Genomic DNA, 115,343 nt, shown 5'->3' with positions numbered 1-115,343 from the left:
AGAATATGTTTTGCCGCTTTGTCCGTACCCCAAAGAATGCCTCTCACATTGCCAGCTGCATCCGTACTGGTTTCCATTCCATAGCTTTCCATGAGTTTTTGGGCCGCGTTCCGGCTCTCTCTAAATTCCGGGCTATAGCCCAGACGGGTATAGGACCCGTCCTGATTTTTCCCATAATGGGCAATTTCCTGTAAAATTCGGCTGATGCGTTCCATTGCCAGTCCCCCTTCCGTATCATCCCATTATACCCAAACTGCCTGAAAAAAACAGGTTTTTTCCATAAAAAAAGGGAGGCGGCAAGCCGCACTCCCGAGGTTCTGCTTTATTGCAGGCTGGCGTAAATGGCTTTCAGGTTTTCTTCCATCAGGGCCAAATACCCTTTGTCACTGCCTTCACTGCCCTCCAGGGTGTGGATGGGCACCACCTTGGCTCCCACTTCCTTGGCCAGGGCTTCGCTGGTCTTGGGGCTGATGGCCGCTTCCGTAAAGATGGTGGTTACCCGATGTTCTTTGCAGTAGCTCACCAGCTGGGCCATCTGCTTAGCATTGGGCTCGCCGGAAGCAAAGACGGATTCCACACTGTTCTGGGTCAGGCCAAAATCCCGGCACAGGTAGGCAAAGGCCGCATGGCCGGTAACGAATTCTTTCCGGGGCAGGTTTTGGAATTTTCCCTTATAGGTATTTTCCAGGTCCTGGAGCTTCTTTTCGTAGGCTTCCCCGTTCTTTTTGTAGTAATCCCCATTGGCCGGATCCGCCTTGGAGAGGCCCTCCACAATCTGGTCCACCTCGTTGCGGGCACAGGCCAGGGACAGCCAGGCATGGGGATCGTACTGGCCATGCTCCTTGATTTCATCCTCATCGGTATTTTTGATGGGGGTTACATTCTTGGCCGCTTCCACCACCAGCAGTTTGGGATTGTCCGCAGCCTTCACCATATCGTCCGCCCAGGGCTCCATGCCCAGGCCCTGCTTTACAAAAACCTTGGCTTCATGCAGCCGGGTCATATCCTTGGGCGTGGGCTGAAAATCGTGGGGTTCCGTGCCGTCCGGAATGATGGTGGTAATTTCCACCTTATCCCCGCCCACAGCCTGGACCAGTTCCTTCATGGCATAAAAGCTCACCGAAACCGGCAGCTTGCCGCTTTTCTTTTCTGGGGTACTGGAACTGCCGCAGCCGGCCCCCAGCACCAATAAACACAGGCTCAGCACCAGAGCCAATCCTTTTTTCATCCTTGCTTCCTCCACTTCTTGCAAATGATTTGCATCTTCTCGCGTTCCCTATCATACCACGCCGCTGGCCTAACGTCAATAAATGCAAATGCCTTGCATTTCTATGTGAACACTTCTATAATAAACTATTGTCATCTGGAAATCCCAGAGATTTGCCAGAGAATATTTTGGGAAAGGATTTAACCCCATGTTAGCTTTAAGTCATATCTACTTTGCCTACGAGCAAGGTCCCTATTTATTGAAAGACCTGTCCATGACCATTCAGGACGGGGATTATATCGCCATTGTGGGAGAAAACGGCAGCGGCAAAAGCACCCTGATCAAATTGATGCTGGGGCTGCTCTCCCCCAGCTCCGGCACCATCCGTTCCACCTTCCGGCGGCCGGCCTACGTGCCCCAGCCCACGGATATGGTAAACAAGCAGTTCCCCATTACTGTCCGGGAAGTGCTGGACTATACCCGGCAGATTCTCCATATCAAGGACAAAAAAGTGGTGGACCGGGTGCTGGACCAGATGCATATTACGGAGCTGCAGGAACACCTGATTGGCGCCCTGTCCGGCGGCCAGTACCAGAAGGTGATGATTGCCCGGGCCCTTTTGGGCAAGCCGGACCTGATGATTTTTGATGAACCTTCTACCGGCATGGACCTCAAGAGCCAGGACGACCTGTACCCTTTGATTCAGCAGTTAAATGCCCAGGGCATCACCATTGTCACGGTGGAGCACAACCTGCGCTACGCCGCTTCCCATGCCTCCACCTTCTTCCACGTGGTCCAGTCCCAGGGCCATTTCTGCACGCCTCAGGAATATATCCAGGAATATCTAGCAGAGAACGGAGGGAACCGTCATGTTTGAATACGCCTTTATGCGCAATGCCTTTATGATCAGCGTGCTGATTTCCCTGATCTGTCCCCTGATTGGGATGTTCCTGGTGCTGCGCCGCTACTCCATGATTGGCGACGCCCTGAGCCACGCTTCCCTGGCCGGGGTGGCCACGGGGCTTCTGCTGGACTGGAACCCCATCCTCAGTGCCTTCTGCCTGACCTCCTTTTTCGGGCTGCTCATTGAAGTCCTCCGGGAGAAATTCCGGCGCTATGCGGAACTGACCCTGGTGATTGTCCTGTCCCTGTCCGTGGGCATCGCCATTACCATTATCAGCTCCGGCCTGGTCCACGCCAATGTAGATTCTTTCCTGTTTGGCAGCATCCTGACCGTTTCCCAGAAAGAAGTGCTGACGGTACTGGTGCTGACCATCATTTCCCTTTTGACCATCCTGGGACTCTTTCCCCAACTGGTCATGCTGTCCTTTGACGAGGACGGTGCCCGGATTGCCGGCGTCAAGGCCCGGGCCATCAATTATATTTTTTCCATCCTGGTGGCAGCCACCATTTCCGTATCCATCCGGATTGTGGGGATCCTGGTCATCAGTTCCCTGATTGCCCTGCCGGTGGCCACCGCCCTCCAGCTGCAGAAGGGGTTCCGCCAAACCCTGTTCTTGTCGGTGGTGTTCAGCTTCATCGACATCTTGTCCGGGCTGTTTGCTTCCTATTGGCTGGGAGCCGCCCCGGGGGGCATTACCGCCATTGTGTCCGTGGTGCTCCTGATGCTGGTGATTTTCTATAAGGAGCTGTCCCAAAAGCTCCAGCAAGGAGGTGCCCATGCTGAATAGTACAGAACCGCTGACCAGTGAGGAGATGATCCGCCGGGTAGGGCTCAAAAGCACCAAAGCCCGGAACCAGGTGCTTCAAATGATGCTCCGCCAGCGGGAAGTTCTCTCTGCCGACGAAATCTATGAAAAACTGCTCCAGGAAGGAGCCCATCTGAATTTTTCCACCGTATACCGGATTTTGGAAATGTTCACCGAGAAAAAGCTTACGGAAAAGATGCTGCTGCCGGGCTCCCGGAAATACGGCTTCCTGCTGTACACCCTGAGCCACACCCATCACCTGATCTGCCTGGGCTGCCACAAGGTGGTGGACATTGACGGCTGTCCCCTCCACGGCTTTGAGGAAGACCTGGCCCGGAAAACCCACTTTGAAATTGTGGGCCACTACCTGGAACTGTACGGCTACTGTGCCGACTGCCAGGCCAAACGGGAAAAGGAATAGCGTCCCAAACAAAAAAACGGCGGGGGGTGTGAAATAATACCTACCCCTGAAAGAAAAAATGGCTTGCGAGCTCAAAAGAGTTCTCAAGCCATTTTTGTTGTCCGTTATAGCCGTATCTAATAAACTTCCTCAGTCAGTCCTGCGGACTGACAGCCCCTACACGCTTGCAGGGGCCAGTCTTAGGCCTATACGAGTCATGTGCAAAACGGATATAGCAAAGCAGCATAGTTCGTAAATGCCTGGCACTACCCTAGTCTATTACTTGACCAGTAGCGTCATAGAATGCTTCCTGCAAGCGTGTAGGAAGTGTCGCCGCAGGCGACGATAGAAGTTTCATTATTTCACAGCCCCAGTCGTTTTATTTTGTCTTAGCGTACCGGCCGGGCGTAGTTTAACGGGTTCACCGTATTCCCGTTCTGCCGCATTTCAAAGTGCAGATGGGGCCCGGTGCTGTAGCCGCTGCTGCCCACGTAGCCGATGACGTCCCCCCGCTTCACATGCTGTCCCGGGGTTACGGCAATGGCGCTCATATGGCCGTAGCAGGTCAGCATGCCATTGCCGTGATCAATGCTGACAAACCGTCCGTATCCGCCGTTCCACTGGGCTTCCTGGACCACGCCGGTGGCCGAAGCCCGCACCGGCGTGCCGTAGTCCGCGGCAATATCGATGCCCGGATGGTAGTCGCTACCTTTCCCAAAGGGATCGGCCCGCATCCCGTAAAAGGAGCTGATTTCCCCGCCGCTGAGGGGCCACCCGTAGGTGCCGTCCCCGGAGTAGGACAGGGCCAGCAGCATATTGGTGAGGTTTTCCTTCTTGTAGCCCAGCCGCTTCCGGTTGATTTCATCCTGGACCTCCAGCACGGAAAGCTGGTCGGCCGTGGTGGAACCACCCTGGCCGCCGTTATCCAGCTCCTTGGATTTTTGGTCCACGGTTTCTTCGCCAATCTTGACCCCGTCCTGGGCCAGTTTCTTCCGGACCGCGTCCTCCAGCTGGACCACCTGGCCCAGTTCCTTCTGGAGTTTTTCGTTGTTGTCCATGAGCTTAGCCATCCGTTCCGTGTAGACCCCGTAGTCCGCCCGGTAGTTGGCCAGCTCCAGCTGTTCATCCCAGGCCCGGACCAAAAGGCCGCCGCAGACCGCCAGCCCCATCAGGCAGACCAGGAAAACCCCGGCAAAGCCGAAAATCAGCTTGGTGCCCCCGTGGAATTCCCGGACTTCCCCGTTTTCATCTTTCCATTCCAAAGAAAGGCCGGCGCCCAGGAAATGGCCCTTGGGCAACAGGCCGGAAAAGTAGCTGCCCAGCTTTGCCAGTTTTTCTTTGCTTTTGCTTTGCTCCATACCTTCAAACTCCTTTACCTGTCCCAGGGCGCTGCCGCCGGGACTGCCAACAAGAAAGGGGCTGTGAGCAGCTCACACCCCCAAATGGTTTTTGTGGTTTTGGCCTGGCAGGAAGCTTTGCCTGTCCTGCCAAATAAGAATCCTTATACTGATAGCTATTGTACTAGGAATCCTCCTACTTTGCAAGGATTGCTCCAAAAATATCACATTTTACTTCCGTAAAGCGGCATAAATACAGGGCTTTTCAAAAGACTCATCAGTCAAAAAAATACTTCCCCAGCCGTTTTGGTTGAGGAAGCAGCACACATTTATTTTTTATTTTTCCTGGGGTTTTAATAGTCCCAGTTTCCGGCCCAGCAGCACCATCCGCCGGCCCACAAAGGGAATCTGTGCCAGTTCGTCTTCCGGCATGGTCTTCAGCAGCAGCAGGAGCAGGGCATACACCGGAATGGCTACCACCATGGCCCCAATAATGCTCAGGAACCGGGTACCCGGGAACAGCAGCAGAAAGCCTTTTACAGCGGCCCCCATGACCACAGCGGCCACCAGGGTTTTCAGCAGCTGTTTCACTTCCAGGGAGAAGCCCGTGTACTTCTGGATGAAGAACAGGTTCAGCAGGGCAGCAATCCCAATATCCGCCACCGTAGCCCAGGAAGAACCCACAATCCCCAGGGAGGGAATGGCCGTCAGGTTCCAGTTCAGGAACACCTTGGCCGCAGCGGCAATAATCATATTGAACACCGGAATCTTGGTCCGGCCCAGGCCCTGCAAAATCCCCGTACTGACCTGGTGCAGGCCCAAAAGGAAAATGGCCCAGCTCATGGTTTCAATGGCCGGCCCGGCGTTGGGAGCGCTGTAGATCAGGGTAGCTACCCGGCCTCCCAGCACGTGGAGCCCAATGCTGCAAGGAATGGTAATGACGGCAGCTACGGAAAAGGCCGTGCTGACCTTTTCCCGGATGCCGGAGGTATCATTTAAAATCCGGGACTCGCTGATGGCAGGCACCAGACTGATGGAAAGGGCCGCGGTCAAGATGGTGGACATATTGACCAGGGGCACCGCCACCCCGGTAAGATACCCGAACAGGGTGGTGGCTTCCGGCAGGGTCCAGCCCCCGGCCATGAGCCGACGGGGCACAATCATCATATCCAGGTTGGAAACTACCGGCAGCATCAGGCTGGACATGGACACCGGCAGGGCCAGGGTCACCAGTCTTTTGATGATGGTCCAGGCGGATTCCGGCGGCTTGGCCGGAGCGGTCAGGCCCTTGGGAAACAGCTTATGCTTCAGCCGCAGGTAGAAAATCTGCAGTACCACCAGGCCGCAGAAAGCACCGGCCCCAGCCCCCATACTGGCCCCTGCCGCTGCATAGGTCAGACCTCTGGGCAGCAGCAGGTAGGAAAAGGCGATCATGGTAAATACCCGCACCGTCTGTTCCGTAATTTCCGAACAGGCGGTAGGAATCATAATCTGCATCCCCTGGAAATACCCCCGGAAACTGGACAGGAAGGTGACGAAGAATACCGCCGGGGCCAGGGCAATGATGGAATAGTAGGCCCGGGGATCGGCGATAATCTTGGACTGAATCAGATACCCTGCCCCGCCCCACAAACACAGGGAGAAGAACAGGCCCGTAAAGAACAGGAGCCGCAGGGACACCCGAAACACCCGCTGGGCTCCGAAATAATCATCCTGGGCCACCTTTTCTGCGGTAATAATGGAAATGGCCACGGGAATACCGGCGGAGGAAACCGTAATGGCCATCAGATAGATGGGGAAGCCCATCTGGTAGATGCCGATTCCTTCGCCCCCCATAACCCGGGACAAAATGGCCCAGTTCAGGGCCCCGATTACCTTTACCACAATACTGGAAATGGTTAAAATCATGGTTCCCTTGAGGAATTTTGTTGTTTTATTCCCTGCTGGTTTTTGCACTTCCTGTTCCATGCCACACACCCTTCTGCCAGAAAAAATCAATTTCAACACAATTGTTTTATTTTATCATATTTTGGCCCGTCTGGCGCAGAAATCCCGGAAATCCCACAAAGGCTTTCCACTTTTTTCCCAGATTGTTCATTTATAAGTGTAAACATTTTTGTAACATTTGAAGATTTCCTTATGTGTCCGTACCAATTAAAGCGGCCTTCTGTCTTTTTGGAGTGTACACGTATTCTTGTTCCAACCTGCTTTCCTGCACCCCATCAAGGAGCAGCGCCCGGGAACCTGAAAAACCGTGAAAATCCCCGTTTTTCCTAGCTATAAGCCATTTCTAATAAGGGCCAGCAGCTTTTCCAAAAGCCCTCAAAATGGGGTGAAAAATAACCTCTTTCCCTACGGGTTCCATCTAGTATTTTTAGTTAAATGTGCTATAATTATATACACTTTAAGTAGAGGTGCATCATGAGTACGTATAATGTAGGTTTAGACATCGGGTCCACGACAGCGAAAATTGTTGTCCTGAACCAAAATAAGGAAGTCGTTTTTACCCGGTACAGACGCCACCAGGCCAATGTGCCTGCCGTTCTCCGGGAAGAACTGCAATCCTTGCGCTCCCAAATCGGAGCTGCCCGCCTGAAGCTGAAAATTACCGGTTCTGTCGGCATGGGCCTGGCAGAAAAATTCCAGCTTCCTTTTGAGCAGGAAGTCATTGCGGCCACCAAATTCGTCAAGGAAAAATATCCCGAAGTGGCCACCCTGATCGACATCGGCGGCGAAGACGCAAAAATTGTATACATCAAACCCGATGGAAGCTGCGATTTGCGTATGAACGGCAACTGTGCCGGGGGCACAGGGGCTTTCCTGGACCAAATGGCAGTTTTGCTGAAGGTTCCTGTGGAAGAGCTCAACGGCCTAGCAGAAAAGGCCCAGCACGTCCATTACATTGCCTCTCGCTGCGGTGTGTTTGCCAAAACAGACATCCAGAATCTCCTAAGCAAGAATGTCAGCCGGGAAGACATTGCCATTTCCATTTTCCACGCTGTAGCCGTCCAGGTCATTTCCACCCTGAGCCACGGCTGCACCATTGAGCCCAAAATCCTGCTTTGCGGCGGCCCCCTGACCTTTATGCCGGCCCTGCGCAAAGCCTTGATGGACTGCCTGCGCATTCCCTATGTGAACTTCATTGTGCCGGAAAACGCCAACCTGATTCCGGCCTACGGCACAGCCATCAGCGCCCAGGACGCTCCAGTTATCGGCTTTGATGAGCTGGTAGAACGGTTTGCCCAGGCTCCCAAGACCGTCATCCGGTCCGAGGATGTGCTGCCGCCGATTTTTAATTCCCCGGAAGAATACGCAGCGTGGAAAAAGGAAAAGGAAGCGGACTATATCCAGCTGACGCCCTTAACGGCGGATACCCAGGACGTATACCTGGGCATCGACTCCGGCTCCACCACCACCAAACTGGTGGTCACTGACCCCCAGGACCGGATTCTGTTCACCTATTACACTCCCAATAACGGCAACCCGCTGGGGGCCGTGCAAAAGAGCCTGGAAGCGTTCTACGCCAAATGCCTGGAAGTAGGGGCCAATCCCCTGGTGAAGGGCAGCTGCTCAACAGGCTACGGGGAAGACCTGATCAAAGCCGCTTTCGACCTGAAAACCGGCATCATTGAAACCATTGCCCACTATCTGGCAGCCCGGAAGATCAACGATAAGGTTTCCTTTATTCTGGACATTGGCGGCCAGGATATGAAGGCCATTTTCGTGGACCATGGGGTCCTGAACCGGATGGAACTGAACGAATCCTGTTCCGCCGGCTGCGGCACCTTCCTGGAAACCTTTGCCAAGGGCTTAAACTATTCCGTCAGCGACTTTGCCAAAATGGCCTGTGAAGCCAAAATGCCCTGCGACCTGGGCACCCGCTGCACGGTGTTCATGAACTCCAAGGTAAAACAGAGTCTCAGGGAAGGCCTGACCACCCCGGATATTTCCGCGGGACTTGCCTACTCGGTGGTAAAAAACTGCCTGTACAAGGTACTGAAGCTGCAAAACACCCTGGACCTGGGGAAGGAAATCGTGCTCCAGGGCGGTACCATGAAAAACGACGCTGTGGTCCGGGCCTTTGAACTATTGACCCATACCACCGTGCACCGGAGCAATATCCCTGAAATCATGGGAGCCTACGGCTGCGCCCTGTTTGCCAGAAGCCGGGCCGAAGGTTCCGTGACCCTGGACGAACTGCTCCATATTGCCACCTATACCGACAGCCAGCTCCAATGCCACGGCTGCGAAAACAACTGCCTGATCAAAAAATACAATTTTGCCAACGGCAGCACCTATTTCTCCGGAAACAAATGCGAAAAATTCTTCACCAACAACAGGGAAGACGTAAAACCCGGGGAAAACATCTACGAATACAAATACAAGCTGCTCTTTGACCGGCCGGTAAAGGAAGACGCGGAACGCACCATTGGCATTCCCCGCTGCCTGAACATTTACGAGGACTACCCCTTCTGGCACGCCCTGTTTACAAGCTGCGGGCTGAAGGTCCAGCTGTCCGACCCCTCCACCTTCAAAAACTATGAAGGCGGCATCCACGATGTCATGTCGGACAACATCTGCTTCCCGGCCAAACTGGTCCACGGGCACATCAACAACCTGGTGAAAAAACGGGTAAACCGGATTTTCATGCCCTACGTCATCTACGAACACCAGGACGACAAGCGCCAGTTAAACAGCTACAACTGCCCGGTGGTTTCCGGGTACTCCGACGTCATCAAAAGCGTAGCCGATACCCAGATTCCCATCGATTCTCCCCCCATCAACTTCCAGGATGAAAAACTCCTGAAAAAGCAGATTCGGGAATATCTCAGCTACATTGGCTTCGACCGGTTTACTGCGGACAAGGCCTTCCAGGCCGCAGTGGCTGCCCAAAAAGCCTACAGCGACGCCATCAAGGCCAAAAATCAGGAGATTCTCCAAAAGAGCCGGGACAACAAGCAGCTGACCATTCTTTTGGCCGGCCGGCCTTACCATACGGATCCCCTGATCCAGCACAAGCTCAGCGAGTCCATTGCAGCCATGGGCATCAACGTCATCAACGAAGACCTGCTCCGGGATGACAGCAGCGTAACCATTGACGATTCCTACCTGGTGCGCCAATGGGCCTACATCAACCGAATTTCCAAGGCAGCGGACTGGGTGGCCCGGCAGGACAACAGCATCCACTTTATGGAAATGACCTCCTTTGGCTGCGGCCCGGACGCCTTCCTCCAGGATGAAATCCGGGGAATCCTCCAGCGCCATGGCAAGGCCCTGACCCTGCTGAAAATCGATGATGTTTCCAACATCGGCTCCCTGAAGCTGCGGGTACGGTCCGTGGTGGAAAGCATCCGCTACAACCGGGATGCCAAGCAGGAACCGGATCCTTTTGTGGATACCCCCCGCTTTGAAAAGTCCATGAAGGACTACACCATCCTGGCCCCCTTCTTTACCCCGTTTATTTCTCCCCTGATTCCGTCCGTGATGAAACTGGTGGGCTACAAGGTGGAAACCCTGCCGGAAAGCACCGTCCAATCGGCGGACCTGGGGCTGAAATTTGCCAACAACGAAGTCTGCTATCCGGCCACGTTGGTGGTGGGCGACTTTATCCGGGCCCTCCAGTCCGGCAAGTACGACCCCGCCCACACCGCGGTTGCCATTACCCAGACCGGCGGCCAGTGCCGGGCCTCCAACTACTTTGGCCTGATCAAGCACGCCCTGATTTCTGCCGGCTTTACCGAGACCCCGGTATTGTCCCTGGCTACCAGCAAGAATATCAAAAATGACCAGCCGGGCTTTGAAGTCAACTGGCTGAAGATTGCCAAGATCACCATTTCCACCGTGCTGTTCTCCGACTGCCTGTCCAAGTTCTTCAACGCTTCCGTAGTGCGGGAAACCGTCAAGGGCAAGGCCCTGGAACTGCGTGACAAGTACCTGGATTTGGCCAAGAAGGAAATCGAGGCCAACAGCTCCAGCGGCCTGCTGAAGCTGCTTCAGGCAGCTGCCGAAGAATTCAACGCCCTGGCCAAGCCGGAAGTACGCCTGCCCCAGGTAGGCATTGTGGGTGAAATCTACCTGAAATTCAACAGCTTTGCCCATAAGAACATCACCACCTGGCTCATGGACCACTCCATTGAAGTGATGCCGCCGCTGCTGACCCCGTTCTTCATGCAGGCCTTTGTAAACCGGGTCACCAACAAACGGTTCGGCCTGGAACGGCACCCGGTACCCAACATCCTGGTAGATTTCATCTATATGTGGGTTACCAAGCAGATCAAGAAATTCAACGACATCGGCAAAAACTTCCAGTACTTCACCCCTATTGAAGATATCTTTGAGCTGGCCAACGACGGGAAACAGATCATCAACATGGCTGCCCAATTTGGGGAAGGCTGGCTGCTGCCGGCAGAAATCGTCAACTTTGCCAAATCCGGCATTGAAAACGTGATCAGCCTCCAGCCCTTCGGCTGCATTGCCAACCATATCATTTCCAAGGGAATTGAAAAGAAAATCAAATCCCTGTACCCCCAGATGAACCTGCTGAGTCTGGACTTTGACAGTGGCGTCAGCGACGTAAACGTCACCAACCGGCTGCTGCTGTTTGTGGAAAATATCCGGGCACCCCAAGCCCGTCCTGCCGCCAGCGAAAAGCAGCAGGACGGACTCCTGGGCCAAGGTCCGGAACCGGAAATCATGCTGTAAAAAAAGAGCGCAAGGCCAAGTGCCTGCGCTCTTTCTTTTGCTTTTCGTTATAGCTTTAAGCTATGGCAAATGCATATTTTTAAGTATTTCCCCTGTTTCCGGAAACCTGCTATACTAACGGCATGGAAACAAGAGAGAATCAATAGGAATTCATTCCCCTAGGAGGCATACAGTATGACTACCAAAAATAAACCGCCCTTTCGTTATGACATTGTAGGCAGCTTTCTGCGTCCCGCTGCCCTGAAAGAAAAAAGAGAAGCCTTTGCAGCCGGCAAGATTACTGCCGCAGACCTGAAAGCAGAAGAAGACAAACAGATCCGCAGCCTGGTGGCCCAGGAAAAGAAGGTGGGCCTAAAGGCCGTTACCGACGGCGAATTCCGCCGCCGCTACTGGCACCTGGACTTTTTGGCCGACCTGGAAGGCGTTACCGAAGTCAAGGCCGAACACTGGTCCGTAGCCTTTAAGGGGGCCCAGCCCAAGGCTGCCACCGTACGGATTTCCGGCCCTCTGGGCTTTGGCGCCCATCCTTTCCTGGACCATTTCCGTTTTCTGAAGGAAGCCGCCGGAGATACCCTGGCCAAAATGACCATTCCCTCCCCCAGCATGCTACACCTGATCTGCTGCGTCCGGGAAAAGAATTACCAGCCCATCGACCTGTACAAGGACGAGGCCAAGCTGTTCCACGACATTGCCCTTACCTACCAGCAGGCCATTCGGGCCTTCTACGCTGCCGGCTGCCGCTACCTGCAATTAGACGATACCTCCTGGGGGGAATTCTGCGATGCGGACAAACGGAAAGCCTACGCAGAACGGGGCTTTGACCTGGATCAGCTGGCCAAGAACTATGTGGCTATGATCAACCTGGCCCTGGAAGCCAAACCTGCCGATATGACCATTACCATGCACATCTGCCGGGGCAACTTCCGCTCCACCTGGTTCTCCTCCGGCGGCTACGAACCTGTGGCAGAAACCCTGTTCGGCGGCTGCAAGGTAGATGGCTTCTTCCTGGAATACGATTCCGAGCGTTCCGGGGACTTCCAGCCCCTGCGCTTTATCAAGAACCAGCAGGTGGTCCTGGGCCTGGTAACCTCCAAGACCCCAGAACTGGAAAAGGAAGCGGACATTGTGGCTCGGATTCAGGAAGCTTCCAAGCTGGTACCCCTGGAGCGGCTGTGCCTGAGCCCCCAATGCGGCTTCTCCTCCACGGAAGAAGGCAACCTGCTGACCGAAGAACAACAGTGGGCCAAGCTCCAGCTGATCAAAAAAATTGCGGAAGATGTTTGGGCCGATGCCTGACCGATGCAAAAAATCTCCTGTGCGTAAAGCGCAGGAGATTTTTTATTGGGCCTATTCCTTGATAAATTTTTTCTGCCAGGCCTGGTATTTTTCGCTTTGGACCACCTGAAGGTAAAAATCCATATCGATCATCCGCTCGGCCAGTGCCTGGTCGGAACTGGTTTCCCGCAAAATTCCCAGGGCTTCCAGCTGGGCCTTGATGGCTGTATAGTACAGCAGCTGGGGAAAGGTGATGATCTTATAGCCCATTTTCCCCAGGTCCAGGGCTGTCAGCCCTTCGTACATGGGTTTCCGGGAAATAAAGCCCACATGCAGGGGCGCCTGCACCCGTTTGGGCACTTCTTCCAGCTCCTGCCGGGTTTTGGGCACGATTTTGATCATATCCGCCCCGGCTTCCAGGTAGGCCTGGGCCCGTTCTACGGCTTCCCCAAAGGGAGCATCGGACCGGGCACAGATGACAAAATCCGGGTCCTGCCGGGCAGCTGCAGCAGCCTGGATTTTCCCGCACATTTCCTCCACCGAAACCAGCTTGGGTTCCTGGATAAAGGGGCAGTTGGTGGGCAGCTGCTGGTCTTCGATAAATATCCCGGCCAGTCCCGCCTGCTCAAACTCCTGCACCGTCCGCCGTACGTTCAGGGCATTGCCGTACCCGGCCTCTGCGTCCGCCATAATGGGAATTTCCACGGCCCCGCACATCCGGTGGTACACTCCGGCCATTTCCGTCATGGTCATCAGCCCATTATCCGGAGTCCCCAAATAGTCCCCGTGGATGCCATTGCCGGTGGCTCCGGCCAAGGGAAACCCCGCCATTTCCACCAGCCGGGCCGTCATGGCATTGTAGGCGCAGGGCGCCAAAATGGGTGCTTCCGCTGCCAATAATTGCCGCAGCTTTGTTGTTTTTTTCATGTTCCATTCCCCTTTCCCTGCAATTTTCTCCCTAATTGCTATTCCCTGTAAGTATACTCCCGAGTGTTTCACTCCTGCAACCGGCTGTGCGTCCCCACCGTTTTTTCTTTATGGAATCCTCTTTCTTTGTTTAAGAATTCTTTAACATCCCGGCCTATACTGATAATCATTCAAGTACAAGGCCGCCCTGCGGCAGAATTGAGGTTTCCCATGGAAGATGCAGCCCTTTCCCAACCCTGGTATAAACGCCATTTGGACATCCTGATTTTATTTGTTCTGGGTATTCTGCTGTTTTTTGCAGCCAACAGCCAGCTGCTGATTACGGACCCGGTAGAATCCAACTACGTGCTGACCGCCAAAGAAATGCTGGCCTCCGGCGACTATGTTTCTCCCCGGATTTTTGGCCGGTACTGGTATGACAAACCGATTTTGTTCTACCTGGAACTCATTGCTGCCTTTAAGCTCTTTGGGTTGACTTCCTTTGCCGCCCGCTTTTTCTCAGGAGTCTTTGGCCTGATTGGCGTTTTTCAAACCTACTGGTTTGCCAACAAACTGTACGGCAAACGGGTGGCCTTTCTCAGCAGCCTGATTATGATGACCAGTGTGGAATACTTCTACCTGGCCAAAGCCGTGATTACGGATATGACCCTGTTTGTAACCCTGGACGGGGCCCTGATGCTGTTTTACATTGCCAAGCGGGAGCAGCGTCCCCTGCTGTATTACGGTGCCTACGTTCTGGCTGGCATCGCCATCCTGACCAAAGGTCCCGTAGGGCTGGTGCTCCCCGGCCTGATTATCCTGGCCTATTTGGGGGCCTGCCGGGACGGCCGTACCCTCCGGTCCATGAAGCTGTTTTCCGGCATCCTGGTTTCCCTTTTGGTAGCTGCCCTGTGGTACGTACCCATGATTCAGCTCCATGGCAATGCCTTCCTGGAATACTTCATCGGCGTCCACAACATTCTCCGGGCCACGGTTTCTGAGCATCCCCGGAACAATACCTGGTGGTATTACCTGATGATTTTCCTGATCAGCGGTTTCCCTTGGAGTTTCACCGCCCCCTACCTGTTAAAGAAACACGGCAGGGCCCTGTGGCAGAAGCTGAAACACCGGACCCTGTGGGCCAGTTTGGAGGACCGGCAGCGATACCTGGTAATCTGGGCCCTGGGCATCTTCCTGTTCTTTGAATGCATGGCCACCAAGTACCCTACCTATACCTTCCCCTACCTGCCGCCTCTGGCCATCGGCCTGGCAGCCTACCTCTCGCCCCGCTATGACGGCTGGCTCAAACGGATTGCGGCCAGCATGGTGCTGCTTTTGGTGGTGCTGTCCTACGCCCTGGCCATTCCCCTGTGCCGGCAGGCCTCCTCCTGGGATGCTGCCCAACTGGCCAAGTATTGGGACGGTCCCAACACCCAGGTCTATATCTACGGCGGCCGCTACCCGGTTTCCTTTACCTACTACAGCGGCATTCCCGCCCCGGACCTGAACACCCGGGAAAAAATTGACCAGCAAAAACCTGACGGCATCAGCTGGAACGCCAAAAACATGATGCCCTTTGCCGCCATCGAAGACCTGCCGGAGACCGGCAACATTCTGGTGGTGGTGGAAAAAGGCCACCAAAAAGACTTCCTCCAAACCGTGCCCGGAGATTGGCAAAAACTGGGCGAACGCGGCCAGTGGGCCGTGTGGACAAGAGAATAAAGACGGCAAAAAAGCGCTGCAGAAAGGGTGATTTCCCTTTCTGCAGCGCTTTTTGCCGTCTATTTTTTAAACCGGTACCCTACGCCCCAAACCGTTTCAATGTATTCCGGCTTGGCCGTGGATTTTTCAATTTTTTCCCGAATTCGGTTCACATGGACGGAAACCGTAGCCGTATCTCCCAGGGAGTCCTCTCCCCAAATCCGCTGGAACAGGGTCTCCTTGCTGAATACCTGCCCTGGATTCTCGGCCAGAAATTCCAACAGGGCAAATTCCTTGTTGGGCATCACCACTTCCTTGCCGCCAACATAAACCCGGTGCCCGGCACAATCGATGGTCAGGTCCCCCCGGATGAGCAGTTTGGACGCCTGATTCTGGCCCGTAAGCTGCTGGTACCGTTTCAGGTGGGCCCGGACCCGGGCCACCAGTTCACTGGGACTGAAGGGCTTCACAATGTAGTCATCGGCACCCAGCCCCAGCCCCCGGATCTTGTCCACGTCCTCCTGCTTGGCGGACACCAGGAGAATGGGAATATTCCGCTGCTCCCGGATTTTCCGGCAGACCTGGAAGCCATCTTCGCCCGGAAGCATAATGTCGAGCAGCACCAGAGCAATTTCCGGGTCCAGAGCCCGTTTTTCCCCTTCCTGGCCATTGCCCAGGATTTCTGCCTGAAAACCCGCTGCTTCCAGATAATCCCGCTCCAGTTCTGCAATATCTTCGTCGTCTTCAATGATGAGAATCTTTTCCATGCTGCTGCTCCTTTAAGGGAAATTCCATACAGATTTTCAGGCCCTGGGGCGTATTGGCTTCTGCCCAAATGGTCCCTCCCATGGTTTCCACGATTTTTTTCACAACGGCCAGGCCCAGTCCGCTGCCACTGGCCACATGGGTCCGGGCCCGGTCCGTCCGGTAAAAACTGTCAAAGATTTTATTCAGCTGGTCCTGGGTTACGCCCTGGCCCTGATCCCCAAAAGAAAGCCGCACATAGCCCGGCTTTCCCGGTTCCAGCCGGATTTCCACCCGGCCATCCTGGCCCCGGTATTTGACGCTGTTGCCCAGCACATTGGAAAGCACCCGCTGGAACTGTTCCGGGTCCAGGGCAACGGGAGCCGCAGCCAGGGTACTGGCAAAGGACAGGGTAAGGCCCTGTTTCTCCCAATATTCCTCCTGCTCTGCCAGACAGTCTTCCATAAAGGCCGACAGGTTCACCGTCTGCCAATGGAAGGGCACCTGGTCCAGATCCAGTTTGGACAAAAGCAGCAGGGTCTGGTTCAACCGGCTCATGCTTTCCGTGGTGGTCAGAATTTTCTCCAGGTAATGCTGCTGTTTTTCCGGAGTATTGGCAATGCCTTCTTTAAGGCCGGAGGCATAGCCCTGGATTTTGGTCAGGGGAGTCGCCAGATCGTGGACAATCCCCGCCATCATTTCTTTTCGGTTCTGTTCGTACAGCTGCCGTTTTTCCCGGTTGGCTTTCAGTTCCAGCCGGGTCTTTTCAAAAGCCCGGAGCACGGCCCCAATTTCATCCTGGCTGTCCGCCACAATGGGGGTATCCAAATCCCCCCGGCTGACCTGGGCTGCCGTCCGGCGCAGCCGTCCCAGCGGCTTCAAAAACTGCTGGGCCATGATCCGGGACACCGCCAGGCCGATCAGGGCGGCCATCAGCAGCACCAGCAGGAAGGCTCCCACAAAGCTGCTTTTGAACAACTCCTTGGAGGTCATCTGGAACAAATCGCTTTTTTCCACCAGGGGGTCCGCTCCTACCACTACGGCTTCCAGGCCTTTGGGCGAGGTGTAATGAAAGGCCAGGCCCTTCTCCCCCCAGGCAATGGCACCCCGGCCTTCCGGGGCCCGCTGCTGGGCTTCCTGGAGCAGCGCGTCAGGACTCGTGCCCGGGGTTACGTACAGGGTCTTTCCCTGCTGCAAAAGGGCCACCTGCATCCCCTGATCCTCCAAATGGTCGCAAACCAGCAGCAGATGCCCCAGATCCCGGCCATTGTACTGGTCCGACCGGACTCGGAGCCGGGTCAGTTCAAACTGGATATTCAGCGTGGGCCCGCTTTCCGGCCAAATAAAGGACAGCACATTGGCCCGGTTCAGGTTCTCCATGCCAAAAGCCCAAAAAATTCCAATGCTCAGTACCGCAAAGCACAGGATGGGGGCCAAAATCATCAAATAGTTGGACAGCAGCAGCCGCTTCCGTATGGATAAATCCTTCCACCGCTTTTTCATAACGTAATCTCCTTTTTCCCAAGGAAAAACCGTAGCCAGGGCTTTCCCTGCATTTTCCTATTATACCATTTTCTTTGGGCCCCGGACTTTGCAAAAGTGCCTTCCCCCCCGCCCTTCTCTTGGTGTTTTATTTCATACAGACTGCAACAGGCGTTACAGTTTTAAGATTGTTTTTTCGTTTTTGTCCAAATTCATCATTTTTCGTTGACACTTGTCCGCGAAATCGCTAGAATAGGGACAATTCACTACCAAACAGCAAATGCCTATGATGGGAATAGTACTCCCCAGGGTTTTCCGCAGAGAGCCGGCGGCTGGTGCAAGCCGGCGAAACCCTTGGGAGGAAGCTCCTCCCGGAGGCTCCAGGCCGAAACAGCAGTAGGTCTGGGCGGCCATTTCCCCGTTACCGGAAGCACGTCTTCACGTGCCCAAGTGCCCTGCAGCCGCAGGGAAACAGGGTGGTACCGCGGTTCTTCCGTCCCTCAGCCAAGCTGAGGGACTTTTTTTATGGACTGCTCCCCGCACCAAAAATCCGGCCCGCCGGCCAAAAGGAGGCTATTTATGAAAATGACAGGCGCTGAAGCCATTATTGCCTGTTTCCGCCAGGAACAGGTCCCCGTTGTTTTTGGGTACCCAGGAGGGGCCGTACTGGGCCTGTATGATGCCTTGTACAAAACCGGCTTTCCCCATATCCTTACCGGCCACGAACAAGGAGCCATCCACGCAGCCGACGGGTACGCCCGGGCTACGGGACAGGTGGGAGTGGCCATTGCCACCTCGGGGCCCGGGGTCTGCAATATGGTTACCGGCATTGCCACCGCCCACATGGACTCCATTCCCCTGGTAATCATCAGCGGCCAGGTGGCTACGTCCCTCCTGGGCCGGGACGCTTTCCAGGAAGCGGACATTGCAGGCATCACCACCTCCATTACCAAGTACAACTACCTGGTCCGCCGGGCAGAGGACCTGCCCCGGGTGCTGAAGGAAGCCTTCTTCCTGGCCCGTACCGGCCGGCCCGGCCCGGTGCTGGTGGACATTGTCACCGAAATCTTTGATACCCCCTTGGACTTTACCTATCCGGAGAGCGTCCAGCTGCTGGGCTACGACAGCAGACGCCCGGCCCGGACCCAGGACCTTGCCCGGGCCGCAGCAGCGCTTTCGGCGGCCCGGCGCCCCGTCATCATGGCAGGGGGCGGGGTCATCCTGGCGGATACGGCCGGCACCCTGACCCAGCTGGCCCTGGACACGGGGATTCCCGTAGTAACCACCCTGATGGGCAAAGGCGCCGTACCCGACAGCCTGCCCCAACACCTGGGTATGCTGGGAATGCACGGCAGCTACGCCGCCAATCTGGCCGTTACCGGCTGCGACCTGCTGCTGGCCTTTGGGGTCCGCTTTGACGAGCGTTCCACTGCCAAAGCCTCGGAATTTGCCCCAGCCGCCCAGATTGTCCACTTTAATGTGGACCCCAGTGAAATCAATAAGATTATCCCCGCCCAGATCAGCGTCCCGGCCAGCCTTCAGGATGCCCTGCCCCGTTTCCAGGAAGCCCTCAGGGAGATTTCCGGCCTGAAGGAACGGTTTGCCCCCTGGCGGGAGCACTGCCTGGCCCTGAAGCAGGAAGTGCCCTTTGCCGCCCATACCTGCAAAGACGGGGTTTCCCCGGAGCTGCTGCTGAAGGAGACGGCCCGCAGGGCCCCGGAAGACACCATTGTGGCAACAGATGTAGGCCAGCATCAGATGTGGGCCGCCCAGTTCTTTCCTACGGACCGCCCCCGGCACTTTCTTACCTCGGGCGGTCTGGGCACCATGGGGTTTGGCCTGCCGGCAGCCCTGGGCGCCAAGGCAGGCTGTCCGGACAGCACCGTACTCTTGATTACCGGAGACGGCAGCATCCTGATGAACTGCCAGGAATTTACCACCCTGCCCACCTATGGGCTAGCGGTAAAGACCCTGGTGCTGAAAAACGGCCAGCTGGGGCTGGTACGCCAGCTCCAGCACGTGTACCGGGGCGGCCGGTACTCCCAGACCCAGCTGGTAAAAAAGCCCTCCACAGCGGCCATTGCGGCCGCCATGGGCATTCCTTCCCGGGAAGTTGCTTCCCCGGAAGAGCTGGCGGCGGGGCTGGACTTCCTTTTTGACACGGAGGGCTCCGCCCTGCTGGAGGTCACCGTACCCGCTGATGAACTGGTTTATCCCATGGTTCCCGGCAGCCAAGGCCTGGACCATATGCTTTTAGGAGGAGAATAATCATGCAATGGCAGCATCTTGCCCTTCTGGTCAACAACAAACCCGGGGTTCTGGCCCATGTGGCCGGCCTGCTGGCCCGGCGGAACATCAATATCGAATGCCTGAATGTGGGCTACACGGACCTGGCGGAAATCAGCCGAATCAACCTGATGGTGGAAGTGGACACCCGATTTGCCCTGGACCAGGCCATCAACCAGCTTTCCCAGCTGATTGACGTGATTGCCGTGGTCAACCTGGACGACCAGCCCCTGGTCAGCTATGAACTGACCCTGATCAAGGTCAGCAGCCCCACCGCCCAAATCCGGGAAGAGCTCACCAATATTGCCGGTTTGTTCCACGCCAAGATTGTGGACGTCTACCCGGAATCCCTGATTTTCCGGCTTACCGGCCGGGAGGACCATATCAAGGCCCTGCTCCAGCTGCTCCGAGCCTACACCATATTGGAAATTGCCACCACCGGCCAGATTTCCCTGGGCCGGGGTCCCCATACGGTGAAAGAAACCGCTTTGGCAAAAGCCTGAAGGAGAAAACATGAACCTGGAAAATAACTCACAAATGATCGATTTTACCATTTTTTCTAAGCTATCCGTATTGCGTCCCTTGTTTTTTGACCCAGTAATCCATAAGCTGGCCAAAGCCGCCAAACACCCCGGCAAAAGCCAGCTCAGCCAGGCCCGGGAAAGGGTCCTTACCCAGGCAGAAGCCTGGGGCCTTGGGGGCAACCTGTGGCAGGCCTATTTCTTCCACCTTTTGTGCGAAGGCAATAACCTGGCCGGACGCACGGTGGAAGCCCAGGGGCGGGCCGGCAGCGGTCTGGCAGCAGCTCTGACCCGGGACCTGGAACTGCTCCAGCCCTTCCTGCACCTGTCCGGGGAAGCCGTTTTTAGAGACCCGCTCTATGACAATTACCAGCCTGCCCAACCGGGAAATTCCAAGCTGGAAGACCAGCTGCGGGCAGCGTTGCTGGCGGCCCCAAGTCCCAGGGAGCAGGCCCAGCTTCTCCTTAGCCAGTACCAGCGTTATGGCCGGGGCCAAATGGCCCAGTACGAGGCCTTCTGCCTGGACGCAGCAGGTGCCTTCCAGGGCATTGCCCAATTCCCCCACTATGCCTGGGAGGACCTTTTGGGCTACCAGGACCAGAAGGAAAAGCTCCTGGCCAATGCCCGGCAGTTTATGGCCGGCCGGGGCTGCAACAACGTACTCCTCACCGGAGCCCGGGGCACCGGCAAGTCCACCTCCGTAAAGGCCCTGATTCCCTTGTTCAGCGCCCAGGGCCTGCGCCTGGTGCAAATCAAGCGGGACCAGCTCCAGCTCCTTTCCGGAGCCATGACTGCCGCCGGAAAAATCCGCAGCCACCGCTTCATTTTCTTCTTCGACGACCTGTCCTTTGACGAGAATGAAACCGAATACAAATACCTGAAATCAGCCATCGACGGGGGCGCCGCACCCCAGCCGGACAATGTGATGCTCTGCGCCACCAGCAACCGGCGGCACCTGCTGAAGGAAACCTGGTCCGACCGGAGCGATGCCCTGGAGGCAGAGGTCTTCCGGGAAGATGCGGACAACGAATCCATTTCCCTGTCCGACCGCTTTGGCCTGATCCTGCACTTTGGCGCCCCCACCCAGGCCGAATACCTGGCCATCATTGCCCACGAACTGGAAAAGGAGGGCATCACCCTTTCTCCCCAGGAACTTCGGGTTTTGGGAGTACGCTGGGAAATGGAACATTCCGGCCGGAATGGCCGTATTGCCAAACAGTTTGTCCAGTGGTATCTGGGCCAACGCACAACTGAATAGCTGCTAGGGAACCCCGCCTGCTCCGCAGGCACCCCGGTTAAGACCCGGACAGCGCTACAAGCGTTACACTTTTACACATCAAATTCTTATATTGCAATTTTTTTCTCGTTTTTCTGTTGACAGTTGTTTGCTGTCATTGTAGTATTAGGACATCCTTTTCAACCAAAAGGAAATAACGAGAAATCTGATGACGGGAAAGAGTACTTTGCTCCCAGTTTCTCCCAGAGAGTCGGCATTTGGTGCGAGCCGATAGAAACCCCCAAAGGAAAATCCTCCCCGAAGAGCAATGCTGAAGTGTATTAAGCATTGACGGCTGTCCTCCGTTAACCGGAACGCGTATGTTAGTACGTTGCAGAGAGCTCTGTGCCAGCAATGGCCGGAGAATCAGGGTGGTATCGCGGAATCTTCCGTCCCTAGCATAGGGGCGGATTTTTTTATACCTCTGAAGCCTCCACAACGGGAAACTAAAGGATTTTATTTCAAAAGGAGAGTGTTTCACATGGCAAAAGTATTTTATGACAAGGACGTTAACTGGGATGTATTAAAGGGTAAAACCGTAGCGGTAGTCGGCTATGGCAGCCAGGGTCATGCCCATGCCCTGAACCTGAAGGAAAGCGGCGTAAACGTAGTGGTAGGCCTGTACAAGGGCAGCCATTCCGTAGAAGTGGCCCAGGCAGCTGGTTTGGAAGTAAAGACCGTTGCCGAAGCGGTAGCCAGTGCCGATGTTACCATGGTCCTGATCCCCGATGAAAAGCAGGCCGATGTGTACAAGACGGAAATCGGCCCCAACCTGAAGCCCGGCAGCGCCCTGGCTTTTGCCCATGGTTTCAACATCCATTTCAAACAAATCCAGCCCCCTGCCAACGTGGACGTCTTCATGGTAGCTCCCAAAGGCCCCGGCCATCTGGTTCGCCGCACCTTTGTGGAAGGCGGCGGCGTACCCGACGTATTTGCTGTGGAACAGGATGCCACCGGCAAGTGCTTTGACCTGGCCCTGGCCTACGCCAGAGGTATCGGCGGCACCCGGGCAGGGGTAATCCAAACCACCTTCCAGGAAGAAACGGAAACCGACCTGTTCGGCGAACAAGCCGTTCTGTGCGGCGGGGTCTGCCAGTTGATCACCAACGGCTTTGAAACCCTGTGTGAAGCCGGTTACCAGCCGGAAATCGCCTACTTTGAAACCTTCCACGAAATGAAATTGATTGTGGACCTGATGTACGAAGGCGGCATGGCCAAAATGCGCAAATCCATCAGCGATACCGCTGAATATGGTGACTACACCGCAGGTCCCAAAGTGGTGACCCAGGATTCCAAGGCAGCCATGAAGCAGGTTCTGAAAGACATCCAGGACGGCACCTTTGCCAAGGACTGGCTGCTGGAAAACCGTGCCGGCGGCCGTGCCCACTTCCTGGCGATGCGCCGGCAGCACGCCGAACATCCCCTGGAAAAAGTAGGGGCCAAACTGCGGGCCATGATGCCTTGGCTGCATGAAAACGATAAAAACGAGTAAGACAATCTAAAGGAGGACGGCAGCAATGAAGATGACCGGTGCAGAAGCAGTGATCGAATGTTTGAAAAAAGAACAGGTGCAGGTGGTATTCGGGTATCCAGGAGGAGCGGTCCTCAGCCTGTATGATGCCCTGTACCGGAAACAATTCCCCCATATTCTCACCGGTCATGAACAGGGCGCCGTCCATGCGGCCGATGGGTACGCCCGGGTTACCGGACGGCCCGGGGTCTGCTTTGCCACCTCCGGTCCCGGCGTCTGCAATATGGTTACTGGCATTGCTACAGCCAACATGGACTCCATTCCCCTGGTCATCATCAGCGGCCAGGTGGCCACTCCCCTGATTGGCCGGGATTCCTTCCAAGAAGCGGATATTTCCGGCATCACCACCCCCATCACCAAGCACAACTACCTGGTGAAAAAGGTCCAGGACCTGCCCCGGGTGCTGAAGGAAGCCTTCTACATTGCCGCTTCCGGCCGGCCCGGGCCCGTGCTGGTGGATGTGGCCAAGGACGTGTTTGATTCCACCCTGGACTTTACCTATCCGGAAACGGTTTCCCTAAGGGGCTACAACCCTTCCCGTACCGGCCGGGCCGAAGAAGTGGACGCCGCCGTGGCGGCCCTGTCCGCTGCCAAAAAGCCCGTGCTGATGCTGGGCGGCGGGGTGGTGCTCTCCGGCACCGCTTCCTACCTGCAGACCCTGGCAGAAACCTATGAGCTGCCAGTGGTCTACACCCTGATGGGCAAAGGCGCCATTCCCGACGGCTGGGAATACAACCTGGGGATGCTGGGCATGCATGGTTCCTATGCGGCCAATATGGCGGTAACGGACTGCGACCTGCTGCTGACGGTAGGAGCCCGGTTTGATGACCGGGTCACCGGTTCCGTGGCCAATTTCGCGCCCAACGCCAGGATTCTCCACTTTGACATCGACAAGGTGGAAATCAACAAGATTGTCCACGCAGACATCAGTGTCAACGGAGATCTGCGCTGGTCCCTGCCCCTGCTGCTGGAAAAATTGGCGGCCTGCCCGCCCTCTTCCTTCCACTGGGTGCCCTGGCGCCAGCAGGTGCTGGAGCTGAAGGTCCAGTATCCCTTTGCCACCCGTCCTTCCAGTGACGCCGGGGTGTCCCCCCAGGTGCTGCTGACCCAGCTGGCCCAAAAGGCCGGCCCGGACGCCATTGTCACCACCGATGTGGGCCAGCACCAAATGTGGGCGGCCCAATTCTATCCCCTGACAGAGCCCCGGCATTTTGTCACCTCCGGGGGCCTGGGCACCATGGGCTACGGCCTGCCCGCCGCTTTAGGCGCCCAGCTGGGCGCCCCGGATAAGCCGGTGGTGCTGGTAACCGGGGACGGCAGCATCCTGATGAACTGCCAGGAATTTGCCACCCTGCACAAGTATGGTATCCCGGTGAAAACCGTGGTGCTGCGCAACGCCACCCTGGGTATGGTAAACCAGTGGCAGCGGATGTTCTACGGCGGCCGCTGCGCAGAATCGGACCTTACCCGGAACCCTTCCATGGCCCGGGTAGCAGCCGCCATGGACGTGCCCAGCTTTACCTGCAGCCGGGAAGAAGAACTGGCCGGTGCCCTGGCCCAGCTCTTCAACACCAGTGGTCCTGCGCTCCTGGAAGTGACCATTCCCCCGGACGAAAATGTGTACCCCATGGTACCTGGGGGCAAGCGGCTGGATGAAATGGTATTGGGAGGAGAATGACTATGCTGAAGCAGCATCTGGCCATTTTGGCCGACAACAAACCCGGTGTTCTGACCCATGTGGCCGGCCTCATCAGCCGCCGGGCCATCAACATCGAATACATCAACGCCGGCTACACGGAAGAACCGGATGTAACCCGGATCAATATTGTGGTTTCCGTGGAAGACCGGTGGGAGCTGGACCAGGCCATCAACCAGCTGGCCAAGCTCATTGACGTCATCAAGGTGGTGGACCTGGATGACGCCCCCTTTGTCAGCTATGAGCTGGCCATGATCAAGGTAAAAAGCGGCAGCCCCGCCATGCGAGAAGAGCTGACCAATATTGCCAATCTGTTCCACGCCAAGGTGGTGGACGTCCAGCGGGAATCCCTGATTCTCCGGCTTACCGGCCGGGAAGACCACATTGATGCCCTGCTGGAGGTTCTGGAAGACTACGAAGTACTGGAAATCGCCCGTACTGGCCAGATTTCCCTGGGCCGGGGCCTGGTTCCCGTTAAAAAAATGTAACACCCATAAAAAAACGACTTTCCAAAAGGAAAGTCGTTTTTTTATTTGTTATTTATTTTTTCACGGCCTGGGCTACCAGTTCGCCCATTTCTCCGGTACTCACCACGGTCAGGCCTTCGCCTGCCAAATCCGGGGTCCGGTACCCGGCTTCCATCACCTGGTCCACCGCCCGTTCAATGGCAGCTGCCGCTGCTTCCTGCCCCAGGGAATAGCGCAGGAGAAGGGCCGCCGACAAAATAGTGCCCAAGGGGTTGGCCACCCCTTTGCCTGCCAGATCCGGGGCACTGCCGTGGATGGGTTCGTAAAGGCCTGTGCCGTCCCCCAGGCTGGCGGAAGGCAGGAGCCCTATGCTGCCGGCAATGGTGGACGCTTCATCGCTTAAAATGTCCCCAAAAATGTTGTTGGTGAGAATCACGTCAAATTGTTTGGGGTTCAGCACCAGCTGCATGGCACAGTTGTCCACGTAATAATGGTTCAGCTCCACCTCCGGGTACCGGCTGTCGTGGAGCTCCGTAACCACCTTCCGCCACAGCCGGGAAGACCCCAAGACATTGGCCTTGTCCACGCTGGTAACCTTGCCCCGGCGCAGCCGGGCTGCTTCAAAGGCCTTTACGGCAATCCGCTCGATTTCCGGCCGGGTGTACTTTTCGATATCGGAGGCGGTTTCCACACCGTCCACCAAAGCTGCTTCCTGGTGCTCCCCAAAGTAGATGCCGCCGGTAAGCTCCCGGACAATCACCAGGTCCGCACCTTCTGCCCGTTCCGTCTTTAAGGGGGACAGATGGGCCACGTAGGGCCGTACCGTTACCGGCCGCAGGTTGCAGTAAAGGCCCAAGGCCTTCCGGATGGCCAAAAGACCCTTTTCCGGCCGTTTGGTCACGTCGGGCAGCTGATCCCACTTGGGTCCGCCCACCGCCCCCAGAAGCACCCCATCCGCTGCCTTGGCGCTTTGGAGGGTTACCTCCGGCAGGGGCGTGCCATAGGCATCATAGGCGCAGCCCCCCATAAGCTGATGGTCATAGGAAATATCCAGCCCAAAGACCTGGGCCGTCTTTTTAAGCACCACCAGGGCTGCGTCCGTAATCTCTGGACCAATGCCGTCACCGGCCAGTACGGTAATCTTCATCAGGCTTTGCCTCCTTTTACGTAATTGATCAGGCCCCCGGCTTCCCCGATTTTCCGGACAAATTCCGGCAGGGGATGGGTTTTGATCACCAGGTTTTTGTTCAGCACGTGGATTTCCCCCTTGTCCAGGTCCACGGTCACCTGGTCTCCCGCTTCTATCTTTTTGGCCTCTTCCCCGATTTCCAGTACCGGCAGGCCAATATTAATGGCATTCCGGTAGAAAATCCGGGCAAAGCTTTCAGCAATGATGCACTGGATGCCCTTTTCCTTGATGACAATGGGGGCGTGTTCCCGGGAAGAGCCGCAGCCAAAGTTCCGGCCGGCCACCATAATGTCCCCGGGCTGAACCTGGGAAGCAAAGGTGGTATCAATGTCTTCCATAGCATGCTCACTGAGTTCCTTAAAATCTGCTATGTTCAAATAGCGGGCAGGGATGATGACATCCGTATCCACATGGTCTCCATAACGCCAAACCTTACTCATGCTAACACCTCCCGGGGATCGGTAATCCGGCCCATTACGGCGCTGGCAGCGGCCGTATAGGGGCTGGCTAAATATACTTCACTGTCCACATGACCCATCCGGCCCCTGAAGTTCCGGTTGGTGGTGGAAACGGCCCGTTCGCCGGCAGCCAAAATGCCCATATAGCCGCCCAGACAGGGTCCGCAGGTCGGTGTGGACACCGCTGCTCCTGCGTCCACAAAAATGTCGAACAGGCCGTTATCCAGGGCCCGCTTGTAGATTTCCTGGGTCGCCGGAATGATGATGCAGCGCACCCGGGGATGGACCTTCCGGCCCTTCAGCACTTCTGCAGCCTGGTCCAGATCTTCATACCGGCCGTTGGTGCAGGACCCGATGACCACCTGGTCGATGGCAATGTCCTTGCCTTCGGCAGCGGGGTGGGTGTTTTCCGGCAGATGGGGATAGGCCACCACCGGCACCAGTTCATCCAGGGCGATGGTAATGGTCCGGGCGTAAACGGCGTCCGGATCGGCCTCCACCGGTTCCCAAGCCCGGGTAACGCCCCGTTCCTTCAGATAGGCCCGGGTCTTTTCGTCCACCGGGAAAATACCATTTTTGGCCCCGGCTTCAATGGCCATGTTGCAGATGGTGAACCGGTCCGCCATGGACAGTTCTCCCACGCCGTCCCCGAAAAATTCCAGGGACTGGTACAGGGCCCCATCCACTCCGATTTGGCCAATCAGGGTCAGGATGACATCCTTGCCCTGGACGTAGGCCGGTTTCTTGCCGGTAAGCACCACTTTGATGGCGGCGGGTACCTTGAACCAGGTTTTCCCTTCGGCCATGGCTGCCCCCAGGTCCGTCTGGCCCACCCCGGTGGAGAAGGCGTTCAGGGCCCCGTAGGTACAGGTATGGGAATCGGCACCAATAATCAATTCCCCAGGCGCCACCAGCCCGCTGTCCGGAATCAGGGCGTGTTCAATGCCCATACGGCCCACTTCGTAATAATGGGTAATCTCATGCTTCCGGGCAAATTCCCGCATATGCTTGCACAGGGTTGCAGATTTGATGTCCTTGGGCGGCGAAAAATGGTCCGGCACCAAGGCAATCTTGTCCTTGTCAAAAACAGGACGCCCAATCTTATCAAACTCGTCAATGGCAGGAGGCCCAGTAATATCGTTGGCCAGCGTCAGATCCACCTGGGAGATCAGCAGCTCACCGGTTTCCACCTCCGGCCGTCCGGCGTGTTTCGCCAAAATTTTTTGTGTTCTTGTCATTCCCATACGTAACTCCCCTTTCCTTTTTCAGATACAAAACGCCCCTATCCGCCAGAAGCGGATAGGGGCGAATGAACGCGGTACCACCCTATGTTTGTTCTCGTTCAGTTTAACGCACTGTGGACGGCAGGAACTACTTTGGTTCATCCCTGCGGCTCCCGGGCGAGAGAATATTGGAATCCTGCCGGCTCGCACCTGCCGCCGGCTCTCTGTAAGGCTTCTTCCTATTCAGTCCCGTTCATAACCGATAAGCAATTATTGCGGTATGGTTTACATTATGCCACCGTATGCAATTCCTGTCAACAGCTTTTTGTACGTATTCACGAATTTCAGTCAAATATTCCGGCCTTATCGTACTGTGCAGGGATAACAACCTGGGCATCCCTGTTAACATACCCCCACAGGTCCTTGGCCGGATCCTTAAAGGCCGCCCGGTCAGCGTACAACGGTCCCAGTTCCTTTAACTGCCGGCGCAGAGGGGCTGCCAATTGACCCTGCTTATCGATAATGCCCCCTTCCTCCTGGGTCATTACCGTGGTCCGGTCCTCCAGGAAAGAGTTCACCCGGTCATACCGGTTGGAAATCACTACCGTATTCTGCTCATTGATAAAGCCCCACTTCTTGTCGAAGCTGAAAGCTGCCAGGCCCTGGCTAAAGGGCCACAGGGCATCGTAGGCCGGGGGAATCACCACCCGGCCCTGGGCATTGACCATACCCCAGTGGCCTTCGTCCTGGATCAGGGCATAGCTGCCGTAGAAGGGCGTTACCGTATCGTAGGTAGTGGGAATCACTTCCTGGCCCTGCTTGTTCACATAGCCCCGGTACAGGCTGCCGGGCATAACGGCCCCGGGCGAAATCCCGATGCCGCCGCCCCAGCCCCAACCGTGGTGCCGGCGATGGTGGTAGCCTCCGGTCCAGCCCCAGCCAGGATAGCCCCAGACGCCCCAGCCGTCCCAGCCCCAGCCAATGCTTACATAATCCAGCAGGCTGCGGTGGCGCCGGCGGACGCCCACTTCGGCCAAGCCATTTTCGGCAAAATCCCCCACAAAGGAATAATCCCGGAGCTTGGCGTATTTCTGGCCCTTAATATTCATCAGCCAGTTGTCATCCACCACGGCAACGCCCTGGTGGAAATCCCGGGGGTCCTTGATGCTGGCTCCGATAAGCGGCGTGCCATCCTTATGGATATACAGCCATTTGCTGTTCAGTTTGGCAGCTGCCAGGCCTTCGCTGAAGCCCCTAACGGACTTGTACTGGGCCGGAATCACCAGTTTTCCCTGGGTATCCACAAAGCCCCAGCGGTCCTCCACCTTGACAGGCGCCAGGCCTTCCTGGTACAGCCCCACTTCCTCATATTCCCCGGGCTGCTTTTCCCCGTTCAGGTTGTAGAAGCTCCAGGTTTTCTTCTCCTTGCCGCCAAAATATCCTTCGTTTACCCCGGTGACCTTTTTCAGCACCGGCTTTAACAATTCTTTCCCATTTCGGTCATAAAGCCCATACTTGCCGGACTTTTTCACCAGAACCACGGGTGCTTCCACCTTATCGTTTACTTCCACACTCTTAAATTCCAAGGGGATGACCACTTTCCCCTCCGGGTCAATGGCTCCCTGCTTTCCGTCCTTTTCCACCACGGCCAAATGCTCAGCGGCCAGGGCCGTTTGGCCCAGCGCCAGGCAAAGAGCCAGCAGCAAACCGAGTTTCCCTTTGCTTTTCATGTTGGCACCTCCGTTTTCTTTTCTCCGCTGTCTCTATTGTAGCACACCCCGCCCCATCTGAAACCTGCTGAAAAAAAGGAGAACCCCGCAGGATTCTCCTTTTGTTAAACGTTTATTCAATCACCACCAGCAGGTCTCCGGAAGCAATCCGGCTGCCGGCTTTCACCAATACCTCGGTTACCAGGCCGTCGATGGGAGCGGTCAGGGTGGTTTCCATCTTCATGGCTTCCGTTACCAGCAGCGGATCGCCCTTCTTCACCACACTGTTCTTGTCCACCAATACCCGGAGAACGGAGCCGGACAGGGTGGCCCCCACTTCCCCAGGCACCGTAGGATCCGCCCGGCGGGCTGCCGTGGTGCCTTCCGAAGCCTTGGCATCCCGGATTTTCAGTTCCCGGGGCATACCGTTGATTTCAAACTGCACTTCCCGGTAACCCTCTTCCGTAGGACGGGTAATATGGTTCAGGCGAATCAGCACCATTTTGCCGTCCATCATCACTTGAATTTCTTCGCCGGGTTTCATGCCGAAGAAGAAGGTAGGCGTATCCAAGATGGACAGGTCCCCATATTGGTGGTAGCGCTGGATAAAGTCCTTGTAGACCTTGGGGTAGATGCAGTAGCTGGATTCCGCTTCCGGCGTTTCCGGCATACGCAGGGCCTTCATTTCTGCATGGACCTTATCCAGGTCCACCGGCACCGGCGGGGTTTCCAAGTGGGGCTGAGCCCCCCGCAGGATAACCTTCTGGAGTTTTTCCGGGAAGCCCCCATAGGGAATCCCCAGCTTGCCGTCAAAGAAGTCCACCACGGATTGGGGGAAGTCCAGGGTTTCGCCCCGGTTCAAGACATCTTCCTCCGTCAGGTTGTTTTGGACCATGAACAGGGTCATGTCCCCTACCACCTTGGAAGACGGGGTCACCTTGATGACATCTCCAAACAGCTGGTTCACCCGGGCGTACATCCGGCACACTTCCGGCCAGCGGGCACCCAGGCCCACTGCCGTAGCCTGCTGACGCAGGTTGGAGTACTGGCCGCCGGGCATTTCATGTTGGAAGACCGTGGTGTTGGGGCTGGCCATCTTGCTGTCCACCCCGGCATAATAGGAGCGGACCACCTGCCAGTACCGGTCGATGTTTTCCAGGGCTTCCAGGTTCATCTGCGGCTGGCGGGGATGGTTAGACAGGGCGTAGATCATGGCCGTCATAGAGGGCTGGCTGGTGCCGTTGGACAGGGCACTGGTGGCCACATCCAGGATATCCACCCCGGCATCTACGGCCTTGGCATAGCTGTACAGGGTGCAGCCGCCGCCCTCGTGGCTGTGGAGATGGATGGGCAGGTCCACGGCGTCCTTCAGGGCGGAGACCAGCGCATAGGCCGCTTCCGGTTTTAACAGCCCCGCCATATCCTTGATGGCGATAATGTTGGCCCCGGCCTTTTCCATTTCCTTGGCCAGCTGGGTGTAGTAGGCCAGGGAATATTTCTGCCGCCGGTCATCCAGTACGTCCCCGGTATAGCAGATGGCCGTTTCTGCCACCTTGCCCTGCTTCCGGACTTCTTCAATGGACAGGGCCATATGGTCCAGCTGGTTCAGGCAGTCGAAAATCCGGAATACATCCACCCCGTTTTGGGCAGCCAAGTCGATAAATTGGGTTACCACTTCCGGGGGATAGTTGGTATAGCCTACGGTGTTGGCCCCCCGGGTCAGCATCTGGAACAGGATATTGGGCGCCGCCTTGCGCATCTGGCGCAGCCGCTCCCAGGGATCTTCGTCCAGGAACCGGTAGGCCACATCAAAAGTAGCCCCGCCCCAGTTTTCAAAGGCATAGATCTGAGGCACCTGCTCCGCCGTATAGCCAATGGCGTTCAAAATATCGTGGGTCCGGATCCGGGTAGCCAGCAAGGACTGATGGGCATCCCGGTAGGTGGTGTCCATAAACAGCACTTCCTTCTGGTCCTGGATCCAGCGGGAAAACTTCTCCGGTCCCAGTTCCTGGAGTACCTGCCGGCTGCCCTTGGGGCAGTTTCCTGTGGCCGGCAGCTGGCGCAGGGGCTGGAAGTCGGGTTTTAGCTGGTGCCCACTGCCCTTGTAGCCATTGACGGTAATTTTTCCAATGTAGGACAGGAGCCGGGTCCCCCGGTCATCTACTTCTTCCGGATCCACCAGCAGTTCCGGATGCCGATCAATATAGTTTACATCGCAGGCCCCGGCTGCAAAAGCCGCTGTCTTCAGCATATTTTTCAGGAAGAAGATGTTGGTCTTAACGCCGCTGATGCGGAATTCTTCCAGGCAGCGCAGCATCCGGTGGATGGTGTCCTGGGCGTTCATGGCATGGGCGGTGACCTTCACCAAAAGGGAATCGTAATAGGGGGTAATGACGGCACCCGTATAGGCCGTGCCGGCATCCAGCCGGATGCCCGGGCCGCCGCCGCTGCGGTAGGCAATGATCTTGCCCGTATCCGGCATAAAGTTGTTCTGGGGATCTTCCGTGGTAATCCGGCACTGGATGGCTACCCCGTTGCAGGGAATGTCTTCCTGGCGGCCCACATGGACTTCCGGATCTGTCAGGGCGTAGCCTTCGGCCACCAGAATCTGGGTCTTGACGATATCCACATCCGTAATGGCTTCCGTTACCGTATGTTCCACCTGCACCCGGGGGTTCACTTCAATGAAGTAGAAATGTTTTTCATCCTGGTCGGCCAAAAATTCCACCGTGCCGGCGTTCAGGTACTTGACGTTTTTCATCAGCTTCAGGGCTGCGTCACAGATGGCTTGGCGCAGGCTCTGGGGCAGGGACCAGGCAGGCGCCATTTCAATGACCTTCTGGTGCCGCCGCTGGATGGAGCAGTCCCGTTCGTGGAGATGGACCACATTCCCCTGTTCGTCGCCCATAATCTGGACTTCGATGTGCTTGGGGTTCATGATGCATTTTTCCACGTAGATATCGTCATCCCCAAAGGCCATTTTGGCTTCGGATTTGGCCCGTTCATAAGCTTCTTCCAGGTCTTCCATCCGATCTACGTTCCGCATCCCCCGGCCGCCGCCGCCGTTGACGGCTTTGATCATCACCGGCAGGCCCACCTTTTCGGCAAAGGCCTTTACGTCAGCAAAGCTCTTGACGGCACCCTGGGTGCCAGGAATCATGGGAATCCCAGCCTTTTCGGCCTGGATCCGGGCATTGACCTTATCCCCGAACATAATCAGGTGTTCCACCCGGGGACCAATGAAGATAATGCCTTCTTCTTCACAGCGTTTGGCCAGCCGGGCATTTTCCGCCAGGAACCCGTAGCCGGGATGAATGGCATCCACCTCGTGTTCCTTACAGATCCGGATGATATCTTCAATATCCAGATAGGCATCCACAGGCTTTTTCCCCCGGCCCACCAGGTAGGCTTCATCAGCCCGGCTGCGGTGCAGGGACAGAATATCTTCTTTGGAATACACCGCTACCGTACGAATGCCCAGTTCGTGACAGGCACGAAAAATACGAATGGCGATTTCCCCTCGGTTGGGGACCAAAATCTTATGAATGGCTCTCATGGACTTCTCCTCCTTACCTGCTATGGCCTGTAAAGGCGAACAATTACATATTTTTGTTTAAATCATTCGATGTTGCTTTCTTATTGTAACACCGTCCGGAGTTTTTTCAACATTTTTCTTATATCAAATATATCTATATTCTTATATCTGCGAAAAACTGTAAGGTTTTTAGCAAAACGATCCATTTTAACCCGAAAAAAACCGAACCTCTGTCTGACAAATTCAGAAAGAGGTTCGGTTTTTCAAGCCAAGACGTTAATCCAAAGCAGCAAACGCTTGTTTCATATCGTCCAGGATATCGTCAATATGTTCGGTACCAATGGACAGACGAATGGTAGCCGGGGTAATGCCGGAGGCTGCCAGTTCGGCTTCGTTCATCTGGGAGTGGGTGGTGGAAGCCGGGTGGATAACCAGGCTCTTTACATCAGCCACATTGGCCAGCAGGGAGAAAATCTCCAAATGGTCGATGAACTTCTGGGCTGCTGCTGCGCCGCCCTTGATTTCGAAGGTGAAAATGGAAATACCGCCGTTGGGGAAGTACTTCTGGTACAGGGCATGGTCCGGATGGTCGGGCAAAGCCGGATGGTTGACCTTTTCTACATGGGAATCCTTGGACAGGAAATCCACCACCTTCAGGGCGTTTTCCACCTGACGTTCTACCCGCAGGGACAGGGTTTCCGTGCCCTGGAGCAGCAGGAAAGCGTTGAAGGGGGACAGGGTAGCGCCCGTATCCCGCAGAATCAGGGTGCGGATATAGGTTACATAGGCTGCCGGGCCCACATCCTTGGCAAAGCTCAGGCCGTGGTAGCTGGCGTTGGGTTCTACCAGCCAGGGGAACCGGCCGGAAGCCACCCAATCAAACTTGCCGCTGTCCACAATGACGCCGCCCAGGGTGGTGCCGTGGCCGCCGATGAATTTGGTGGCAGAATGGACTACAATATCGGCCCCATATTCAAAGGGACGGAGCAGGTACGGAGTCGCAAAGGTGCTGTCCACTACCAAAGGAATGTTGTGGCTGTGGGCAATCTTGGCTACGGCTTCAATGTCAATCAGGTTGGCATTGGGGTTGCCTACGGATTCAATGTAAATGGCCTGAGTATTATCCTGGACCGCAGCTTCAAAGCCCTGAACGCCCTTGGTAGGATCCACAAAGGTGGTGGTAATGCCGAAATCGGGGAAGGTATGTTCGAACAGGTTATAGGTACCGCCGTAAACGGTGGTGGCACAGACAATGTGTTGGCCTGCATGGACCAGTGCCTGCATGGCGTAGGTAACGGCTGCTGCACCGCTGGCCGTGGCCAGGGCAGCTACGCCGCCTTCCAGGGCTGCAATGCGTTTTTCAAAAACATCTTCGGTGGGGTTGGTCAGCCGGCCGTAAACGTTACCCGCATCTTTCAGGGCAAAACGGTCAGCCGCATGCTGGGTGTTCCGGAATACATAAGATGTAGTTTGGTAAATAGGCACCGCCCGGGAATCCGTAGCGGGATCTGCCTGTTCCTGGCCTACATGCAGTTGGAGAGTCTCAAAATGGTACTTCTTCTTTTCACTCATTGTCTTTGCCTCCCATAGGGTTAATTCCCCTTACTCAAGTATGAATTACATTATAAAGAAGAGTACCCCTATTGTCAACAGTTTTTTGTTTCATTTTGTTTTATTTTCTAGCCAACATGACCACCATAGTGATAATGCATAATGCGCCCAGCATTTCCACCCCGCCTACGTGGTTACCCAAAAACAGCACGGAGAAGAAATAGGCAGAAAGGGGTTCAAAAGCGGCCAAAGCTCCCGTTTCCGAAGCCGGAATGTACTTGGTGCTTTCCAGGTACACGTAGTAGGCAATCAAGGTGCCGCACACAAACAGCACGCTGAAGGACCAGGCTGTATCAAAGTTCAGCAGAGCCCCCTGGAGGGTGGGGTGGTTGGCCAACCCCAGAATCAGGGCATTGAATAGGCTCCCCCAGCCCAGCAGCAAAAAGCAGCTGTAGCGCTGGAGCAGGTCCGCCGCATAAATGGTGTACCAGGCCATGCCAAAGGCGCTGATGATGCCGTAGACCAGGGTGCTGGGCGAAATGGCCAGACTGGCTCCATGGCCCTTGGTGGCAATCAGGGCCGTACCCACAATGGCCAGGACTACCGCCACCACCTCTTTCCGGTAGGGCTTCCGTTTCTCCTGCCACAGGTACATGCCCAAAAGCACCGCCGGCATCAAGTACTGGAGCACCGTAGCCGTAGCCGCCGTGCTGTCGTGGATGGCCATAATGAACATATCCTGCATAATGTACATGCCCAGCACGGAAAATTTCAGGAAGGTCCAGCCGTCCTTACGCAAAATTGCCAGCAGGTCCTCTTTCTGAACCCAGGACACTCCTAAAAAGATAATCCCTGTAAGCAGCATCCGGGCGAACAGGATGGTGGACCAGGTAAAATGCTGATGGTTCATCAGATATTCCATACAGTTGCTGCTGCTGCCCCATAAGCTGGCGCCCAAAAGCACCAACCCCATACCGATTTTTCTTTGCCGATCCATAAACTGACCTCCTAGCTGCGGGCCTTGCCGCCCTTGCGGATAATACTTTCCCCAAAACGCTGTTTCAATCCATCGAGAGCCTGGGCCCGTTTCCGGTCCCGCTCAGCATCTCCCAAATCAAGCCCCAGGCTTCCCCCGGGGGCCAGGTGGCTGACGGCCACTCCCAAAAGCCGTACCGGCTCCCGCCAGCTGACTTCCTCCGCCAAATACCGGATCTGTTCCATAATTTCTTCATCCAGCTGCACCGGCACGTCGCAGGTCCGGCTCCGGGTCAGCAGGCGAAAATCTGCCAGCTTGATTTTCAGGGTCACCGTATAGCCGGCAAGCCCCGCCGTTCTCAGCCGCCAGCCCACCTGCTGGCACAGGTCCCACAGGGCCTCCAGGCAGGGTTCCTTGCCCCGGAGGTTTTCCCCAAAGGTATTTTCCTTGCCCAGGGATTTGCGCTGCTCATCCGGCACCACCGGCCGGCTGTCCAGCCCCCGGGCCCGGTTCCGGATTTCTTCCGCCTGCCGTCCCAAAAGGGGCTGGAGCACCCTAAGGTCGCAGGCCGCCAATTGGCCAATGGTGGTTAGCCCCAGGTTCTTTAGGGCTGCCACCGACCGCTGGCCCAGGCCAAACACCTTGCTAAGGGGCAGGGGCGCAATTCTGGCTGCCTCCTCCCCCGGTTCAATGATTACCAAACCATCGGGTTTTTCCAAATCACTGGCCAGCTTGGCCAGGAATTTGTTGGGGGCCAGCCCCACAGAAGCGGTGAGCCCGGTGCGTTCCCGGATAGTTTGTTTGATCTTGGGCCCCAGGGTCCGCACATCCCCCACCAGCTTGTCCATTCCTGTCAGGTCCAGGAAAGCCTCGTCAATGGACAAAGGCTCCACCGCCGGAGAAAACTCCCGAAAAATCGCCTGAATCTGCTGGGACAATTCCGTGTACCGGTCATACCGGCCGGTAACAAAAATGGCCTTCGGACAGAGCTGCCAGGCCTGGGTCATGGGCATGGCTGAATGGACCCCGAACTTCCGGGCCTCGTAGGAACAGGTGGAAACCACCCCCCGGCCGGACAACCCGCCAACAATCACCGGCTTGCCCCGGTATTCCGGGTGGTCCAGCTGCTCCACAGAGGCAAAAAATGCATCCATATCCACGTGCATAATCCACCGCTGTTTTGTACCCACGCCTGGCACCTCCTTCTATACATGCGAAACAAGAGCCGCCGCAGCACCCTGCAGCAGCTCCCGTATTTATAAGATGTGATAATGTTCCAAGACTGCCTTGATTCCCAGGGAAATCAATACCAGTCCGCCGGCCCGTTCTGCGTTGGCCTTGCCCCACATACCAATCAGGGCCCCGCAGGCACAGCCCAGAAAGGACAGGCAAAAGGTAATGGTCCCAATTTCCAGTACCACGGGCACAATGTCCACGGCGGAAAAGGCCAGACTGACGCCCACCCCCAGGGCATCCAGGCTGGTAGCCACCGCCAGGCCCAGCATTACGGTAAACCCGGTAATCTTTTCTTCTTCCTGGTCTTCTCCGGCTTCCCGGATCATATTGATGCCGATATAGCCCAGAATCACCAGGGTAATCCAATGGGAGTAGGCAGAAGCCGCCTTAGCAAAATGCAGCCCCAATTCATACCCCAAAAAAGGCATCAGCGCCTGGAATCCCCCGAACCAGGCGCCAAAGGTCAGACCGCCCCGAAACCGCTCGCTGGGTTTCATTTTCAGCCCGCCGCAGACCGATACGGCAAAGGCATCCATGGATAAGGATACGGCCAGCAAAAAGATGGTAATTGCGTTCATTACTGAATAATCCCCTGATAAATCAAATAGGTGAGAACCTTGAGTACTTTCAGTTCCTTGTCGTTGTGCCGATTGTCTTCACTCATTTTGCCAAAAACGGGAAATGCCGTTTTCAGCATGGCCTTGGTAATGCCGTGCTGCCGCACGCCTCCGTAAATTACGGAATGGCCAATGCCCTCCAAAACCTGCAGGCACTGTCGTTTTTGCGCACCGGTCAGCTTGCTGTTGCTTTGAATCTGTTTGCGGATAATTTCCTGGGTTTCCAAAAAGTCATCTTTATCGATGATGGAATCCTCTTTTTGCGTAACTGCCATGGTGTTTCTCCCCTTTTCCTCACACTCTAATGATTCATTTTATCATTTTTTCAGACTCTGGTGAAGACCCTTTCGCAGGGATTATCACCAGCTCCTGAGGGCCGCCTGTGAGGCAGAGCGCACCCTTACTGGTAATCCGGTAGGTATTTTCCGTACCCACCATGCCGATGCCCGGCAGGGCGATTTTGGGTTCCAGGGCAAAGGTCATATTCTCCTCTGCCCGGTCCCTTACGCCGCCGGCAATTACTGGGGTTTCATCCAGGCACAGCCCCACGCTGTGGCCCAGGAATTTTCCCCCGTTCATAAAAATACCGTCGTACCGATGGTCAAAATGGCCCATCACCTGGTCGTAGATTTCCCCCAGCACCGCTCCGGGCTTTAGGAGGGAAGCCGTTTCCTGCTCCAGAGCCACACAGTAGGCGTAGGCCCGGCGGATTTCCTCCCCCTGAGGATCCGCTGCCAGGTCTCCGTAGTAGTACACCACGCTTTTGTCCGTGGTGTAGCCGTCAAAGCCGCAGGGAATGTCCAAATAAATCAGCCGACCCGGCTTCAAAAACCGGAAGGCAGAACCGATGCTCTGCATGGCAATGCAGGTGCCATCTGTGCCCCCGGGACCGTCAAAGGCCGTGGGCACCAGGGCGCTTTTGCCAAAGGAGGTAAGCCCCACCACATCTTCCCCGGTGGGCCGGTTGGTACGGGCAATACCCTGGCTGCCCTGCTGGACCATTTTCCAATACAGCTGAATGGCCAGTTCCGCCTCGCTGATGCCCGTGTGGACCAGACCGGTTACCTCCTGGGTCAGCACCTGCTGGTGAATCCGGCCGCTGCGCTCCATGAGAGCTAGCTCGTAGGGGCTTTTTACGCTGCGCAGCCGGGTCAGCAGTTTGTTCAAGGGCTGCCACCGCTCCGTCTGGAAGTATTTGCCAAAAAGCCCCAGCCACTCCAGGGAAGTGTGCTTTTCGTCCAGGTAGATGCGCTCCGGGGGCTCATCGTCATAGTAGACCGCCGCCTGTCTGAAGCTGTGCATGGGACGAATCTGGCTGGCGGGCAGCAGGGATTCGTTCCGGGCCCGTCTGAGACTCCGCCGGACCCACAGCACCGCATCCTGGGGCCGCACCAGATAGGCGCCTTCCTGCATGGTTCCCGTATAGTAGTACATACTGGTCTTTTCGGTCACCACCGCCAGCTGCCACCCCGGGTCCTCCTGGGTCAGGGCTCTGCGCAGCTGCTCCAGCCGCCGGTCCAGTTCCTCCCGGGGCACCCGGCGCAAGTCATCGGTCAGTATCATTTCGTTATCCATCCTGCATTCTCCATTCTATTTCAGGAAGGGCCCCGGAGGCCTCCCAAAAATACTACTTTGATTTCTTTATCATATGACAATTACGGATAAAAAGCAATTTTCTTGAAAAACCGTGAATTTCCCCTGCCGGACATAAAAAAACAAGCCCGGGGCCACCAATGACCGGACTTGTTTTTTGCAGGGGTTCCCCCTCCTTGAGGGAAGATGGGGGTAAGGAATGCCGCTGCATTCCTGGGGTTTTCTGCTTCCCAGTATAGAAGCATTTCTTATTTGTGTCAACCATATATATTTATAGGTTTACCTTTTTATTTCCGCAGCTTTTCAAAACGGTATTTCTGCTGGATTTGGGGGTACTTGTCGTGTTCCACTTCGCTGTAGAACATGGCGGAAGGCCGGGCGTACACCCCAAAATCCCCATACAGGGCCTGGTAGACCATCAGGGGTTCCCGGGTTTCCGTATGGACGGCGGGGCCAATAATCCGATACAGATACCGGTTGGTTTTCTTTTCCTCGTCAGTCAAGGTTTCCCATTTGAAATGCCGGACAATATCGCCGGGATGAAATACATGTGCCAAAGGATCCATAACCCTCTCCTTCTTTCTTTTACGCCGCTTTTTTCAGCGGGTTCTTGATTTCACTGCCAATCATGCCGCCCAGAACCAGGCATACCCCGGCAGCCTGCCAGGCCGACATGGGTTCCCGGAGCACAAAGGCGGACAGCAGCACTGCGGTAATGGGGTCTACATAGCTGAGCAGGGCCGTAGCCTGGGCGGATACCTGGGTCAGGGAGCCGTAGTACAGACCGTAGGCCAGTCCTGTATGGACCACCCCCAAAACCAGAATCAAAAGGGCTCCCGTTGTCCCCACCCCGGCAAAGTGCAGCTTGCCCACTGCCGCCGTGTAAGGCAGCAGCAAAAGGGCCGCAATCCCCAGCTGGGTGGCAGATTTTTCGTAGGCGGTGAGGCCCAGGATGCCCTTGTTCAGGATGATAACCCCGGCATAGAACAGGGCTCCCAACAGGGCAAAGACCACCCCCGGGCCTTGAATCTGGATTTCCGTACTGCCCACGTACCCGGAAACCAGCAGCATCCCCAAAATTGTGCAGCCAGCGCAGGCCAGCTTCCAGGGGCCCAGGGTTTCGTGAAACACCAGGGGCGCCGCCAACAGCATAAAGACCGGGGCCATATAGTAGCACAGGGTAGCCACGGCAACCGTAGTATAGTTAAAGGACTCAAAAAAGCAGATCCAGTCCAAGCCCAGCAAAAGACCGCATAGCAGCAGTTTCCCCTTGTAGGCCAAAAGCTCCCGCAGCCGCAGGGGCTGCCGGGTTACGGCCATAATGAGAACCAGGGTTACGCAGCCCAAAAGCGCCCGGAGCAGGGCCAGCGGCACGGAATCCAGGGGAATAAACCGCCGCACCAACCCAATGGTCCCGAAAATCAAAAGCGAAATCAGCATGGTGAGTTTGGGTGCCAGGTCCATGGTATTGCCTCCTTGTTTGCGTACTGCCCCATTGGGTACAGGTTATTTGTCTCAAGTTTTTATTATACCATGAAAAAGGCCCGTGCTGGAGCTGCACAGGCCTTTTTCGAAAAAAGAGGGAGTTTATCTATAGCAATGAGATTAGAACGCTTTGGAATCAAATACGTGCAGGCCCAGCCGGTCGGAAAGGACCTGGAGGATTTTCATGCCCCCTACACTGTTGCCCTTCTTGTTCAGCATGGGACCGAAGGTCCCAATGCCCACGCCCTGCCGGGCGACGGCGCAAATCCCGCCGCCTACGCCGCTTTTGCTGGGCAGCCCCACTTTCACTGCGTATTCCCCGGATTCGTCGTACATCCCGCAGAGCATCATCAGGGTGGTCACAATCCGGATAATCTTGGAATCCACCAGCTGTTCCCCGGTTTTGGGGTCCACCCCGTGGTTGGACAGGATCATGCCGTAGTGGGCCAAATCCCGGGCGGTAACCATAACAGAGCACATCCGAAAATAGACATCCAGTACCTCTTCCGGTTCCCCGTCCAGCACATGGTCGCTTTTCAGCAAAAAGGCGATGGAGCGGTTCCGGGTGCCGGTCTTTTTCTCGGACTGGTACACGCATTCGTTCAGCCGGATTTTGGGATTGTCACACAGCTTCCGGACCAGTTCCAGGAAGGAACCGAAAGGGTCCGGAGTTTCGATGCAGCTGGTGGTCACAATGGCTCCGGCGTTGATCATGGGGTTAAAGGGACGCCAATCCTTCAGTTCCAGCTGCAGAATGCTGTCAAACCGGTCTCCAGTAGGTTCCATGCCGATTTTGCTGAATACCTTGTCGTAGCCGGCAGTCTGCAGGGCCAGAATCAGGCCAAAGGTTTTGGAAATACTTTGGATGGTAAAGGGAATATTATCATCCCCGGCGCTGTAAACGCTGCCATCTTTTTTCATAATGCACACACCCAGATTGCCAGAGTTGGCCTTGGCCAGTTCAGGAATATAACTGGCCACCTTGCCCTCGTACAGGACGCTGCGCCCTTCGTTTAACGCATCATCCAGGATTTGCTGTACTTCTTTCTTTTCCAAAACCATTGCCCTTTCCCCCTTCTTAGGTCAAGCTATTTTATAAAGCCAAGTTTTACAAGGAAGGACCAGCATGATTGCTTAACGCTTCCAGCCCTTCGTCGTCCTCGTCAGTTTCTTCGTGGCTTTCCGTGCCGTCCTTCCAAAATTCAATTTCGCTGGGTTTCAGGCCAATGGCGGAGCCCAGGAACTGGGGATCCAGCCCGGCAGCCTTTTGTTTGCAATAATCCTGATATGCCTTGACAACCACCCCGCTGAGCAGCAGGCAGGCCGTCAGGTTGATCAGGGTCATGCCGCCCATCATAATGTCTGCCAAATCCCAGGCTGCTGCCATAGGAATAATGGCGCCTACAAAGACAATCAAGACGGCATACAGGTAGAAACCCTTCATAAAGCCTTGACTGGGCATCTTTTTATGGTTCAGATAGGCCAGTCCGTTCTGGCAGTAGTAAATGTTCCCTATCAGCGTAGTGAAGGAGAACAAAATCATGGCCACGGTGATAAACATAGGGCCAAAGCTGCCCAGCACCTGATACAAGGACGTTTGTACCCATACAGCCCCGGCATTTTCTGCATTGCCCTGCACCCCGGACACCAGGCACATCAGTGCCGTAGCGTTGCACAGGATGACCGTATCGATGTATACGGACAGCATCTGCACCAGTCCCTGTTTTACCGGATGGGTGGTAGTGGCGGAAGCTGCTGCGTTAGGCGCACTGCCCACCCCAGCTTCGTTGGAATAGAGCCCCCGTTTAATGCCCATGACCAGGCAGGACCCGCCGATACCGCCAAAAATAGCCCGGAAGTTGAATGCATCCGCAAAAATGGTTTCGATAACCTGCGGAAGAACTTGATAATTCATCACCAAAACCACCACCGTAACGACAACATACGCCACCCCCATAACGGGTACCAGCAGGCTGGCAGCTTTTTCAATGGCCTTGGAACCGCCCAGTACGCAGATTCCTACCAAGGCTGCCATAATAGCCCCAATAATGGCCGGGGTTACCGACGGATTATAAAAGCTGTAGACGGAAAAGGTGGACTGCACATTGTAGGAGCACAGAAGGTTGAACCCAAAGGAATAGGTCAGCAGCAGGAAAATAACGAAGGCAGTTGCCAGAGCCTTATTGTGCAGGGCATCTTCAATGTAGTAGGCCGGGCCCCCGTAGGAGGAACCGTCCTCTTTCCGCCGCTTGAAGATCTGGGCTAGGGTGCATTCCGTAAAGGAAGAAGCCGCCCCAATAATCGCCATCAAGGTCATCCAGAACACAGCCCCCGGTCCCCCCAAACAAATGGCCGTGGATACCCCGATGATATTCCCGGTTCCCACACAGGCCGCCGTGGAAACCATCAGTGCCTGAAAAGGAGAGGTAGTACTTCCATCCGCCGGTTTGGCCATCACCAGGTGAATGGCTTCCGGCAGCCGCCGCAGCTGCACAAAGCCCATGCGCACACTAAAGTACAAACCGGCAGCCCCCATGACCACCAGCAGGATGGGATAATACAGCACACTGTCCAATGCATCCAAAAATTCCATCATCTTCGTTCATCCTCCTATTTTCGAATCTTGCGAAAACTTCACAAATTCATTATAAGATAAGATGAATCCATGCAGGAAATAGATGATTTACATAGGGGGTATTTACGAAGCCGATAAAAGGTCCGCTTCCTGTGCCTGGAGTTTATGGTATTGATTCTGCAGCAGGGTGATAAAATCCTCCTCCATTTGGGATAAAATTGCATTTTGCCGCAAAATAATCCCAAAGCGCAGATGTTCCTGGCAGCCCAAAAGGGGCACGGAAATCACCCCGTACATGGCCCCCTGGTCCGGAAATTCCATAATCCCCACCGTAAAGAAATTGGTTTTGGACAACAGCCGCATCTGTTCCTGCCGATCGTTGACGTAAACAATCTTCCGGGCCTCGTTCAGGTCTATAGGCCCCTTTTCCGTACTGATATGATAAATAAAGTCCTCATACTGCCCCATGTACCGGACAAAGCCGTAGTCCTGCAAGTCCTGGATATGGATACCCTTCCGGCCGTGCCGGCGGATCAGCTCATGCTCCTTGGACAGGCACACATAGGGCTTAAAGCAGGCCAGCGGCAGGTAGGTCAGGCCCTGCTGGGCAAAGTACCCGGTAAGGTCCGGCCGCTGGGTAGAAACATGGATCACCCCTACATTGGAATACCCGCTTTTCACCTGCTCCACCACATTCATGGTGGCTGCTTCGCACAGGTGGCTGGAAAAACTGTCGATATCCTGGTACTTCCGGCAGATTTCGTTAAAACACTCGGAAGTATGGGAAAACCGGGTCATACTGACATTCAGGCGGCTGTGGTCCATTTTCTGGGTACTGGCCATATTTTCCAGCCTGTCCATTTCCCTGAGAATCACCTTGCAGTGGCTCAAAACCCGCTGGCCGTCCACGGTAAGCCGGGTGCCCTGGCTGGTCCGCCGAAACAAGGTCAGGCCCATTTCCTGTTCCAGCTGCTTGATGATGTGGCTCAGCTGGGGCTGGGAAATATACATGGCCTTGGCCGCCTGGGTAATAGAACCATACTTGGCCACAGCGGCAAAATAACGGAGATTGTTGGTGTCCATGGGAAAATGCCTCCTGTGTTTTTTGTATACAAATATTCTACAGCAATTTTGATAATTCTGTAAAGGTGTTTTCAGGTACCCCACTTCCCCTTTCGGGCAAAAAAAAGCGGGGACGCGCCGCTGCACGCCCCCTATGAAAATCTTCAATCCAGGGTATTCCTTATGTTCAATGCTTAGAGATTTAGCAGCAGGGCCATCTTAAACTGCTGTCCCTGCTCCACCCGGACGGCGTGAAGGCCGCCGGGAGCGAAGACGAAGTTTTCCCCTGCCTTAATGAGATGGTCCTTGCCTTCGTAGGTAATGACTGCTTCCCCATCCAGGGCGAAAATCAGGGCCTGGCCCGGTGCAGCGTGTTCCGGCAGCGCTGTTCCGCCGGCAAAGCTCAGCACCACAAACTTCATATGTGCCTCGTCCACCAGATCCCGGTTGACGATTTTGCCTGCCTGGTAGGGAACCAGGTCAGCCAGCTTCATTACTTTTCCTGCATCCAATGCCATTGCCATGTTTTTTTCCTCCTTGATGGGAATTTCTGCATAAATTGCAGCTTGGGGAGCCAGAAGCTTGGTCAAGCTGCCGCCCTTGCGAAAGGCCACCTGACCGGCGCCTACCTGGCGCTGCTCCTCCGGATCCTGAAGTACCAGCTCTCCTGCAAGGCCCAAATAAAGCCGTCCCTGAGGATAACTCTCAGCGCTGATGGACGTTCCCTGAGCCAACGAGAAAAGCAGGGCCTCTGCCTGTTTCCCTGGAAACAGCTGTCCGGAAATGGTGCAGCCTTCTACGGGCTGGTTGTTTTGTACCAATGAAAAAACAGTTCCTGCCTGCATGTTCCTCCCCCCTTGCTTGTATTATAGCAAAACGGAAAGAATAGTCCGTTGTTTTACCAACATTTTAGCACAAATTTCTTACGCAGGGCAGTTTCCTGCCAAGCCATAAAAAATTGTCTGCCAGAACCCCAAGGGCTTTGGCAGACAATTTTGGACAGCTGCATCAGATAGGCAGCTTATGGATGATGATGGAGAAGATTACCATGAACAGGGTAGCCAGGGGCTGGGTAGCACCGTAGGATACAGCCGGTTCATCGCATTCAATGGCATCAATGGCAGCACCCAGGCCAGGAGCGGAGGTCATGCCGCCGGTGATGGCGCCGCACAAGAGGGTCCAGTTGATGTGGAAGCAGTAGCGGCCCAGCAGGAAGCCGAACAGGATGGACAGGATGGCTACCAGGGAAGAAATGATTACGATCATGTAGCCAGCGCCGGTGATGGCATCCACCACCCGGAAGCCGTAGTTCAGGCCGGTACCAGCCAGGAACACGGACAGGAAGTAGGTACGCATCTTGCCCAGCACCATGGAGTTCATGCGGAAGTGGATGGGACCCAGTTTGCCCACAGCGCCCAGAATCAAGGAAACGATGATGGCGCCGCCGGTAGAACCCAGGGAGAACATCCCCAAAGGTCCCAGGTAAATCTTAATGGAACCCAGCAGGAAGCCCAGGAAGGCTGCCAGGGAGAAACCGATAAAGTCCAGGGGAACTTCCGGCATCTTGTCCACGGCCAGGTTTTCATTCTTTTTAATATCCAAGGCCTTTTGGGCAAAGTACTCTTCTTTTTCCTTTTCCACGTCAAACCCAAAGATTTTGGGAATTACGTTTACGGCGATGATCAGGAACAGTACGCCGAAAGGATAACCGATGGAATGGCCAACGCCTACGCCGGCTTTGGCTTCCGTAACGAACACTTCAACGTCTTCGTTTTTCAGGCTCTGGGTATTTTCTACGGTCATGGTTTCAGGAACCGGCTGGTTGCGCAGCTTGGCATCCCGAGCCTTGGCCCCGTTGATGATGGCCAGCATCTTCTTTTGGGTCTTCTGGTCCTGATTCTGGAAATCCTGGGCAATCCGCCGGGATTCAGAATCGGAAGATTCCGTAGCAGCAGCCAGGCCGGTGGAGCTGGTCAGAGCGCCGGTGTAGGTACCGGTAATCTGGTAGGGGCTCATGTTGTCCAGGGCTTTGGAGAAGCCATAGGAACAAACAGCGCCTACAAACGGAATAAAAATGGCAAGAATCACAAATTGACGGCCGAATTTGCTGATGGCGTACTTCATGTCCTTGGCGGCCAACAGACCGGTACCAACCAGGAAAATCAGCAAAGACAGGTTCATCAGGGTGCCGTTGATTACTTTCCCCTGCATGATGGTGGTGGCAGTAGCAAAATACTTGCTGCCCTTGGCGATGGTGGCGGCGTACTGGGTCAGGAAGTAGCCGATGCCCAGGCCCACAAACAGGGTCCCGGTGATACCGAACTTGAACTTCTTGAACTGCAGTTCACCGAACATGTTTCCCAAAGCCATGGTCAAAAACAGCAGGACCAATGGATTCAGGAAAAAACCAACTAAATCGAATTGCATAGGTCATCCCCCTCTGTAAAAAAAGAAAAAAAATGAGAAAAAATTTAGAATGGTAATATTTTACCTAAATTTCACGTACTTTTCAACGGCTTCAAAATTAGTTTTTAATGCAGGTATATTGAAATATTTTCAAAACAGCCTTTTTAGCCTTGTTCTTTGCAGATTTTTCTCCTAATTTGTAAAGAAGAACGGGATTTTTATCCATATTGTCCATCTAAGCGAAGTTTTCAGACAGGCATTTCAGCTGTTTTCCCGGCATTTTTCCTATTTTGGCAAGGCAAATATTAAAAGTTCTTATATTTATTACTGGTTAACTCAACTTTATTGTACGCTTTCTTTTGACAAGTTTTCCTGCCTCAGGTATAGTGGAAGTAGAATCACCTCTGCCGCTTTTGGCAGCTTATATTTTGCTTCTGAGAGGGGAATACCATGGAACAACTGAAACTTTTCGCTTCTGCAATCCTCGCCGGGGTCTGCATCGGCCTGGGAGGTGCCGCCTTTGTAGCCCAATCCAACCGGCTCCTGGGCGCCTGTCTGTTCTGCATTGGCCTTTTGACCATCTGCCAGTACGGTTTTGCCCTGTTTACCGGCCGGGCGTGCTATGCCCTGCAGCAGGACGCTGCCTACGCCCTGAAACTGCCCCTGATTTGGCTGGGGAATCTGGTGGGTACCGGCCTTACGGCCCTGCTCCTATCCCAAACCCGGGTAGTGATTGCCAGCCGCAGCGCGGCCCAGGCCCTGGTTTATGCCAAGAGCCAGGACAGCCTGCTGAGCCTGTTCATCCTGGGGTTTTTCTGCAATATTTTCGTGTTCCTGGCGGTGGAAGGCTACCGCAGTGCTCCCCACGTTCCCGGAAAGTACCTGGCCGTCTTCCTGGGGGTAATCGTTTTCGTTCTCAGCGGCTACGAACACAGCATTGCGGATATGTTCTACTTCTTTATGGCAGGCCGGATGAATGGGGATGCCCTCCTGCGGATTCTGGTCATTTCCGCCGGCAACGCAGCGGGGGGCCTGTGTGCCTGCAACAGTTTCCGGCTGGTACAAAACAGGGCCAAAAGCTGACCCAGTTTCAGCAATCAAAAAAGGAGTGCGGCCCCCTGGCTGCACTCCTTTTTGCTGTCTATTATTTTTACAATTTTACAAAGTCCGCAGAATTGATGCCGTCCAAACCTGCCACAATTTGCAGGGTGCTCTTATCCACGGTGCTGTCCACGGTCATTACCATCATAGCGCTGCCCTTATCCATATCCCGGGCCACCTGCATGGTGGCAATGTTCACATGGGCGGCTCCCATCAGAGTACCAATCTGCCCAATCATGCCCGGCTTATCATCGTTCTTGGCCAGGAGCATATAGGGTGCCGGTACCACATCAAAGGCATAGCCCTGGAGTTCCGTAATATGGGGCGTATTGTCCGGCGCAACCGTTCCGGCTGCGGTAAAGACCTTTTCCCCGCTGTACACCCGCAGGCTGATCCGGTTCACCCGGTCTTCCCCATTGACCTTGCCTTCCACCACGGCTACGCCCCGGTTCTCGGCGGCCAGTTCGGCGTTGACCACGTTGACCCGTTCCTTCAGGATGGGGTCAAACAGGCCCTTCAAGATGCTGCGGGTAATCAGGTTGGTTTCCAGATGGGCAGCCGGTCCCTGGTAGATGATCTCCACCTTGTCCACCGGGTCTTTCTCCAGCTGGTAATAGAACTTGCCCAGGCATTCGCCCAGCTGCAGATAGCCAGCCATGCCTTCCAGTTCCTGGGGATGCAGGGCCGGCAGGTTCACAGCGTTGGGCACCATTTGGCCCTTCAGTACGTTTACCACTTCTTCGGCAATGGCGATGCCCACCTTGTCCTGGGCTTCCACCGTGTCAGCGCCCAAGTGGGGCGTCAGTACGCATTGGTTCAGGCCAATCAAGGGGGAAATGGGTTTGGGTTCATCTACCAGTACGTCCAAACCGATGCTGGCTACCTTGCCAGCCTTGATAGCGTCAGCTACAGCCTGTTCGTTGTACAAGCCGCCCCGGGCGCAGTTCACCAGGCGAACCCCGTCCTTGCATTTGGCCAGTTCGGCCTTGCCCAGCATATTGATGGTTTCTTCCGTCTTGGGAGTATGGATGGTGATAATATCGGCTTGGGCCAGCAACTCATCCAGGGTTTCACATTTTTCTACCCCCAGCCGTTTGAACCGGCTGTCGGGAATGTAGGGATCGTAGGCAATAACCTTCATTTCAAAAGCCTGCATCCGCTTGGTAACCAAGGTACCAATCCGGCCCAGGCCGATAATCCCCAGGGTCTTGTGGTACAGTTCCACGCCCTTCAGGTCCTTCCGGTCCCAGACCTTGCTTTCAATCATCTTCTGGGCCCGTACCGTATTCCGGCAGGAAGCCAGCATCAGGCCAATGGTATGTTCAGCGGCCGAAATTACGTTGGCTTCCGGAGTATTCACCACAATGATGCCCCGCTGGGTAGCTCCGGCAATATCGATGTTGTCTACCCCGTTGCCGGCACGGCCCACCACCTTCAGGTTGGTGGCTGCCTGATAAAATTCTTCGTTGATTTTGGTTACGCTGCGCACCACAATGGCATCGTATTTTCCCACAATCTTTAATAACTCTTCACGAGGAATGTCAAATTTTACATCCACTTCCAAATCCGGCTGGTTTTTCAGCATTTCCACGCCTTTGTCCGAAATACGCTCTACCACGATGACTTTTTTCTTGTCCATTGTTATCTCTCCTTTAAGAAAAATAAAACTCCCGTTCTTGACCCCCTAAATGGGTATGTCAAGGACGGGAGAAGATCTCTCACGTGGTGCCACCTTATTTCGCTGCGGTGCAGCCTCATTTCCAGTGTAACGGCTTGGCCGGGTGGGTTGCTGCCCCCACCATCTCCGGAGTGGATTCCACACCATCTTCCGCTGCTTTTCACTGCCAGCAACTCTCTGTAGGAAAAGATCATGTGTACTTGGTTCCTTCATAGACAATTTTCTATATGAATTTAGGTGATACAAGAACTTGATTACAAGTCTAATCACTTTTGTCCGGATTGTCAAGGGCCTGTGTAAATTTTTCTGCCTGTTCTAAATGTTTTTTCAATATCCGGGTCCGGTTTCCCACGGTTTCCAGGGCATTTTGGGCTTCTTCCAGCTTTTTCTCCGCCTTCTCCACCGCCAGCTGGAAAGTTCCCAAATCATTGTTGATCTGGGCCACCAGCCGCCAAACCTGGCTGGTCTGTTTTTGCACGGCCAGGGTCCGGAACCCCATTTGAAGGCTGTTGATGAGCGCCGCCAGGGTAGTGGGACCCGCCAGGGTCACCCGGTACTTCCGCTGGAGTTCCCCCACCAGGCCCGGCAGGGATACCGCTTCCGCAAAAAGCCCCTCCAGAGGCAGGTACAGCAGCCCAAAATCCGTGGAATAGGGCGGGGCAATATACTTGTCCCGAATATCCCGGGCCTCGCTTTTTAACCGCAATTCCAGCTGCTTCAGGGCCAGGGTTTCCCCGTCCCCGTCCCCGGCCTCCCGGGCCTCCACCAACCGCTGGTAATCTTCCAGGGGAAATTTGGCGTCAATGGGCAGCCACACCGGCCCTTCACCGGTCCGTCCCGGCAGCCGGATGGCAAATTCCACCCGTTCCTGACTCCGGGGCCGGACGGCCACATTGGTGCCGTACTGGTCCGGGGCCAGCATATCTGCCAACAGGTTCCCCAGCTGCATTTCCCCCCAGATACCCCGGTTCTTTACGTTGGTAAGCACCTTTTTCAGGTCCCCCACCCCCTGGGCCAGGCTCTGCATGGACCCCAGGCCGCGGCTTACCTGCCCCAGCCGGTCGCTGACCACACCCATGGACAGGGTCACCTTCTGGTCCAGGCTGTCCCGGAGCCGGTCCGCATCTTCCCGGGCCTGCTGGCGCAGCACTTCTTCCCGGGCGGCCAGCGCTCCGTATAGTTTCCACAACAGCAGCAGCACCAGTACCAGAACCCCCAGCACGGCGCCCAATAAGATTGTTTCCATTCCGTTCATCCTTTCCTTTTGTTCTGCCCGTCCATTATAACAGAAAAACCCGTGTTCTTCCCACTTCCGGCTGGATTGTCTTCCGCACGGGGAGGGGCTATAATAAGGGATAAAGCGAACCGTCAGCAATTTAGCCAGCACTGGGAAAGGAAGACCCGCCATGATCAAACGCAACCCGGAGCGCACCAAGGCACGCCTGCTTCGCAGCGGCGCTGCCCTGTTTGACGCCAAAGAATACCGGAATGTATCCATCCTCGCCATTGCCCAGGCCGCCGGCTGCAACAGCGCCCTGATTTCCTACTACTTTGGCGGCAAGGCCGCCCTGTACCAGGCCGTTGTCAAAGAAGAATGCCAGGAACTTTCCCGGCTCCAGGAGGAAGTGGAAGCAGCAGGGGGAACGCCCTTGGAGCGGCTCACCCGCTACCTTCAGGAAATTCTCCGCAGCCAGCTGGAACCCCAGAAGCACGGGATTATGCCTATGCGGCTTTCCTGCTGGAAGCCATTACCGAACTGCTGTTCCTGCTGAAGGAGCATACCCTTCCCTTTAATCCGGAAGGAAAATCGCCGGAGCAGCTGCTGGAGGATTTGGTACATTTTGCATTGCGAACAGTAAAAAAAGGAAGTTCCTAAAGGAACTTCCTTTTTTTCTATATACTTATCAGTTCATTCTTTTAAGTTAGGCTTCCATCAGATCCGTCATGCTGTGCAGACTGATGGCAATGGTGGACCCATTGTGCAGCAAAGCCGTGGTAGCCGGAGGCAGAATGCCTAATACGCCCAAACCAATGAGCCCGGCGTTAAAGGATACCACAAAGTCATAGTTGAAGTTTACCCGGCGCATCAATAGGGTGCTCAGCTGCTTCAGCACCACCAGCTGCTGCAGGTCGTGGGCAGAAATGGTAATGTCCGCAATCTCCCGGGCAATATCCGCTCCTTCGGCAATGGCAACGCCGGCGTCTGCCGCCGACAGGGCCGGGGAATCGTTGATACCGTCCCCTACCATCACCACCGTATGGCCTTGGGCCTTGGCTTCTTCTACAAATCGTGCCTTATCTTCCGGCAGCACTTCGGCGTAGAACTGGTCCACCCCGATTTTGGCCGCTACCGCCGCTGCCGTCCGCTCGCTGTCCCCAGTCATCATGACCAGGCGTTTAAAGCCCGCCTGCCGCAGATTCCGCAGCACCTGGGGTGCTTCTGGCCGCAGAGGATCCTGAATGCAGATAATGGCCATCAACTTGCCGTTTAGGGCCATATAGATATGGGAATATTCTTCCGGCCGGCTTTCGTAGATGGCTTCTTCCCCTTCCGGGATAACGCAGTGCTCATCGTCAAAAATAAAGTGGCCGGAACCGATAACAATCCGTTTCCCTTCCACCTGGGAAGCAATCCCGTGGGCCACAATATATTCCACCTTGCTGTGCATTTCCTCGTGGGTCAGGCCCTCTTCCGCAGCCTGGCGCACAATGGCGTTGGCCACCGAATGGGGGAAATGCTCCTCCAGGCAGGCAGCATACCGCAGCACCGTGCTCCGGTCGTACCCGCTGAAGCACAAGACATCGGCCACCTTGGGTTTGGCCAGGGTCAGGGTACCAGTCTTGTCAAAGACAATGGTATCCGCTTCCGCTACCGCTTCCAGGAACTTGCCGCCCTTGACGGTAATCTTATGGGTGCTGCATTCCCGCATGGCGGACAGCACCGAAAGAGGCATGGACAGCTTCAGTGCACAGGAGAAGTCCACCATCAGGATGGACATGGCCCGCATAACGTTCCGGGTCAGCAGGTAGGTCAGGACGGTACCGCCCAAGCACCAGGGCACCAGCTTGTCCGCCAAATGGGCGGCCTTGCTTTCCAGGTTGGATTTGAAGCTTTCGGAAGCCTGGATCATTTCCACGATCCGGTCGTAGCGGGTGGCACCAGCGCCGCCCTTGACCTTCACGGTAATTTCCCCATCTTCCACCACCGTTCCGGCGTACACCGTAAGCCCCGGCTTCTTTTCCACCGGCAGGGATTCCCCGGTCATGGAAGCCTGGTTGACCAAGGCTTCCCCAGCCGTCACTTCCCCATCCAGAGGAATGGTGGAGCCCATCTTTACGCTGACCAGATCCCCGTCCGCAATTTCGGCCAGGGGTACTTCCACTTCCGTACCTTCCACCACTTTCCAGACCGTGTCAATGTGCAGGGACATATTCTCGGCCAGGTCGTGGACGGACTTCCGGTAGGACCATTCTTCCAGCAGTTCCCCAATATGGAGCAGCAGCATAACGCTGCCCGCCGTGGACAGGTCGTTCTGCAGCATGGCTGCCGTAATGGCCGTCGCATCCAGCACCGGCACATCCAGCCGGCCCTGACGCAGGGACCGGAGCCCCAGGCGGATAAAGCCCAAGGTATGGTACCAGGAGCGAATCATCCGAAGCGGCAGGGGCAGGAAGAACTTGCAGGCAAAATGCCGGGTTACCAGCCCAATCAGCCGGTTCCGGTATTGCCGGTTCAGCTGCAGGGAGCCCGCCTTCTCCTTGGTGGCCTTCCGCAGTTCCGGATCGTTCATGTTCAGCCGGGCCAGGGCGGTAATAATCCCCTGGCGGTTATCGCCTGCCAAATCCTGTTCATAAAAGACGGCAATGCCGGCGGCGCTGGAATACAGCTTCACCTTGCGGACGCCGGCAACCCGTTCCAAGCCCCCTAAAATGGCAGCTCCCTGCTCCAGGTCAAAAGAGCGGACTTTCCGCCCCTCCTGGGCCAGGCAGCGCACCCGCAGGCGGCCTGGAACCTCATTTTGAATTTGAAATTTCATGGCTCTCGCTCCCTTGTTTTGACCCTAGGGAACGGGGCTTATTTCGCAGCGTCTTCGATAACCGGCGTTTGGGCAGCTTCAGCAGCTTCTGCAGCAGCTTCTGCTTCTTCAATTTTCTTGTTTTCTTCCTTGGCAGCCGCTACAATGTCATCGGCTTGTGCCTGCAGGCAGGCAGTGCTTTCAGAAGCGCATTTTTGCACCCGCAGGGCAGCGGCCGTGCTCTTGACCAGGGCTTTTTTCATCAGCTTGGATTTTACCAGCTTTTCACCCAAAAGACCCAGTACAGCCCCTCCAGCTACCAATCCCGTTTTTACCCAATCTTCTCTTTCCATATCCATTGCCACCTTTCCGTAAATTGCCCGGAGCATTTGGCCCATTAGGAGAACGTTTCACATGAGTCCGCTGCAGCCGCAATCCTTTGGGGGGCGTCCTAATTCCCGCCCAAAAGCCGCATTGTAATTGCGTCTGCACCACACTCCAGTATCATCCGGGGAGGTTATAGTCCAATTTGACTTTCCTCATTATAGTACGAACTAACTTGATAATGCAACATTTTTAGGCAAAATTCAACGCATTTTCATGCCTATCCGTATGTTCTATTGTTTTATAAAATTTTAAAACGCTATAACTATGAATATTGCTTATTCTTCTTCCATTTTCTTGCTATTTTTATAAGGACTTTTCTATTGCAGGGGTATTTCCCTGGTTGGCTATAGGTAGGGATAAGTTAAAGGAATAGCAGATTTTCTTAACCAGTTTTTATAAACTAACTTCCTGCAGCCTGCGGCCGCAAAAAAAGAAGCGCCCCCGGCCCTAAGGCAGAGAAACGCTTCCTATATTGGGGCGCCTTACCAGGCAGCCACCGTTCCGTCCGTCCGGGGTTCCGTAGCTCCCACCAGGACGCCGTCTTCCCGGCGCCAGATAATCTGGCCCCGTCCGAAGGCGCTTTTTTCACTTTTTACGGTAATTTCATGGCCCCGTTCCCGCAGGCCTGCAATGATTTCCGGGCTTACCCCGTCTTCAATTTCTACCTTTTTGTCCCGAATCCACTGCCACCGGGGTGCATCCAGGGCAGCCTGGGGATTCAGGTGGAAGTCCAAGGTATTGAGCATCACCTGGAGATGGCCCTGGGGCTGCATAAAACCGCCCATGACCCCAAAGGGCCCCACGGCCTTGCCGTCCTTGGTCAAAAAGCCTGGGATAATGGTATGATAGGGCTTCTTGTTGGGGGCCAGGCAATTGTCCTTGGAAGGATCCAGGGAGAAGTTCAGGCCCCGGTCGTTCAGGGCCAGGCCATAGCCCGGAATCACAATCCCGGAGCCAAACCCCCGGAAATTGCTTTGGATGTAGGAAACCATGTTTCCTTCCCCGTCCGCCGTACACAGGTATACCGTGCCGCCGCTGAAGGGATCCCCGTGCTGGGGCTGCAAAGCCTTTTCCCCAATCAGGGCCCGGCGCGCTGCCGCATAGTCCTCGCTCAGCAGGTCTTCCACCTTAGTCCGCATATAGCGGGGGTCGGCTACGAATTCCTGGGCATCGGAGTAGGCCAGTTTCATGGCTTCGATTTGTTTATGGTAGCTGTCCACGGTTTCCCGTTCCGGCAGGTCAAAGCCCTTCATAATATTGAGGGCCATCAGAGCCGTAATACCGTGGCCATTGGGGGGAATCTCCCACACATTGTAGCCCCGGTAGTTCACCTGGATGGGTTCCACCCACTGGGCTTCATAGCCCGCCAGGTCTTCCTTCCGGAGATAGCCGCCGGTTTCCCGGCTGAAGCGGTCCATGGCTTCTGCCAGCTCGCCCCGGTAAAAGGCTTCGCAATGGCTGTCCGCCAGGATTTTTAAGCTTTTGGCGTGATCCGGCAGGGTAACCAGTTCACCCACTTCCGGCACCCGGCCGCCCTTGTAGAAGGTCTGGAACCAGCCCTGAAAAGCAGGGTCGTCCTTAAAGGGCAGGAAAACCTGCTCCCCTTCCTTCCACAGCTGCCCAATAATCGGGGACAGGGGATAGCCCTGGGAAGCGTACTCTATAGCCGGTTCAAACAATTTGGCAAAAGGCAGACGGCCAAAGCGCTTGTGCAGTACGGACCAGGCGGACGGTGCTCCCGGCACCGTAACCGGAATCCAACCCCGGATGGGCATTTTTTCCGTAATGCCCAGCTTGGCCAATTTTTCCCGGTTCAAGGAAGCCGGTGCGTGACCGCTGCCGTTCAACCCATACATCTTATCCTTCATCCACACAATGGCAAAGGCATCACTGCCCAGGCCATTGCTGGTAGGCTCCACCACGGTCAGGCAGATAGCCGTGGCAATGGCCGCATCCACAGCATTGCCCCCCGCCTGGAGCATACGCAGGCCTGCTTGGGCAGCCAGCGGCTGACCGGTGCAGACCATACCATGCCGGGCAAAAATCACCCGCCGGCGGGAAGGATACGGATACGCAGATAGATTAAATTCCAAACCCATAGTTTCACCCCTTCTTCTAGAGGGCAGCTTCCGCCGTCCTTAATACTGGCTCAGCAAAAAGCCCATATACATGGGCAGTTCCAAAATACCGCTCCGGGTTTGCCGGTTTACATTGCCCAACCCCAGCTGGATGGCCTGTTCCACATGGTAGGTTTCCGGCTGCTGGAGAATGGTTTTCAAGCTCTTGGTATTGCCCGTGGACGGCGTTGCTTTCACCAGGGTACTCTGGGACTGGCAGCGGATGACAAAGTCCACTTCCAACCCGGAGTTCTTGTGGTAGTAGTACAGTTTCCGGCCGCTTTTGGCCAAAAGGTCCGCCGCCAGGCTTTCGTAAATGGCCCCTTGGCAGCCGTTCAGATTACCTTCCAGAAGGGCGGCTCGTTCTTCCCCTTCCAGCATGGCAGCAAACAACCCCACATCTTTCAGGTACACTTTGAAAATGGAGTCAATGGCATGGCGTTCCAGGGGCAGGCCCGGTTCCGTCAGGTTATAGCAGCGGGTTACCAGACCGGCTTCTTCCAGCCACTGGAGGGTTCCCTCAAACTGGGAAGCCTTGGACCCCCGCTTCAGCTGGGCGTACTGGTACTTCTTGTTTTCCTTGCTCAGCTGCTGGGGGACCACTTCCAGGCATTCCCGCAGCTTGGCCTGGGCCCGTTTGTTCACCTTCACAAACAGGTTTTCTTCATAATCCTGGAGAATTTCCCGCTGGAGCTGGTACACCCGGTTCAGATCCTTGTGTTCCACATAGTCGGCTACCACCCCGGGCATACCGCCTACCAGCACGTACAGCTTCAGCAATTCGTTAAGCCGCAGATGCAGGGCTTCCGGCACCTGGGTTTCTTCTGCCAGGCTTTTGCGCAGCAGGTCCAGCACCGGGGACGTAATGCCGTTCACCCAGAGAAATTCCTCAAAGTCCAGGGGAACCATGTTGACCACCGTTTCGTAGCCCACGGGAATCATGGCAGAACCATTGCCGTAACCCTTGACCCCCAAAAGGGAGCCTGCGGCAATCACATCGTACCGGCCGTCCAGCTTAAAGGCCTTCAGGGCCGCATGGGCCTTAGGGCATTCCTGGATTTCATCTAACAGCAGCACCGTCTTATGGGGTTCGAACACCGTATCCGGACCGGCCAGAGCCGTAATCAGCATTACCAGGTAATTCACATCCTGGGAGTCTTCAAAAATTGCCGCATAATCCGGCTTATCCTGGAAATTCAAATAAACCACATGGTCGTATTCCTTTTTGGCGAATTCCTTCATGGCCGTGGTTTTGCCGCAATGGCGGCAGCCCTTGATCACCAAGGGGTTGTGATTGGGTACCTGCTTCCAGGTCTGCAGAAACTTTTCGATTTTCCGTTGCAGCATTTTTTGCCTCTCTTTTCTCTCTTCCGGGACGTCCCTTCGGTAAAAAGGGAACACTCCGTCCGTAAAATGGGTACCCTAACACTTTACAGGATTTTCGTATTTTTTTCAATGGACTTTTAGAAAAAAATTCCCCTTATTCAAAACGCTTTTTCCATTCTGCTTAACCCTTACAAAAAGAAACATTTTTCCAGTAAAATACCGGGGCAACAGGGCTTTTGTGTTATAATACTAAGAAGAATGATTCCAAAGGAGGTTTTGTTATGACTCAAATTTCTGACGAATTACTGGAACGTTTCCTGCGTTATGTAAATATTCCCTCCCAAAGCCGGGCCGGCGGCGGGGTTCCCAGTTCTCCCACCCAATGGCACATTGCCAAGCAGCTGGAGGTGGAACTGGAACTGATGGATCTGGAAGATCTGCGGCTCAGCGAACAATGCGTACTCACCGGCTATCTGCCGGCCAACCTGCCCAAGGACTTTACGGGTACCGTACCGGCCATCGGTTTCTGCGCCCACCTGGATACGGCGGACGTAAACCTGAGCCCCATTGTCCATCCCCAGGTGGTGAAAGCCTATCCTGGCGGAGATGTGAACCTGAACCCGGAAAAACATATTGTCATGAAGGCAGCGGAACATCCGGAACTGGCGGACTATATCGGCCAGGACATTGTCTTTACCGACGGCACCAGCGTACTGGGCGCCGATGACAAGGCAGCCATTGCCAACATCATGACCATGCTCCATACCCTGTACACCCATCCGGAAATTTACCATGGGGACATCTACGTGGCCTTTGTCCCCGACGAAGAAGTGGGGCTCAAAGGGTCCAAAGCCATGGATTACAGCCGGTTCCCGGTGGCCTTTGCCTACACCATCGACAGCAGCGCCGTAGGCGAAGTGGTCTATGAAACCTTTAACGCCGGCACCGCTCTGGTAAACATCCAGGGCATCAGCGCCCACCCCATGAATGCCAAGGGCCGGCTGGTGAACCCCACCCTGTTGGCCGTAGACTTTGTGAACCTGTTTGACCGGAAAGAAACCCCAGAATGCACCGAAGGCAGAGAAGGCTACATCTGGGTAAAATCCATCCAGTCCAACGCTTCCCGGGCGGAGGTGCTGCTCAACATCCGGGACCACGACAAGGCCAAATACGAAGCCAAGAAACAGCAGATCCGGGACGCCGTGGAACAGTTAAAGAAAATGGAACCCCGAACCCATGTATCCCTGTCCCTGGAAGACGTATACGGCAACATCAAAGATGCCCTGACCGACGACAATAAACAGGCCATTGACTTTATTTACCAAGCCATGGAAGACCTGGGCATCACCCCCAAGACCATCGCCATGAGAGGCGGTACAGACGGAGCCTATATTTCCACCAAAGGCATCTTTACCCCCAACTATTTTACCGGCGGTCTGAACTTCCATTCCAAATACGAATTCCTGCCCGTACCCAGCCTGGAAAAGTCCTATGAAGTGACCATGAAAATCATCCAGCTGGTATACGAAAAAGCTCTTCACGCCTAAACAAAAACAAAAAACACAGGCTTCCCCGCAAAAGGAAGCCTGTGTTTTTTTATAGCCGCGCTTGCCGGACCGCCGGCACCTGCAAAAACTGCCAAGCTTCAGCATTTTCTGAGGCTTGGCAGCAGCTTACAGGTATTTTACCCACCAAGGGTAGGAGCTTAGGGCAATAACCCCCAAAAGCACCAGATAATCCCAAATTTTTAATTTCATGGGCCGCCGGTTCTTATAAGTATTGGGCCCAAAGCCCTTTAATTCCATGGATAATGCCAAGGTATCGGACTTGGCCACTGCCCGCATCACTAACGGTTTTACCACCGCCAGGTAGGCGTAAAGGCGCTTAAAGGCGTTGCCCCGATTGGAATAGCCCCGGCAGGACTGGGCATCCAGGGTAATGGCCGAGTCGGACAGAAAATCCGGCACAAAGCGCAGGGCCGTGGTCAGCATAAAGGCGTATTCATAGGGCATATGGAACTTTTCCACCAGTGCCTGGGCAATGTCCTGGATCCGGGTGGAGGCCAACAGGCACAGGAAGGCCGTGGTCATCACAAACATCCGCAGGCCCCCGGTAAGGGCTATATCCAGCGGTGACCCAAACAGCAGCTGGAGTACCACCATAATGCCGGTAAACACCGTCAGGGTGCCAATAGCGGCCATGGTCATCCGGTCCCGCTTGATGTACAGCAGGATGACCAGTTCCAGGGCCAGAAGGGTAGCAACAGCAGGAATCGGCAGCAGGAAAACCCAGGCCGTAATGGCCACTACCAGAATGAGCCGGGTAAAGGCGGTGATTTTCATGCCTCTCCCCCCTTCCGTTCTACCAGGGTGCACAATTCTTCCGGCGAGCCGGCCCGCACCTTAAACAGGGCGCCCAGCCGGGCCAGTACCGGCTGCTTCAGGCCCCATTCCTCAATGGGCCGCTCCCCGTCAAACAGGTCCCGGGTACTGCCATCGTAGACCAACTGCCCGTCGTGGAGTACCAGGGAATGGGTGGTATACTGCCGGGCAATTTCCATGTCGTGGGTAATCAAAATCAAGGTCAAATGTTTTTCTTCCTGGAGCCGGGACAGGTACTGCATCATATGGTGCTTTTCCTGTTCGTCCTGGCCGTTGGTGATTTCGTCCAAAATCAGCGTCCGAGGCTGAAGGGCCAAGGCCGCAGCCACCCCCAGCCGGCGTTTTTGGCCAAAGGACAGGGACCGGGGATACTTTTGCAGGTAGGGAGTAAGTCCCATGGCCTCCACCGCTTCCCGGACCTGTTCATCCAGGGCTTTTTTGGGCATTTTCCGGTTTTCCAGCCCGTAGGCCACTTCCTCGTACACCGTATCCCCCAAAAGCTGGAGATCCGGGTTCTGGAACACATAGCCCACCTTATTGGCCAGATCCGCCGGCTCGTAGCCGGCAATATCCACCTGGTCCACCTGAATGGTTCCGCTCCGGGGATGGTCCAGGGCCATGAACAGCCGGCTCAGGGTGGTTTTCCCACTGCCGTTGTGACCCAAAAGGGCCACCGCTTCCCCGTCTTCAATGGTGCAGGTAATGTCCTGAAGCACCGGGATGCCCCGGCGGTAGGCAAAGTTTACAGCACTTGCTTCAATCATGGGTCAGCGTCCCCCTTCTTTGGAATTTTTGCGTCAATTCTTCTTCGGCTTCCAGCTCATTGCGCCAGTCGCCCAGTTTGATCTGGAACCGTTTTTCCAGGCCCAGCTTCACCTGCCACAGTTCCGGCAGGTTTTCCCGCAGGTCTTCCCGCTCGTAGACGGCCTGGGCAGCTTCCTCAAAGCGGCCTTGGACCACCGCTTCCCCGCCGCTGATTAACACCAGATCCGTCAGGTAGGGGAGCAGGTAGTTCAGGTCATGTTCCACCACCACTACGGTCATCTGCTGCTGCCGGTAGATTTTGTGCACCAGGGCATACAGGGACCGGGCTCCGTCCGGATCCAGGGCCGAAACCGGTTCGTCCAAAATCAGGATTTCCGGCTGACAGGCCAGTACAGACGCCAGCAGCAGCCGCTGCCGCTGGCCCCCGGACAATTCGTCCAGCTGGTAATTTTCCCGGCCAGGAAGGCCTACCTCTGCCAGGGCCTGGGACACCCGGGCATCCACTTCATCTGGAGAAAAACCATGGTTCAAAAGGCCAAAGGCAATTTCTTCTCCCGCCGTCAGGGACACCATCTGGCTTTCATAGTCGTCCAGCATAATTCCCACCCGCATGGCCAGTTCAGAAATTTTCTTGCCCTGGATATTTTCTCCCAAAACTTCTACCGAGCCGTGGTACCTTCCGCCATAATAATGGGGGACAATTCCCGTCATGGCCTTGCACAGGGTGGTTTTTCCAGCGCCGCTGGGACCGGCGATGGCCGTAAAGGAGCCTTCCTTGATGGTCAGGTTGATATCCTTCAGCACCAGGTCGCTGTTCAGGTATTCAAAATAAAAATCGGAAATCCGAATTGCCGCTTCACTCATGTTGTCCACCCTCCGTTGCAAAGAAAATCTTCCGGACCGGGCCGTACAGGGCCTGGGTTACCAGGGCGTTCACCAGGGCAATCACAGCTACCAGAGGCAGCATGGCCCGGATCCACACAACCAAAGGCAAACCCAGAACCAATTTCAGAATATGGGTAAATACTGACCCGCTGACAAAGGTGGCCAAAAAGCCCACAATAAAGGGTTTTACCCGCAGGTTTTCCAAATGGGTCAGGGCAAAGGCCTTTACCAGAATGCAGGCAGTAGCTGCGCCGCACAGTTCACTGGCCAGGTTGCCCAGGGGAAACGCGGATTTAGAGGAGGGAATCAGGGTCAAGCCGGCCACAAAGCCTATTCCCAGGGCCCGGCTCAGGCTGGGACGGGTCAGGCAAATGGTAATGGAATACATGGCAATGGTCCAGTTGGGGGTTACGCCTCCTACGTTGGGGCTGATGGTGTGCAGAATAACGCCGATTGCCAGCAAAAGAGCGGTGACTGCCACCCAGCGATGGGTGTCCCGAGCTGCTTCGACAGTAATTAACTCCGGAATTTGTTTTTCCATTGACCGTTGCTCCTTTTTTCGCAATTTTTTCAAAAACTATTGTAAATTATAGTTTACGTGGGATAGAAGGTGTTGTCAAGGGTGTTTCCTCCAGAAAACATTGTCTCCTTTGCAGGTGCACACATAAAGAAATCCCGGAGCCATACTTGCGTATGACTCCGGGATTCTCTCCGGAACCCTCCCTGAGGGTTCCCTTCCTCGTTATCCTTCGATAGCGATATATTTCTTGGTTTCTTCTTTCTGAGGTTCTTTCTTAGGAATGCTCAATTGCAGGATGCCGTTTTCGTATTTGGCTTTCACATCGGCCTCGGTGATATTTTCCCCTACATAAACCGTACGGGCACATTCACCATAGGAACGTTCACGGCGGATATATTGCCCTTTCTTATCCTTCTCATCCTTGTCCAAACCCTTGGAAGCCCGGATGGTCAGATAGCCATTTTCCAACTGCGCCTTGATTTCCTCTTTCTTGAAGCCCGGCAGATCGATATCCAGTTCGTAGTGGTCACCCACGTCCCGAATGTCCATCTTCATCATGTTTCTGCCATGTTTCCCGTACAAAGGATTCCGGCTGCTGAACATATCATCAAAATCATCCATCAAATCTTCAAAACCATTTTCATCGAATACACTAGGCAGTAACATAAGCCATTCCTCCGTTCATCTTGGCCATGAAGGTCAGCTTTTGGAACTACCGAAAGGCTATTGCAACGGTTCTTTTTGGGAACCCTTTCCTTGGTCTCTCCTTCGTTCTGGTTATAATATACCACTTGTTGTTAGCACTGTCAATAGTTGAGTGCTAATTAGTCAAAGTTTTTTACTATTTTTTCTTATTCACCGCAAAACGGCCCTTCCCACCTGGGGGAAAGGCCGTCCGTTTTTTTCTGGGTTAATTTGTTTTTTCTACAGTGATTTCAAAAATATTGATTACGTCCGCATCCGGGCAGGCTACCCGCAGGGTATTGCCCTTCATGCCGGGGATGATGCCCCCGTAGCGGAGAATGTCGATATAGGGAAACAGCACGTGCTGGGCCATGGGGCAAAGCTGTCCCCGCTGGGTATCCCAGTCAAAGGTACAGCCGGCTGTATGGCCGTGGTGGCAGCCCCTGGGGCCCTTTTTGTCCACCACCCGAATGGTAATCTTGGGTCTTGTCATCAGCCGCCTCCTTACTGCCCGTCCGGGTACGCTACCAAAAACAGGTTGTGATTGCCCCCTTCGCTTTCCGGGAAGGAACCAAACATATCAAACAGGGCAAAGAACCGGGCCGCCGGATAAATCCCGTAGCCGTCCTGGTTATGGTCCGTGGTATCGTAAGGGTCCGCCATGATGACTACATCATCCTGGGGATTTTCCGTACCCATATCATCATAGCCGATGATATCCTGCCAATGGCCGCCCCAGTCGATCCAGCATACCATAATGGGACGCCCCTGCTGGAGGAAGCGTTTGATATCTTCCGGGCCAAAGGTCTTGCCTTTCCGGGCATAGTCCGTGGAACTGATGGTCTTAAAGCCCCCCACCTTTTGGAAAATGTCTTCCATTTGGGCCATGGTGGTGCCGGGATACCCCTCCGGGAAGCCGTTTACCTTCAGGTCCTTGCAGGAATGGCGCAGGTCCGCCAGCTTTTGCTCCGACCAACCGTCCCGCTTGCCGTACCAGTTGAGCACCATCAGGGCCGCGGCCGGTCCACAGGACCATTCACTGGACTGCTGGAGGGTCTGGAAATGGGGCAGCAGGAGGAGGGAGCCTTTGCCCTTCATATGGTAAAAATCCGGGTGGGCAAAATAGGGATCCGGCTGGTGGTCCAACTGCCGGTCAATGGAGGCAGCCCCCTCATTGACGGTTATTTTGGCCGCTCCCGGGATTTTCATATCATTGGTATAATCTGCTGCCTGGACGGGAAAATGCAGTCCCAAGCTCAAGCACAGGGCCAGCAGCCCCAAGGAAAACAGTTTTTTGGTCTTTTGCATATTACATCCTTTCTGCAGGAAAGTCCTGCCATCTCCAAGAAACTTACTATGGAATTTATTATAAAGGATTTTCCCAAAAAAACCTAGCGCTCCCCCTAAATTGGGTGTATAATGTAATAAAAGTTATTACAATAGAGGATGGATCATCATGGATAAACACGAGGAAATTGTTGCTGAAGTGAAAAATCTGGTTGCTGCGCCCAGCGTTTACGGCGGCTTAAAAGAACTGGCCCAGAAATGGCTGGATGCAGAAGGCACTGCTGCCCAAGCCAATCTGACCGCTCTGCTCCATGCGGCCCTGAAGGAAGATGTCAACACCATCGATGCGGTCATTCCTTTCTTTGCTTCCGAAGCAGCCAAAAAAGCGTTCGGCGCTGACCAAGCTGCCCAAATGCTGGCCAAGGCCCAGGAAGTCAAGGCAAGCGGCGGCAAATACTGCTTCTGCCCGGCCTGCACCGCCGGAGCCAAACTGCTGGAATTGTTGGCCTAAGGGCTCACCAGGGAAGGTAATTCCTTCCCTGGCTTTTTTCTGTCCAAACCAAGGATAGGACCACTGAGCAGCGGCACAAACATTAATTTCACGAAAATAGCCCTTGACAATATTCCTCAAAATCCGCTATAATTATAAAGCTGTTTCTTATGATTCACTAGCTCAGTTGGTAGAGCACCTGACTTTTAATCAGGGTGTCCCGGGTTCAAGTCCCGGGTGGATCACCAAAATCCCAAGGAGTAGGCCAAAAGCCTGCTCCTTTTTTTTTCCCCAAGCCTGACCCGGGACAAAACGAGCCTCCCGATAGTTCCTGCGTCCCAATTTTTCGCCAAAAAGGTTCAGAAAAATTCATTACTTCATGATATAATAAATAAAATATACTTTTCGGTTCATCCATCCCACGAGAGAGAAAGGAGGCAGCAGGCCAGCCTGTTTCCCTGGCTGGTCCGCTCGAATTCATGAAGAAAAAACTTTTGGTTCCTCTTTTGGCAGCCGCGTTAACCCTGGTATCCCTTCCTGCTTACGCGGATTTTGCCAAATGGGCTGATCCCACCCATTCCTTTAAAAAGGATCAAACGATCTACACCGCCGTAGTCAATACCGATGCCCTTTCCAAGCAAATGGCTTCCAACGCCCATTCCTTCCAGGTCATTTTTAACCAAAAGGCTGCCGCCATCAAAAACCCGAAAATCATCACGGCACCGCTGCCAGGAACCCTGGCAATCCTGCCCGGCAGTGAGGCCAGCGCCCCCCAGGAAGAAACGGTAAAGGACAGCACCGCCGTCCACATTCCCCAAGCTGCCGTTGACGCCGGGGCCGACCTTTATGTAGTTCCCAAGGTCACCCGCTGCCAAAAACAGGTCAGTGTGGTACCGGCCCATACGGAATGGCAGGAAAAAGAAATCCACGAAACCGTTCATGACAGCAAGGGCTATCGGGATGTGGTCCACCGGATTCCCATTCCGGTAAAGGTTCCCGAAAAGCAGTACGTTACCATGTACCTGACCGTCCGCTTCGATGTGTACAGCATGAAGACAGGGGCCCTGGTATACACCAGTGAGGACGCCCGGGACAGACAGGAAGACAGCGATTTTAACGGTATGTACACCCGCATTGTGGACCGTTTCTTCAGCACGTTCAAAAGCCAGCTGGGCAAATAAACAAGCAGTGAAAAAGACGGCTTCGGCCGTCTTTTTTTAGGGCCCAACGCGCCGCTTTTCCTCAGGGACAATCCCCAGGGCCAAAAACAGGTTTCTTCGTTTGACAATCCCCCCATCCTATGAAATAATGCAGTATCATATAAGAAATGAGGGAGCAATATGGGTAGTAATGAAAAGTGGCGTCTGGAACGGGATTCCATGGGTGAAATCAAGGTTCCAGCCGATAAATATTGGGGTGCCCAAACCGAACGGAGTCTGGAAAACTTCCGGATTGGCACCGAAAAGATTCCGGCAGAAGTGATTGCAGCTTTTGCCTACCTGAAAAAATCAGCCGCCCAGGCTAACCAGGCTCTGGGTCACCTGGATGCCAAACGGTGCCAGGTAATCGGCCAGGCCTGCGACGAAATCCTGGCCGGCAAACTGGCAGGGAACTTCCCCTTGGCCGTCTGGCAGACCGGCAGCGGCACCCAAAGCAACATGAACCTGAACGAAGTCATCGCCCACCGGGGCAATGAACTGGCTGGGGAAGCTCTGCTCCACCCCAACGACCACGTGAATATGTCCCAAAGCTCCAACGATACCTTCCCCACGGCCATGCACATTGCTGCCGTGCTAAAGCTCCAGGACCACCTGCTGCCGGCCCTGGACCAACTGGCGGCTGCCTTTGCCCAGCTGGAAAAGGACAATCAGGGCATCGTCACCACCGGCCGGACCCACTTGCAGGATGCGGTGCCCATCGCCTTCTCCCAGGAAATTTCCGGCTGGCGCACCATGCTGGAACGCAACAAGGCAGAAATTCAAAATGCCCTGCCGGGCCTATTGGAACTGGCCCTGGGCGGTACTGCCGTAGGCACCGGGCTCAACGCCCCGGAAGGCTTTGACACCAAAGCGGCTGCCTATATTGCGGAAAACACCGGCCATCCTTTTGTAACGGCCCCCAACAAATTCCACGCCCTGACCAGCCTGGACGATATGGTTTACGCCCACGGTGCCCTGAAGGCCCTGGCCGCCAACCTGATGAAGATTGCCAACGATGTACGCTGGCTGGCTTCCGGTCCCCGAGATGGTCTGGGAGAAATCACCATTCCCGCCAACGAACCTGGCTCCTCCATTATGCCCGGCAAGGTGAACCCCACCCAATGCGAAGCTGTCACCATGGTAGCTGTCCAGGTCATGGGCAATGATGCCGCTATTGGCTTTGCCGCTTCCCAGGGGAACTTCCAGCTGAACGTATTCCTGCCGGTCACCATCTACAACTTCCTCCAGTCCGTCCAGCTGCTGACCGACGTGATGGTTTCCTTCCGGAAAAACTGCGTCATCGGCATCAAGGCCAACCGGGAAAAGATGGCCTACAACCTGCACCATTCCCTGATGCTGGTTACCGCCCTAAGCCCCTACATCGGCTACGACCGCTGCGCCGTCGTGGCCAAGCAGGCCTTCAAGGACAATATTTCCCTGAAGGAAGCGGTCCTGAAACTGGGCTATATGAAAGAAGAAGAATTTGATAAGGTTTTCCATCCGGAAGAAATGGTATAAAAAGGGATAGTAAACCTAAAAGCTCCTTTTCTTTTTTGGTTTTAACTTTCTTCCCTAACAAAAATACGCTGTGCCCACAGGCACAGCGTATTTTTTATAACTTGTAGTTTGCTTAATCGAAGAACTTCTTCAGGGAGAAGGTCTGATCCCGGTTGGGGCCGACAGAAATAATTCCGATGGGCACACCTACCACTTCGCTCAGGCGCTTCAGATATACCTGGGCTTCCTCCGGCAGGTCTTCGTATTTCCGGACGCCGGAAATATCCTTTTTCCAGCCCTTGAAGGTTTCGTAAACCGGTTTGGCCTGGGCCAGAATGGACAGGTCCGCAGGAATGTGCTGGATGGCTTTGCCGTCAATGGTCCAACCGGTGCACATTCTAATGGTGTCCAAACCGTCCAGAATATCCAGACGGGTAATGGCCAGGGAATCCATGCTGTTGAGCCGGGCTGCATATTTCACCATGAAGGCATCCAGCCAGCCGCAGCGGCGGGGCCGTCCCGTAACCGTGCCAAATTCATGGCCGGTGTTTCTCAGGTACGTGCCGGGGCCATCGGTATCAAACAGTTCGCAGACAAAGGGGCCTTCCCCTACCCGGGTGGTATAGGCTTTTACCACGCCCACCACATGGTCGATGTACAGGGGACCTACGCCGCTGCCCGTAGCCGCATTGCCGGCGGTGGGGTTGGAGCTGGTTACGTAGGGATAGGTGCCGTAGTCGATGTCCAGGAACGTAGCCTGGGCCCCTTCAAACAGCACATTGGCGCCTTCGTCAAACTTGTTGCCCAGCACCACGCTGGTGTCGGTTACATGGGGCCGCAGTTCTTCAGCGTAGGCCAGGTAATCCTTCAGCATGGGTTCATATTCCATGGGTTCTGCCCCATACAATTTGGTGAACAGGTCGTTTTTCACGGCCAGGGTTCTCTTCAGTTTTTCTGCCAGAATTTCCGGATTCATCAGGTCGCAGACCCGGATGCCGGTACGGGCATATTTATCCATGTAGCAGGGACCAATGCCGCCTTTGGTGGTGCCGATTTTGGCATCTCCCAAAGCTGCTTCCTGCAATTCATCCTGCTTTTCGTGATACGGAAACACCACATGGGCCCGGTCGCTGATCAGCAAATTGCTGGTGTCCACACCTTTGGCCTTCATGTCGGCAATTTCCTGCAGCACCACACGGGGATTGATAACAACTCCGTTCCCCAGGATGCAGGTCTTGTCCTTGTACAGAATGCCGCTGGGCAGCAAGCGCAGCTTGAATTCCACATTGTTGACCACAACCGTATGACCGGCATTGGAACCGCCGGAATAACGGACTACTGTATCGGCCTGCTGGGCCAGATAATCTACGATTTTGCCTTTACCTTCGTCCCCCCATTGGGAACCAATCACAACAACAGATGACATAGAATCAATCTCCTTCTTCTAACAGTTACATGCCGTACCGGGCGTAGATTTCATCCACATGCTTCAGCATATGTTTCGGTTCGAAGCAGGCTTCCACTTCTTCTTTGGTCAGGTACTTATCGATATCCGGGTCAGCTTCCACATTGGTCTTGAAGTCAGCGCCTTCCAGCCAGCGGGCCATAGCGTTGCGCTGTACCCACTTGTAGGCATCTTCCCGCAGCACGCCTTTGCCTACCAGGGCAACCAGCAGGTTTTGGCTGTAGATCAGACCGCCGGTCTTGTTCAGGTTGGCAATCATGGCATCCGGATAAACCAACAGTTTTTCCATGATATTCTTGGTTTTCCGCAGCATATGATCCAGCAGGATGGTAGAATCCGGCAGGATAATCCGTTCTACGGAAGAATGGGAAATATCCCGTTCATGCCACAGGGCCACGTTTTCCAGGGCTGCCTGGGCATTGCCCCGCAGAACCCGGGCCAGGCCGCAGATCTTTTCGCAGGTAATGGGATTGCGTTTGTGGGGCATGGCAGAAGAACCCTTCTGGCCAGGAGCAAAATACTCTTCCGCTTCCCGAATATCGGTACGCTGCAGGGCACGGATTTCCGTAGCCATCTTTTCCAGGGTAGCGCCGCAAACGGCAATGGTGGTCAGGTAGAAAGCATGACGATCTCTTTGGACAACCTGGGTAGCCAGTTTAACCGGTTCCAGACCCAGTTTTTCGCAGACATATTTTTCCACGAACGGATCAATATTGGAGTAGGTGCCCACAGCGCCGCTGAGTTTGCCTACGGAAATGTATTTCTTGGCCAGTTCCAGGCGTTCGATATTCCGTTCCGTTTCATCCATCCACAGCAGGAACTTCAGCCCGAAGGTCATGGGTTCTGCATGAATGCCGTGGGTACGGCCGACGCAGATGGTATGACGGTATTTTTGGGCCTGGGTTTTCAGGACATCGTGGAGTTCCTTTTCCAGCCGGATCAGGATTTCGCAGGAATCCCGCATCATGACGCCCATGGCGGTATCCTTAACATCGCTGGAGGTTAAGCCTTTATGAATGTATTTGGAGGCATCGCCTACATGCTCTGCCACGTTGGTCAGCAGGGAGATGATATCGTGGTTGGTGACTTTTTCAATTTCGTGAACCCGGTCCAATTCGAAATCAGCCTTGGTTTGGATGTCATGAAGGGCATCATCGGGAACAATCCCCAATTTGTTCATGGCTTCGCAAGCCAGAATTTCGACCTTGACCATTGTGCGGTCTTCATTTTCTTCCGTCCAGATGGAACCCATTTCTTTGCCGGTATAACGTGGAATCACAGTAACTTCCTCCTTAGAATAGAAAAAATGGCATAGCTGAAAACACGCCGCCTTTGCCGCGTGCCCTGTGTGGAACCAGGCTTCTGCCAGGAAAGGCAGTGCCTTCCGTTCGGCTCCAATTTAAATCCTGTGAAGCAGCCTTCACATACGGGTTTATTGTATCATTTTACCGAACGTATAGCAATGACAATAATAGAATGTTAGCAGGAAACCCGGAAAAATTCCTATTTTGTTCCTTCTTTTTCACTTTTACCCCAGAAAAACCGGGTACTTTTCCCTGAAAAAGTTCCTGCAAATTCTTCTGTTACAGAAAAAAGAGGGCTGGCCCGGATTATGGGTGCAAAATTCCGAACATTGTCAAATCCTTTTTTTCCCTTCTTCCGGGTTTTCCGGAAATTTCCCCGTTTGGGCACAAAAAACTGCCCCCACCACTGGCAATTGCCAGCAGCAGGAGCAGCCCTTCCGCCTGGGGCGGCTTACCCTATATGGTCTTTGGTCAAATCTGCAAACCGGGTAGTATCCTTCTTGAAGAACAGCTGTACGGTTCCTACAGGTCCGTTACGATGCTTTGCCACAATCAGTTCGGCAATGTTCTTTTGATCCGTATCCGGGTTGTAGTAATCATCCCGGTAAATAAAGCAAACAATATCCGCATCCTGTTCCAAAGCGCCGGATTCCCGCAAGTCACTAAGCATAGGGCGCTTGCTGGTACGGGATTCCACGCTCCGGCTCAGCTGGGACAGGGCAATCAGGGGAACATTCAGTTCCCGGGCAAGGCCCTTCAGGGAACGGGAAATCTCACTCATTTCCTGCTGCCGGTTGTCACTGGCCCGACGGGAGGACCCCTGCATCAGCTGCAGATAGTCCACGATAATAAGGTCAAGACCATTTTCGTTTTTCCAGCGCCGGCATTTAGACCGCATTTCCAGGGCGGTAATCCCCGGGGTATCGTCCATCATGATCTTGGACTCACTGAGTTCGTCAGCGGCCTTCACCAGTTTGGGCCATTCACTGTCCTGAAGCTGGCCAATTCGCAGCCGGGAGGCGTCAATATCGGCGCCGGAGCACAGCATACGCTGCACCAGCTGCTCCTTGCTCATTTCCAGGGAGAAGAAGGCCACGGACTTATGCCCCTTGATGGCCACGTGCTCTGCAATGTTCAGTACCAGGGAAGATTTACCCATGGACGGGCGGGCAGCCACGATAATCAGGTCGGAGGGCTGCAGGCCGCTGGTCATTCTGTCAAAGTCCGTAAAGCCGGTGGGCAGCCCGGTGTAGGCGTCCTTGGAATCGTACAATTCCTCAATCCGGCCCATGGCGGCTTTGACAATATCCTTGATTTTTACCATGCCGCCGGAATGCTTCCGGTTGGCCACGGCCAGGATTTTCTGCTCCGCCTTATCGATGGTCTGGGCAATATCCTCTTCTTCTTCGTAGCCACTGGCCGCCACGTCGGTGGCAGCCTCAATCAGCTGCCGGCGCAGGGACTTTTCCTCCACAATCTTGGCATGGTAAACCACATTGGCTGCCGTGGGAACTGCGTTGCTCAGGGCTGTAATGGCCGCCGTACCGCCAATGGCTTCCAGCTTTCCCATTTTCCGCAGTTCTTCGGTAACCGTGACCAGATCCACAGCCTCATTGCGGCCGTGCAGGTCCATAATGGCTGAAAAGATGATCCGGTCGTCCTGGCGGTAGAAATCCTCTTCCGTCAGGATTTCCCCAGCTTTATCGATGGCATCGCGGCTGATGAGCATAGCTCCCAGGACGCTTTGTTCCGCTTCGACATTTTGTGGGGGTATACGTTCTTCCATTATTCCTCCGTCTCTACCAATACCTTAAAGGTAGCGGTAATATCCGGCATCAATTTGGCCGTGGCTTTGTATTCGCCCGGGCTCTTGATCACTTCCGGAATTTCGATTTTGCGGCGGTCCACCCCTTCCATGCCGGTTTGAGCCAGCAGGGCTTCTGCCACATCCTTGGACGCAATGGAGCCAAACAGCTTGCCGTTGGCGCCCACTTTCACTTTCATATGCAGCGTAACCTTTTCCAGCTGGGAAGCCAGGATTACGGCTTCGTCATGAGCCTGGGCTTTCCGGTGGGCAGCTACCTGCTGGTCCCGTTTGGCCTGGTTCAGGTTCTGGGACGTAGCTTCTTCCGCCATGCCCCGGGGAATCAGATAGTTGCGGCCATAACCTTCCGCCGTCTCAATAATTTCACCTTTTTTACCCAACTTCTTGATGTCCTGCAGCAGAATCACTTTCATCGGTATCGCTCTCCTTCATTTGTTCTTTGGCCAGGGCAATGACCTTGGGCACTAAATCTTCTGCCTTTACGTCCTTGACCTGCACCCCGGCTACGGTCTGGTGACCGCCGCCGCCAAGCTCTTCCATCATCACCTGCACATTGACGGAACCGTCACTGCGGGCGCTGATGCTGACGCCCTTTTCATTTTCGCTGAGCACCACACTGACGTGGATATCGTCCATGGTCAGCAGCTCATCGGCTGCCTGGGCCACAATCACGGAGGTATCCTTGTCCTGGGCGGAGCATTTGTGGACGGACAGGGCCAGCCCCGGCAAGGGCGTCTTCATTTCAGTAATGATTTTCGCCCGGGTCAGCACCGTATTTTCGTCGTCCTTGAACAATTGGGAAACCATATGGGGATCCGCCCCGTTCCGCCGCAGGAAAGCCGCAGCTTCAAAGGTCCGTTCCCCGGTCTGAACGGCAAAGTTTTTCGTATCCACCAGAATCCCTGCGTACAGGGCCGTGGCTTCCACTTCAGAAAAACTCATCCGGTTCTGGAAATATTGGAGGATTTCCGTGACCATTTCGCAGGTGGAGGAAGTGGACGGCTCCATGTACTGCAGCATTACGTCCTTAATGGCATCCTCTGCCCGGCGGTGGTGGTCAATGATAATCCGTTTCTTCACGGCCTGGAGCACCTTGGGTGCCGCACTGAGCATGGCCCGGTGGTGGTCCACCAGTACCAGGATGCAGCCCGGAGTCAGCCGTTTCAGGGCTTCTTCCTCATCCACAATCAGGGACAGGTACCGGTCGCTCTGATCCTTAGAAACCGTTTCCAGTTTCTTTAAAGAAGAACCCTGGCCGCTGTTGACGATGCAGCAGCTCTTGCCCAGGGTCAGAGCCATTTTGGCCACCCCGATGGCGGACCCCAGGGCATCGTAATCTTCGTTGGCGTGGCCCATGACCATCACCTGGTCGGCGTTGGTCATCAGCTCGTGGATGGCCTGGGCCACAATCCGAGCCCGAACCCGGGTATTCTTGGCCTGTACGGAACCTCTGGCTCCGTAGAAATGCATTTCATCTTCGATATTGACTACGGCCTGGTCACCGCCCCGGCCCAGGGCCAGGTCCAGGGAAGCCTGGGCCTTTTGGCTCATTTCGGAAAGGTTCTTGCCTACAGCCCCCACCCCAATGCTGATGGTGGGGTTGATCCGGCTGCTGGTTTTGATTTCCCGGATTTTGTCCAGCACCGGGAATTTTTTCCCGATGGTTTCATTAAGACCCTTCCAGCTCAGGCCCACCACGTACAAATCTTCCGTGCATTTCTGGAAATAGCCATGGACCTCGTCTACCCAGCCGCCAATGGCCTTGGTCACATCTACCAAAAGGCTGGCCCGCTCGTTTTCGTTGAGTCCCTTCATGGCATCGTCGTAGTTGTCGAACTGCACATAGGCCACCACCGGCCGGCCATCCTCGTACCGGCGTTTTTGACGCTGCCGGTCCGTAATGTCCGTGAGATACAGCACAATGCCCGTATCGTCGGCGGGGTCATCGGTAATCTGGATCCGGCGTACCAGCATCTGGTAAATCCGGTCCCCAATCTTGATCTGCTTTTCCGCATCCCGCAGCCGCAGGGTGGCAAAGTTGTTTTCCGGCGGCGGCAGGATTTTTTCCAAGGCCGTTCCGGAGGGTGCGTCCACAGTTACGTACTCGTTGAACAGCCGGTTCCGCCATTGGAGATGGCCTTCCTTGTCGAAGACCCCGATGCCGATGGGAATCCGCTGCACCGCATAATTGTTGGCCCGTTCAATATTCCGGACCACCGTGGTCATGGAATGGTTGAACCAGGCTTCCCGCAGCCGGTTGCTGCGGAAGGTCAGATAGTACACCAACAGCACAGAAGCAAAGCCCACGGCCGTCCACAGGGCCTGGTTCACACAGATCCCGTAGACCACCAGCACGGTCCCGATCAGGGCCACGCCAATGCGCACCGACTGCCAAATATTTCTGCGCGATTTCTCGTCCATAATATCCCCCTACTGTTTGTCCCCGTTTTGTTTCCTACGGATTTTCCGGATATCGAATACCATGTCATAGGCGCCCAAAACCACCACAAACTGGGAGACCACCGGCATGGTAAAGGTCAGTACCAGGGCCAGCGGCAGCAGGAAACGGGGATAATGCCGGTATTCCACAAACCAGCGGATCAGGCACAGCCCCTGCAGCAGCAGGAACATACTGGCCATCATATACAACGTGTAACCGCCCCGGTAAAGCAAGGAATCCTGGGCATTCTGGTGCAGGACAATCAGCGCCAGTCCGACCCCATAGGGCAGCAGGGTCAATTTGGGAATGGCCCACTGGGAAAAGGGCGGGAACCAGGGATAATAATCCCCCATCCGGGCCAGAATCTTCCGGGCAGCCCAATAGTTGGCCAGGGCCGTAACCGGTGCGCTGAGGAGCACCCCAGCGGGCAGCACCAGTTCAAACAACTGGCGCACCTGGGCCGCCTGGACAGCCGTCATGCCGCTCATGCCCAGGGTCTCGAACATCTGGTTGCTGAGCTGGAGGGATTCATCCACGGACTGGAAGAACACTTCCACCACGTTGATGTGCATGAACACGTAGGCCGCCAGCACGCTGAGCACCGTGGAAATAAAGGCGCCCAGACTGCCCATAAGCAGGGTCTGCCCGGGGGACATCTGCCGGCGCATGGCCCAGCCCATCATCAGGCCAATCAGGCCCAGAATCAGGCACTGGGTCAGGGCCTGGAGCGGGGACAACAGTACGGCTACCACGCAGCCTGTCACCACCAGGCAGGAAATGCTCCATTTCAGTCCGTTCCTCCGCCCGCAAAGAATAATGGGCAGGGGCCACAGGATGTTGACGATCATATCCAGCACGGGAATGTAGTTCCCTACCAAGGTAAAAATAACCGCGATGGCAGCCAGGATTCCGGATTCCACCACTGCGGACGTTTTTCTTATCTGCAAATTGGCCTCCTTACTCAATGGTTCTGGACCCAGGGGAAACGCAGGTGCATTTCAGGGCCAAACCAGTAATTGATATGGTAATATTATATTTTACATGATTTGGTAAAAAAAAGACAGACCCCCAAGGGATCTGTCTCGTTTTTACAATTATTCAGCCGTAAAAGGCAGCAATGCAACGTTTCTAGCCCGTTTGATGGCAATGGTCAACTGACGTTGATGTTTTGCACAGGTGCCGGAAATACGGCGCGGCAGAATCTTGCCCCGTTCAGTGATGAACTTGCGCAGTTTAGCTGCATCTTTGTAATCGATTTCTTGCACTTTATCGACGCAGAAGAAGCAAGCTTTTCTTCTAGGTCTTCTGTTACCTCTATCACGTTTAATCATAACGCTTCTCTATCCTCCCTTTTAGAAGGGGATTTCTTCGTCAAAACCGACTTCAGAGCCAAATCCACCCATGGGGCCAGCATTGCTGCTGCCGTGAGAGGAATTGTTCTGGGAAGAAGCGCCGGAATCGGTGCCGCGGTTAGCGGAACCTTTCGTTTCGATAAATTCGACATGATCTGCGATGACTTCCGTCACGTAGTGCTTGTTGCCGTCTTTACCGTCGTAGCTGCGGATCTGCAGCCGGCCTTCTACCAGGGCTCTCTGTCCTTTGGACAAATAGTTCCCACATACTTCAGCGGTTTTATTCCAAGTGACAATGTTGATAAAATCCGCTTCCCGCTGACCATTTCTTGAAGAAAATGGACGATCAACTGCCAGAGTAAAGGTGCAGACCGTTTTTTCCGTAGGAGTAACCCGGACTTCCGGATCCCGTACCAGACGGCCCAACAGTACAATGCGATTCATACACCAACCCTCCTTATTCGCCTTTGCGAATGATCATATGACGCAGCATTTCATCAGTAATCTTCATGACACGGTCCAGTTCCTTCACGCATGCCGGTTCAGCAGCAAAAGTGGTCAGAACATACAGGCCATCATTAAAGTCTTGAATAGGATATGCTAAGCGTTTCTTGCCCCACTTATCGGTTTTTTCAATAGTGGCGCCGTTAGCAACCAGCAGATCATCGAACTTCTTTACAACAGCGTTGAAAGCGTCTTCCTCTACCGGCTTAACGATGTACATGACTTCGTAGTTATTCACGAAATCACCTCCTCCTTTGGATTTGCTCCTCTACCATGAGGGCAGAAGAAGTATATAAGTTTTATATACAGCCTTGTAATTGTATCATAGGAAACAAAAAATCGCAAGAGAAAACTTTTTCTCCCGTTATTTTTTAGTTTCGCCCGTTTTCTCCGCTTCCAGGGTGCCTCCGCCCAGCACCACGTCCCCGTCATAGAGTACGGCGGCCTGGCCGGGAGTAATGGCCCGCTGAGGCTCATCAAAGAGAATCTCAAAGGTATCCGGGCCCGTAGCCGTAACCACTGCCGGCTGGGCTTCCTGCCGGTAACGGACCTTGACCTGGCAGCGTACCGGCGCTTCGGGCACCTGGCCGCTGATCCAGTTGGCCCCCGTTACCCGGGCCGAACGGGAAAACAGGGCGGAAGAAGGACCTACCACCACTGCGTTGCGCTGCGGATCAATGCGCACCACATACAGGGGATAATCCGGCTGGTTCAGTCCCAATTTCTTATGCTGGCCCAAAGTGTAGTAGATAATGCCCTTGTGCTGGCCAATCACCCGGCCTTCAAGGTCCAGGAAAGGGCCGGGCTGGGGCTTATAGTCCAAAATCCGCTGGACGGCATCGGTATAGGAACCGTTGGGCACAAAGCAGATGTCCTGGCTGTCCGGCTTCTGGGAATTGATAAAACCGTTTTCCGCAGCAATTTCCCGGGTTTTGGTCTTGTGGTAGATGCCCAAAGGAAATTGGGTATGGGCCAGCTGCTCCTGGGTCAGGTTGTACAGGACGTAGCTCTGGTCTTTGGCCGGGTCCAGGGCCCGCAGCAGTTCGTAGCGGCCCTCCGGGGTTTTCCGGATCCTGGCATAATGGCCCGTCACCACGCAGTCGCAGCCCAGTTCCTGGGCCCGTTCATACAGGGCCCCAAACTTCAGGAAGCGGTTGCAGTCAATGCAGGGATTGGGAGTTTCTCCCCGGGTATAGCTCTCGGCGAACTTTTCCATTACCTGGTCCTTGAACTCTTCCGTATAGTTAAAGACATAAAAGGGCATATTCAGCCGGGCAGCCACGCTCCGGGCGTCCTCCACATCACTGAGGGAACAGCAGGTCTTGGAATTGCACCCGGCATCCGGGTTGTTGTACAGCTTCATGGTGCAGCCAATGCAGTCATAGCCCTGCTCCTGCATCAGCTTGGCGGCAACCGAGCTGTCCACCCCACCGCTCATGGCAATTAACGCCTTCATATTTACCAGCCTTTCTCCGGCTTAGGCTGCCGGTGTATCTGCCGCAGACGTTCTACCGCCTGACAGGTTTCCGTATAGAGATAATCGATCTGTTCCTGGGTAATAGAGTCCCCCAGGGAAAAACGCAGAGAGCTCTTGGCTTCCTCTGGGCTGCAGCCCATGGCAAGCAGCACGTGGCTGGGTTCTGGGGACCCGGAAGCGCAGGCCGAACCGGCGGACACGCAGATGCCCCGTTCCCCCAAAATAGGCAGCAGGGCTTCCGAGGAAACGCCCCCAAAAGCCACGTTCAAATGGCCGGGCAGCCGGTCCGCCCCTGCACTGTGGACTTTGACCTCCGGCAGCGCAAGGAACCGTTCCTGGAGCTGATCCCGGGCGGCGGACAGCCGGGTCCGGGCTGCTTCCTGATTGGCACAGGCCTCTTCCAGAGCTGCTGCCATACCTACAATCCCGGGTACATTTTCAGTACCAGCCCGTTTTCCCCGTTCTTGAGCGCCCCCCTGAATCAGGCTTTTCAATTCGTAACCCCGTTTGGCAAAAAGCACACCTACGCCCTTGGGTCCATGGAACTTGTGGGCGGAAAGGGACAGCAGGGTGGCACCGCAGGCCTTGACCGAAAGGGGCAAATGCCCCACCAGCTGGACGGCATCCGTATGGAAAGGGACCCCCGCCTTTTGGCACAGCCGGCCAATTGCCTGAATGGGCTGCAGGGCGCCGGTTTCATTGTTGGCCGCCATCACGGAGACCAGGCAGGTATCCGGCCGCAGGGCTTCCTGCACCGCCTCCGGGGACACCTGACAGTTGGCATCTACCGGCAGCAAGGTTACCGTAAAGCCATTTTCCTCCAGGACCTTTAAAGTGTGCAGCACCGCATGGTGTTCCACCGAGGACGCAATGAGATGGCATTTCCCCTGGGCTTTCCCCTTCAGGGCTGCCGTCCAAAGGGCCTGGTTGTCGGCTTCACTGCCCCCCGAGGTAAAGGTGATTTCGCTGGGCAGCGCCCCCAGGCAGCGGGCAATGGTTTCCCTCGCCTGAATCAGGGCCCGGGAAGCTTCCTGGCCAAAGGGATAGGCACTGGAAGGGTTCCCGTATTTTTCCGTAAAATAGGGCAGCATCGCCGCTAGCGCCTTTTTGCTGACGCCTGTGGTGGCTGCGTTATCTGCATAGACAAACATGACAAACTCCTTTAAACAAACCAATTCAAGGGCTATACCCCCACGGCAAAACCGTGAGTTCCAGGAGCAAGGAAAAACGCCGTTTCCGCCCTTGCAGAAGCGGTCCTCCAGCTCCTCTCCCAACAGACGATACCCGTCTGCTGCAAATGGGTATTTAAATATTATACTACAAAAATACTCGGCAATGATACAGCCGGCCAGGACCAAACCCGGTCCAGCCTTTTCCGGCACAGCAAAAAAGCATCCCCCACTGTACCGGGACGCTTTGCCAGGAGTCATTCAGGGGATTTATAATCGCAGCGCTCACATTGGGTCAACGGGTGCGCCGTAGTTGTTTCCTTATAAAATAAGCCCGACCATTGGCAGATTTCCTGGAGAATGGGTACCGCAGAGCGGCCCTTTGCCGTCAGACTGTATTCCACATGGGGTGGAATTTCCTCATAGGCCTTCCGGGCAATCATCCCAGCCTGCAGCAGTTCCTTCAGGGTAGTAGCCAGCACCGCATCGGTAATATTGCTCATTTCCCGGCGCAGCTGGCTGTAGCGCAGATTTCCCTGGGAGGCCAAAACACAGAGAATCCGGGATTTCCATTTTCCGCCAAACAGCTCCAGTCCGTATTCCAACGGGCAGCGTATGTCTTCTTCCATTTTCTTTTTGTACATGGTGTCAGCTCCCTTCTCCTGTATTGTAGCAGTCCTCCTATGAAAAATGAAGTAACTCAGTAAATAAAGAGTGTCCTATAAGAAAAGCAGAATTGACATGCATAAGTATGCAGTTTAAATCTGTATATTTATGCACTTCTATTCCACCAGTAACCCCTTAGCTGAAATCGGCGCAAGCTTAGCCCCTTTTGGCAGACAGGCTGCCCCCCTGCTTTTCCAGAAGCAATCAGCACTTCAAACACAAAAAATAGGCCAAATTAGCCTAAAAATTGTTATTTTCCTTCTAGATTAAGCATAAATTGCTTCGTAATGTTCAAATTCTTTCTTTAAAAAGCATTTATGGCTTACTAGTTCCATTCTTTCAGTGCTTCTTCCCGGCTTGCCGCTGCAGGAGGTTTTTTCTGGCTGCGTTTTTCTGCCTGCGCCGGATTGTCCATCCGACGTGCACATTGCCAATGAGCCTGTAAAATACGGTTCCCAAGGATACTGCATTTTTATGCAGAAAATACTTTTCTTTAACCAGAAGAAATGACCTGCAAAAAGGGCAGCAGGGGCTAAAATAGACCCAACTTGCAGGACAGCAAAGGGCCCAGCAAAATAACTCCAAAAGCCACAAGGGGATTCCAGAAAGCAATAGGTCCAGCTGAGTTTGGCTAGGCAGCCGTAAAGGACCGCCAAAAACAGGCAAGAACCAGCTTTGCGCAAAAGAAATAGGAGCCCAGAGCAAAACGCTCCAAGCTCCATAAAATAAGCGGAAATTTTTCCGGCAAAAAAGGGAGGACGCAGAAATGACCGTGAACAATGCAGCAAAAAGCTTGGCAAAAAGCAGCTACAGCGGGAAAATGCCTGCGGATTTACCTGCTTGTGCGCTTGTTGGTAGGCAGAACCCTGGAACATCTCTTCCCTGATTTTTTCCGCAAAAGCATTCTAATAGACCCGAGCAGCCGGAATTACCAGGCGCCGCAGGTCCTGGCAGCCGCTGCTTCCTTTTCCCAGTACCTGCTTCACCTGGCGCTGCTGCACCGCTTTCCTTTCCAACTGGGGTGCGCCTTTTCTCGCCAGAGCCCCACTTTCCAGGGCAAGAGGGCTCAAATAGCAGGCCCAGATTTGCCCTGTAACGGGATTTTTTAGTTTTTCCTAGCTAGTTTACGCGTATTAAAGCACGGCGTCTCTCAGGGCAATTTGGGGCCTTTTGCGAGGTTTTCTCTTCTCTGCCTGCAAGAAAGGCAAAAAAATAAGGCATTGCAGCAAACTGCAATGCCAACACTTCAATTGGTGGGGTTATGCGGACTCGAACCGTAGACCTCATCGATGTGAGCGATGCGCTCTAACCAACTGAGCTATAACCCCGATGGAAAGTATTATACTCTTTTTGGGTTAAATCTGCAAGTATTTTATAAGAAAATAACGGCAGCGACCCCAGCCACCACCAAGCCAGGAAGCATGTTCCCGATTCGGATTTTCAGCAGCTTGGTCATATTGATGCCAATGCCGAAGATCATCAGCCCACCGCTGGCAGCAATCTCCTGCACCACTTCAGGACTCATATAGGGCCCCAAAAGCCCTGCCAGAGCCGTTAAAGCGCCCTGGTAGACCAATACGGACAAGGCGGAAAAAAGCACGCCTACGCCCATATTGGCGGCATAGATGATGCCGCTGAGACCATCCAGGGCTGCCTTGGTGTACAAGGTCGTGGGATCTCCCCCCAGGCCGTCCTGAATGGACCCTACAATGGCCATGGCTCCTACGCAGTAGATCAGGCTGGCATACATAAAACCCTGAACAAAGGCCCCTTCATCTCCGGCACTAGTGGTTTTTCGCCGGCTTTGAACCTTTTTGGCCAGCCAGGTACCAAATCGTTCCAATTTGGCCTCGATATCCATGGCTTCTCCAATAATGGAGCCCAGCACCAGACTGCTGATGGTAATCATAATATGTTTGCCCTGAAAAGCCATTTGCAGGCCCAGCATCATTACACAAAGACACAGGCCATACAGCACCGTTTCCTGGTATTTTTCCTTGATTCCGCGGCCGGCGGCGAGACCCACCACACTGCCGGCCACAATTGCCCCAGCGTTGGCCAGGGTTCCTGCTCCTATCATTGCTTATTCCACACCCTTCTCACACGGTAAATTTTCCGGGAGTCCCTGAGCTGGAAGGTTTCTCATCTTTTTCTTTCAGCAGGTCGTAAACCCGTTCCAAATCATCATCATTATAGTACTCAATGATAATCCGGCCGCCATTTTCCTTTTTGGCCGGTTCAATTTTCACCCGGGTTCCTAAATACTCGGTAAGCTGGTCCTGAAAGCCGCGGACATAGACATTCTGTGCCTTTTTCAGGGCTTTTTTGCTCTTATTTTTCCCTTTTTCCGGGGCTTCATCTCCCAGCAGATCATTCAGCTGCTGCAAATAATCCACCTTTTGGTCCGCCTGCTTTTCCCGGTTCACCACTTCTTCTACAGCCCGGGCACTCCAGCCCTCGGCCGCAGCCTGCTGGGCAAGTTCCGTGATTTTTTCTGGATCTTCCAGACCTAAAAGAGGCCGTACCTGGCCAGCAGTCAGCTGGCCTTCCGCCACCAGTTGGGCAGCAGCCTCCGGCAGATTCAGCAGCCGCAGGGTATTGGCCACGGCAGCCCGGCTTTTGCCCAGCCGCTTGGCAGCCTCTTCCTGGGTCAGCTGCAGGGCTTCCATCATGCGTTTGATGCCCCGGGCTTCTTCCAAAGGATCCAGGTCGCTGCGCTGCAGGTTTTCCACCAGGGCCACTTCCATCATGGCCGCATCGTCGTAGGTACGTACTACCACAGGAACTTTGGCAAGGCCGGCTTCTTTGGCGGCTCTCCAGCGCCGTTCCCCTGCTACAATTTCATACTGCCGGCCTTTTTTCCGGACAATCAGAGGCTGAATAACCCCGCTTTCCTTGACGGAATGAATCAGGTCCTGCATTTTCTCCGGATCAAAGGTATGCCGGGGCTGGTAGGGGTTAGGAACCAGGTCTTTTACGGCCAATTCCGTGACAGTATCCCCTTCTTTTTTCTCTTCCACTGCCGGTGCCGATGCCTTAGCCCGGCTGCCGAACATTCTATCCAGGCCGGTTGCACCCAGCCCGCCTTTTTTACTTGCCACGCCGCTTCACCTCTCTTGCCAGTGCCTTATAGGCTTCTGCTGCCTTGCCCCGGGGATCATAGACCGTAATCGGCTGTCCATAGCTGGGGGCTTCGCCCAACCGTACGGACCGGGGAATCATCGTCTTGTAGATCAGGTCCGGGAAATGACTTTTCACCTGTTCCACTACATCATTGGACAAATGGGTCCGGGTATCCGTCATGGTCATCACAATGCCATTGATTTTCAGTTCCGGATTGCTGGTCTGCCGAATCCGTTCCACCGTCTGCATCAGTTGGGTAACCCCTTCCAAGGCGTAGAATTCGCATTGGATGGGAATCAACACCGCATCTGCAGCCGTCAGTGCGTTGACTGTCAACAGGCTCAAGGCCGGAGGGCAGTCAATAATCACATAATCATAGTTATCCCGGATTTTATTCAAATGTTTTTTCAGGGCATTGGCCGGATTTTTCTTGTCAATCAAGTCAATTTCCGCTCCGGCCAGGTTCATGGTTGCCGGTGCAACCCAAAGGTTTTTCCAGGCTGTAGGCTGAATTAGGCTAGCCATATCCACATTATTCACCAATACATCGTACATGCATTGGGTCAGGCTGCTTTTATCGATGCCCAGGCCGCTGGTAGCATTTCCCTGGGAATCCAGGTCCACCAGAAGGGTCTTCTTGCGGCTTTCCGCCAGGCAGGCTGCCAAATTGATGCTGGTAGTCGTCTTTCCTACACCGCCCTTTTGGTTGGCCACAGCAAGTATTTGGGACATGAGTGTCACTCCTTCGCTTTCATTTTTGATGCACTGGCTATTATTGTATCACAGCTTGTGTCAAAATGGAGAAAACCCAGGCTTTTTTCCTACATAAAAAGCAAAATAGTGAATGTTTCACGTGAAGCATTCACTATTTTGCTGTCAGTGTTTCCTGTAACAACCCTCTCACTGATACTCTTTTATATTTTCTCCCTTTGGAGCGGTCTTTCATTTCTTTTTGGAGCATTGCGGATTTCTTAGCTCTGGCCATTACCATTTTTTCGTTTCCAGGGAAGCGAGGCTAGGAGCTTTTCCATAGCTAAGTCAACTTATTAATACTATTCCAGGGCAATGTTTCACGTGAAACATTGCCCTGGAGTCTGTGAAACGAAGCGTCTACCCCTGCATTTCCGCAAGCAGTCATTTCTTACACCTGGTCTAATCCTAAGAAGAGGCTTTTCCTTCAGGGACAGCTCAACATTTTTTTCTGAGGGTCCTGCACCGCCAAGTCAGCAGTCGCCAAAGCCATAAATCAGGCTAATTGCTGGATTATCCCCTTGCAGTACTGCAAGCGGGAATACAGGAGAGCAATGTTTCACGTGAAACATTGCCTTTTAAGGAAAGGTATTCTTTTATAAGGGCTTCTTGCTGGCAGTTCCAGCTTTCCGAGGATACTGAGCCGGCGTATGCCGCACCTTCTCGATAGTAATAATGGCCCTTTGGTCATCCAGCCCCGGCAGGGTTACCGGCCGTACTTCCTTGATTTTACCGCCCAGCACCTCTACTGCATGGTGTGCCTCGTCCGTTTCCTCCTGGAAATGACGGCCCTTCATGGCGTAAAAGGTTCCTCCTACCCGTACCAGCGGCAGACAGTACTCAGCCAGTACCGGAAGGGCTGCCACCGCCCGAGCCGTTACCACATCGAACTTTTCCCGCAGGGCAGGGTCCTGGCCTGCATTCTCGGCTCTGGCGTGGAGGCAGCGCACCTGTCCCAAGCCCAACTCCTGCACCACCTGTTTCAAAAAGTTCAGCCGCTTTTGCAGGGAGTCAATCAGGGTTACCCGCATGCTGAGGTCATAGATTTTTAACGGTATGCCAGGAAAACCGGCGCCCGTTCCCACATCAGCAATGGTATGGTTGTGAAAGGTCTTGGGGTTATAGACCAATAGGGAATCTACCATATGCTTCAAAGCCACTTCCTCAGGATCGGTAATGGCTGTCAGGTTCAGGCTCTTATTGGTTTCCAGCAGCAGGTCCGTATACTGCTGGAAGCGGTCCAGCTGCTCCCCCGTTAACGGAAAACCCGCCTGGGCAGCAGCCTGTTCCAAGGTTTCGCGAAAACTCATGCTTTTTCTCCTTGTCTTCTCATGGTTTCCAGGTAGACCATCAGCACGCTGATGTCTGCCGGGGATACGCCGGAAATCCGGCTGGCCTGGCCAATGGAGACCGGCCGCTGTTTGGCCAGTTTTTCCATGGCTTCCGAGGACAGCTCGTGGAGCTGGGTATAATCAATTTCTTCCGGCAGCAGTTTGTTTTCCAGCTTCAGGGCCCGTTCCACTTCCTGCTTCTGCTTTTGGATATACCCTTCGTATTTCACCTGGACATCCACCTGTTCCGCTGCTTCAAGGGGAAGCTGTTCCAGGTCAAACGCCTTGGCCAGCTTTTCATAGGTAATTTCCGGCCGGCGCAGCAGGTCCAGCAGGTTGATGGAAGACCGCAGAGGCACGGAGCCCATGGCGGTAATCTTCTCCTGATTTTCCTCACTGGGGGCCAGGTTCACTTTGCCCAACTGGAACAAGGTCCGTTCAATCAGGTCCCGCTTCCGGGTAAAGGCCGCATACCGGGCATCATCCACCAGCCCCACATCCCGGCCCATTTGGGTCAGCCGCAGATCTGCGTTATCCTGGCGCAGCAGCAGCCGGTATTCTGCCCGGCTGGTCATCATCCGGTAAGGTTCCGTAGTGCCCTTGGTTACCAGATCATCAATGAGCACCCCAATATATGCATCGGACCGTTTGAGAATCAGCGGTTTCCGGCCTTGCAGCTTGAGAGCTGCGTTGATTCCGGCCATCAGGCCCTGGGCAGCCGCTTCCTCGTAGCCGCTGGTACCGTTGGCCTGGCCTGCACTGAACAGCCCGCTGATTTCCTTGTGTTCCAAATTGGCCTTCAGCTGCAGGGGATCCAAGCAATCGTACTCAATGGCATAGCCGGCCCGCATCATCTTGCAGTGTTCCAGGCCGGGAATGGTCTGCATGAACTGTACCTGGATTTCTGCCGGCAGGGAAGAACTCATGCCCTGGACGTAAACCTCATTGGTATGCAGGCCTTCCGGCTCCAGAAACAACTGGTGCCGATCCTTATCTGCAAACCGGACAATCTTGGACTCGATGCTGGGGCAGTACCGGGGCCCCACCCCTTCAATGGTACCGTTGAACATACAGCTGCGGTCCAAATTATCCCGAATAATCTGGTGGGTATGGGGATTGGTGTAGGTCAGATAGCAGGGGACCTGGAACCGGGTGGCAATCTGGCTCATAAAGGAGAAATTCCGCACCCGTTCATCCCCATACTGGGGTTCCATCTTACTGTAATCCAGGCTCCGGGCATCCACCCGGGCAGGCGTGCCGGTTTTGAACCGCATCAGCTGCAAACCGGCTTCCCGCAGGGAATCCGTCAGCTTCATAGCAGAACGCTGGCCATTGGGGCCGGCCATATAAGCCACTTCCCCGTAAAGGATCCGGCCTCTTAAATAGGTACCTGTAGCCAAAATGACGCAGTCTGCCTCAAATACTTCTCCCGTTTCCGCTTCCACCCCTTGGACAGCACCGTTCTTTACCAGCAGCTTGTCAATCATTAACTGCTTTACGTCCAGGTTTTCCTGGTTCTCCACCACTTCCTTCATCAGGGTGTGGTACAGGGGCTTATCAGCCTGGGCCCGAAGGGCCTGTACCGCATAGCCCTTGCCGGTATTCAGCATCCGCATCTGGATGCAGGCTTCATCTGCCGTAAGGCCCATCTGGCCCCCCAGGGCATCCAGTTCCCGGACCAGATGGCCTTTGGCCGGACCCCCTACGGACGGATTGCAGGGCATCAGGGCTATATTATCCATGGACAAGGTAGCCAGCAGGGTCTTCTGGCCCAGCCGGGCGGCTGCCAAAGCAGCTTCGCAGCCGGCGTGGCCGGCACCTATTACAACAACATCATAATGATCCACAACGATCATATTTCTTTTCCTCCTGGCTTTGCCTTATTTGCCAACGCAGAATCGGGCAAAGATTTCATTGATGATTTCATCGGGTACGTCTTCCCCGGTGATTTCTCCCAGGTCATGGAGGGCCTGGGTCAAATCGATGGTGAGACAATCATAGGGATAATGGTTTTGGGCCCCCTGCAGGGCATCCTCCAAACTTTGCAGGGCTTTGCGCAGCAGATTTTCCTGCCGAGCGTTTTGGGTTACACTGCCCAGTTCGCTGTCGGAACCTTCCCCGTAGACAAAATGCTGCAGCCATTGGGCCACCGCTTCCATGCCCTCTCCGGTTTTTACGGAAAGGACCAGCACATTTTCGTCTCCATATTTGCGTTTTAAGGCGTTTAAATCCACTTCCATGGGTAAATCTGCCTTGTTCACCAAAATCAGCTTCTGGCGTCCATTTAGGCTCTCCAGAAGGGATTCATCCTCTTCTGTCAGTTTTTGGGAGCCATCCAGCACCACCAGCGCCAGCTGGGCGTCCTCCAAAACAGCCCGGGACCGTTCCACGCCAATTTTCTCCACGTAGTCTTCCGTATCCCGAAGGCCTGCCGTATCGGTGAGCACCAGGGGAATCCCGGCAATGGTCATCTGCTCCTCAATGATGTCCCGGGTAGTGCCCGGGATACTGGACACGATGGCCCGGTCCGTCTGCAGCAGCTGGTTGAGCAGGCTGGACTTGCCCACATTGGGCCGCCCCACAATAGCCGTACGCAGCCCTTCCCGGAGAATCCGTCCAGCGCTGCCCTTTTGCAGCAGCTGGTCCACAGCAGCCCGGCCTTTGGCCAAGACTTCCTGGGCCTTTTCGTAGGTTACATCTTCAATGTCCTCCTCCGGATAATCAATCACGGCTTCCAGTTGGGCAATGAGCCCCCGAAGCTCTTCCCGGATGGCCTTGACCTTTTTGGAAAGGCCGCCCTCGTGGCCCCGGTTGGCCGCCAGAAGTGCCCGGCGGCTTTTGGCGTTGATGATATCCATGACGGATTCGGCTTCTGCCAAATCCAGCCGGCCGTTTAAAAACGCCCGTTTGGTAAATTCCCCAGGCTCCGCCGGCCTGGCCCCTGCCTGATAGGTCAGGGCCAGAATTTCCTGCAAGGCCTGCCGCCCTCCGTGGCACTGGATTTCACAAACGTCTTCTCCCGTATAGGAGTGGGGGCCCGGCATATACACCGCCAGCACCTCATCCACTTCCTGGCCTTCCCGGTCCTTTATATGTCCATACAAAAGCTGCCGGGCAGCAGCCGGCCCCAAGGCCTTCCTGCCCTGGAACAAGGTATTGGCAATGGCTAGACTTTCCGGCCCGCTCAGGCGAATGACTCCAATGGAGCCCACGCCCAGGGCCGTGGCAATTGCGCTGATTGTATCGTCCATAGTTCCTCCAAAAAAAGAGCTCCGAACATAGTGTCCGGAGCTAAGTCGTTGTTATTTATTTCACATCGATAACCACTTTGCGGAAGGGCTCTTCCCCTTCACTGTAGGTGGTAATCGCCGGATCGTCCTGCAGGCTCACGTGTACGATCTTCCGTTCATAAGGATTCATGGGTTCCAACATGGCTTTTTTATGGGTCCGTTTTACCCGGTCTGCCAGGTTCTTGGCCAAGCGTTCCAACGTCTGACGCCGGCGTTCCCGGTAATTTTCCGCATCCAGGATAATCCGGTTCCAGGATTTATGGCCCTTGTTGCCGGCCAAATTGGTCAGGTACTGGAGTGCATCCAGCGTTTGGCCATGCTTGCCGATGAGGACGCCAATCCCTTCTCCATGGATTTTCAAAAGAATTTCATCTTCCTTCCGGTTGACAAACTTCTCAATCATCAGATGCATCCCCATAGCAGTAAAGATGTTTTCCAGGAATTCCTTGCCGGTGGCAGCCACTGCCTGCCGTTCTGCTTCCTTGTCCGCATCCGTTTCTGCCGGGGCCGCTTTTTTCGCCGTTTCCGGTGCTTCGGTTTTTTCTTCCGCTTCAGCGTCTGCCTGGAGCTGGGCAGCAGCATCGGCCAATTTCTTGGCTGCTTCTGCCATAACAGGAGCCGCAGCAGCTTCTGCTGCCTTTTTCACTTCTTTTACGGTAACCCGGACCTTAGCATCCCGGCCGCCGATAAAGCCCAAAATTGCGCTTTTGGGTTCTTCCAAAACCTCTACGTTCACTTGTTCCCGGGCTTTGCCCAAGGCACCCAGTGCCGCTTTTACTGCGTCTTCAACGGTTTTCCCCGTTTTTTCCACCACGTTCATTTTCCTGCCTCCTTACAGCCGTGCTTCAGACTGTATTTATTTCTTTCTGTCCAGCAGGAACTGCTGGCCGATCTGCATGATGTTCATCACTACCCAGTACAGAACCAGCCCTGCAGGGAACTTCAAGCTGATATAGCCAATGAACAGCGGCATGAAGTACAGCATGATTTTGCCTTGAGGATTATCAGAAGGCGGCATGGTTTGTTTGGATTGGATGAAGGTTGTCAGTGCAGACAAAATCGGCAGGATGTACAGGGGATCCGGATCAGCAATGCTGCTCATCCACAAAAAGCTGCTGGGGCCGGCATACTGGAAATCCCGGATGCCGTAGAAGATACCGATCATAATGGGCATCTGCACAATCAGCGGCAGACAGCCTGCCAGAGGGTTGACACCCTCTTTTTTATAAAGCTCGGAAAGCTTTTGGTTCAAGGTGACCTTGTCGTCCTTGTAGCGGGCCTGCAGCTCCTTCATTTTGGGCTGGATCCGGCTCATGGCCTTGGTAGAAGCAATCTGCTTCGCCGTCAGCGGGGACAACAGCAATTTGATCAAAATTGTCATGATGATGATGGCCAGACCGTAGCTGGGCTCACCAATGAAACGAGTCAGTTCGTAAATGTAGCCTACGACTTGTTGTACAAATGAACTTAAAATCTGCAAAGTATCTCTCCTCTTCTTCCTGCTGTTTATGGTACAGGATCATACCCACCCTCATGGAAGGGATGACATTTCAGTATTCTCTTCGCGGCCAGATAGGATCCTTTTAGAAAACCATATTTTTCCACCGCTTCCAGGGCATACTGGGAACAGGTTGGATAAAACCTGCAGCGGGGAGGAAATAAGGGCGAAATGCACACCTGATAAAAGCGAATCAGGGCGATTGCGATTGTTTTCATAGGTCTCTCCGGGGTTATAACAGTCCAGCTTTCTTGGCCAGACGATAAAAAACATCTTTGTAAACTTCATAGGGTGCGTGGGCCAGTCTGCGTCGGGCAACCCACACAATGGCGGCTTTCCGCTTGAGCTTGCCCTGTTCCTGACGGAACACTTCCCGCATCATCCGTTTGACACGGTTGCGCAGGACCGCATGTCCCAGCCGCTTGCCCACTGCCGTACCCAATTGACATTGTCCGTTATCTGAAGGCAGTACATAGAAAACGCCGTAACTGTCCACATACGAACGGCCTTTTCCATAAACCTCCTGAAAACGTTCATGGGATTTTACCCGGTTGGCCTGGGTAAACGTCTTTCTTTCAGGAACTTTCTGTTCCAAGCTTCTGCCACCTGCCTCATTAGTAAAATAGGCCGCGAAAGGCGGCCCATCTTATACGTTATGCAGATAATCTCTTTCTGCCTTTTGCGCGTCTTCTTTTTAAGACTTGTTTACCACCCAAAGTCTTCATTCTTTCTCTGAAGCCGTGAGTTCTCTTTCTCCGAGTATTGTTCGGCTGAAAAGTTCTCTTCATTATGCTAACCCTCCCTTGCCTTCAAGGTATTGCCAAGATCTATAATGAGTAAATCGTTTGACAGCTCATATCATTATAAGCTGTTACCCTATGGCTGTCAATATTCTAGTTGGAATTATGTCACAACTTTTACGGGTTTTCGCCCATTTTTTCGTTTTTCCGGTCATTTTCCCCGAGCACGTCACAAAAATTTTCCTTCTCTATGGTACCATGGGGGGAAATAGCCATCACAAGGAGGTATTCCTATGAAAAAACGCTGGGTGGCAGCCCTTGCCCTTTCCTTTATGCTGGGCGCCGGAACCCGTTCCCTTCCTGCCCAGGCCTTTGACCTGGGCTCCGTACTAAAGCTGGGCGGCATCAGTTACCTGGTAAGCCGCTTCGGTGAAGAAATCAACACCTTTATCAACAAGTTAACCCTCCAAAAGGGTCTGGATACCACCTACGCCACCAAAGTGGTGCCCATCATCAGCCTGGGCAACGGCGGCTACGTAGGCGCCGTCCAGGTCGTAGGTCCCCAAGCCCAGGTAAGCCGGGTCAAGGCCGTTGGCCAATTAGAAGGCTCCCTGGCGGGAATTTCCCGGATCAAGGCCCTGATTCCCATTGACGCCACCGCCATTGACAACATCAACCGGGTAGAAGGCGTTGGGGTCAGCGCCATCATCGACTTTAAGCTATAAGAGTTTTCTCCTTAGGAGGTACGCAGCTGCGTGCCTCCTATTTTTCGTGGACCAGTTTGCCGGTCATATGCTCCGGCACCAGTTCCAGCATGGTAACCCGGCTGCCAGCCCGGCCAATCAGGTCCGTAACCATCTGGGCATTGGGATAATACTTGACCCCAATCTTGTACAGATATTGGGCAAAGCGCTCCGGGTCTTCTACCACGTGCATCCGCCCGAACACAATGACGGAATGCAGGGTATAGGCCCAATCCCCTTCCTCAATCACGCCCTGGTCGTGGACCGCAAAGGAAACCTTGTCACTGCGGGCAAGGGCATCCAGCTTGTGCCCTTCCTTGGCCCCATGGAAAAACAGGTGGCCGCTTTCCGGGTCGTAATAATAGTTGATGGGGACCGCGTAGGGATAGCCGTCATCTCCGGAGAGAGCCAGGGTCCCCCGTTTTTCTCCTTGAAGCACCGCCAGGCACTCCTCTTGGGATAACTGCTGTTTAAAACGCCGCATGGGTCGAAACATGAATCCGCCTCCTATTTCACCTGGTAGCCCCGGGGCCACACATCTCCCGGAATGGGGCATACGTATTTTTTCCCTTTCATGCGCTTTTTCAGTTCCGCCTGGGCATCGGCCAAAACCTGGGGCTGGGTAAACAGGGTTTCCGCCCCCTGGGCCAGCACCTTGGCCGCATAGAAGCAGCCCTTTAAGGCCACGCTGCCCTTATCCTGGGCCACCCACTGCCAGGAGTGGGCACTGGTGCCAATGGCAAAGCAGGCGGTAATGAATTGGGCCAGGGGCGTTACATAACTGACGTCCCCAGTATCCGAAGAACCCATCTGGGTAGCGCTGGTGGGTACGTAGGGAATAATGAATTCCCCGTAGGGATCTTCTGCAATCAGCGCTTCCCGGTGTTCGGCATCGGGGTAGGGTGCCATCCCCGGGTCCTTCAGCACCCGTTCCTGCCCCAGAGGCGCTTGGAACGAACGCAGGTAGGCTTTCTCCTCCTCCGTCCGTTTGGGGGCTCCTACGGCCACCAGGGCGTCGTAGAGGACCTTTCCCAGCACCGTGTTGGGCACCAGGTTGGAAACAGCCTTGTCAAACCGCACGGACAGCTCCGTTTCTGTCATGAGAGCCGCCCCTTTGGCAATATTGACTACCCGGTCATACAGCCGTTTGGTTTCTTCATTGGTTTTGGAGCGGATCAGGTACAGCACCTGGGCATGGGCTTGTACCACGTTGGGAGAAACCCCTCCGGTATCCAAAATGGCGTAGTGGACCCGGTCATAATCCGCCATATGCTCCCGCATATAGTTGACCCCCACGTCCATAAGTTCCACAGCATCCAGGGCGCTGCGCCCGTTTTGAGGAGCCCCAGCCGCGTGGGCAGCCCGTCCTTTAAAGGTAAAAGCCGCCTGGATGTTGGCCTGGTTGGACCCGGTCATGATTTCATTTTGGGTACCCGGATGCCAGGTGAGAGCCGCATCCACGTCGTCAAAGACCCCTTCCCGGGCCATATAGGTTTTGCCGCTGCCCCCTTCTTCGGCAGGGCAGCCGTAAACCCGGACCGTCCCCTTTCCCGGCTTGTCCTTCAGATAGTCCCGCAGCAAAAGGCCGGCCCCTACTGCCGCCGTGCCCAAAAGGCAGTGCCCGCAGCCATGGCCATTGTTGGTGCCTTCCCTGGCACATTCTGTGGTGACCCCCGCCTGCTGGGAAAGCCCGGACAGGGCATCGTATTCTGCCAAAATGGCAATCACCGGTTTGCCGCTGCCATATTCTGCCATATAGGCTGTGGGCATATGGGCCAGTCCCCGGGTTACCCGGAAGCCTTCCTTTTCCAACAGTTCCGTCATGGCAGCTGCTGATTTCACCTCGTTGAATTTCAATTCGGCAAAATCCCAGATTTCTGCATTCAGCTTTTCCAGCATTTTTTCGTAAGAAGCCGTTAGTTCCATGGTCTTCACTCCTTTTAGGCAATAGGGCAGCAGGGAGATAGGTTTCTCCCCACTGCTATTTTCTTTTGGCGTGGAGCTCCTCCAAAAGCCGCTCCTGGGCCAATTCGTAGCAGGCCTCGATGTATTCCAGTCCAGATTGGCGCACCAGCTGGTACCCCAAAAGGGCAGAAGCGGCCTGGCCCACCACCGGAACCGCTTTCAGGAAACTCCGGGCCGCAAACCGCTTGCCCAAAAGCTTCATGATCATCTTGATGCCTTCCTTGCTCATACCTCCCAGAATCAGGGCCTTGTGCCGCTTGGACAGACGCCGGCTGGCATGGACCATTTCCGGGGTAATGCCAAAGGCTTCCCTTAGGCAGCCGTAGAGCTGGTACAAAATCACCAGGTCCACCGCCGTATCCACCCCAATAATGGGATTCAGGCCATTATAGGCCGCATAGGTGCAGCTCCGGCGCACATAGGATTCCGCCGCCTGCTTTTTGGCATCCAGTGCCTCCTTAGTTCTAGCCTCGGCTGCTAAAATGTATTTTTCTCTCCGAGCTGCCGGCATTTTCCGGATAATTTGCCGGTTCAGTTCTTCCAGGCCCTGGGGATCATCCCACCGGGAAGAAACAAAAACCAGGTCAAAATCCTGCCGTCCCAGCTGGGCGGCGGTATCCTGCCGGATGGTTGCTTCGCTTTCCTTCAGGGTCCGTCCATCCTCATAAATCAGGTCTTCCTTATTCCGGACAAAAATGCAGGGCTTCTTGTGCTGCTCCAGCAGCCGGAAAAATTCCGTATCCTTTTGGTGGAGCTTGTCCGAAAACACGCACAAAAACAGGTCATACTGGAAGGGCTGAAACTCTTCCAAAAAATGCTGCCAGGGAAAAGCCGGCGTACCGTAGCCCGGCAGGTCGATAAAGGTCACATCCCCGTGCTCCACAAAAAGAGGCTCCCGGGTAGTATCCGTTTCCACCCCCACCGGGGCCGCCTCGTAGCCGCAAATGGCGTTGATCAGGCTGGATTTCCCCGCTCCCGGCTGGCCAAACAGCACAATGGTCACATTTTCCCGGTCCAGTTTTTGAATTTTTTCTTGAATCCGTTCTGCGTCCTTGGTCATGCGTCCCCCATCTGGATTTCGGCTTCCAGCCGCTGCTGGGCATAGCCGTAACACCGTTCGATATAGTTTTGGCCCAGGTAGTACATACTGCCGGCGTTAAAGCCCATCACAGCTGCACCCCCGGCCACAGGAATCAGTTTGGCCGCCTTGCCGGTAGCCTTTTTCCGCAAAAGATAGGTCAGCCCCTTGGTTACCCGCTCGCCGGTAACCCCTTCCGCCAGTTTCTTGACGATCTGGGATTGGGGCCCTTCCGGCAGTACTTCCTTTTCGCTGACGCTGAAGGTATCCCGAATGGTCTTGTACATGGCTTTCAGAATCTGGCTGTCGATAGCCGCATCCATGCCGATTACCGGGTTCAGGCCATTGCCCGCCGCCAGCACCATAAATTTTCGGATGGACTCCTGGGCAATGCGTTTTTTCACATCCAGGGCCACATGGGTGTAGGCCTTGGCATGGCGGCAGAACCGTTCCTTTTGGGCCAGTGGCAGCATTTCTGCAATGGCTTCTTCCAGCCGGGGAATCCCCCGTTCTGCAGCTCCCTTGTTGCGCCGGCAGCTGGTAAAGACCACCCTTTCCCGGGGCCCTACCAGGGAGCGGACATCTTCCGTAATCCGCCGTTCCAGCTCTTCCCGGCTGGCTTTGGGATCATAGAGACCGTCGCATTTGTTCCGGACAAACAGGCAGGTGCGGCCCGTTCGGGCCACCTTCCCAAAGAAATTCACATCCGCCTGATTCAGCTTTCCAGCAAAGACACAGAGAAACAAATCATATTGCAGGGGATTGAAGGTGCTGAAATAGGCATTTTCCGGAAACAGGCTGGTATCATAGCCGGGCAGATCCACATAAATCACGTCCTGGCATTCCACCACCTGCGCCGTCCGGGTAGTATCGGTAGCCTGGCTGACAGCAGCAATTCTCTGGCCAGCCAGTTCGTTGATCAGGGAGCTTTTGCCGGCTCCGGGCTGCCCAAACAGGCAGATCTTGATCTTCTGGTTCCGTTCCCGCTGCCAGGCAGCCAGAAACTGTGCCGCCAATTGTTTATAATCCATTGCCATATGCATTCCTCCCTATTTCCCGTCTGATTGTTTCCGGAGCCTTGCGCCTTATTCCTCTTCTTCCGGCTGGTTGGCCAGGGACCACATGAGTTTGGTCACGGCTGCTTCCAGGGTCATGGGACCGCCGGATTTGACCCCTGCCTGGGCGGCCAAAATCCCCATGGGATACAGGGACAGGTCCACCCCGTCAAACAGGCACTGGCTGACGCAGACAATTTTCACGCCCTGTTTTACCGCCCGGCGGATGGCCGGCAGCAGGTTATGGTGTTTGGTATCCACACCCCCGGCCCCGTAGCATTCCAGCACCAGGCCCTTGTAGCCCCGCATTACCGCATAATCGATGATTTCCGGCTCCAGGCCCGGGGTAACCGTAATGGCCATTACCTTGGGCTCCACTTTTTCTTCCACCCGGAAGCCGCCGTAGTTTTCCCGGCTGGGCAGGTTCTTTTTGACCCCTTCCTTGCCAAAATACAGTACCGGCGCTTCATTGACACTTTCAAAAGCGTTCAAATTCCGGGTAAAGATTTTCTTGGCACATTCCCCTTTGATTACCTTGTTGCCAAAGGCAATGAATACCCCGGGCAGGCCGCTGGCGGCCACCGAAAAGGCCAGTTCCAGGTTGCTGCGGGCATCGCTGTTGGTCAGGCTCAGGGGAATCTGGGAACCGGTAAGCACCACCGGCTTGCCCAGGTGGATCAGCATCCAGCTCAGGGCACTGGCCGTATAGGCCATGGTATCCGTACCGTGGGTCATGACAAAAGCATCGTAATCACTGTAGTTGTCCCCAATAAGCCGGGCCCAGGCACTCCAGTTGGAGGGCTCCAGATTGCTGCTGTCTAACAGGGTCAGGTCTTTTACCGTAATATCCCCCAGGGTACGCAGTTCTGGTACGGCCTTCAATAGATCGGCACCCTTTAATTTGGGCTCCAGCCCGTCATCGGTCACCTCACAGGAAATGGTACCGCCGGTGGTCAGAAACAATATCTTTTTCATGTAATAAGGACTCCTCAATCAGTTAATAAATTATACAACTAAGCACTATAAATTATAGCATATTTTGGGATTTTGTATTATCATGAAGATAACACCTGGCCATGCTCCGGGAAAGGCTTCCCGGCAGGGCGCTCCAGTCGGGAAATTAACTGAAATTTTCGGCTGCTGTCCCTGGCATTTGACAGGCAGAGCCCCAGGTCCTTGACCCAGGCTCCAGACCCAGTAAGGTATTCCTGTAGTTTCTGCAGCGGGCTTAGCCCGCATCAGGTAAAGGAGGTTCCTATGGTTACCCGTAAAAAGAATCTGACGAAAAAATTATCCCTTGCCCTGTCCAGCACCCTGCTGGCTTCGGCCCTATATACCCTGCCCCCAGCTCCCCCGGCGGAAGCCTTCAGCATCGGCAACGCCATTGGAGCAGTGATTGGGGTTTCCGCCCAATATGCTGCCCTGAACAAACAGGTAAACTACCTGGACGGAGAAGGCCGTGACAAGTATATGTCCGCCGTAAAGGAAAAAGAAGGGGTCAACGAAGACCCGGAAGCCAACGCCATGCTGGACGATGTGATGACCCGGCTTACCGCCGTCATCGCCAAAGAAGATCCCACCCTGGCCAAAAAGCCCTACCACTATTTTGTAAACAACAACAAGAATTTTAACGCCTACTGCACCCTGGGCCACAATGTGTCCGTCAATATCGGGCTGTTTACCACCCTGAACTACAACGAAGATGAAGTGGCCTTCGTCTTGGGGCACGAACTGACCCACGGCCAGCGCAACGACCCGGCCAACGGCGTCAAGAATACCTTCCCCATCAGCCTGCTGGCCGCCGTGGCCGGCAGCCAGAGCAATATGCTCCAGGCCGTAGGCACCCAGGTGCTGGCTAACCTGGGCAGTGCCAAACTGGTGACCATGCCTATGGAAAAGAAAGCCGACGAAGTGGGCTTTACCTACGCCGTAGAAGCCGGCTACAACCCTGGCGGCGGCAGTGCCCTGTGGCAGCGGGTTATCGAAAAAATGGGCACCAGCAAAGAAACCTTCCTGGGGTCCGTCTTCAATCCTTCCGACCACCCGGGGAATATTTCCCGACGGGACAAATATACGGAACGGATGTATGAATACAGCGGCAATAAAGTCAACGTGGACAGCAAGACCGGGGTCATCAGCGTCAACAAAAAGGCCATCGGCACCGTAAAGCCCGGCGGCAGCATGAGCGCCCTGGAACGGGGCTATCTGGTAGCCGGCAACCTGGCCCGGGTTTACCACGATGAACCCAACTCCACCCTGACCGCCTATGCGGATTACAATGCCCTGTACTTTGGCGGCCGCCGGATTATGGGCCTGGAATACGGAGATGACGGTGCAGCCTGGGCTGCCAACCTGAATGCTGCCCAGAAGCCAGCCGCGGAAATCAAGAAAGAAGCGGAAAAGAAAGCGGCAGAAGAAAAAAAGAAAACTACCAGCACCACAACCCAGAAGAAAACCTTCAAGGAACGGCTGGCTGAATACCAAAAGACCAAATAAACTGCAAAAAAATGGTGGCGAGGAACTCCTCACCACCATTTTTTTCGTTGAGCTGCAATTAGCGAATTTCCATATCATCCGGCAGGATGAAGTTCAGCAGCGCGGCCACTACGAAAACCACAGCCACGCAGTTTTCCGCAAACACGCTCTTGAACAGATCCGGGAACACCCGGAAGATGGCCGGGTTTTGGGTAAAGCCCAAGCCGATGGACAGGGACAGGGCCGCAATAATCATATTCCGCTGGTTATAGCCGCAGTCTCCCAGCATCCGTACGCCGCTGACCACAATGGAGCCGAACATCATCAGGGTGCAGCCCCCCAGCACCGCTTCCGGCAGGGAAGCCAGGATAACCCCCAAAGCCGGGAACAGGCCGGCCAAAATCATGATGGCAGCACCGCTGGCCACAGCTTTCCGGTTCACCACGTGGGTCATGGCGATCAGCCCTACGTTCTGGCTAAAGGACGTAATGGGCAGGCAGCCAAACAGGGCGGACAAGCTGCTGATATAGCCATCTACGCCGATGGACCCTTCAATTTCCTTATCCGTAGCATTCCGGCCAAAGCCCATAACCGTCAGGGCGGAAGTATCCCCCAGGGTTTCCGTGGCGGAAACCAGGAAAATCAGGAAAACAGAGAAAATGGCATCCGGGTGGAACTCCAGGGCGTAGGGCATGGGATGGGGCAGGGAAAACAGACCGGCCGTAGCAATTCGGGACAGGTCCACCATGCCGTAGAAGTAAGCTGCAATGTAGCCCACCACCAGGCCAAACAGTACGGACAGCTGCTTCATAAAGGATTTGGCCTTAATGTTGAAAATCAGGCAGGATAACAGGGTAATGGTCCCCACAATCAGGTATTTGGCATCCCCAAAATTGGGATTGCCGAAGCCGCCCCCAAAGGAGTTGGCCCCAATGCCCAAAAGGGAAAAACCGATAGCCGTTACCACACTGGCGGAAACAATGGGCGGAATAAAGCGCCGCCACCAGCGGGCAATCATCCCCAGGGACCCTTCCAAAATACCGCCCACAAGGGCAGCTCCCAAAATAGCCCCGTAGCCATATTTGGCCCCGATGACGCAAAAAGTGGAAACAAAGGTAAAACTGATTCCCATAATCACCGGCAGCCGGCTGCCCAAAGGGCCAATCGGGAACATCTGAAGCAGGGAACCAATACCAGCCATGATCATGGCGGCCTGTACCAGGGCCCCTACCTGCTCCGGCGGCATTTTCACCACCCCAGTAACAATCAAGATGGGAGCAATATTCGAAACGAACATGGCCAGCACATGCTGCATACCAAAAGGAACCGCTTTTTTCAGCGTAATGTTTCCCTCAAAATCGTAAATAGGATCTTTCAGCTCCTGGGCCGCAGCCCCTTTTTCTTCTGCCATGATTCTGGCTCCTCCTTAGCGAAATACGATGCTGCCGCTTTCAGCATCCATCTTTTCAATAATGGACAGGCTCTTTACATCGTAGCCTTTTTTCCGCAGGGCGTCGCCGCCGCCTTGGAAGCCTTTTTCAATAGCAATCCCCACGCCTTCCACTTCGGCCCCAGCCTGGTGCACCAGGTCGATGAGCCCTTCCACCGCACAGCCATTGGCCAGAAAGTCGTCGATAATCAGCACATGATCCCCGGCGTTCAGGTATTTTTTGGAAACAACCACGTGGTTTACCTTGTTATGGGTAAAGGATTTGATTTCCGTTGCGTAGACATCCTTATCCATGTTGCTGCCTGCGGATTTTTTCGCAAAAACCACCGGCACCCGAAAATGGACAGCCGTCAGGCAGGCAATGCCAATGCCCGAAGCTTCAATGGTCAGAATTTTGTTGATGGGGCGGTTCTTGAACAGCTCATAGAACTGCTCCCCCAGCTTGCTGATAAAGGGTACGTCAATCTGGTGGTTCAAAAAGCTATCCACCTTCAGCACATCCCCGCTTTTGATAATGCCATCCGCCAAAATCTTTTTCTGCAGTAAATTGTATTCCGCCACGGTTTTTCCTCCTGTACAACATGGTCTTGCTCAAGGTATTTATGTATAAAAACTTACAACTTTGAAGAGATATTATATCATAAAAATTGCCCCTGCACAGCTATTTTCCTAACAAAAAAGAAGGCATTGCCAATGCAATGCCTTCCAAAGTTGGAGCGGACAAGGGGAATCGAACCCCCCTCTAAAGCTTGGGAAGCTTTCATTCTACCAATGAACTATGTCCGCATAAGATACAAAATATTTTAGCAAGCCCGCCGCCATTTGTAAAGAGAAAAGAAATAGAAAACGACAATTTTCTTTTTTATGAGTCAGTTTTATAGCTTTCCTTTAATTTTCTTAGCCACAAGTCCAATAACACCAGCCGCCACCACCAACGTAGCAGGAGATAAATCCGTCAGGGAATTGACGAAAAAGACCAGGAGAAACAGGGCCACGGTCAGCTTGTCCACCAGGGCAGAGCCCGCCAGCTTAAAAACCGCGTTAAAAATCAAAACACAGACGCAGATTCGGATTCCCGCAAAAGCATCCTTCACTACCAAAAGTTCCGAAAAATTGGTAAGAAAAGAAGCAATCAAGGTAATAATCACCAGGGACGGAAATACTACCCCCAGGGTAGCCACAATCCCGCCAATATTCCCCCGGCGCTCGGTCCCGATAAAGGTGGCCACGTTTACTGCAATAATTCCCGGGGTACACTGGCCTACGGCATAATAATCCGTCAGCTGGCCTTCCGTAGCCCAATGGCGCTTTTCTACGATTTCCGTCTGCAAAATAGGCAGCATGGCCATGCCTCCCCCAAAGGTGACACCGCCAATTTTGGCAAATACCCTAAAGAGTTCCCAAAGAGACGTCATGGACAGCACTTCCTTTCTTCCTGCTGTCCTTATTATACAGCAAAGTCTTTAGTTTTCGGGCAAAGCAGCCGTGGTTTTTTTGTTCTTTTCCGCCTTGGCCCCGGCAAAATGCTTCCAAAAGTAGCACAGGTTGATGAAAATCCCAAAAACCGTAGCCAAAGGCGCAGCCAGGCCAATCTGAGTCAGGCTGGGATTGGGACGGATACTCATGAAATAGGAAACCGGCACCCGGACCAGACAGGTCTGGGCAATCCCCTGGAACATGACAAAAGCCGTTTTCTCGTGGCCATTGTAATAGCCGATGAAACTGAATAGAAATGCCGTTACCACCGTTTCCGGCATAAAGCCCTTCAGATATTCAAAGGCCCGGGCAATCACCCGGGGGTCTTCCGTAAAGAGGCTGGCCAAAAAATCCCCCCGGAAAAACACGAAAGTACCCACAATGACCCCAATTCCGGCGCCCAGCGCCATCCCCGTTTTCATGGCCAGTTTGGCCCGGTCTTCCTTGCCAGCCCCCACGTTCTGGGCCACAAAGGAAGACATGGACTGCTCCAGGGCTCCGGGAATCAGCATAATGAACCCTACCAGCTTGTTGGCAACCCCATACCCGGAAGAGGCTTCCAGTCCCAGCCGGTTGATAAAGGCCACAATGGCCATAAAGGAAAGCTGGGTCAGCAGCTCCTGGAAAGCAATGGGCGTACCAATCCTTGAAAAATTAGGTACTTCACTATTAAAGTGGATTGATTTCCAGCTAAATTTGTAGGGCCAATGCTTCAGATGGGCGATGTACAGGGCTGCCAGCACACTGATGAACTGGGCCAGCACCGTGGCAAGGGCCGCCCCGGCAGCATTGAGCCCCAGCCCGGCCACCAGGGCAAGATCCCCCACGATATTCACCAGACAGGCAATGGTCACAAAAATCAGCGGCGACCGGCTGTCCCCCAGTCCCCGAAAAACAGCACTGAGTACGTTATAAGCCACAATAAAGAAAATACCCCCGCCGCAGATCCGGATGTACAGTACCGTATCCGCAAAAGCTTCCGGCGGTGCCTGCATCAGGGCCGCAATCTGATCCGCGCCCCCCACCAAAAGGACCATCAGCACCACGGCCCACACCGTAAACACAGCAGCAGCCCCGCCCATCACATTGCCAATCCGGGAAAGGTCCTTTTCTCCAATGTACCGGCTGATCAGAACGGTAACCCCCATGGAAAACCCGGCCACAATAAAGGTGATCAGGTTCATTACGTTGCTGCCGGTGGAAACCCCCGACAGACCGGCAGTAGTACCAAACCGGCCCACCACCAGAAGGTCCACAGCCCCGTACATCGCTTGCAGAATCAGGGACCCCAGAATGGGCACCATAAAATGCACCAGTTTCCAGAAGATGCTGCCCTGGGTAAAATCCATTTTTGAATCCATGCTTGTTCCCCTCCAAAAAAAGCAGCGGCCGTTTGCAGGGCCGCATAATGTCCGATATCGGATATTCATTATAGACACAATTTACCCCAATGTCAAAAAAAGCGGAGCTGCCGCAGCAGCTCCGCTTTTCTAACCATCTTTTTATTTGTCTTGGGCTGCCCGGTCCAGGAAGTCAGCAAACAGCTGCTTCATGCCGGCATCGGCCCGCCACATATTTTCCGGATGCCATTGGACGGCCACAATCTGCCAATCCGGCGTTTCCACACATTCAATGACCCCGTCCGGCGCCGTTGCGGTAACCACCAGGCCCTTACCCACTTCCTTGACGGCCTGATGATGCCGGGAGTTTACATAAGCCCGGTCTCCCAGGATATGGTACAGGGCACTGCCCTCTTTGATTTCCACATGATGGGTGGGATAGGAGCCTTCCGCAGCTTGGGAATGACGAATGGTACAGGCAGGATTTTCCGAAGGCAGATCCTGGTACACATTGCCGCCCAAAGCGATATTGATCAGCTGACAGCCCCGGCAAATGCCAAAAATAGGCTTGCCGGCCTTGTAGAAGGCATTAAACAGTTCCAGTTCAAAAACATCCCGTTTGTAGTTGGCCCGCCCTACTTTCCAGGAAGGTTCTTCCCCGAAAAAGGTAGGATCCATATCCGGGCCGCCAGGAATGATCAGCCCATCGAACAAATCTACATAATCTTCCCCTTTGGCACCGGGCACATCGGCCAGCACCATGGGAATGGCCCCCAGCTCGGCAATGACTTCCACCAGATCCCTGGGTGCAAAAGGCGCCTTGACCAAATTGGTTACTTCTGAAGCATACGGATAGGTATCCGCAGTAATGGCAATACGTAATTTAGACATTGTTGTTCCTCCTGCTAAACATATATTTTATAGTGTATTTCTTGTTTGCTGCCGTATTCTCCCTTAATTATAAAAATAGTGGGTCCAAGACGCAACCAAAACTTTATTTTTTCTCAGGAGTCTGCCACAGTCCGTTAAGCTTTTGTTCCAAATATCCTTCGTACCGTCTCAGCACCGTTCTGGCGGCTTCCCATTCTTCCGGCGTGCAGCTCCCCGCCGCCGCTTCTTCCGCTTCTTTCATCCGGGCCACGGTAGCCTGGGCCCGCCGCCTTCCCTGCTCTGTCAGCCGGATCCATTTTTTCCGCTGCTGCCCTTTCTGAAACAATTCCAGGTCCCCCTGAGCCTGCATTTTCAGCAGGGACGAGTTGATGGTCTGCCGGGATTGGAAACAATAACGGGCAATATCCGCCTGGGTCAAAGGCCCCGGCTCCGACAAAAGGGCTCGAAAAATCATCATTTCACTGTCCGTCAGTCCCAAATGAAAAGCTGCCTGGTGGTACAATTCCCGGTTCCAAGCCATCAGCCGGTTTAATTTCCATATCATTTCACTTAATTCCATACCTGCCTCCCAAGACCTGGAACCCCCTGGATTCCGGTACCTTTTCCCATGTTTTTCCCTATTATACAATTCCTTGGCATATTCCGCCACTGGATTATTATTTTGTTAGCTTTGTCTTTTCCGTAAAAACAGAGCCAAAGAGTACCCCCTTTTTTCCCCAATTTTTTTCCACAGAACATCCGTTCGTTTCAAGCCCTGGAAGCCCCAAGTTATGCACTTTTCCCCAAAGTTATCCACACCTGTGGATAACTTTCTGTGTTTAATTTTTTTCTTGTGGAAAAACCCCTAAAATCCTGTAAAATTCGGGGCTTATCCCCGTGGAAAAGCCAACTTTATCCACATGTCCACAAGTTTTTCCACAGGCGTCCTTTCAGGAAAAGCAGTTCATATGGTATAATGATGTTTCCAAAGTATAAAAAAAGGATGGATCGGCAATGAACAATGAAAATCTGCTTCCAGTATGGAAAAATCTCCTGGCTGCAGCAGAAAACAGTCAAAATAGCACAGGAAAAAGTTCGTTTCAGCGGTGGATGCGGCAGGTAAAGCCAGCCTCCCTGACGGACACCACCCTGACCATCGACGTTCCCAACAACTTTACCAAAGATTGGCTGGAAAACCACTTTGTGGAAAGTTTACAGGAAGACCTTTCCATGATCTGCAACAGACCCATGAAATTGGAAGTCCAGGTGGTAGAAGAAAAAAAGGAAGAAGGAAATCTCTTCCCGGATGATGCTCAGGCTGTCCCCCCTGCTCCTGTAAAGGCCCAGTTCCCCAAACCGGCGGCCAAACAGCCCACCCAGGAATTTCAAAGCAACCTTTCTCCCAAATACGTCTTTGAAAACTTCGTCATCGGCAACTCCAACCGGATTGCCCATGCAGCAGCCCTGGCCGTAGCCAACAACCCGGCCAAAGCCTACAACCCCTTTTTCCTCTACAGTGATTCCGGACTGGGCAAGACCCACTTGATGAACGCCATCGGAAACCGGATTCACCAGAATCATCCGGAAATGAAAATTCTTTATACTTCCAGTGAAGTATTTACCAATGAACTGATCGGCGCCATCCAAAGCAACAAAACAGAAGCCTTTCGGAATAAATACAGAAATATCGATGTACTGCTTATCGACGATATCCAATTTCTGCGGAAAAAGGAATCCACCCAGGAAGAATTCTTCCATACCTTCGAAACCCTGTACAAAGCAGAAAAACAGATCATCATCTCCAGCGACCGGAAACCTTCTGAACTGGATACCCTGGAAGAACGGCTGACCAGCCGGTTTGAATGGGGTCTTACAGTAGATATCCAGCATCCTGACCTGGAAACCCGGATGGCTATTTTGCGCAACATGGCCCAAAACGACCATATCGATTTCCCCAATGATGTAATTTTGATGATTGCCAGCAGCATCCAGACCAACATCCGTGAACTGGAAGGCGCCTACACCAAGGTCCGGGCCTTTGCCGACCTGACACACCAGCCCATTGACCTGGAACTGACCCGGAAAGCCTTAAAAGACCTGAATATTACCAGTACGGCCAAAATTATATCCGTAGAAGCCATCCAACAGATGGTAGCGTCTGAATATAAAATCCGCGTAGACGACCTGAAAGCCAAGAAACGGACTCGGAACGTAGTATATCCCCGACAGATTGCCATGTATCTGGCCCGGGAAATGACGGACCTATCCCTGCCCCGGATCGGAGAAAGTTTTGGGGGCCGGGATCACACCACGGTAATCCACGCCTGTGAAAAAATTGCCAAAGAACGGCAGGAAGATGCCATTTTGGACCGGAAAATCAACGATCTCATTGCGGAACTGAAAAAATAAAATAGTTATCCACAAGCTGTGCATAACTTTGTGCATAACTTGTGTAAAAAAGTGTGGACAAGTCGCAAAGCCGCGCCGGATGTGGGTATGTGGATAACGTGAACAGGGTTATCCACAAGGTTTTTAGACCCGGAAAATGGCTTAAAACCTGGATATCCCCCACTTATCCACATACCCACACCCCCTACTACGATGATTACGAATTTTATATATTTCAGCGATATAGAAAAAAGGAGGATCTGCCATGCAGTTTTCATGCCAAAGCAGCCAATTGGCCAAAGCCATTAATATCGTAAAGAAAGCCATTTCATCAAGTCCCAATTCCCCCATTTTCTCGGGGATTCATATGATTCTCCAGGAAAATGTCCTGCAGCTCATTGCCATGGATACCAACTTTTGTATGCGTGATATCCTGCAGGTCAACGGTCTTGAAGCTGGAGAACTGCTGGTTCCTGTAAAGGCCATCGGTGATCTGTTTACCCGTTTTGACAATGATGAAGTAGTTACTTTAAGTCAACAGGAAAATGAAAAAGAGTTAACCATTGAAGCCAGCAAAGCCCATGGGAAATACCATATTCCTTTGATGGACTATGAAGATTATCCTGCACTGCCGGGACTGAAACAGGACCAGGTAATGCATTTAAAGGACGAAATGATTGGCAGTCTGATTTCTTCTACCGTATACGCCTGTTCCACAGATGAACAGCGACCCCTGTATACCGGTGTGTTCTTTGAGAAAAAAGGCAAAACCCTGACTGCCGTAGGAACTAACACCCACCGGCTGGCCATCAAAACGGTGGAACTGGAAGAGGGGGACGACAGCAATTTCTCCATGCTGATTCCTGCCCGGGTACTGAAGGAAATCAGTGCCAATTTAAATGGGGATTTGCCTGGAGATGTGGTGCTGACCCTGGAAAACCGTCAGTTACAGGTAGAAGTAGGGGATTTAACCATTATTTCCAGCCTGATTGAAGGCCGTTTCCCGGATTATACCAAACCCATCCCGCCTTCTTTCAAAAACCGGACCGTCCTGGAACGGACGGAAGTGGAAAAGGCCGTGCAGCGGGTGACCTTATTCTCCCATGATGAATACAGCATTGTGCGCCTGTCCTTGGAAAATGACCGGCTGGTGCTGTCTTCTACGGTCAGCGATCTGGGGCAGGGCCGGGAAGAACTTCCCTGCGTGACCATTGGGGAAGAACTGCCCTTGAATATTGCCTTCAACTCCAAGTACCTGCTGGAGTTCTTTAAAAAATGCGATACGGACCGGGTGGTGCTGGAAACCAACAGTTCCCTGTCTCCGGCCCGGCTCACTCCGGAAAATGATGAAAGCTATACCTACATTGTTACGCCGGTACGGGTAATTTTCTAATGAGAGTGGAGCGTCTGCGCCTGCACCATTTTCGCAATTATGATCACGTAAACCTTCCCCTGCATCATGACGTGACCGTATTTTACGGAAATAATGCCCAGGGAAAAACCAATCTGCTGGAGGGCATCTATTACGGTGCCCGGGGATTTTCGTTCCGTACCCGGCATGAGGAGGAGCTTCCCAGCTTTGGCGCAGAAGAATGGGCAGCAGAAGTCACGTACCGTGACCGGTTCGGGGAAAATACCCTGCTGGTGAAACGGTACCATGAACGGGGGAAACTGAAAAAAGAAAACCTGTTAAATGGGACGCCTGTGACCCCGAAGGAGCAGTACGGCCAACTGAATCTGGTGCTTTTCACCCCGGATGACCTGCTGTTGGTCAAGGGAGATCCGTCCCTGCGCCGAAAATTTCTAGATATGGAAATTGCCCAGATCAGTCCGGTATACTACGACCTTTTGAGCAAGTACAACCGAGTCCTGCAGCAGCGGAACAAATTTTTGAAGCAGTGCCGGGAAGCGGAAAAGTTGGACGAAGCCCAGCTTTCTGTTTGGGATGTAGCCCTTTCCCAGCTGGCGGCAGGAATTTTGGATTTTCGTTTGCAGGCTTTGGGGGGGATTGTTCAGGCTGCCCAACGGGTTTATGACGGAATTACAGGGACAACCGGTGCGCTGTCCCTTTCCTATGTGCAGAAACGGGGCCAGGGAGAAGCAGTGCTGACGGAGCGGGGAGACCGGTCCCAGTGGGAGGCCCTGTACCAGGAGGAGCTGAAGGCTCGGCACCGGCTGGACTATGTCCGGGGCTACACCAGCGTGGGGCCTCACCGGGACGACCTGGAAATTCTCCACGCAGGACGGGCGCTGAGAACCTATGGGTCCCAGGGCCAGCAGCGGACCGCCGCTTTGGCGCTGAAGCTGTCGGAACTGGAATTTATCAAGGCCGTGCGCAGCGAATATCCAGTGCTGCTGTTAGATGATGTACTTAGTGAACTGGACAGCAGCCGTCGGGAAAAGCTGCTGGGCTTTATCAGCGGCACGGTCCAGACCCTTTTGACGGTGAACGACCGGGCCTTGGCTCCGGCCAGCGGAGATTGGGCTGCCTACGCAGTGGAAAACGGCAGCCTGCAGGAGGACGGTCATGAAGGATGCTGAGCTGCTGGTGTTGAAGGTGCTGAAAAGCAAGGATGCCAAGCAGAAATATATCATGTACCATTTGCGGACCCATTGGGCCGATATCATCGGCCATACGGCGGCCAACCATTCCCAGCCCTACCGGCTGGAAAATGGGGTATTGTACCTGCATACGGATAACCCGGCCTGGTCCCACAATCTGATGATGATGCAGGGCCAGCTGCTGGGGAAAATCAACCAGAGCCTGCCCGGGTATCGCCCTGGCCGGCACCGGATCATCCGGGAGCTGAAGTTTTACCATGGCATTCTGGAGGAGCCGGCAGCCCCCAAACTGGATGACCAGGGACCCTTTATTCCCAAGGTGGACCCCAACCGGCGCTGTCCGGTGTGCGGCGTGCCGCTGATTGGGGATGAGGAAATCTGCGCCACCTGTACCCGGAAACAACTGGCTGAAAAACGGCGGGAAATCCGCCGGGCCCTGGAGAAAAGTCCCTGGCTGCGCTGGGAAGATTGCCGAGAAACGCTAAATTGTGATAGAATAACATTTACTGACGTTAAAGCCGTTCTGGAAGAATGGGCCATGAATGAGGCCCTGAAACCTGATGCCACGGACCTGGAAAAAGCCTTTGCGGTAATGCTGGACCGGGGACTGACACCGGATAAATTGAATCCAGAACTGGTGGAACGCATTTTGTCGAGAGCAAAAAGGAGTCGGTTTTATGTACCTGCACGTGGGAAATAACTACGTTGTCCGCAATGATGAAATCATTGGGATTTTTGATATCCGGAACAAACGGACCAATCTGTACCGCTTCTTCCTGAAGCCCAAGATTGAGGCCCACCAGGTCATTGACCTGACGGAGGAATTTCCTCCCTCCAGCTGTGTGGTTACCGTGGATAAGATTATCCTGTCCGGTATTTCCAGCAAAACATTGCAAAGACGATAAGCAGAATTCGGGAGGTTTGTATGGCAAAGAAGAAACAATCGATTGAAGAAGAAATTGCCGTCCATGGTGATTACGGCGCTGAGCAGATCCAGGTATTGGAGGGTCTGGAAGCCGTCCGCAAGCGTCCCAGTATGTATATCGGCAGCATCAGCGGCAGAGGGCTGCACCACCTGGTGTACGAAGTCATCGACAACAGTATCGACGAAGCGCTGGCTGGCTACTGTGACCACATCCACGTGTTCATCCATGATGACAACAGCATTACCGTTACCGATAACGGCCGCGGTATTCCGGTAGAAATGCATAAGGTGGGCAAACCCGCCATTGAAGTGGTTATGACCGTGCTCCACGCCGGCGGCAAGTTCGGCGATGGGGGCTATAAGGTTTCCGGCGGTCTGCACGGGGTTGGCGTATCCTGCGTAAATGCCCTGAGCAAGCGCATGGTGGTGGAAGTCAAAAAGAACGGAAAAATCTACGGCATTGAATTTTCCAAGGGCAAAACCACCCGTCCCCTGTACGAAAAAGGCACCTGTCCGGAAAACGAAACCGGGACCAGCGTAACCTTCTGGCCCGATGACACCATTTTCACGGAAACCGTGTACAGCTACGATACCTTGAAGCACCGGATTCGGGAACTGGCTTTCCTGAACAAGGGCGTCAAGATCCAGCTCACCGACGAAAGATCCGGCGCCGATGAGACCTTCCACTACGAAGGCGGCATTGTTTCTTTTGTGGAATTCATCAACAAGGGCAAGGAAGCCCTGCACGAACCCCCCATCTACGTGGAAGGGGAACGGCAGGATACCATCGTGGAAGTGGCCATGCAGTATACGGACGCCTACACGGAAAATATCTATACTTTTGTCAACAACATCAATACGGAAGAGGGCGGCACCCATCTGGCCGGCCTGAAACAGGCCCTGACCCGGTGCATCAACGATTACGCCCGGAAAAACGGACTTTTGAAGGAAAACGAGGAAAACCTGTCCGGGGACGATGTCCGGGAAGGTCTTACCTGCGTCATGAGCTTGAAGGTCCGGGAACCCCAGTTCGAAGGCCAGACCAAGACCAAACTGGGCAACAGTGAAGTCCGGGGCATTGTGGACAACATGGTGTCCGAAGCCCTGACCGAATACTTCGAAGAAAATGCTCCCGTAGCCAAGAAAATCATCGATAAGGCCGTTATGGCCAACCGGGCACGGGCTGCTGCCAGAAAAGCCAGGGACCTGACCCGCAGAAAGTCTGCTTTGGAAGTCAGCTCTTTGCCGGGCAAACTGGCTGACTGCTCCAGCAAGAATGCGGAAGAAACCGAAATCTACCTGGTAGAAGGGGACTCCGCAGGCGGCAGCGCCAAACAGGGCCGGGACAGAAATTTCCAGGCCATCCTGCCGCTGCGGGGCAAGATTTTGAACGTAGAAAAAGCCCGTATGGACAAGATGCTCAACAGCCAGGAAATCCGGGCCATGATTACGGCCTTTGGCTGCGGCATCGGGGAAGAATTCAATATCGAGAAGATCCGCTACGGCAAGATCATCATCATGACCGATGCGGACGTGGACGGGGCCCACATCAGAACCCTGCTCCTGACCTTCTTCTACCGGTATATGAAACCCTTGATTATCCACGGCAATGTGTTCATTGCCCAGCCGCCCCTGTACCTGATCCGTACCGGGAAAAAGCACACCTACGCCTACAGCGATGACGAACTCCAGCAGAAACTGGATGAAGTGGGCAGAAACAACAACCCCTACGTGCAGCGCTACAAAGGCTTGGGCGAAATGAACCCGGAACAGCTGTGGGAAACCACTATGGATCCTAGCAAGCGGACGGTGCTCCAGGTACAGCTAGAAGATGCGGCCAATGCCGATTCCATTTTCTCCGTGCTTATGGGGGACAAGGTTGAACCCCGGCGGCAGTTCATCGAGGAAAATGCCGGCAAGGTTACCAACCTGGACTTCTGAGGCAGCTATGGGTACCCAAATACTGCTTCCCCAGGGCAAGTGGGAACTGACCAAGGACTCTGGCGCTCCCCTTGTGGTGGTGGCCGGCGGCCGGCGGCCGGATCCCCAGTGGCTGCGGAAAGCAGCAGGGGACCTGCCCCTTTATGCGGCGGACCGGGGCGCGGACCACTGCGCCAAAGCCGGCCTGACGCCCCGCTTTTTGTATGGGGATAGGGACAGTGCGGCGCCCGGCGCCTGGGAAAAATTTGTCCAGGCCGGCGCCAAGGTGAAAACCTTTCCCGTGAACAAGGACGATACGGACCTGTCCTTGATTCTCCAAGATATCAAGGTCCCTTGTCTGGTTCTGGCCACCGGGGTTTGGGGCGGCCGGGCGGACCATTTGTTTGGCAATCTTTATTGCCTGCTGTCCTGTCAGAAGCGGGGCAGCACCGTGATTTTGGCTGATGAACAGGAAATCCTGTGTTTTCTGGGCCCCGGTGAGGGCGCAGCCTTTACTCCCGCTGGGCGCAGGCCCGCGGCTGTAAGCCTGCTCCCCCTGACGGCGGAAACCACAGTGAGTATTGAAGGGGTCCGCTGGCCCCTTGACCATTCCTCTTTAACCCAGGAAAATCCCTATGCAGTAAGCAACAAAATGACAGAAGCTGTGCTCACCGCCTCTTGTCAGGCGGGCTGGGCCGGACTATATCTGACCTGGAAGGAGTAGGGAATGGAAACCATCGTTTTTTCGTGGCATGATTTGGTGTTTTTGCTGGTGGCCGGGTTTGTGGGCTCTTTTGTGGATGCAGCCGTAGGGGGCGGGGGACTGATTACCATTCCCGCCTACATGGCGACCCCTCTTCCCATGCCCGTTGCCCTGGGCTCCAACAAGTTTGCGGCCAGCATCGGCGCCATTACCAGTTTTTTTACTTTTGTGCGTTCCGGCAAAATCGACCGGAAAATTATCAAAATGATGCCCTTATCCGCTATAGGCAGCGCCGTAGGCGCTTGTCTGGTTTCTTTGGTACCGGACCAGATTCTGCGGTACATCGTGGTTATTTCCCTGATTGCGGTGGCGGTGTACACCTTTAAGAAAAAAGAGTGGAACGGCGTCAACGAAATGACGGAAATGAGCCGGACCATGGCGGTGGGCATTGCCTTTATGGCCTGGTGCCTGGGCATGTATGACGGCTTTTTCGGTCCGGGAACGGGAACGTTCCTGATTTTTGCCTTTTTATATTTTGGCTATAATTTTGTTACCGCAGCAGGCAATGCCAAAACCCTGAACCTGGCCAGCAACCTGGGCGGGCTGGTAGCCTTCCTGGTCTTGGGCAAGGTATATTTCTGGTACGCGCTGCCCATGGGTCTGGTGGAAATTGCCGGAGCCCGGCTAGGTGCCAGAATGGCCATCAAAAAGGGTGTGGGTTATATCCGTACCCTGTTCTTGATCGTAACCATCGTGCTGATCGGCAAGCAGGTTTATGATCTGTTCTTAAAGTAAACAATTAGCAGCAAAGCCCGGGAGGGCGCAGGAAAGGAAGCGTGAGAACGTGGATGATCAGCAAAATGATAAACAGACCATCACGGCAGGCAAGGTAATTCCCGTATACGTAGAAGACGAAATGCAGAAGTCGTACATCGACTATGCTATGAGTGTTATTGTACAGCGGGCCTTACCGGATGTGCGGGACGGTTTGAAACCGGTTCACCGGCGCATCCTGTATGCCATGAACGAAGCCGGCATGCTGCCGACCAAAGCGTATAAGAAATCCGCCCGTATCGTGGGCGATGTTTTAGGTAAGTATCACCCCCATGGTGACTCCTCCGTATACGACGCCATTGTTCGGCTGGCCCAGGATTTCTCCACCCGGTATCTGATGGTGGACGGCCACGGGAACTTCGGTTCCGTGGATGGTGACCCTGCGGCTGCCATGCGGTATACCGAAGTGCGTATGGGCAAGATTGCCGTAGAAATGCTGCGGGATATTGAAAAGGATACGGTGGATTTCATCCCCAACTACGATGAATCCCTGAAGGAACCCACCGTGCTGCCGGCCAAGGTACCGGCTCTTCTGATCAACGGTTCCGCCGGTATTGCCGTAGGTATGGCCACCAACATTCCGCCCCACAACCTGAACGAAGTGGTGGATGCCTGTGTCATGCTTATCGACAATCCGGACTGCACCATTGAACAGCTGATGAAAGCCATCAAAGGACCGGACTTCCCTACGGGAGCCAAGATTCTGGGCATCAACGGCATTCGCCAGGCCTATACCACCGGCCGGGGCGTTATCAAGGTGCGGGCCAAGGCGCATGTGGAACCCATGCCCAAAAACAAGAACCGGATTGTGGTGACTGAGATTCCCTACCAGGTCAACAAGGCAAAACTCATTGAGAGCATTGCCCACCTGGTGCAGGACAAGGTGCTGGAAGGCATTACGGACCTAAGGGATGAATCCGACCGGAAGGGTATGCGCATTGTCATCGAGCTCCGCAGCGATGTGGTGCCCGAAGTGATGCTGAACCAGCTGTACAAGCATACCCAGCTCCAGGATTCCTTCGGCATTATTATGCTGGCCCTGGTCAAAGGCCATCCCCGGATTTTGAATCTGAAACAGATTCTGGAATATTATCTGGAACACCAGAAGGATGTCATTACCCGGAAATGCCAGTACGAACTGCGCAAAGCCAAGGAACGGGCCCATATCTTGGAAGGCTTGAAAATCGCCCTGGATCACCTGGACGAAGTCATTGCCACCATCCGGGCCAGCGCCAACGGCGACGTAGCCAAGGCAGCCTTGATGGACAAGTTTGCCTTGAGCGACAAGCAGGCCCAGGCCATTTTGGATATGCGTCTCCAACGCCTGACCGGTTTGGAACGGCAGAAGATTGAGGACGAATACCAGGAAGTTATGGCCAATATTGCCTATTTGGAGGACGTGTTGTCCGACGAACATAAGATTATGGGTATCGCCCGGGAAGATCTGCTGGACGTGAAGAAGCGTTTTGGGGATCCCCGGAGAACCTCCATTGTACCCGATGCCGGGGAACTGGAAACCGAAGACCTGATTGCTGAGGAGGACGTGGTCATTACCATCAGCCACCAAAGCTATATCAAACGTCAGGCCCTCACCAACTTCCGCAACCAGAACCGGGGCGGCCGGGGCATCAAGGCCGGCAGCGGCAAGATTGTCAAGGAAGACAACAAGGTGAAAGGGGACTTCTCCGAACACCTGCTGATGGCCAGCACCCATGACAATATCCTGTTCTTTACCAATCGGGGACGGGTCTACCGGCAGAAGGGCTACGAAATTCCGGAAGCCGGCCGTACCGCCAAGGGAACCTATATCCGGAACCTGTTGCCGCTGGAAGAAAACGAAAAGGTCAACGCCGTGATTGCCGTCCACAGCGGCATCAGTTCTGACGAAGACAAGTTCCTGTTTATGGCTACCAACGCCGGTATTGTAAAGCGTACCAGCGTCAGCGAATTCAAGTCCGCCCGGAAAGGCGGCCTGATTGCCATCAACCTGGACGAAGGGGAAGAACTCATTGACGTGAAGCTCACCTCCGGCAAGAACGATATCCTCCTGGCTACCCGGGACGGCTACGCCATCCACTTTAACGAAGAGGATGTAAGGCCCATGGGCAGAACCAGCCACGGGGTACGGGGCATTCTGCTGCGGCCTCACGATACGGTGGTTTCCATGGACAGCTGCCTGGACGATACGGGTGAAGTGCTGACCGTAACCGACAAGGGACAGGGCAAACGGACGGATATTTCCGAGTACCGGGTTCAGAACCGGGGCGGCAAAGGTATCATCAACCTGAAAGTCACCGATAAGACGGGCCTGATTGTAGGGTCCAAGTTCATTACGGAAAAACAGGAAATCATGCTGATTTCTGCAGCTGGCATCATCATCCGGATGAATGCGGCGGATATCTCCACCTATGGCAGAAATGCCCAAGGGGTGAAACTGATGGATCTGGAAAGCGGCGATAAGGTTGCTGCTCTGGCCATTGTGAATACCGTGGATGAAGAAGACGAATAAAGCGTAAAAATAGGCTTGTGCACAACTGCACAAGCCTATTTTTTGCCCCAATGGTGGAAAACTCTGTGGATAACTGGATAAAAAGCTGTGGCATACAGAAAAGTGAATGTAAAAAGTGGCGATAAATGCCCACAGACAGGGAATTTTGGTTAAACCCCTGTGGATTTTCCCCAAAGTTATCCACAATTCTTGGGGATAACTTGTGTATAAGTGGATAAGCCCCTCCGGATTTTGTAGTACGAACAGCTTTTCGCACAAAATATAGCTCTAACCCCAGAAGTTATCCACAGAAAATGTGGATAACTTCCCGATTTTTGGGGATAACTTTGTGCATAAGTGGATAGCTTGACGAAAGCCGGAGAATGCTCTATCCTGTTATTGTTAGATTTGATGGAATCAATTGAATTGAGGAGGAAGTTAGTATGGCAGAATTAAACAAGAGAGCCCAAGCATTCCAAGAATATTTGGACAAGAAAGATCCGAAAGCATTTCAGGTACAAGCCATTGAAGGGGACCGGTTCCACACCGCCGTATTCCGTTCCCATGTAAATATTGATGGTACGCCCGTGGTCCTGGTGGTTCTGTTGGACGACACGGCTTTTGGCATGATTCGGGTGCTGCTGGCCCCCAAGGCCCTGAAGGACAACAACAAGGAAGCCCTGGAAAAAATGATCACCGATTTCAACCAAGGCTACAAGGCTTTCAAGTTCTATCTGGATCCGGAAGGTTCCCTGATTCTGGACCTGTGCGTAGTGTTCGAAAACGAAAGCATCAATGGGGATATGTTCTATGCCCTGTTCGACCTGATTACCAAGGAAATGGGCCAAAGATACAAAGAAATCATGAAGACCATTTGGGAATAAGTTCCCTAAAAAAAGGCTCTTCACGTTTTATTGTGGGATGGCAGATTTCTGCCATCCTTCTTTTA

The 115,343-nt window shown here is 54.3% G+C and carries 103 protein-coding genes, 3 tRNA genes and 2 other annotated features (1 of these 108 running past the window's edge); of the genes, 31 read left to right on the top strand and 75 right to left on the bottom strand.

Translation table 11 applies throughout. The features are described from left to right. Together DW089_RS00535 and DW089_RS00530 are read right to left on the bottom strand one after the other, a co-directional pair. A protein-coding gene (locus DW089_RS00535; RefSeq protein WP_105326704.1) for a Zn-dependent hydrolase crosses the window boundary here: on the bottom strand, positions 1–215 show its 5' end (the start). Its footprint begins 982 nt before the window's first position; only the first 215 of its 1,197 coding nucleotides appear in the window; its start codon is at positions 213–215; the stop codon falls past the left edge of the window. A 107-nt stretch (positions 216–322) separates the two neighbouring features. After that, positions 323–1,228 carry a metal ABC transporter substrate-binding protein gene (locus tag DW089_RS00530; protein WP_105326703.1) on the bottom strand — a complete coding sequence of 302 codons (906 nt, stop codon included), beginning with the start codon at positions 1,226–1,228 and terminating at the stop codon, positions 323–325. Between the two features lie 187 nt (positions 1,229–1,415). Here DW089_RS00530 and DW089_RS00525 point away from each other — a divergent pair, with 187 nt between their 5' ends. From DW089_RS00525 to DW089_RS00515, 3 genes are read left to right on the top strand one after another with little or no spacing between them, the layout of a single operon-like run. Continuing rightward, complete coding sequence (locus DW089_RS00525; RefSeq protein ID WP_105326702.1) at positions 1,416–2,084, top strand: metal ABC transporter ATP-binding protein; 669 nt, start codon at positions 1,416–1,418, stop codon at positions 2,082–2,084. Further along, positions 2,077–2,898: a metal ABC transporter permease gene (locus tag DW089_RS00520; protein WP_105326701.1), complete on the top strand. Its 822-nt coding sequence runs from the start codon at positions 2,077–2,079 to the stop codon at positions 2,896–2,898. Before DW089_RS00525 ends, DW089_RS00520 begins: the two co-directional genes overlap by 8 nt. Then, positions 2,888–3,337 carry a Fur family transcriptional regulator gene (locus DW089_RS00515; protein WP_105326700.1) on the top strand — a complete coding sequence of 150 codons (450 nt, stop codon included), beginning with the start codon at positions 2,888–2,890 and terminating at the stop codon, positions 3,335–3,337. Before DW089_RS00520 ends, DW089_RS00515 begins: the two co-directional genes overlap by 11 nt. A 368-nt stretch (positions 3,338–3,705) precedes the next feature. On the opposite strand, the gene DW089_RS00510 is transcribed toward DW089_RS00515, so the two are convergent. After that, positions 3,706–4,674, bottom strand: coding sequence for a M23 family metallopeptidase (locus DW089_RS00510; protein ID WP_118286645.1), 969 nt, complete (start codon positions 4,672–4,674; stop codon positions 3,706–3,708). 315 nt (positions 4,675–4,989) lie between these two features. Beyond that, positions 4,990–6,621, bottom strand: a complete 1,632-nt coding sequence (locus DW089_RS00505; protein WP_105326698.1) for a polysaccharide biosynthesis protein — start codon at positions 6,619–6,621, stop codon at positions 4,990–4,992. Between the two features lie 453 nt (positions 6,622–7,074). On the opposite strand from DW089_RS00505, the gene DW089_RS00500 reads away from it, so the two are divergent. Further along, positions 7,075–11,355, top strand: coding sequence for an acyl-CoA dehydratase activase-related protein (locus DW089_RS00500; RefSeq protein WP_105326697.1), 4,281 nt, complete (start codon positions 7,075–7,077; stop codon positions 11,353–11,355). A gap of 174 nt (positions 11,356–11,529) precedes the next feature. Beyond that, complete coding sequence (locus DW089_RS00495; RefSeq protein WP_118286644.1) at positions 11,530–12,651, top strand: 5-methyltetrahydropteroyltriglutamate--homocysteine S-methyltransferase; 1,122 nt, start codon at positions 11,530–11,532, stop codon at positions 12,649–12,651. A 51-nt stretch (positions 12,652–12,702) separates the two neighbouring features. On the opposite strand, the gene DW089_RS00490 is transcribed toward DW089_RS00495, so the two are convergent. Beyond that, positions 12,703–13,557, bottom strand: a complete 855-nt coding sequence (locus DW089_RS00490) for an oxaloacetate decarboxylase (RefSeq protein ID WP_105326695.1) — start codon at positions 13,555–13,557, stop codon at positions 12,703–12,705. Positions 13,558–13,767: 210 nt separating this feature from the next. On the opposite strand from DW089_RS00490, the gene DW089_RS00485 reads away from it, so the two are divergent. Further along, entirely contained in the window at positions 13,768–15,258 is a 1,491-nt protein-coding gene (locus DW089_RS00485; RefSeq protein ID WP_105326694.1) for a glycosyltransferase family 39 protein, read from the top strand. 59 nt (positions 15,259–15,317) lie between these two features. Here DW089_RS00485 and DW089_RS00480 read toward each other — a convergent pair whose 3' ends face one another. Both DW089_RS00480 and DW089_RS00475 read right to left on the bottom strand, forming a co-directional pair. Next, entirely contained in the window at positions 15,318–16,004 is a 687-nt protein-coding gene (locus tag DW089_RS00480; RefSeq protein ID WP_105326693.1) for a response regulator transcription factor, read from the bottom strand. Beyond that, on the bottom strand, positions 15,982–17,484 hold the full coding sequence (locus tag DW089_RS00475) for a HAMP domain-containing sensor histidine kinase (RefSeq protein WP_105326692.1): 1,503 nt from the start codon (positions 17,482–17,484) through the stop codon (positions 15,982–15,984). The genes DW089_RS00480 and DW089_RS00475 overlap by 23 nt, the downstream gene beginning before the upstream one ends. 256 nt (positions 17,485–17,740) lie before the next feature. Next, positions 17,741–17,967: a binding site (T-box leader), on the top strand. Positions 17,968–18,042: 75 nt separating this feature from the next. On the opposite strand from DW089_RS00475, the gene ilvB (DW089_RS00470) reads away from it, so the two are divergent. The 6 genes from ilvB (DW089_RS00470) to ilvN (DW089_RS00445) all read left to right on the top strand — a co-directional run bounded on the left by ilvB (DW089_RS00470) (position 18,043) and on the right by ilvN (DW089_RS00445) (position 25,261). Next, positions 18,043–19,731 carry a biosynthetic-type acetolactate synthase large subunit gene (gene ilvB, locus DW089_RS00470; protein ID WP_105326691.1) on the top strand — a complete coding sequence of 563 codons (1,689 nt, stop codon included), beginning with the start codon at positions 18,043–18,045 and terminating at the stop codon, positions 19,729–19,731. Between the two features lie 2 nt (positions 19,732–19,733). Beyond that, positions 19,734–20,252: an acetolactate synthase small subunit gene (gene ilvN / locus DW089_RS00465; RefSeq protein ID WP_105326690.1), complete on the top strand. Its 519-nt coding sequence runs from the start codon at positions 19,734–19,736 to the stop codon at positions 20,250–20,252. Between the two features lie 10 nt (positions 20,253–20,262). Further along, on the top strand, positions 20,263–21,528 hold the full coding sequence (locus tag DW089_RS00460; RefSeq protein ID WP_233547517.1) for an ATP-binding protein: 1,266 nt from the start codon (positions 20,263–20,265) through the stop codon (positions 21,526–21,528). A 178-nt stretch (positions 21,529–21,706) separates the two neighbouring features. Beyond that, positions 21,707–21,946 (top strand) — a binding site (T-box leader). Between the two features lie 81 nt (positions 21,947–22,027). After that, positions 22,028–23,038 carry a ketol-acid reductoisomerase gene (gene ilvC / locus DW089_RS00455; protein ID WP_105326689.1) on the top strand — a complete coding sequence of 337 codons (1,011 nt, stop codon included), beginning with the start codon at positions 22,028–22,030 and terminating at the stop codon, positions 23,036–23,038. A 25-nt stretch (positions 23,039–23,063) separates the two neighbouring features. Next, positions 23,064–24,755 (top strand): biosynthetic-type acetolactate synthase large subunit, encoded by a 1,692-nt coding sequence (gene ilvB, locus DW089_RS00450; RefSeq protein WP_105326688.1) that lies wholly within the window; start codon positions 23,064–23,066, stop codon positions 24,753–24,755. Positions 24,756–24,757: 2 nt separating this feature from the next. Then, positions 24,758–25,261: an acetolactate synthase small subunit gene (gene ilvN / locus DW089_RS00445; RefSeq protein WP_105326687.1), complete on the top strand. Its 504-nt coding sequence runs from the start codon at positions 24,758–24,760 to the stop codon at positions 25,259–25,261. A gap of 52 nt (positions 25,262–25,313) precedes the next feature. Here the strand turns inward: ilvN (DW089_RS00445) and leuB are convergent, their stop codons facing one another. The 18 genes from leuB to DW089_RS00355 all read right to left on the bottom strand — a co-directional run bounded on the left by leuB (position 25,314) and on the right by DW089_RS00355 (position 46,876). Then, on the bottom strand, positions 25,314–26,387 hold the full coding sequence (leuB, locus tag DW089_RS00440) for a 3-isopropylmalate dehydrogenase (RefSeq protein WP_105326686.1): 1,074 nt from the start codon (positions 26,385–26,387) through the stop codon (positions 25,314–25,316). Next, complete coding sequence (locus DW089_RS00435; protein WP_105326685.1) at positions 26,387–26,869, bottom strand: 3-isopropylmalate dehydratase small subunit; 483 nt, start codon at positions 26,867–26,869, stop codon at positions 26,387–26,389. The genes leuB and DW089_RS00435 overlap by 1 nt, the downstream gene beginning before the upstream one ends. Beyond that, positions 26,866–28,131: a 3-isopropylmalate dehydratase large subunit gene (gene leuC / locus DW089_RS00430; RefSeq protein WP_105326684.1), complete on the bottom strand. Its 1,266-nt coding sequence runs from the start codon at positions 28,129–28,131 to the stop codon at positions 26,866–26,868. The genes DW089_RS00435 and leuC overlap by 4 nt, the downstream gene beginning before the upstream one ends. Positions 28,132–28,454: 323 nt before the next feature. Then, complete coding sequence (locus DW089_RS00425) at positions 28,455–29,840, bottom strand: WG repeat-containing protein (RefSeq protein ID WP_105326683.1); 1,386 nt, start codon at positions 29,838–29,840, stop codon at positions 28,455–28,457. A 112-nt stretch (positions 29,841–29,952) separates the two neighbouring features. Continuing rightward, positions 29,953–33,375, bottom strand: coding sequence for a pyruvate carboxylase (locus tag DW089_RS00420; protein ID WP_118286643.1), 3,423 nt, complete (start codon positions 33,373–33,375; stop codon positions 29,953–29,955). 255 nt (positions 33,376–33,630) lie between these two features. Next, a complete protein-coding gene (locus DW089_RS00415; protein ID WP_105326681.1) occupies positions 33,631–34,926 on the bottom strand; it encodes an O-acetylhomoserine aminocarboxypropyltransferase/cysteine synthase family protein in 1,296 nt (431 codons plus the stop codon). Positions 34,927–35,026: 100 nt separating this feature from the next. Next, positions 35,027–35,902: a DMT family transporter gene (locus DW089_RS00410; protein ID WP_105326680.1), complete on the bottom strand. Its 876-nt coding sequence runs from the start codon at positions 35,900–35,902 to the stop codon at positions 35,027–35,029. 11 nt (positions 35,903–35,913) lie between these two features. Further along, positions 35,914–37,071 (bottom strand): DNA polymerase IV, encoded by a 1,158-nt coding sequence (gene dinB, locus DW089_RS00405; RefSeq protein WP_231085718.1) that lies wholly within the window; start codon positions 37,069–37,071, stop codon positions 35,914–35,916. 66 nt (positions 37,072–37,137) lie between these two features. Then, entirely contained in the window at positions 37,138–37,695 is a 558-nt protein-coding gene (locus DW089_RS00400) for a manganese efflux pump MntP family protein (protein WP_105326678.1), read from the bottom strand. Then, positions 37,695–38,009, bottom strand: coding sequence for a hypothetical protein (locus DW089_RS00395; RefSeq protein WP_105326677.1), 315 nt, complete (start codon positions 38,007–38,009; stop codon positions 37,695–37,697). The genes DW089_RS00400 and DW089_RS00395 overlap by 1 nt, the downstream gene beginning before the upstream one ends. Before the next feature lie 34 nt (positions 38,010–38,043). Beyond that, positions 38,044–39,309: a Xaa-Pro peptidase family protein gene (locus tag DW089_RS00390; RefSeq protein WP_105326676.1), complete on the bottom strand. Its 1,266-nt coding sequence runs from the start codon at positions 39,307–39,309 to the stop codon at positions 38,044–38,046. A 305-nt stretch (positions 39,310–39,614) separates the two neighbouring features. Next, positions 39,615–39,893: a DUF1653 domain-containing protein gene (locus tag DW089_RS00385; RefSeq protein WP_105326675.1), complete on the bottom strand. Its 279-nt coding sequence runs from the start codon at positions 39,891–39,893 to the stop codon at positions 39,615–39,617. 19 nt (positions 39,894–39,912) lie between these two features. Then, entirely contained in the window at positions 39,913–40,791 is an 879-nt protein-coding gene (locus DW089_RS00380) for a DMT family transporter (RefSeq protein WP_105326674.1), read from the bottom strand. Positions 40,792–40,932: 141 nt separating this feature from the next. Continuing rightward, positions 40,933–41,874, bottom strand: a complete 942-nt coding sequence (gene glsA / locus DW089_RS00375; protein ID WP_105326673.1) for a glutaminase A — start codon at positions 41,872–41,874, stop codon at positions 40,933–40,935. A gap of 46 nt (positions 41,875–41,920) precedes the next feature. Then, on the bottom strand, positions 41,921–43,408 hold the full coding sequence (locus tag DW089_RS00370) for a sodium:alanine symporter family protein (RefSeq protein WP_105326672.1): 1,488 nt from the start codon (positions 43,406–43,408) through the stop codon (positions 41,921–41,923). Positions 43,409–43,510: 102 nt separating this feature from the next. Then, a complete protein-coding gene (locus DW089_RS00365; RefSeq protein ID WP_105326671.1) occupies positions 43,511–44,470 on the bottom strand; it encodes a LysR family transcriptional regulator in 960 nt (319 codons plus the stop codon). A gap of 173 nt (positions 44,471–44,643) precedes the next feature. Further along, a complete protein-coding gene (locus DW089_RS00360; RefSeq protein ID WP_105326670.1) occupies positions 44,644–45,294 on the bottom strand; it encodes a cupin domain-containing protein in 651 nt (216 codons plus the stop codon). A gap of 163 nt (positions 45,295–45,457) precedes the next feature. Further along, on the bottom strand, positions 45,458–46,876 hold the full coding sequence (locus DW089_RS00355) for a hypothetical protein (RefSeq protein ID WP_105326669.1): 1,419 nt from the start codon (positions 46,874–46,876) through the stop codon (positions 45,458–45,460). A 429-nt stretch (positions 46,877–47,305) separates the two neighbouring features. On the opposite strand from DW089_RS00355, the gene DW089_RS00350 reads away from it, so the two are divergent. Then, a complete protein-coding gene (locus tag DW089_RS00350; protein WP_105326668.1) occupies positions 47,306–47,938 on the top strand; it encodes a formate/nitrite transporter family protein in 633 nt (210 codons plus the stop codon). A 67-nt stretch (positions 47,939–48,005) separates the two neighbouring features. On the opposite strand, the gene serA is transcribed toward DW089_RS00350, so the two are convergent. Together serA and DW089_RS00340 are read right to left on the bottom strand one after the other, a co-directional pair. Further along, positions 48,006–49,595, bottom strand: a complete 1,590-nt coding sequence (gene serA / locus DW089_RS00345) for a phosphoglycerate dehydrogenase (protein WP_105326667.1) — start codon at positions 49,593–49,595, stop codon at positions 48,006–48,008. A gap of 301 nt (positions 49,596–49,896) precedes the next feature. After that, the gene (locus tag DW089_RS00340) at positions 49,897–50,880 is read right to left on the bottom strand and encodes a DNA recombination protein RmuC (protein ID WP_105326666.1); all 984 of its coding nucleotides are present in this window, start codon (positions 50,878–50,880) and stop codon (positions 49,897–49,899) included. A 160-nt stretch (positions 50,881–51,040) separates the two neighbouring features. Between DW089_RS00340 and DW089_RS00335 the strand changes: the two genes are divergently transcribed. Next, positions 51,041–51,406, top strand: a complete 366-nt coding sequence (locus DW089_RS00335) for a TetR/AcrR family transcriptional regulator (RefSeq protein WP_118286642.1) — start codon at positions 51,041–51,043, stop codon at positions 51,404–51,406. 150 nt (positions 51,407–51,556) lie between these two features. Here the strand turns inward: DW089_RS00335 and DW089_RS00330 are convergent, their stop codons facing one another. The 4 genes from DW089_RS00330 to DW089_RS00315 form a co-directional block, all read right to left on the bottom strand. Next, a complete protein-coding gene (locus DW089_RS00330) occupies positions 51,557–53,671 on the bottom strand; it encodes a heavy metal translocating P-type ATPase (RefSeq protein ID WP_105325527.1) in 2,115 nt (704 codons plus the stop codon). 38 nt (positions 53,672–53,709) lie between these two features. After that, positions 53,710–54,003 carry a DUF6110 family protein gene (locus tag DW089_RS00325; protein ID WP_105325543.1) on the bottom strand — a complete coding sequence of 98 codons (294 nt, stop codon included), beginning with the start codon at positions 54,001–54,003 and terminating at the stop codon, positions 53,710–53,712. Positions 54,004–54,519: 516 nt separating this feature from the next. After that, positions 54,520–56,136 carry a gamma-glutamyltransferase family protein gene (locus tag DW089_RS00320; protein WP_118286641.1) on the bottom strand — a complete coding sequence of 539 codons (1,617 nt, stop codon included), beginning with the start codon at positions 56,134–56,136 and terminating at the stop codon, positions 54,520–54,522. Positions 56,137–56,175: 39 nt separating this feature from the next. Further along, positions 56,176–57,501, bottom strand: coding sequence for an ATP-binding protein (locus DW089_RS00315; RefSeq protein ID WP_105326661.1), 1,326 nt, complete (start codon positions 57,499–57,501; stop codon positions 56,176–56,178). A 260-nt stretch (positions 57,502–57,761) separates the two neighbouring features. On the opposite strand from DW089_RS00315, the gene pepT reads away from it, so the two are divergent. Next, entirely contained in the window at positions 57,762–59,027 is a 1,266-nt protein-coding gene (gene pepT / locus DW089_RS00310; RefSeq protein ID WP_105326660.1) for a peptidase T, read from the top strand. A gap of 126 nt (positions 59,028–59,153) precedes the next feature. Here pepT and DW089_RS00305 read toward each other — a convergent pair whose 3' ends face one another. From DW089_RS00305 to DW089_RS00275, 7 genes are all read right to left on the bottom strand, one after another. After that, entirely contained in the window at positions 59,154–59,822 is a 669-nt protein-coding gene (locus DW089_RS00305) for an energy-coupling factor transporter transmembrane component T (protein ID WP_105326659.1), read from the bottom strand. Beyond that, positions 59,819–60,625: an energy-coupling factor ABC transporter ATP-binding protein gene (locus DW089_RS00300; protein WP_105326658.1), complete on the bottom strand. Its 807-nt coding sequence runs from the start codon at positions 60,623–60,625 to the stop codon at positions 59,819–59,821. The genes DW089_RS00305 and DW089_RS00300 overlap by 4 nt, the downstream gene beginning before the upstream one ends. Beyond that, positions 60,618–61,490 carry an energy-coupling factor ABC transporter ATP-binding protein gene (locus DW089_RS00295; protein ID WP_199614395.1) on the bottom strand — a complete coding sequence of 291 codons (873 nt, stop codon included), beginning with the start codon at positions 61,488–61,490 and terminating at the stop codon, positions 60,618–60,620. The genes DW089_RS00300 and DW089_RS00295 overlap by 8 nt, the downstream gene beginning before the upstream one ends. Further along, a complete protein-coding gene (locus DW089_RS00290; RefSeq protein ID WP_105327410.1) occupies positions 61,483–62,052 on the bottom strand; it encodes a tryptophan transporter in 570 nt (189 codons plus the stop codon). The genes DW089_RS00295 and DW089_RS00290 overlap by 8 nt, the downstream gene beginning before the upstream one ends. A 201-nt stretch (positions 62,053–62,253) precedes the next feature. Beyond that, positions 62,254–62,697: an Hsp20/alpha crystallin family protein gene (locus DW089_RS00285; RefSeq protein WP_105326657.1), complete on the bottom strand. Its 444-nt coding sequence runs from the start codon at positions 62,695–62,697 to the stop codon at positions 62,254–62,256. Positions 62,698–62,941: 244 nt separating this feature from the next. Then, positions 62,942–63,208 carry a TIGR04076 family protein gene (locus DW089_RS00280; RefSeq protein ID WP_231085714.1) on the bottom strand — a complete coding sequence of 89 codons (267 nt, stop codon included), beginning with the start codon at positions 63,206–63,208 and terminating at the stop codon, positions 62,942–62,944. 11 nt (positions 63,209–63,219) lie between these two features. Continuing rightward, on the bottom strand, positions 63,220–64,023 hold the full coding sequence (locus DW089_RS00275) for a C39 family peptidase (protein ID WP_118286640.1): 804 nt from the start codon (positions 64,021–64,023) through the stop codon (positions 63,220–63,222). 148 nt (positions 64,024–64,171) lie between these two features. Between DW089_RS00275 and DW089_RS00270 the strand changes: the two genes are divergently transcribed. The 4 genes from DW089_RS00270 (at position 64,172) to fumC (ending at position 67,209) form a co-directional block, all read left to right on the top strand. Next, the gene (locus tag DW089_RS00270) at positions 64,172–64,513 is read left to right on the top strand and encodes a heat-shock protein Hsp90 (protein ID WP_105326654.1); all 342 of its coding nucleotides are present in this window, start codon (positions 64,172–64,174) and stop codon (positions 64,511–64,513) included. A 151-nt stretch (positions 64,514–64,664) separates the two neighbouring features. After that, positions 64,665–64,740: transfer RNA gene (locus DW089_RS00265), tRNA-Lys, on the top strand. Between the two features lie 231 nt (positions 64,741–64,971). Continuing rightward, complete coding sequence (locus DW089_RS00260) at positions 64,972–65,673, top strand: hypothetical protein (RefSeq protein ID WP_105326653.1); 702 nt, start codon at positions 64,972–64,974, stop codon at positions 65,671–65,673. Positions 65,674–65,832: 159 nt separating this feature from the next. Continuing rightward, positions 65,833–67,209 (top strand): class II fumarate hydratase, encoded by a 1,377-nt coding sequence (fumC, locus tag DW089_RS00255; protein WP_105326652.1) that lies wholly within the window; start codon positions 65,833–65,835, stop codon positions 67,207–67,209. A gap of 112 nt (positions 67,210–67,321) precedes the next feature. Here the strand turns inward: fumC and DW089_RS00250 are convergent, their stop codons facing one another. The 25 genes from DW089_RS00250 to rpmH form a co-directional block, all read right to left on the bottom strand. Further along, complete coding sequence (locus tag DW089_RS00250) at positions 67,322–68,614, bottom strand: adenylosuccinate synthase (protein WP_118286639.1); 1,293 nt, start codon at positions 68,612–68,614, stop codon at positions 67,322–67,324. Positions 68,615–68,639: 25 nt separating this feature from the next. Continuing rightward, a complete protein-coding gene (gene purB / locus DW089_RS00245; protein ID WP_105326650.1) occupies positions 68,640–69,932 on the bottom strand; it encodes an adenylosuccinate lyase in 1,293 nt (430 codons plus the stop codon). Between the two features lie 476 nt (positions 69,933–70,408). Continuing rightward, complete coding sequence (gene dnaB / locus DW089_RS00235) at positions 70,409–71,743, bottom strand: replicative DNA helicase (protein ID WP_105326648.1); 1,335 nt, start codon at positions 71,741–71,743, stop codon at positions 70,409–70,411. After that, positions 71,743–72,195, bottom strand: coding sequence for a 50S ribosomal protein L9 (gene rplI / locus DW089_RS00230; protein ID WP_105326647.1), 453 nt, complete (start codon positions 72,193–72,195; stop codon positions 71,743–71,745). Before rplI ends, dnaB begins: the two co-directional genes overlap by 1 nt. Continuing rightward, positions 72,155–74,203, bottom strand: a complete 2,049-nt coding sequence (locus DW089_RS00225) for a DHH family phosphoesterase (protein ID WP_105326646.1) — start codon at positions 74,201–74,203, stop codon at positions 72,155–72,157. The genes rplI and DW089_RS00225 overlap by 41 nt, the downstream gene beginning before the upstream one ends. A gap of 9 nt (positions 74,204–74,212) precedes the next feature. After that, positions 74,213–75,169 carry a YybS family protein gene (locus tag DW089_RS00220; RefSeq protein ID WP_105326645.1) on the bottom strand — a complete coding sequence of 319 codons (957 nt, stop codon included), beginning with the start codon at positions 75,167–75,169 and terminating at the stop codon, positions 74,213–74,215. Positions 75,170–75,316: 147 nt separating this feature from the next. Further along, complete coding sequence (gene rpsR, locus DW089_RS00215; protein WP_118286638.1) at positions 75,317–75,553, bottom strand: 30S ribosomal protein S18; 237 nt, start codon at positions 75,551–75,553, stop codon at positions 75,317–75,319. A gap of 21 nt (positions 75,554–75,574) precedes the next feature. Continuing rightward, positions 75,575–76,018, bottom strand: coding sequence for a single-stranded DNA-binding protein (locus DW089_RS00210; RefSeq protein WP_105326643.1), 444 nt, complete (start codon positions 76,016–76,018; stop codon positions 75,575–75,577). Between the two features lie 13 nt (positions 76,019–76,031). Further along, positions 76,032–76,316, bottom strand: a complete 285-nt coding sequence (rpsF, locus tag DW089_RS00205) for a 30S ribosomal protein S6 (protein ID WP_105326642.1) — start codon at positions 76,314–76,316, stop codon at positions 76,032–76,034. 126 nt (positions 76,317–76,442) lie between these two features. After that, complete coding sequence (gene mnmA, locus DW089_RS00200) at positions 76,443–77,534, bottom strand: tRNA 2-thiouridine(34) synthase MnmA (RefSeq protein ID WP_105326641.1); 1,092 nt, start codon at positions 77,532–77,534, stop codon at positions 76,443–76,445. A 2-nt stretch (positions 77,535–77,536) separates the two neighbouring features. Beyond that, the gene (locus tag DW089_RS00195; RefSeq protein ID WP_118286637.1) at positions 77,537–78,706 is read right to left on the bottom strand and encodes a cysteine desulfurase family protein; all 1,170 of its coding nucleotides are present in this window, start codon (positions 78,704–78,706) and stop codon (positions 77,537–77,539) included. A gap of 275 nt (positions 78,707–78,981) precedes the next feature. Continuing rightward, on the bottom strand, positions 78,982–79,368 hold the full coding sequence (locus tag DW089_RS00190; protein WP_105326639.1) for a helix-turn-helix domain-containing protein: 387 nt from the start codon (positions 79,366–79,368) through the stop codon (positions 78,982–78,984). A gap of 288 nt (positions 79,369–79,656) precedes the next feature. Continuing rightward, positions 79,657–80,265, bottom strand: a complete 609-nt coding sequence (locus DW089_RS11275; RefSeq protein ID WP_147351148.1) for a hypothetical protein — start codon at positions 80,263–80,265, stop codon at positions 79,657–79,659. Between the two features lie 376 nt (positions 80,266–80,641). Continuing rightward, positions 80,642–80,718 (bottom strand) — tRNA-Val (locus DW089_RS00180). A gap of 44 nt (positions 80,719–80,762) precedes the next feature. Next, positions 80,763–81,470, bottom strand: a complete 708-nt coding sequence (locus tag DW089_RS00175; RefSeq protein WP_105326637.1) for a DUF554 domain-containing protein — start codon at positions 81,468–81,470, stop codon at positions 80,763–80,765. Positions 81,471–81,489: 19 nt separating this feature from the next. Then, positions 81,490–82,491: a ParB/RepB/Spo0J family partition protein gene (locus tag DW089_RS00170; RefSeq protein ID WP_231085707.1), complete on the bottom strand. Its 1,002-nt coding sequence runs from the start codon at positions 82,489–82,491 to the stop codon at positions 81,490–81,492. Beyond that, positions 82,481–83,245, bottom strand: a complete 765-nt coding sequence (locus tag DW089_RS00165; protein ID WP_105326636.1) for a ParA family protein — start codon at positions 83,243–83,245, stop codon at positions 82,481–82,483. The genes DW089_RS00170 and DW089_RS00165 overlap by 11 nt, the downstream gene beginning before the upstream one ends. Positions 83,246–83,859: 614 nt before the next feature. After that, positions 83,860–84,573 carry a 16S rRNA (guanine(527)-N(7))-methyltransferase RsmG gene (rsmG, locus tag DW089_RS00160; RefSeq protein WP_118286636.1) on the bottom strand — a complete coding sequence of 238 codons (714 nt, stop codon included), beginning with the start codon at positions 84,571–84,573 and terminating at the stop codon, positions 83,860–83,862. Beyond that, positions 84,570–86,450: a tRNA uridine-5-carboxymethylaminomethyl(34) synthesis enzyme MnmG gene (gene mnmG / locus DW089_RS00155; protein WP_118286635.1), complete on the bottom strand. Its 1,881-nt coding sequence runs from the start codon at positions 86,448–86,450 to the stop codon at positions 84,570–84,572. Before mnmG ends, rsmG begins: the two co-directional genes overlap by 4 nt. A 24-nt stretch (positions 86,451–86,474) precedes the next feature. After that, the gene (gene mnmE, locus DW089_RS00150) at positions 86,475–87,845 is read right to left on the bottom strand and encodes a tRNA uridine-5-carboxymethylaminomethyl(34) synthesis GTPase MnmE (protein WP_105326633.1); all 1,371 of its coding nucleotides are present in this window, start codon (positions 87,843–87,845) and stop codon (positions 86,475–86,477) included. Positions 87,846–87,900: 55 nt separating this feature from the next. Next, positions 87,901–88,704 (bottom strand): RNA-binding cell elongation regulator Jag/EloR, encoded by an 804-nt coding sequence (jag, locus tag DW089_RS00145; RefSeq protein WP_105326632.1) that lies wholly within the window; start codon positions 88,702–88,704, stop codon positions 87,901–87,903. Between the two features lie 36 nt (positions 88,705–88,740). After that, entirely contained in the window at positions 88,741–89,364 is a 624-nt protein-coding gene (locus DW089_RS00140; RefSeq protein ID WP_105326631.1) for a YidC/Oxa1 family membrane protein insertase, read from the bottom strand. 26 nt (positions 89,365–89,390) lie between these two features. Next, positions 89,391–89,600: a membrane protein insertion efficiency factor YidD gene (yidD, locus tag DW089_RS00135; protein WP_105326630.1), complete on the bottom strand. Its 210-nt coding sequence runs from the start codon at positions 89,598–89,600 to the stop codon at positions 89,391–89,393. Between the two features lie 14 nt (positions 89,601–89,614). Further along, positions 89,615–89,977, bottom strand: a complete 363-nt coding sequence (rnpA, locus tag DW089_RS00130; RefSeq protein WP_105326629.1) for a ribonuclease P protein component — start codon at positions 89,975–89,977, stop codon at positions 89,615–89,617. A 58-nt stretch (positions 89,978–90,035) separates the two neighbouring features. Beyond that, positions 90,036–90,170, bottom strand: coding sequence for a 50S ribosomal protein L34 (gene rpmH, locus DW089_RS00125; RefSeq protein ID WP_009014998.1), 135 nt, complete (start codon positions 90,168–90,170; stop codon positions 90,036–90,038). A 245-nt stretch (positions 90,171–90,415) separates the two neighbouring features. Here rpmH and DW089_RS00120 point away from each other — a divergent pair, with 245 nt between their 5' ends. Then, on the top strand, positions 90,416–90,847 hold the full coding sequence (locus tag DW089_RS00120; protein WP_105326628.1) for a hypothetical protein: 432 nt from the start codon (positions 90,416–90,418) through the stop codon (positions 90,845–90,847). 37 nt (positions 90,848–90,884) lie between these two features. On the opposite strand, the gene DW089_RS00115 is transcribed toward DW089_RS00120, so the two are convergent. Genes DW089_RS00115 through DW089_RS00095 form a run of 5 tightly spaced genes read right to left on the bottom strand, consistent with a single transcriptional unit; the run spans position 90,885 to position 95,938 of the window. After that, positions 90,885–91,361, bottom strand: a complete 477-nt coding sequence (locus tag DW089_RS00115) for a pyridoxamine 5'-phosphate oxidase family protein (RefSeq protein WP_105326627.1) — start codon at positions 91,359–91,361, stop codon at positions 90,885–90,887. 11 nt (positions 91,362–91,372) lie between these two features. Beyond that, positions 91,373–92,791, bottom strand: a complete 1,419-nt coding sequence (locus DW089_RS00110; RefSeq protein WP_105326626.1) for an amidohydrolase — start codon at positions 92,789–92,791, stop codon at positions 91,373–91,375. Between the two features lie 55 nt (positions 92,792–92,846). Further along, positions 92,847–93,890: a GTPase gene (locus DW089_RS00105; RefSeq protein ID WP_105326625.1), complete on the bottom strand. Its 1,044-nt coding sequence runs from the start codon at positions 93,888–93,890 to the stop codon at positions 92,847–92,849. Continuing rightward, positions 93,887–94,945 carry a GTPase domain-containing protein gene (locus DW089_RS00100; RefSeq protein ID WP_105326624.1) on the bottom strand — a complete coding sequence of 353 codons (1,059 nt, stop codon included), beginning with the start codon at positions 94,943–94,945 and terminating at the stop codon, positions 93,887–93,889. Before DW089_RS00100 ends, DW089_RS00105 begins: the two co-directional genes overlap by 4 nt. A gap of 48 nt (positions 94,946–94,993) precedes the next feature. After that, entirely contained in the window at positions 94,994–95,938 is a 945-nt protein-coding gene (locus DW089_RS00095) for an asparaginase (protein ID WP_118286634.1), read from the bottom strand. Between the two features lie 282 nt (positions 95,939–96,220). On the opposite strand from DW089_RS00095, the gene DW089_RS00090 reads away from it, so the two are divergent. Beyond that, the gene (locus tag DW089_RS00090) at positions 96,221–97,459 is read left to right on the top strand and encodes a M48 family metallopeptidase (protein ID WP_105326622.1); all 1,239 of its coding nucleotides are present in this window, start codon (positions 96,221–96,223) and stop codon (positions 97,457–97,459) included. A 58-nt stretch (positions 97,460–97,517) separates the two neighbouring features. On the opposite strand, the gene DW089_RS00085 is transcribed toward DW089_RS00090, so the two are convergent. The 7 genes from DW089_RS00085 to DW089_RS00055 all read right to left on the bottom strand — a co-directional run bounded on the left by DW089_RS00085 (position 97,518) and on the right by DW089_RS00055 (position 103,154). Continuing rightward, positions 97,518–98,849 carry a uracil-xanthine permease family protein gene (locus DW089_RS00085; RefSeq protein WP_105326621.1) on the bottom strand — a complete coding sequence of 444 codons (1,332 nt, stop codon included), beginning with the start codon at positions 98,847–98,849 and terminating at the stop codon, positions 97,518–97,520. A gap of 15 nt (positions 98,850–98,864) precedes the next feature. Then, complete coding sequence (locus tag DW089_RS00080; RefSeq protein ID WP_118286633.1) at positions 98,865–99,449, bottom strand: xanthine phosphoribosyltransferase; 585 nt, start codon at positions 99,447–99,449, stop codon at positions 98,865–98,867. A gap of 151 nt (positions 99,450–99,600) precedes the next feature. Continuing rightward, a tRNA-Gly gene (locus DW089_RS00075) sits at positions 99,601–99,674 on the bottom strand. Positions 99,675–99,763: 89 nt separating this feature from the next. Beyond that, positions 99,764–100,303 carry a chromate transporter gene (locus DW089_RS00070; protein WP_105326619.1) on the bottom strand — a complete coding sequence of 180 codons (540 nt, stop codon included), beginning with the start codon at positions 100,301–100,303 and terminating at the stop codon, positions 99,764–99,766. A 48-nt stretch (positions 100,304–100,351) separates the two neighbouring features. Next, positions 100,352–101,725, bottom strand: a complete 1,374-nt coding sequence (locus tag DW089_RS00065; RefSeq protein WP_105326618.1) for an MATE family efflux transporter — start codon at positions 101,723–101,725, stop codon at positions 100,352–100,354. Between the two features lie 141 nt (positions 101,726–101,866). Beyond that, positions 101,867–102,595 (bottom strand): gamma-glutamyl-gamma-aminobutyrate hydrolase family protein, encoded by a 729-nt coding sequence (locus DW089_RS00060; protein WP_105326617.1) that lies wholly within the window; start codon positions 102,593–102,595, stop codon positions 101,867–101,869. A gap of 103 nt (positions 102,596–102,698) precedes the next feature. Then, positions 102,699–103,154 (bottom strand): MarR family winged helix-turn-helix transcriptional regulator, encoded by a 456-nt coding sequence (locus DW089_RS00055; protein WP_118286632.1) that lies wholly within the window; start codon positions 103,152–103,154, stop codon positions 102,699–102,701. Positions 103,155–103,588: 434 nt separating this feature from the next. Here DW089_RS00055 and dnaA point away from each other — a divergent pair, with 434 nt between their 5' ends. From dnaA to DW089_RS00005, 10 genes are all read left to right on the top strand, one after another. Continuing rightward, positions 103,589–104,983 carry a chromosomal replication initiator protein DnaA gene (gene dnaA / locus DW089_RS00050; RefSeq protein ID WP_105326615.1) on the top strand — a complete coding sequence of 465 codons (1,395 nt, stop codon included), beginning with the start codon at positions 103,589–103,591 and terminating at the stop codon, positions 104,981–104,983. A gap of 244 nt (positions 104,984–105,227) precedes the next feature. Then, entirely contained in the window at positions 105,228–106,355 is a 1,128-nt protein-coding gene (gene dnaN / locus DW089_RS00045; protein WP_105326614.1) for a DNA polymerase III subunit beta, read from the top strand. Beyond that, positions 106,355–107,503, top strand: a complete 1,149-nt coding sequence (gene recF, locus DW089_RS00040) for a DNA replication/repair protein RecF (protein ID WP_105326613.1) — start codon at positions 106,355–106,357, stop codon at positions 107,501–107,503. The genes dnaN and recF overlap by 1 nt, the downstream gene beginning before the upstream one ends. Next, positions 107,490–108,224, top strand: coding sequence for a DciA family protein (locus DW089_RS00035; protein ID WP_118286631.1), 735 nt, complete (start codon positions 107,490–107,492; stop codon positions 108,222–108,224). The genes recF and DW089_RS00035 overlap by 14 nt, the downstream gene beginning before the upstream one ends. After that, positions 108,202–108,429: an extracellular matrix regulator RemB gene (gene remB / locus DW089_RS00030; RefSeq protein ID WP_105326611.1), complete on the top strand. Its 228-nt coding sequence runs from the start codon at positions 108,202–108,204 to the stop codon at positions 108,427–108,429. The genes DW089_RS00035 and remB overlap by 23 nt, the downstream gene beginning before the upstream one ends. A 20-nt stretch (positions 108,430–108,449) precedes the next feature. Beyond that, positions 108,450–110,390 (top strand): DNA topoisomerase (ATP-hydrolyzing) subunit B, encoded by a 1,941-nt coding sequence (gene gyrB, locus DW089_RS00025; RefSeq protein WP_105326610.1) that lies wholly within the window; start codon positions 108,450–108,452, stop codon positions 110,388–110,390. Between the two features lie 7 nt (positions 110,391–110,397). Further along, entirely contained in the window at positions 110,398–111,093 is a 696-nt protein-coding gene (locus DW089_RS00020; RefSeq protein ID WP_105326609.1) for a thiamine diphosphokinase, read from the top strand. A gap of 3 nt (positions 111,094–111,096) precedes the next feature. Beyond that, entirely contained in the window at positions 111,097–111,867 is a 771-nt protein-coding gene (locus DW089_RS00015; protein WP_105326608.1) for a TSUP family transporter, read from the top strand. Between the two features lie 49 nt (positions 111,868–111,916). Further along, positions 111,917–114,415 carry a DNA gyrase subunit A gene (gene gyrA / locus DW089_RS00010; RefSeq protein WP_105326607.1) on the top strand — a complete coding sequence of 833 codons (2,499 nt, stop codon included), beginning with the start codon at positions 111,917–111,919 and terminating at the stop codon, positions 114,413–114,415. 422 nt (positions 114,416–114,837) lie between these two features. Next, positions 114,838–115,278, top strand: coding sequence for a hypothetical protein (locus DW089_RS00005; RefSeq protein WP_105326606.1), 441 nt, complete (start codon positions 114,838–114,840; stop codon positions 115,276–115,278). Positions 115,279–115,343: the final 65 nt, after the last annotated feature.

This window comes from Acidaminococcus sp. AM05-11 (genome assembly GCF_003472805.1).
Lineage (GTDB): Bacteria > Bacillota > Negativicutes > Acidaminococcales > Acidaminococcaceae > Acidaminococcus > Acidaminococcus hominis.
This window is presented reverse-complemented; position numbering and strand designations above follow the sequence as displayed.

Bases quoted from the DNA above. Each gene is read 5' to 3' on its own strand.
- DW089_RS00530 (WP_105326703.1), bottom strand. From the start codon at position 1,228: ATGAAAAAAGGATTGGCTCTGGTGCTGAGCCTGTGTTTATTGGTGCTG.
- DW089_RS00525 (WP_105326702.1), top strand. From the start codon at position 1,416: ATGTTAGCTTTAAGTCATATCTACTTTGCCTACGAGCAAGGTCCCTAT.
- DW089_RS00520 (WP_105326701.1), top strand. From the start codon at position 2,077: ATGTTTGAATACGCCTTTATGCGCAATGCCTTTATGATCAGCGTGCTG.
- DW089_RS00515 (WP_105326700.1), top strand. From the start codon at position 2,888: ATGCTGAATAGTACAGAACCGCTGACCAGTGAGGAGATGATCCGCCGG.
- DW089_RS00510 (WP_118286645.1), bottom strand. From the start codon at position 4,674: ATGGAGCAAAGCAAAAGCAAAGAAAAACTGGCAAAGCTGGGCAGCTAC.
- DW089_RS00505 (WP_105326698.1), bottom strand. From the start codon at position 6,621: ATGGAACAGGAAGTGCAAAAACCAGCAGGGAATAAAACAACAAAATTC.
- DW089_RS00500 (WP_105326697.1), top strand. From the start codon at position 7,075: ATGAGTACGTATAATGTAGGTTTAGACATCGGGTCCACGACAGCGAAA.
- DW089_RS00495 (WP_118286644.1), top strand. From the start codon at position 11,530: ATGACTACCAAAAATAAACCGCCCTTTCGTTATGACATTGTAGGCAGC.
- DW089_RS00490 (WP_105326695.1), bottom strand. From the start codon at position 13,557: ATGAAAAAAACAACAAAGCTGCGGCAATTATTGGCAGCGGAAGCACCC.
- DW089_RS00485 (WP_105326694.1), top strand. From the start codon at position 13,768: ATGGAAGATGCAGCCCTTTCCCAACCCTGGTATAAACGCCATTTGGAC.
- DW089_RS00480 (WP_105326693.1), bottom strand. From the start codon at position 16,004: ATGGAAAAGATTCTCATCATTGAAGACGACGAAGATATTGCAGAACTG.
- DW089_RS00475 (WP_105326692.1), bottom strand. From the start codon at position 17,484: ATGAAAAAGCGGTGGAAGGATTTATCCATACGGAAGCGGCTGCTGCTG.
- ilvB (WP_105326691.1), top strand. From the start codon at position 18,043: ATGAAAATGACAGGCGCTGAAGCCATTATTGCCTGTTTCCGCCAGGAA.
- ilvN (WP_105326690.1), top strand. From the start codon at position 19,734: ATGCAATGGCAGCATCTTGCCCTTCTGGTCAACAACAAACCCGGGGTT.
- DW089_RS00460 (WP_233547517.1), top strand. From the start codon at position 20,263: ATGAACCTGGAAAATAACTCACAAATGATCGATTTTACCATTTTTTCT.
- ilvC (WP_105326689.1), top strand. From the start codon at position 22,028: ATGGCAAAAGTATTTTATGACAAGGACGTTAACTGGGATGTATTAAAG.
- ilvB (WP_105326688.1), top strand. From the start codon at position 23,064: ATGAAGATGACCGGTGCAGAAGCAGTGATCGAATGTTTGAAAAAAGAA.
- ilvN (WP_105326687.1), top strand. From the start codon at position 24,758: ATGCTGAAGCAGCATCTGGCCATTTTGGCCGACAACAAACCCGGTGTT.
- leuB (WP_105326686.1), bottom strand. From the start codon at position 26,387: ATGAAGATTACCGTACTGGCCGGTGACGGCATTGGTCCAGAGATTACG.
- DW089_RS00435 (WP_105326685.1), bottom strand. From the start codon at position 26,869: ATGAGTAAGGTTTGGCGTTATGGAGACCATGTGGATACGGATGTCATC.
- leuC (WP_105326684.1), bottom strand. From the start codon at position 28,131: ATGGGAATGACAAGAACACAAAAAATTTTGGCGAAACACGCCGGACGG.
- DW089_RS00425 (WP_105326683.1), bottom strand. From the start codon at position 29,840: ATGAAAAGCAAAGGGAAACTCGGTTTGCTGCTGGCTCTTTGCCTGGCG.
- DW089_RS00420 (WP_118286643.1), bottom strand. From the start codon at position 33,375: ATGAGAGCCATTCATAAGATTTTGGTCCCCAACCGAGGGGAAATCGCC.
- DW089_RS00415 (WP_105326681.1), bottom strand. From the start codon at position 34,926: ATGAGTGAAAAGAAGAAGTACCATTTTGAGACTCTCCAACTGCATGTA.
- DW089_RS00410 (WP_105326680.1), bottom strand. From the start codon at position 35,902: ATGGATCGGCAAAGAAAAATCGGTATGGGGTTGGTGCTTTTGGGCGCC.
- DW089_RS00400 (WP_105326678.1), bottom strand. From the start codon at position 37,695: ATGAACGCAATTACCATCTTTTTGCTGGCCGTATCCTTATCCATGGAT.
- DW089_RS00395 (WP_105326677.1), bottom strand. From the start codon at position 38,009: ATGGCAGTTACGCAAAAAGAGGATTCCATCATCGATAAAGATGACTTT.
- DW089_RS00390 (WP_105326676.1), bottom strand. From the start codon at position 39,309: ATGGATAACGAAATGATACTGACCGATGACTTGCGCCGGGTGCCCCGG.
- DW089_RS00385 (WP_105326675.1), bottom strand. From the start codon at position 39,893: ATGGATCCTTTGGCACATGTATTTCATCCCGGCGATATTGTCCGGCAT.
- DW089_RS00380 (WP_105326674.1), bottom strand. From the start codon at position 40,791: ATGGACCTGGCACCCAAACTCACCATGCTGATTTCGCTTTTGATTTTC.
- glsA (WP_105326673.1), bottom strand. From the start codon at position 41,874: ATGGTTTTGGAAAAGAAAGAAGTACAGCAAATCCTGGATGATGCGTTA.
- DW089_RS00370 (WP_105326672.1), bottom strand. From the start codon at position 43,408: ATGATGGAATTTTTGGATGCATTGGACAGTGTGCTGTATTATCCCATC.
- DW089_RS00365 (WP_105326671.1), bottom strand. From the start codon at position 44,470: ATGGACACCAACAATCTCCGTTATTTTGCCGCTGTGGCCAAGTATGGT.
- DW089_RS00360 (WP_105326670.1), bottom strand. From the start codon at position 45,294: ATGCAGGCAGGAACTGTTTTTTCATTGGTACAAAACAACCAGCCCGTA.
- DW089_RS00355 (WP_105326669.1), bottom strand. From the start codon at position 46,876: ATGCAATTCGATTTAGTTGGTTTTTTCCTGAATCCATTGGTCCTGCTG.
- DW089_RS00350 (WP_105326668.1), top strand. From the start codon at position 47,306: ATGGAACAACTGAAACTTTTCGCTTCTGCAATCCTCGCCGGGGTCTGC.
- serA (WP_105326667.1), bottom strand. From the start codon at position 49,595: ATGGACAAGAAAAAAGTCATCGTGGTAGAGCGTATTTCGGACAAAGGC.
- DW089_RS00340 (WP_105326666.1), bottom strand. From the start codon at position 50,880: ATGGAAACAATCTTATTGGGCGCCGTGCTGGGGGTTCTGGTACTGGTG.
- DW089_RS00335 (WP_118286642.1), top strand. From the start codon at position 51,041: ATGATCAAACGCAACCCGGAGCGCACCAAGGCACGCCTGCTTCGCAGC.
- DW089_RS00330 (WP_105325527.1), bottom strand. From the start codon at position 53,671: ATGAAATTTCAAATTCAAAATGAGGTTCCAGGCCGCCTGCGGGTGCGC.
- DW089_RS00325 (WP_105325543.1), bottom strand. From the start codon at position 54,003: ATGGAAAGAGAAGATTGGGTAAAAACGGGATTGGTAGCTGGAGGGGCT.
- DW089_RS00320 (WP_118286641.1), bottom strand. From the start codon at position 56,136: ATGGGTTTGGAATTTAATCTATCTGCGTATCCGTATCCTTCCCGCCGG.
- DW089_RS00315 (WP_105326661.1), bottom strand. From the start codon at position 57,501: ATGCTGCAACGGAAAATCGAAAAGTTTCTGCAGACCTGGAAGCAGGTA.
- pepT (WP_105326660.1), top strand. From the start codon at position 57,762: ATGACTCAAATTTCTGACGAATTACTGGAACGTTTCCTGCGTTATGTA.
- DW089_RS00305 (WP_105326659.1), bottom strand. From the start codon at position 59,822: ATGAAAATCACCGCCTTTACCCGGCTCATTCTGGTAGTGGCCATTACG.
- DW089_RS00300 (WP_105326658.1), bottom strand. From the start codon at position 60,625: ATGATTGAAGCAAGTGCTGTAAACTTTGCCTACCGCCGGGGCATCCCG.
- DW089_RS00295 (WP_199614395.1), bottom strand. From the start codon at position 61,490: ATGAGTGAAGCGGCAATTCGGATTTCCGATTTTTATTTTGAATACCTG.
- DW089_RS00290 (WP_105327410.1), bottom strand. From the start codon at position 62,052: ATGGAAAAACAAATTCCGGAGTTAATTACTGTCGAAGCAGCTCGGGAC.
- DW089_RS00285 (WP_105326657.1), bottom strand. From the start codon at position 62,697: ATGTTACTGCCTAGTGTATTCGATGAAAATGGTTTTGAAGATTTGATG.
- DW089_RS00280 (WP_231085714.1), bottom strand. From the start codon at position 63,208: ATGACAAGACCCAAGATTACCATTCGGGTGGTGGACAAAAAGGGCCCC.
- DW089_RS00275 (WP_118286640.1), bottom strand. From the start codon at position 64,023: ATGCAAAAGACCAAAAAACTGTTTTCCTTGGGGCTGCTGGCCCTGTGC.
- DW089_RS00270 (WP_105326654.1), top strand. From the start codon at position 64,172: ATGGATAAACACGAGGAAATTGTTGCTGAAGTGAAAAATCTGGTTGCT.
- DW089_RS00260 (WP_105326653.1), top strand. From the start codon at position 64,972: ATGAAGAAAAAACTTTTGGTTCCTCTTTTGGCAGCCGCGTTAACCCTG.
- fumC (WP_105326652.1), top strand. From the start codon at position 65,833: ATGGGTAGTAATGAAAAGTGGCGTCTGGAACGGGATTCCATGGGTGAA.
- DW089_RS00250 (WP_118286639.1), bottom strand. From the start codon at position 68,614: ATGTCATCTGTTGTTGTGATTGGTTCCCAATGGGGGGACGAAGGTAAA.
- dnaB (WP_105326648.1), bottom strand. From the start codon at position 71,743: ATGGAAGAACGTATACCCCCACAAAATGTCGAAGCGGAACAAAGCGTC.
- rplI (WP_105326647.1), bottom strand. From the start codon at position 72,195: ATGAAAGTGATTCTGCTGCAGGACATCAAGAAGTTGGGTAAAAAAGGT.
- DW089_RS00225 (WP_105326646.1), bottom strand. From the start codon at position 74,203: ATGGACGAGAAATCGCGCAGAAATATTTGGCAGTCGGTGCGCATTGGC.
- rpsR (WP_118286638.1), bottom strand. From the start codon at position 75,553: ATGATTAAACGTGATAGAGGTAACAGAAGACCTAGAAGAAAAGCTTGC.
- DW089_RS00210 (WP_105326643.1), bottom strand. From the start codon at position 76,018: ATGAATCGCATTGTACTGTTGGGCCGTCTGGTACGGGATCCGGAAGTC.
- mnmA (WP_105326641.1), bottom strand. From the start codon at position 77,534: ATGAAGGCGTTAATTGCCATGAGCGGTGGGGTGGACAGCTCGGTTGCC.
- DW089_RS00195 (WP_118286637.1), bottom strand. From the start codon at position 78,706: ATGTTTGTCTATGCAGATAACGCAGCCACCACAGGCGTCAGCAAAAAG.
- DW089_RS00190 (WP_105326639.1), bottom strand. From the start codon at position 79,368: ATGTACAAAAAGAAAATGGAAGAAGACATACGCTGCCCGTTGGAATAC.
- DW089_RS11275 (WP_147351148.1), bottom strand. From the start codon at position 80,265: ATGTTCCAGGGTTCTGCCTACCAACAAGCGCACAAGCAGGTAAATCCG.
- DW089_RS00175 (WP_105326637.1), bottom strand. From the start codon at position 81,470: ATGATAGGAGCAGGAACCCTGGCCAACGCTGGGGCAATTGTGGCCGGC.
- DW089_RS00165 (WP_105326636.1), bottom strand. From the start codon at position 83,245: ATGTCCCAAATACTTGCTGTGGCCAACCAAAAGGGCGGTGTAGGAAAG.
- rsmG (WP_118286636.1), bottom strand. From the start codon at position 84,573: ATGAGTTTTCGCGAAACCTTGGAACAGGCTGCTGCCCAGGCGGGTTTT.
- mnmG (WP_118286635.1), bottom strand. From the start codon at position 86,450: ATGATCGTTGTGGATCATTATGATGTTGTTGTAATAGGTGCCGGCCAC.
- mnmE (WP_105326633.1), bottom strand. From the start codon at position 87,845: ATGGACGATACAATCAGCGCAATTGCCACGGCCCTGGGCGTGGGCTCC.
- jag (WP_105326632.1), bottom strand. From the start codon at position 88,704: ATGAACGTGGTGGAAAAAACGGGGAAAACCGTTGAAGACGCAGTAAAA.
- yidD (WP_105326630.1), bottom strand. From the start codon at position 89,600: ATGAAAACAATCGCAATCGCCCTGATTCGCTTTTATCAGGTGTGCATT.
- rpmH (WP_009014998.1), bottom strand. From the start codon at position 90,170: ATGAAGAGAACTTTTCAGCCGAACAATACTCGGAGAAAGAGAACTCAC.
- DW089_RS00120 (WP_105326628.1), top strand. From the start codon at position 90,416: ATGAAAAAACGCTGGGTGGCAGCCCTTGCCCTTTCCTTTATGCTGGGC.
- DW089_RS00115 (WP_105326627.1), bottom strand. From the start codon at position 91,361: ATGTTTCGACCCATGCGGCGTTTTAAACAGCAGTTATCCCAAGAGGAG.
- DW089_RS00110 (WP_105326626.1), bottom strand. From the start codon at position 92,791: ATGGAACTAACGGCTTCTTACGAAAAAATGCTGGAAAAGCTGAATGCA.
- DW089_RS00105 (WP_105326625.1), bottom strand. From the start codon at position 93,890: ATGACCAAGGACGCAGAACGGATTCAAGAAAAAATTCAAAAACTGGAC.
- DW089_RS00100 (WP_105326624.1), bottom strand. From the start codon at position 94,945: ATGGCAATGGATTATAAACAATTGGCGGCACAGTTTCTGGCTGCCTGG.
- DW089_RS00095 (WP_118286634.1), bottom strand. From the start codon at position 95,938: ATGAAAAAGATATTGTTTCTGACCACCGGCGGTACCATTTCCTGTGAG.
- DW089_RS00090 (WP_105326622.1), top strand. From the start codon at position 96,221: ATGGTTACCCGTAAAAAGAATCTGACGAAAAAATTATCCCTTGCCCTG.
- DW089_RS00085 (WP_105326621.1), bottom strand. From the start codon at position 98,849: ATGGCAGAAGAAAAAGGGGCTGCGGCCCAGGAGCTGAAAGATCCTATT.
- DW089_RS00070 (WP_105326619.1), bottom strand. From the start codon at position 100,303: ATGACGTCTCTTTGGGAACTCTTTAGGGTATTTGCCAAAATTGGCGGT.
- DW089_RS00065 (WP_105326618.1), bottom strand. From the start codon at position 101,725: ATGGATTCAAAAATGGATTTTACCCAGGGCAGCATCTTCTGGAAACTG.
- DW089_RS00060 (WP_105326617.1), bottom strand. From the start codon at position 102,595: ATGTCTAAATTACGTATTGCCATTACTGCGGATACCTATCCGTATGCT.
- DW089_RS00055 (WP_118286632.1), bottom strand. From the start codon at position 103,154: ATGGAATTAAGTGAAATGATATGGAAATTAAACCGGCTGATGGCTTGG.
- dnaA (WP_105326615.1), top strand. From the start codon at position 103,589: ATGAACAATGAAAATCTGCTTCCAGTATGGAAAAATCTCCTGGCTGCA.
- dnaN (WP_105326614.1), top strand. From the start codon at position 105,228: ATGCAGTTTTCATGCCAAAGCAGCCAATTGGCCAAAGCCATTAATATC.
- recF (WP_105326613.1), top strand. From the start codon at position 106,355: ATGAGAGTGGAGCGTCTGCGCCTGCACCATTTTCGCAATTATGATCAC.
- DW089_RS00035 (WP_118286631.1), top strand. From the start codon at position 107,490: ATGAAGGATGCTGAGCTGCTGGTGTTGAAGGTGCTGAAAAGCAAGGAT.
- remB (WP_105326611.1), top strand. From the start codon at position 108,202: ATGTACCTGCACGTGGGAAATAACTACGTTGTCCGCAATGATGAAATC.
- gyrB (WP_105326610.1), top strand. From the start codon at position 108,450: ATGGCAAAGAAGAAACAATCGATTGAAGAAGAAATTGCCGTCCATGGT.
- DW089_RS00020 (WP_105326609.1), top strand. From the start codon at position 110,398: ATGGGTACCCAAATACTGCTTCCCCAGGGCAAGTGGGAACTGACCAAG.
- DW089_RS00015 (WP_105326608.1), top strand. From the start codon at position 111,097: ATGGAAACCATCGTTTTTTCGTGGCATGATTTGGTGTTTTTGCTGGTG.
- DW089_RS00005 (WP_105326606.1), top strand. From the start codon at position 114,838: ATGGCAGAATTAAACAAGAGAGCCCAAGCATTCCAAGAATATTTGGAC.